This window comes from Thioclava sp. DLFJ4-1 (genome assembly GCF_002020145.1).
Lineage (GTDB): Bacteria > Pseudomonadota > Alphaproteobacteria > Rhodobacterales > Rhodobacteraceae > Thioclava > Thioclava sediminum.
This window is the reverse complement of sequence record NZ_MPZT01000002.1, coordinates 1-114,133: the sequence shown is the minus strand read 5'-3', so window position 1 is coordinate 114,133 and position 114,133 is coordinate 1. Positions and strand designations below refer to the sequence as shown.

Below are 114,133 nucleotides of genomic sequence, written 5' to 3'. Positions count from 1 at the left end.
AAATCTTCGACCGCGCCGATCCCGAAGCCGCAGATGCCGAGGTTTTCGCGCTGTTCGCGGGGCTTCTCGCCAAGTTGAACCTGTCCGCCACGATCGGTGATATGGGCCTGCTGCGCGCGGCCGTCGACGGGCTCGATACGCTGCCCGAGCGCAAAGCTGCGCTCGCCCGTCACATCTGGCGTCCCAAGCGCTTCCAGCATCTGCTTGCGCGCTATTCTGGGCAGGTCGAGGTGCCGAAAGCCCGCGCCGATCTGCTGACCGGTCAACGCTCCGGCGCGCCGTGGATCGGGCTGCGCTCACGCGAGGAGATGGAGGCGCGGATCGCCACGCTCGCCGCCGACGCTGCCGCTGCGCCGATCCCGACCGATGCGGTTGCCGCGATGGGCAAACTGGCTGAGCTGCGCTGTGCTGCAGATCAGGCGCCTGCCGCCCTGCGCGCGCTCGGCATTGAAGCCATCGAACCGGCCATTGCGCGGCTCGAAAAGCGTCTCGACGCGCTCGCCACGCGCGGCATCGACCTCGCCGCGATCACCTTCGACGCGAGCCACGGGCGCTCGACGATGGAATATTACGACGGCTTCGTCTTCACCTTCACCGCAGCCGATCCGGCACTACCGCCGGTCGCGAGCGGCGGGCGCTACGACGCGCTGACCCGGCAACTGGGGCAGGGGCGCGAAATCCCCGCCGTGGGCGGCGTGATCCGTGCAGGGTTGATGGCCGATCTGGAGGCGCAAGCATGAGCGAGGCCATGATCAAACTCGGTGTACCCTCCAAGGGGCGTCTGATGGAGAAGACCTTCGACTGGTTCGCGCAAGCAGGCATCACGCTCAAGCGCACCGGGTCGGAGCGCGAATATGCGGGCGCGGTCGAAGGGGCCGAGGGCGTGCAACTGGTGCTGCTGTCGGCCGGAGAAATCCCGCGCGAACTGGCGGCGGGCCGCATCCATCTGGGCGTCACCGGGTCGGATCTCGTGCGCGAGAAGCTCGCCGACTGGGAAAGCCAGGTCGCCGATCTCGCGCCGATGGGCTTCGGCCATGCCGATCTGATCATCGCGGTGCCGGCCTGCTGGTCGGATGTGGACAGCCTCGAAGACCTCGACGCCGCAGCCCACCGCTTCCGCGCCACCCACGGCTTCCGCTTGCGGATCGCCACGAAATACCATCGGCTGGTGCGCGAATTTCTGACCCGCGAAGGCGTGGCCGATTGGCAGCTCGTCGACAGTCAAGGCGCGACCGAGGGCACCATCGCGAACCTCACCGCCGAGGCCGTGGCCGATATCACCTCGAGCGGCGAGACGCTGCGCGCGAACCATCTGAAGATCCTCTCGGACGGGCTGATCCACCAGTCTCAGGCGACGCTGTTTGCGTCGCGCGCTGCCGATTGGTCGGGGCAGGAAAGCCGCCTTGCGGGTCTCGCGCAGCAGCTCGGACTGCCCGCGCCAACGCTCTGATCTTCCTCTTGGTCGAAATATCCCACGGGGGTCCGGGGGTGTGAAACCCCCGGCCTGCGCCGCTCAATAGCCCCGCGACCGGTCCACGAGATAAAGGAACGGCTCGCCTGCCTCGCCCCGCCGGATATTTTCCGCGATGACTTCGGAGGCGGTCTCTGCCCGGCTCTCGGCGGCGATATGGGGCGTCACCGTCACGTGGGGATGCGCCCAATAGGGGTGCTCGGGGGGCAGGGGCTCCACGCGGAACACGTCGAGCGTCGCGTGGCCGATCTGGCCGCGATCCAGCGCAGCCAAGAGAGCGTCATCGTCGATCAGCGTGCCGCGACCCGGATTGATGATCCGCGCGCCTTTCGGCATCTGCGCCAGCGTGTCCGTGTTCAGAAGCTCGGTGGTCTCGGGCGTGTCGGGCAGGATCGAGACGAGAATCTCCGCCTTCGACAGCGCCTCCGCCAGACCGTCATCGCCGCTCAGGCAGGTGATCCCGGGGATGTCTTTCGGCGACCGGCTCCAGCCGGTGACTTTGAAGCCCAGACCCGCGAGCGCCTCGGCACAGGCTTTGCCCAAAGCGCCCAAGCCCAGCATCACCACCGAGCGGTCCCGCGCCAGCGGCGGCACGCCCCCGTCATGGCGCCAGACGCCATCCTGCTGGGCCAGCGTCGCGTCGATCCCGAGGTGATAGCGCAGCACGTGGCCGGTCACATAGTCGACCATGCCGCGCTCCAGTCCCGCATCCACCATCCGGCACAGCGGCTGGGTGAGGGTCTGGTTGCCCACCACGCGCTCGACCCCGGCCCAGAGGTTCAGCACGGCCTTCGCGCAGGTGAGGGCGGTGAAATCCTGCACCGGGCCCTGCGGCGAATAGACGACATAGTCGATCTGCGCGGGGTCGATCTCGTCCGGCTGGACGATCTGCGCCTCGACGCCGGTGGCTGCGATGGCCTCTGTCAGCGGGCGTTCGTAACGAGCCCAGTTCTCGGGCTTGTCGGCGAAAAGGACGCGGATCATCTTTGCCTCGGTCTATGGACATGGGCGCTTTGCACCAGCCCGAAGGCCGCGAGCAGGATCATCATGGCGGTGCCCCCGTAACTCACCAGTGGCAAGGGGACGCCCACGACAGGCATCAGCCCCATCACCATCGCCATGTTGATCGCGAAGAAGAAGAAGAACGTCCCGGCGACCCCGAAACTGAGCAGCGAGGCGAAGCGGTCCTTCGTTGCCATCGCGGTATAAAGCGCAAAGCCGATGATGCCGGTGTAAAGCATCAGGAGGGAGAAGGCGCCGACGAAGCCGAACTCCTCGGCGAGCGTGGTGAAGATGAAGTCCGTGTGCTTCTCGGGCAGGAAGTTCAGGCGACTTTGCGTGCCCTGCATGAAGCCGCGCCCCGACCAGCCGCCCGAGCCGAGCGCGATCTGCGCCTGCATGATGTTGTAGCCCGCACCAAGCGGGTCCGAGCCCGGATCGAGGAACGTGTCGATCCGCTTGTACTGGTAGTCGTGCAGCAGCTGGTACTCCGTACCGCGGCTTTCCATCACGCCGAAGACCAACCCGACGACCAGCGCGATCACGGTGCCGAAATACCAAAACGACACCCCGGCTGCGAACATCACGAAGGCCCCGCCAAGCACCAGCATCACCGCGGTGCCGAGGTCGGGCTGGGCCAGCACGAGGAAGGTCGGCGCGAGGATGATCACCGCAGGGATGAACACCCAGAGCGGGCGCGAGACCTTCTCGACAGGCAGCCAGTCGTAATAGGCAGCCAGCAGCATCACGAGGGTGATCTTCATCAGCTCGGAGGGCTGGATGCGCAGCGGGCCGATCTCCAGCCAGCGCTGTGCGCCCATGCCGATCGCGCCGAAGAACTCCACCGCCACCAGCAGCAAAAGCGCCACGAAATAGGCCAGCGCCGAGACGTTGCGCCAGAACCAGACCGGGATGAAAGCCACAGTGAACATCGCGATCATACCGAGCGCGAAACGCTTCATCTGCGGCTCGGCCCAGGTGTGGATATTGCCGCCCGCGACCGAGTAGAGCATCAGGAAGCCGGCGCAGGCCACCGCCGTCAGCAGGATCACCAGAGGCCAGTTCAGATAGAAGATCTTGCGCCATCCCGTCGGGACGGTCTTGAGATTGCTCTCGAGATAGCTCATGCGCGCGACCTCGATTGCGGCTTCTGCACGGTGTCGGGGTCGACCAGATCGAGCGTTTCGTTCAGCTCCTTGGCCTTCGCGCGGGCGAAGGACGGGTAGGCATCGTCCGGGGGCAGGCCGCCCGCCAGCGCGAACAGCAACACGTCGCGCGCGATCGGGGCGGCGGCCGTCGAGCCGCCCGAGCCGTGTTCGACCACGACCGAGACCGCGTAGCGCGGATTGTCGATGGGGGCGAAGGCCACGAAGAGCGCGTGGTCGCGCCGGTTCCAGGGAAGCTGCTCGTTGCGGATCACGCCGCGGGCACGTTCGGCCTTGGTGATGTTGCGGACCTGGGAGGTGCCGGTCTTGCCCGCCATCTTCCATTCCTTCATCGCGATGCGCGAGCCGCGCGCGGTGCCGCGCGAGGAGTTCACCACCGCGGTCATCCCCTTGCGCACGCTATCGAGATAGACCTTCTCGACGCCCAGATCATCGGTGACGCGGATCGGTTGCTCGACCCCGTCACGGGCGCGGATCAGACGCGGCTCGACCTTCTTCCCGCTGGCGATGCGCGCCGCCATGATCGCGAGATGCATCGGCGAGGCCAGCACATAGCCCTGACCGATGGCCGCGTTCGCGGTGTCGCCGATCAGCCAGTCCTTGCCGTAGCGCTCCCGCTTCCACTCCTTGGTGGGGGCCACGCCCTCCTTCACCGCCGACATCGGCAGGTCGGGCCGGACGCCCACGCCCAGACGCTTGGCCATGTCGCTCATCTTGTCGATGCCAACGCGCTGCGACAGCTCGTAGTAATAGACGTCGCAGGACTGCTCCATGCTCTTGGTCATGTTCACATGGCCGTGGCCCGCGCCCTTCCAGCAGTGGAAGCGGCGGCCCGCGATCTCGACATAGCCGGGGCACCAGATGGTTTCCTCCGGCGTCACCAGCCCCGCCTCCAGCGCGGCGAGCGCGGTGACCATCTTGTAGGTCGAGCCCGGCGGGTAGAGACCCTGCACGGTCTTGTCGGCGAGAGGGCGGTGATCGTCCTGCGTGAGGCGCTGATAATCGGCGACCGAAATCCCGCGCACGAAAAGGTTGGGGTCGAAGCTCGGCGCGGAGGCGCAGGCGAGCACGTCGCCATTGGTCACATCCATCACCACGGTCGCTGCGGATTCCTCCTCCAGCCGCTGCAGCGCATAGTTCTGCAGACGATAATCGAGCGTGAGCTGAAGGTTCTCGCCGGGCTGGCCGGGTTCGCGCGACAGCTCTCGCATCTCGCGCCCGGCGGAGTTCACCTCGACACGCCGCTGACCGGCCGCGCCGCGCAGCACGCTTTCCTCTTTGGCCTCGATCCCGGTTTTGCCCAGCTGGAATTTCGGGATCAGCAGCAGCGGATCGGGGTCTTCCATCTTGCTCAGATCGTAATCCGAGACCGGGCCGACATAGCCGATCACATGGCCGAAATCCTCGCGGCGCGGATAGAGACGCGACAGGCCGACATCGGGGCTGACACCGGGCAGCGAGGGGCCGTTCACCGCGACGCGCGAGAACTCGTCCCATGTCAGGCGGTCGGCCACCGTGACCGGCGTCGTCGGCGGGCGGCGGCGGATATCGTGCAGGATGTCTTTCGTATCGCCATCGGTAATCGGGATCAGACGGCGCAAAGCGGCCAGCGTCGCATCGACGTCGTCGGTATCCTCGCGGGTGATCGTGACACGGTAATTCTGCTCGTTGCCCGCAAGCATGACCCCGTTGCGATCGAAGATCAGACCGCGCGCCGGCGGGATCAGCCGGATTTTCACCGAGTTGCCCTCGGCCAGCAGCCGGTATTGCTTGGCGTCTTCGAGCTGCATCTTGCGCATCCGCGCTGCCAGCACGGCCACGACCGCCGCCTGCGCGCCACCCAAGAGCAAGCCGCGTCGCGTTATGCGGCGGGTGCTGACTTCGGTCTCTTTCGGGGATCGTCTCATTCTGGGCCCCCTCACATTCGATGTCCGTAGGCGTCGACCTCGCCCGGTGCCGCGCGGCGCAGGCCGAAGGCCACCCGCGACACAAGCACAACCACCGGATAGGCGGCCAGCGTCACCAGCATCTGGAACAGCTCCAGACCGAGGCTCGGCTGATCGACCATCGTGACCAGCAGGACGATGCGCTTCACCGCCACCATAGCGATCAGCAGCCCCGCGACCAATGCCCATTCCAGCGCGAAGGGCAGATCGCGCAGGCTTTGCTCGCGGCGGCGCAGGAATTCGGTTGCGCCGAGGACGATCAGCGCCCAAAGCCCGATGGGCCGCCAGAACATGATGTCTTCAAGCAGGAAGACCAGAACGATCAGCAGGGCCGGGGCGTATTCGGGACGCCGCAGTACCCAGGCGAGCGTCAGGGCCAAGGTCAGGTCGGGGCCGGGCAGGCCGCCCGGCGAATGGTCGACAGGCATCAGGCGCACGAAGATCAGCACGAGGCCGATCACCACGAAGAGCGTTCGGTAGCTGAGACGGCGGCGGGTGATGGGGTCGATCATTGGCTGCCCCCGTTGCCGTCCTCCGACCCGTCATCGGGTTCGAGCGCGCCCTCGGCGGCCTCCGAGCGCGCCTTCTCGGCGGCTTCCTGTTCGATGACCTTCGGGTCGGGCGCGATCAGCCCGCCTGCATTCTCGATCCGCTCGGCCGGGTGCGAGCGCAGCACGCGCAGAAAATCGAGCCGCTCGTAATCGGCCGCGAGGCGCACGCGCAGTCGCTTGTCGCGGCCCTGGAAGACCTGACCGACCAGCAGCCCCGCCGGGAAGACCCCACCATCGCCCGAGGAGATCACGCGGTCGCCCGGGCGCACGCGGTCGGGATGTTCGAGGAAATCCACGAACGGGTAGGGGGAGTTGTCGCCCGCGAGGATCGCGTTCTGCCCCGAGGCCGGGATCGAGACCGGGATGCGGCTCGAGGCGTCGGTCAGCAGCAGCACCCGCGAAGTCGAGGAGCCCACGCCCGAGATCCGGCCCACAAGGCCCAGCCCATCCATCGTGGCCCAGCCATCGACGATGCCGTCGCGCTTGCCGACATTCAGCAGCACCGATTTGCGGAAGGGCGAGCCGCTATCGGCGAGCACACGCCCCGACACGGAGGTCAGCTTCGGATCGAGCCGCACCTTGTTCTGCGCCAGAAGCTTCGCGTTTTGCTGCTCCAGCTGAACGGCGGCTTCCTTCCACGCCTTCATCTGCTGCAGCTCGCGGCGCAATTCCTGGTTCTGCTCGTAGATGCGCGAATAGGATTGGAAGCCCTCGACCATGTCGGTCAGTTTCGTGACCGGGGCCATCGCCCAATCGAAGCTGGGCACGAAGCGATCCACGAGGGCAGAGCGGAACCGCTCCATCCGCGGGCTGTCGATGCGCCAGACGAGGAAGAGGGCGAGCAATATGACGACTAGAACCGCAACGCCCAGTCGGCGCAGCGGTCCGATATAGTCTTGGTCGTCGCGATTTCTGGCCAATTCCGTCTCCGGTCAGATCACTGGCCGGGCGTGGTGCAATCCCGGTCCCGGCTCAGCTGTCGTAATCAATGACGTGGCGAAGCTGTTTCTCATATTCAAGCGCCTTGCCGGTGCCGAGCGCAACACAGTTGAGCGACTGATCGGCGATCGAGATCGAGAGGCCCGTCTGCTCGCGCAGGGCCAGATCCAGCTCGCCCAGCAGCGCACCGCCACCGGTCAGCATCACGCCACGGTCGACGATGTCGGCGGCGAGGTCGGGCGGGGTGGTCTCCAGCGCCTGCATCACCGCGTCACAGATCGACTGGACGGGCTCGGACAGCGCCTCGGCGACCTGCGCCTGCGTGATTTCGGTTTCTTTCGGCACGCCGTTCAGCAGGTCGCGACCGCGCACGTGGAGCGACATGCCGCGCCCGTCATCGGGCATCCGCGCGGTGCCAATCGTGGTCTTGATCCGCTCTGCAGTGGATTCGCCCACGAGAAGGTTCTGGTTGCGGCGCAGGTAGGAGATGATCGCCTCGTCCATGCGGTCGCCGCCCACGCGCACCGAGCGCGCATAGACGATGTCGCCCAGCGAGAGGACGGCCACCTCGGTCGTGCCGCCGCCGATATCGACCACCATCGAGCCCGTGGGGTCGGTGATCGGCATGCCGGCGCCGATGGCCGCTGCGATCGGTTCTGCGATCAGGCCGGCGCGGCGCGCACCTGCCGAGAGAACCGACTGACGGATCGCGCGCTTCTCCACCGGGGTCGCGCCATGCGGGACGCAGACGATGATCTTCGGCTTCGAGAAGGTCGAGCGCTTGTGCACCTTGCGGATGAAATGCTTGATCATTTCCTCGGCGCTGTCGAAATCCGCGATGACGCCGTCGCGCATCGGGCGGATCGCTTCGATCGAGCCGGGGGTCCGGCCGAGCATCAGCTTGGCGTCTTCACCGACTGCCAGCACCTGCTTTTTGCCGTCCTTGACGTGATAGGCGACCACAGAGGGTTCGTTCAGCACGATACCCTTGCCTTTGACATAGACCAGCGTGTTCGCCGTCCCGAGGTCGATCGCCATGTCCGAGGAGAAGATCCCACCAACCATATTACGCCTGTCCCATCCCAAATTTCTTAGAAACACCGCGACTCGCGCCAAGCCACGGCCCGCGCCTCGTATAGTCAAAGCGGCCCTTACGGGGAAGCGGATTTGCGCTGTCGGCAAGGCACCCCTGCGGTTATCCGCTGAGGCTGGCCCAAGGGATTGACCTTTTTCAACATTTTGGACGGATTTTGCCCGGAAAAAGTGCTTGAAATTACAGATATGCGATACGTCACGAAATCGTGCTGAAATCGGGGAATTCGCGGGGGCTGGATTGAAAATGGGCAGCCCTTCGCGGGCTGCCCGAAACCTGTGCAATTTGTGGTCGGCTCAGAGCTTGTAGCTCACCGTTTTCACATCCGCGTCGGGCGCGGTTTTCTGGCTGCGGAAGCGCAGGCGGTTGAGCGCGCCGACATAGGCCTTCACCGAAGCGAGGATCGTGTCGGTATCCGACGCGGCCCCCGTGCCGATCCGCCCGTCTTCTTCGAGGCGGACCGAAACGGTCGCCTGCGCGTCGGTGCCTTCGGTCACGGCATGCACCTGATAGAGCTTCAGCTTCGCTTGCGTCGGGTAGATTTCCTTGACGCAGTTGAAGACCGCATCGACCGGGCCGTCGCCTTGGCACTTGCTGGATTTCTCCTCGCCGTCGACGAGCATCTTCAGCTCGGCTTCCTGACCGTCCGAACCGCAGACCACGCGCAGCCATTTCACCTGCAGGTAGTCATCGGCGGTGTTCGCGGCGCTGTCGGTCATCAGCGCGATCAGGTCCTCGTCGTAGATTTCCTTCTTGCGGTCGGCCAGCGCCTTGAAGCGGACGAAGACGTCCTTGAGCTGGTTGTCGCCCAGCTCGTAGCCCAGATCCTTGAGCTTCGCACGCAGAGCGGCGCGGCCCGAGTGTTTGCCCATCGCGATATTCGCCTCGTTGAGGCCGATATCGGCGGGCTTCATGATCTCGAAGGTCTCGACGTTCTTCAGCACGCCATCCTGGTGGATGCCGCTTTCGTGCAGGAAGGCGTTCTTGCCGACGATCGCCTTGTTGAACTGCACCGGGAAACCCGAAACCTGCGCCACGCGGCGCGAGATGTTCATGATCTTCGTCGTGTCTATATGGGTCTGGTAGGGCATGATGTCCTGACGGACCTTCATCGCCATCACGACCTCTTCGAGCGCGGTGTTGCCCGCGCGCTCGCCCAGACCGTTTATCGTGCATTCGATCTGGCGCGCACCGGCATCGACCGCGGCCAGCGCGTTCGCCGTCGCCATGCCCAGATCGTTGTGGCAGTGGGTCGCGAAGATGATTTCGTCGGCGCCCGGCACCCGCTCGAGCAGCATCCGGATCAGATCGGCGGATTCGGTCGGCGCGGTGTAACCCACCGTGTCGGGGATATTGATCGTGGTGGCACCCGCCTTGATCGCGATCTCGACGACGCGGCAGAGATAGTCATGCTCGGTCCGGGTCGCGTCCATCGGCGACCATTGCACGTTGTCGCACAGGTTGCGCGCGTGGCTGACGGTCTCGTGGATGACGTCGGCCATTTCGTCCATCGTCAGGTTCGGGATCGCGCGGTGCAGCGGCGAGGTGCCGATGAAGGTGTGGATGCGCGGCGATTTCGCGTGCTGCACGGCCTCCCAGCAGCGGTCGATATCGGGCAGCTTCGCGCGGGCCAGCCCGCAAATGGTCGAGAACTTGGCGCGTTTCGCTATATCGCTGACGGCTTCGAAATCGCCTTCCGAGGCGATGGGGAAGCCGGCCTCGATGATGTCTACGCCCATTTCGTCGAGCAGATCGGCGATCTCGAGCTTCTCGTCATGGGTCATCGTCGCGCCCGGCGATTGCTCGCCATCACGCAGGGTCGTGTCGAAAATCAGAACGCGGTTTTTGTCGATCATGGTCTGGGCCATCTGCTAGTCTCTTTCGTCTTGGCTCTTAGCGTTACTTGGTCCCGAAGGCCAGCATTGCGCGGTGGCTTTCGGAAGTTGTCCGGGCGCTGGTTACCCCTGAGCGTTCGCGCCCGAAGGCACGCTCAGAGGCTGCTAAGAAGAAGGAGACCACGGGGCATCGCGCCTTGGGCGAGAGCCCCGGCTGCGGTGAGTTGAATATGCTTATCCCGTGTCATGAGGGGCACTATAGGCGCCAAGTGATAAATGAAAAGCAAAAAAGGAACCGCTCGCGGCGGGGGCGCGTAGCCTTTGGGCGCATATGACGGAGGGAACGTTGGCAGGTCAGGCAATCGTGATCGGAGATACGGGCGGGATCGGTTCGGCGATCCGGGCCGAGCTGGAGGCGCGCGGCTTCGCGGTGACGGGGTTGTCGCGGTCGCGCGATGGGTTCGATGTGACCGATGAGGGTTCGGTCGAGGCGGGGCTGCGCGGGATCGAGGGGCCGGTCGATCTGATCTTCGTGGCATCGGGCGCGCTTGGCACGCCGGAAAAGGCGCTGTCGCAGCTGACGCCCGCGGAATTGCAGACCCAGTTCGCCGTGAATGCGATGGGGCCGGCGCTGGTGCTGAAACATGCCGCCCGCCTGTTGCCCCGCGACGGGCACGCGCGGTTTGCGGCGCTCTCGGCGCGGGTCGGCTCGATCGGGGATAACGGCTTGGGCGGCTGGTATAGCTATCGGACCTCGAAAGCGGCACTGAACCAGCTGCTGCACGGCGCGGCGATCGAACTGGGGCGCTCTCACAAGCAGCTGGTGATCGCGGCGCTGCATCCCGGCACGGTCGACACCCCCTTTACCGCCGATTACCCGCGCGACAAGCTCGCCCCGGAAGACGCCGCGCGCCGGTTGCTGGATGTGCTGGACGGGCTGACCCCCGCGCAATCGGGCGGTTTCTACGATTACGCAGGCAAGGAGATCCCATGGTAACCCGAAACGCCATCGTCACCGGCGCCGCACGCGGGATCGGTCGTGCGATCACCGAGGCGCTGCTGGATCGCGGCTGGCAGGTCGCGGCGCTCGATCTGGATATCGACCCGCTGGAGGCGCGCGAAGGGTTGCAGGCGATCCGTTGCGATCTGGGGAGCGAAGACGATATTTGTGCGGCCGTCCCGCAGGCTGGGTTCGAGACGCTCGATCTCTTGGTGAACAATGGCGGTCCGGCCAATCCCGAATGCGGACCGCTGGAGGATCTGACGCTGGAGGCGTGGCACAGGTGGATCGATCCGCATCTGACGGGCACGTTCCTGATGACGCGTGAGGCTCTGCCCGCCTTGCGCAAGGGGCAGGGGGCGGTGGTCAATATGGCCTCGACCCGCGCGCTGCAATCCGAGCCTGACACCTTCGCCTATGCGGCGGCGAAGGGCGGCGTCACGTCGCTGACCCACGCAATGGCGGTTAGCCTTGGGCCGGAAGTTCGGGTCAACGCCATCGCGCCCGGCTGGATCAATTCGAGCGGCGAGGCCTTGAGCAAAGAGGATCACGCGCAGCATCCGGTGGGCCGGGTGGGCGCGCCTTCCGACATCGCCGACGCGGTGTTGTACCTCGCTGACGCGGGCTTCGTGACGGGGCAGGTGCTGGTCGTCGACGGCGGCATGACCCGAAAGATGATCTATGACTAAGCTGATCGCGGTGCTGGGCGACCAGCTGAGCCATGACGGCGCGGCTTTGCGCTGCGGCGACAAGGGCACGGATGTGGTGGTCATGGCCGAGGTGCGCGAGGAAGCGACCTATACCGGCCATCACAAGCAGAAGCTGGCCCTGACCTTCGCCGCCATGCGTCGCTTCGCCGACGAGTTGGAGCGCGACGGCTGGCAGGTTCGCTATACGAAGCTGACCGACGACGACAACGCGGGCTCGCTGGTGGGCGAATTCGCGCGCCGCGCCGAGGAGGAGGGGGCCGAGGAGGTCGTGACGCTCGCCCCCGGCGAATGGCGGCTGCGGCAAGCCTTCGAGAGCGCGCCGTTGAAAATCCGGCAACTGCCCGACGACCGCTTCATCTGCTCCGAAAAACGCTTCGCCGACTGGGCCGAGGGGCGCAAGGAATTGCGCATGGAATGGTTCTACCGCGAGATGCGCCGCGAGACGGGGCTATTGATGGAGGGCGACGATCCGGCGGGTGGTGAGTGGAATTTCGACAAGGAGAACCGCAAGCCCGCCCAGCCTGACCTGTTCCGCGAGCCCGCGCCGACCTTCCGCAAGGATGCGCTGGTGCAGGAGGTGCTCGATATGGTCGAGGCGGAGTTTCCCGATAATTTCGGGTCGCTCGACGAATTCAACTGGCCGGTCAGCCGCGCGCAGGCCGAACGCGCGCTGGAGCATTTCATCGCTCACAATCTGCGCGACTTCGGAACCTATCAGGACGCGATGCTGGCCGAGGACCGGCTGCTGCATCACTCGATCTTGTCATCGTGCATCAATCTCGGGCTGCTCTCGCCGCTGGAGGTCTGCAAGGCTGCCGAGGAGGCCTACAAGGCAGGCAATGCGCCGATCAATTCGGTGGAAGGCTTCATCCGGCAAATCCTCGGCTGGCGCGAATATATGCGCGGGATCTACTTCCGCGAAGGGCCGGATTACACGTCGCGCAATGCGCTCAACCACAAGCGCGACCTGCCGTGGTTCTACTGGTCGGGCGAGACCGACATGGCCTGCATGAAAGCCGCGATCGGGCAGACCCGCGATCTGGCCTATGCCCATCATATCCAGCGTCTGATGGTGACTGGCAATTTCGCGCTGTTGGCCGGGATCGACCCGCGCCAAGTGCAGGACTGGTATCTCGCGGTCTATATCGACGCCTATGAGTGGGTGGAGGCGCCGAACACGGCGGGGATGAGCCAGTTCGCGGATGGCGGGGTGGTGGCCTCGAAGCCCTACATTTCCTCGGGCGCCTATATCGACAAGATGTCGGATTATTGCGGCGGTTGCGCCTATGACGTGAAGGCGAAGGACGGCGAGAAGGCTTGCCCGTTCAACAGCCTCTACTGGCATTTCCTCGACCGGCATCGCGACCGCTTCGAGGGCAATCCGCGCATGGGGCTCGTCTATCGTAACTGGGACAAGCAGAAGAAAGAGACGCGCGACGCCAAGCTGAAGACCGCGGAGGCGCTGCTCGCGAAGCTCGACAAGGGCGAGGCGCTGTAGGCCTGTTAGAAGAGCGGATCAGTTCGCTGAAGGCTCCGCCGTGGCCGGTTCGTTCGCCGGGGCCGGCGGGGTCTCGGTACTGGCATCGGGCGTGGGCTGCGTCGCAGGCGCGCTGGTATCCTGCAGCTTGTCGTTCGACCATTCGCCGCTCGCCACCGTGCCGGAGGCATAGGTCATCGTGCCTTGCCCCTCGCGTTTGCCATTCGAGAAGCTGCCCACATAGGTGTCGCCATTGGCATAGGTCGCGCGGCCTTGGCCGTCGATCGCGCCGTTGCGCCACTCGCCCTCATAGGTGAAACCATCGGGCATGGTCAGCTTGCCGGTCCCGTCGCGCTGACCATTCTTGAAGGCGCCCTCATAGGTCGTGCCATCGGCATAGCGCGCGGTGCCTTGGCCCTCGCGTTGCCCGTTCACCCAGTCGCCTTCGTAGCTGTAGCCGTCCGGGTAGGTCATCTTGCCCTTCCCGTCATTGCGCGCGTTCTTGAACTCGCCCTCATAGACGAGCCCGTTCGCGTAGCGTGCGGTGCCGGTGCCCTGGATGACGCCATGCGCCCAGCCGCCCTCGTAGCTGGAGCCGTCGGGATAGGTGATTTTGCCCTGACCGTCGGGCAGGTCGTTCTTGAAGCTGCCCTCATAGACCGAGCCGTCGGGATATTGCACCTTGCCCTGACCCTCGATGCGGCCCTCTTTCCATTGGCCGGTATAGACGTAGCCGTCCTTGCCGCGGAACGTGCCGGTGCCGTGGCGCTTGTCGAGCAGGAAGTCCCCCTCGTAGGTGTCGCCATTGGCATAGGTGACCTTGCCCGAGCCGTGGCGCTTGCCGTTGACCATCTGACCTTCGTAGACATCGCCATTGGGTTGGCTCAGTTTGCCGCGACCGTTCATCTGGCCGGCTTTCCAGTCGCCGACATAGGTCAGCCCGTCCGCCATGGTGAGCGTTCCGGTGCCGTCGCGCTGGCCATGCGCCATCTGGCCCTCATAGGTGGAGCCGTCGGGATAGGTGATCTTGCCGTTGCCCTGTTTGACGCCGCCCAGCCAGTCGCCCTCGTAGCGATAGCCGTTCGCGCTCTCCAGCGTGCCCTTGCCGTCATGCATCGCGTTGCGGAACTGGCCCTGATAGACTGAGCCGTTGGCGTAATGCGCGGTGCCGGTGCCGGTGATCTGACCGTTGAGCCAGTCGCCCTCATAGGTGCCGCCATCGGCGAAGGTGATCTTGCCCTTTCCGTTGGGCTTGCCGTGATCGAACTCGCCTTCGTAGATCGAGCCGTTGGGGAAGCGCGCGCGGCCCTTGCCCTTGATCTCGCCCATCACCCATTGGCCTTCGTATTCGTAGCCCGAGGGCAGCTTGTAGCTGCCATAGCCGTCCTGCTTGCCATCGGTGAAGGTGCCCTCATAGAGGCCGCCGTCATCGTATTGCTTGGTGATGACCTCTTGCGCCGGCGCGATCTGCGCGGTCCAGCCGATCAGAACTGCCAATGTCGCGATGCGAAGCTGCGCGCCTGCCATGCGTGCCCCCTGATGGTGCTGCCTGTGCTCCGGTCTCGCGAGCGCGTGGATTCGCGCTCTGCCGTGCTTGGGGAAAGGTTAATTGCGCGGGGGTAGCCTGACAAGCGGGCAGGGCGGTCCGTGTCGGGGGCGCGGAAGGGAAGGGGCGGCAAATGCAGGGCAGCCATCCCCTTTTCACCCCAGCGTTTTCTGCTAAATGAGAGGGCGATAACAGCCCCGAGGACGCTTATGGCCGATCGTTTCCGCCTCACCATGGCCCAGCTCAACCCCACCGTGGGCGCGCTGGAGGCCAATGCCGAGAAGGCCTTCGCCGCTTGGGAAGAGGGCAAGCGCGCGGGCGCCGACATGGTCGTGCTGCCCGAGATGTTCCTGACCGGCTACCAGACGCAGGACCTGATCGCGAAGCCCGCTTTCGTGCGCGACGCGGTCGCCGCGATGGAGGCGCTGGGTGCGCGCATCACCGATGGTCCGGCGCTGGGCATCGGCGGGCCCTACTGGACCGAGCAGGGGCAGTATAACGCCTATTGGGTCTGGAAAGACGGCGTGCTGGTCGCGCGGATGTTGAAACACGATCTGCCGCATCACGGGATTTTCGACGAGTATCGCATCTACGATACCGGTCAGATCTCGGGGCCCTATGCGGTCAACGGCGTGCGGGTCGGTACCCCGATCTGCGAGGATGCGTGGCACCCGGATGTGGCCGAGACGCTGGCCGAGACCGGGGCCGAGATCCTGATCGTGCCGAACGGTTCGCCCTATCACCGGGGCAAGCTCGACGTGCGGATGACCCATATGGTCGCGCGCGTGGTCGAGACTGGGCTGCCGCTGGCTTATCTCAACTCTGTCGGTGGGCAGGACGATCAGGTCTTCGACGGGGCGAGCTTCGTGCTGAACCGGCATGGCCAGCTGGCCGCGCAATTCGCACCTTTCGACGAGATCATCGATCATGTCGATTTCGAGCGTGACGGCGAAGGCTGGGCCTGCGTTGCGGGCCGTGACGATCCGCAGCCTTCGGAATGGGAGCAGGATTACCGCGCGATGGTCGAAAGCCTTGGCGATTACCTGCGCAAGTCGGGCTTCTCCAAGGTCGTGCTCGGCCTGTCGGGTGGGATCGACTCCGCGCTGGTCGCGACGATTGCGGCGGATGCGCTGGGGCCGGAGGCCGTGCATTGCGTGATGCTGCCCTCGGAATACACCTCGCAGGGCTCGCTTGATCACGCCGCCGATCTGGCAAAGCGGCAGGGGATGCGTCTCGATACGGTGCGGATCGACGGGGCGCGCGATGCCGTCTCGGAGGCGCTTGCCCATCTGATGGAAGGCACCGAGCCCGACGTGACCGAGGAAAACATCCAATCGCGTCTGCGCGGTGTGATGCTGATGGCGCTGTCGAACAAGTTCGGCGAGATGCTTCTGACCACGGGGAACAAGTCCGAGATGGCCGTGGGCTATGCGACGATCTATGGCGACATGGCGGGCGGCTACAATCCGATCAAGGATCTCTACAAGACCCGCGTTTTCGAGACCTGCCGCTGGCGCAATACGAACTACCGCGACTGGATGAAGGGCCCGGAAGGCGAGGTGATCCCGCGCGAGATCATCGAGAAGCCGCCCTCGGCGGAGCTACGGCCCGACCAGAAGGACGAGGACAGCCTGCCGCCCTATCCGGTGCTAGACGGTATTCTCGAAGGTCTGGTGGAGCGCGACGCTTCGGTCGCCGATCTCGTGGCCGAGGGCTACGAGCGCGAGACGATCAAAAAGGTCGAGCATCTGCTCTATATCTCGGAATGGAAGCGCCACCAATCCGCGCCGGGCACGCGCCTGTCGAGCAAGGCGTTCTGGCTGGATCGCCGTTATCCGATCGTCAATCGCTGGCGCGATCACGGCTGAGCGCGGCGTTCGCGCTGCCGTTCAGTCTGCGTCGCTCCACGTCAGGCGGGCGACGCGCGGCCGGGTGACGATGAAATTGTCGAACGAAATCGCATCGCGGAAGCCGACGAAATGCTTGGTCGGATCTTTCCCGATTGACGTCAGATAGGCTTTATATGCTTCCGACAGCTTGAAGGGGAGGTCATAGGCGTAGGACGTCTCCACGATCAGCGCCTGGTCGCCCGCCGCGAGGACCGGAATGCGGTCCGCCTCGAGATCGAGCGCCTCCTGCGTGTAGCTTTGCGCCAGACCGGTCGCAAAGGAATCGTCCAGCTTCACCTTTTTTGCGTCGCTGCCTTCGGTGGGATCGTTGCAGGCGTGGTTCAAATCCTGCGGATCGTCCCAGCAACTCACCAAGGTCACACGCATCCAGCTGCGCGACGGGTCGCTATTGCCGGTCGCAAAATCGTAGACCTGTTTGATGCCTGCGACGAATTTCGGGCCGATTGGATCCCGTTCGCGCGAGATCAGGTCCGAGACCGTTACATTGGCCCGTGTCGCGGCGCCGCGAATTTTGAACACGTCATACATTTCGATCGACAGGATCAGCCAGCCCGACAGCATGATGAAGGCCATCAGCCCTTCGATCGGGATGGATCCGGTCTCGTCGTCGCGGAAGCGGCGGAACACATTGCGCATCTTTGCCATGACCATCGCTCAGGTCCCTCCTGCAGCAGAGGCGACTGCCGGTTCGATCACGATCGCGGTCGTTGTCACCAAGGCGTAATCGCCATCCGCGCCGACCGGCGATGCTTCGAGGAAAGCTTGCGCAATGAAATCTTCCAGCAGCATCGGCTTTTCGCGCAGGCAGACCCGCACGAGGATCAGTTGATCCGGGGCGGCGGATTCCAGCGTGCCGGAGGGCGGTGGCTTGGTTACGTCCGAGAAATCCTCGCAGCGCACCGGGTGATTGGCGATTGAGGAGGTCCAGTTCGTCTTGTCGACCTGAAACATCTCGACCGAAACCCGGTTCATGCAGGTGTTCCCGAAGAAGCCCGCCTGTTTGCAGATTTCGTGGCGCAGCGTTTTCTCGTCGATGCTTGAGTAGTTCCCGATGCGGATGATCCGGCTCGTGGCTTCGGTCGCGCGGGTCAGCAGGGTCTGCTTGATGAAGATCACGCCCAGCTCGATGCCGGCGAACATGAAGAAGATCAGGAACACGATCCAGAGCAGGGCGGGGATCGTCACCGCCCCGTCCTCCGCCCTCAGGAAGGCTCGTTTATGCGTCAGCCTCAATGCCATGCTCTGCGCTCTCCGGTCAGTTCGTCAGGCGCAGGGTAGAGATCTGCGTCGCGATCGAGGAAAACGCATCCGCGAGATTGGCGGAGTCGACGTCATACTGGTAGCTCGGACCCGAACTGCAATCGGCGAGCGCCGTCTTGCCACTCTGGGGCGCATCCACGGCCACAGTGAAGACGATGATATCCTTGCTTTTCCCGGCCTGGCACACGTCGTGCAGGTTTTTGTCCTTCTCCGAGAACATCGAGGAGATCGCCATCTCGTCGTAGATCGAAGCCACGGATTCTTGCGGGTCTAGGCGCTGGCGCGGCGGCAGAAGGAAGGTCTGGATCACATATTGCAGCGTCCATCCTTTGCTCCAGACGGTGCGCCAGTCGATCGCATGCAGATCACGCGGCTCGAATTGATACTCGTAATGCGAATCCTGGTAGCAACGCTCGCGGCCCCGCCAATCCGTATAGCACTTCGTCTCGTAAACTTTCGTCGCGATGGTCTCGCCGATTTCCTCGGGCGCATACCAGTTGCGATCGGCGAATGAGTAATAGGGCTTCTCTCCCTGATCTGCGCGCTCCTGCGAGAACCAGTACATGTGCGACATGGTCGAGCTGTCGTCATTAAACGCCGTCGAACTGTCGATCGAGAATAGGCCGGAATCGCCCGTCCTGTACTTCATATAGGTCGAGAAGGTGCGTGTGTTCTGACCGTCGGTCATCAGGATCATCACCTTCATCGAGCGTTCATCGATGCTCTGACCGGTCGCCGGATAGGGCAGGGGGCGGTCGTCCACATCAGCAGAAATCGTCCCGTTTTGGACCAGAGCAGCTGAGACCGGTTTGGCCGAAGGGTCGAGCAGCGCGAAGCCCCAGCGAGCGCCGATGTCGATCGCGGTATCGCCACCTGCACGCAGCGACGCGATCTTGTTCACGACGTCGTTCTGATTGTCTTCGAAGGCCATCACGTCAGAATAGCTGTGCTCGTAGCAGTTCTCGGAGGTTTCCGAGAGTGTTTTGTACACGCCGTAGCCTTGGCCAACGAGATCATAGCTCCAGCCATACATGGTGCGCTGCAGGCCGGTGGTCGGCAGGCTCACGCTGTTGAACCCCTGAAGCTGCACGTCGGCGCAGGTGTTGTAGCTGTGATCGTTCGACAGGTTGTACGCCGCCGCCAGATCGGGGCCGAGCGAGACCTGCTGGTTGTAGGGCACGATCGAGATCGAAAGGCGACCGGCCGGCGCGCCGGGAGGCTGAACGTTGTCGAACATCTTGTTGGTGAAATTCGTCGCGGCATCGCGCAGCGAGGCGATCTTCGTCTCGCCATAGTAGGAGCCGGAATCCGTCTGGCCCATGGAGCCGGAGACGTCGAGCACCATCGAGATTTCGACATTGCCGATGGATTCCTCGGCTTTGGCTGCGGTGTTGGAGCGGAAGGAATCGACGCCGAAGCCGATCAGGTCACCGAAGATCGTGGGCATGTCATCCTGCGCGGTCATCGATACGCGGCGGTATTCCTTCTGCGCGCCCTCTTCGACCACGGGCTCGATATTGAGATAGTCGAGGCCGCTGGTGGAGAGGTAGTCTTTCGCCACGGTCGCGGGATCGAGCGTCTGATCCAGATTGGCGGCGGCGAGCGCGGCTCGGTCGAGCGAACTTTGGATAAGCGTACGGCGTTCGTCTTGGCGGACGAAATCAATCGCAATGCCGCCAATGACCATCAGCACGATCAAAACCTGCAGGCTGAAGATGAAAACCGCTCCATCCTCATCCTGCGCGAACCGCCCCATTCGGGCGCGCGCGGCTTCGATACGGCGTGCCAAGCCGTTTTGTTCGGTTATGTCCCTCATCCCCGACCTCCTTCTCCTTGTCCCATGGCCTCGCCGCCAGCGGAGAAAACTCGTAAAAAATCACCGGATGAAACTGCATAATTCCTGAGGCGAAATTAAGGCAAAACCTTGTCTAACTTCATGGAATTGTTGTGCTTTAAATGTGGAATGCCGCAGTGTGTGTGAGATAGTTTCCCAATCGGCCACCAATCTGAGGGGCTTCTGACGCTGGGTGCCGTCTTGGAGACTGAGTCGTTTAAACTAGGTTAACTCGCCTCAAGGGGCGGATTTCTCACCTTCGGCTGACGCGAAGTTCTCGCCGCCCGAGGGGCCGAAAGCTGTGGGTAGCTCCGCGGGTCCTCTCGACTCTGCCGCACATGGAGACAATATAGAGAGCATGAGCCTGCCGCCCGGATTTCTCGACGAATTGCGCAGCCGTTCCTCGATCGCTCAGGTCGTGGGGCGCAAGGTCATTTGGGACATGCGCAAGTCGAACCAGGCCAAGGGCGACATGTGGGCGCCGTGCCCCTTCCATCAGGAAAAATCGGCCTCGTTCCATGTCGATGACCGCAAGGGCTATTACTATTGCTTCGGCTGTCACGCGAAGGGCGACGCGCTGAGCTTCGTGCGCGAGACCGAGAATGTCAGCTTCATGGAGGCGGTGGAAATCCTCGCCCGTGAGGCCGGAATGCAGATGCCCGCGCGCGATCCGATGGCGCAGGAGAAAGCTGATCTGCGCACCGAGCTGGCCAATGTGATGGAAGAGGCGGTGAAGTATTTCCGCCTTCATCTGAACACGCAGGCCGGGAGCGCCGCGCGCGACTATCTGGCCGGGCGCAGCCTGAACAAACCCGCGGTGGATCGCTTCGAGATCGGCTTCGCCCCGCCCGGCTGGCAGGGGCTGCGCGATGCGCTCAAGGCCAAGGGGATTTCCGACGAGCTGATCAAAGGCGCGGGGCTTGCGAAGGACAGCCAGAAGGGGCGCGAACCCTTCGACGTCTTCCGCAACCGTATCATCTTCCCGATCCGCGATCCGCGCGGGCGCTGCATCGCCTTCGGCGGGCGGGCGATGGATCCGAACGATCCGGCGAAATACCTGAACTCGCCCGAGACCGCGCTCTTCGACAAGGGGCGCTCGCTCTATAACCACGGTCCCGCGCGCGAAGCCTGCGGCAAGGGCGCGCCGCTCGTGGTCTGCGAAGGCTATATGGATGTGATCGCCATGGTAGAGGGCGGCTTCGGCGGGGCGGTTGCGCCGCTCGGGACCGCGATCACCGAAGATCAGCTACGCCTGATGTGGCGCATCCATGACGAGCCGATCATCGCGCTCGATGGCGATACGGCGGGTCTGCGCGCGGCGCTGCGGGTGATCGATCTCGCGCTGCCGCTGCTGGAGGCGGGGAAGGGCGTGCGTTTCGCGATCATGCCGCCGGGGCTCGACCCGGATGACGTGATCCGCAAGCAGGGCCGCGAGGCGATGGAGACGATCCTCGCCGAGGCGAAGCCGATGGTCTCGCTGCTGTGGCAACGTGAGACTGAGGGGAAAGTCTTCGACAGTCCCGAGCGCCGGGCGGCCCTGGACAAGAGCCTGCGCGCCGCGATTGCGCGCATTCAGGATCCCTCGATTCGCGGCCATTACGGAGACGAGATCAAACGCCTGCGCTGGGAGCTGTTCGGCACCGGCCCGCAGGCTGGCCCACAGGGCGGTGCGCAAGGATCCCGCGGGGGCTTCACGCCGGGCGGTTTCGGCCCCGGCGGCAAGCGCGGCAAGGGCCGCTTCGGTGCGCCGCCGCCGGCCTTGCCCGAGACGCGCTCCTCGCTTCTGGCGACCGCGCCGAGCGACGTGGCCGAGCATCTGCGCGAGGCGATGATCCTCGGCATCTGCGTCACCCACCCGGCGCTGATCGCGGAATTCGAGGCGGAACTGGAAGCCGTGCCGCTGCGCGACGCGACGCATGATCAGCTGCGCCACCGGATGCTCGCCCATGTCGCCGCGCCCGCCCCGGAAATCGCGAAAAACCTTTACGCGGAAATGGCGGCCGACCTTGAAAAACTGTTGAACCTGCCCCACTTGCGCTCTGCCCCTCCGGTTCGCAACGCTGAGAACCTCGATTTGGCGCGGATGTGCCTGACCGAGGAACTGGCCAAGCTGGACGCCGCTCGCGCCGTGCGCGAAGAGGTCGCCGATGCGATGGAGGATCTGGCGGGGCTTGCCGACGAAGGCGTGACATGGCGTCTGGCGCAAGCAGCATCGCTTCGCCATCGTGCAGAGAGATCGAAACTGGAGGACTCCTCCGATATGGGCGAAGACCAAGCGGCGCTGTCCGCGACGCTTCAGGCCATGATCGACGGGGAAATCTGGCGTAAGAAACATTGAGCCGGATGGCTGCGGGCCAACGGATTACGGAAAAGCGAATTGTTGCGGACACATTCAGAATCAACTTTCTGTCCACAGCCCTCGCGCCCCTGTGATTCGCCGCCGCGATTCGATACACAGACGAGATATGATTCGCTTTCGTCATAGCTTGAGCCCAACCAAGCCCTGACCGAGGAGCCCACATGGCCGCCAAAGACATCGACGACAATAAATCCGACACCCCGAGCGACGACGCGACGTCCTTCGACATGAGTCAGGCCGCCGTGAAGCGGATGATCGCCGAGGCGAAGGAACGCGGGTTCATTACCTATGACCAGCTCAACAAGGTGATGCCGCAAGATCAGGTCTCGGGGGACCAGATCGAAGATGTCATGTCGATGCTCTCCGAAATGGGCATCAACGTCATCGAAGCCGAAGAGGCCGATGAGGAAGAAAGCAGCAGCCAGGGCGGCGAAGTCGCGACGACGGCTTCGGGGTCGCGCGAAGTCGCGGTCTCGACCACCAGCTCGGAAACGCTCGATCGTACCGATGACCCGGTGCGGATGTATCTGCGCGAGATGGGTTCGGTCGAGCTGCTGTCGCGCGAGGGCGAAATCGCCATCGCCAAGCGCATCGAGGCTGGCCGCAACACGATGATCGCGGGGCTCTGCGAGAGCCCGCTGACCTTCCAGGCCATCACGATCTGGCGCGACGAACTTCTCAACGAAGAAATTCTTCTGCGCGACGTGATCGACCTCGAGACCACCTTCGGCAACTCGCTCGAAGGGGTCGAAGGCGAAGAAGAAGAAATCGCACCGCCCACCGTCGGAGCCGAGGCGACGACAGAGGGTAGCAAGAAATCCGAAGATAGCGGCAATTCGGAGCCTGAGCTCGACGCGGACGGCAACCCGATCCAATCCGACGATGACGACGAGGACGAAGGCGCGAATCTTTCGCTCGCCGCGATGGAAGCCGCGCTGAAGCCGCGTGTTCTCGAGACGCTCGAACTGATCGCGCGCGACTATGCTCAGCTTGCCGAGATGCAGGACCTGCGGATGTCGGCGACGCTGAACGAGGATGGCTCCTTCTCTGTCACCGAGGAAGCCGCCTATCAGAAGCTGCGCTCCGAGATCGTCGAGCTGGTGAACTCGCTTCACCTGCACAACAACCGGATCGAAGCGCTGATCGACCAGCTCTACGGCATCAACCGCAAGATCATGTCGATCGACAGCGGCATGGTGAAGCTCGCCGATCAGGCGCGCATCAACCGTCGTGAGTTCATCGAAGAGTATCGCGGCTACGAACTGGACCCCAGCTGGTCCGAGCGGATGCAGGCAAAGTCGGGCCGCGCTTGGCAGTCCCTGTTCGAGCGTTCCGCCGACAAGGTCGAAGAGCTGCGCGGGGAGATGGCTCAGGTCGGACAGTATGTCGGTGTCGACATTTCCGAATTCCGCCGCATCGTCCAGCAGGTCCAGAAGGGCGAAAAAGAAGCCCGTCAGGCCAAGAAAGAGATGGTCGAGGCGAACCTGCGTCTCGTGATCTCGATCGCGAAGAAATACACCAACCGCGGCCTGCAATTCCTCGATCTCATTCAGGAAGGCAATATAGGCCTCATGAAGGCCGTGGATAAGTTCGAGTATCGCCGCGGCTACAAGTTCTCGACCTATGCGACGTGGTGGATCCGTCAGGCGATCACCCGCTCGATCGCGGATCAGGCGCGCACCATCCGTATCCCGGTCCACATGATCGAGACGATCAACAAGCTGGTCCGCACCGGTCGCCAGATGCTCCACGAGATCGGCCGCGAGCCGACGCCGGAAGAACTGGCCGACAAGCTGCAGATGCCGCTCGAGAAGGTCCGCAAGGTGATGAAGATCGCCAAGGAGCCGATCTCGCTCGAGACGCCGATCGGCGACGAGGAAGACAGCCAGCTTGGCGATTTCATCGAGGACAAGAACGCCGTTCTGCCGCTCGACTCCGCCATTCAGGAGAACCTGAAGGAGACGACGACGCGGGTTCTGGCCTCGCTCACCCCGCGCGAGGAGCGGGTTCTGCGGATGCGCTTCGGCATCGGCATGAACACCGACCACACGCTCGAAGAGGTGGGGCAGCAGTTCTCGGTCACCCGCGAGCGTATCCGTCAGATCGAGGCGAAGGCGCTGCGCAAGCTCAAGCACCCGAGCCGGTCGCGCAAGATGCGTTCGTTCCTCGACCAGTAATAGCATTCGATCAGGACGCCCCCGGTTTCGGGGGCGTTTTCATGTCATCCGGGGGAGGGGAGCATGAAAGTCTTCACTACGTTTGTGGCTGTAGCCCTTCTGGTCGCTGGGTCCGCCAGCGCCGCAGAGCGCGCACAATTCTACATTCCCGACAAGCCCGCCAAGCTGGTCTATCTCTTCACCTGCGAAGGGGAGAGCCAGGACGAGATCGCCGAGAATTGGGAGAAGGCCAAGGCCGTCTTCGCCAGCGATCATCAAGAAGAGGCTGCGCGTCTGGAGGCGAAAACCACGGCGCAGCGCGAGTCCGGCCATGCCCCGAGCCAAGAGGCGATCGACGCCCATAACGTCGAATTCAACGCACATAAAGCCGCGGTCGAAGCCGATCTTGCTCCGCTGGGCTGCAAGATGAACGGTCTCGTTCACGTGCCGTGACGGAGGGCGGTCCGCTTGCATTGCTGCGTCGAGGCGGCGGCCCCTAAACCGCATATTTCGCACATTTCTTGAGCATTTCGGGGGGTGGAACGGCTTTTTCGTCCCTCAAGTTGCTGGAAAGTTTGAAATTCCCCTGATCGTGTTATCGTCACCTTACGGACAATTGGGGTGTTCGTTGGGGGGAGTTAAATGCGGCTGCGCAATTACGCGCCAGCCCTGCTGAAACCGTTCAATGACGAGTTAACGCGAAAGTTTCTGTTCGCTTTGCTTTTCGTGGATGCAGTGCTGCTGGCTATTTTCATCACTTACAACGTTTTGGGGCTCAATCAGGGCGACGAGCTGATCGCCCGGCAGTTCTGGCGGTTCGATATCGGCCTCGATATCAGCTTTTCCGAGAGTTTCGGGTTCTTCAAATGGACGTCGATCATGGTGTTCATGATCGCGTCGTTTCTGAAGAAGCCCAATGCGGTCAGCGTAGTCATATTCGCTGTCTTCGCCATTCTGCTTGCCGATGACAGCAAGCAGTTGCACGAACACGCAGGCCGGTTTCTGCGGGAAGGGGTGTTCGAACAAGTCATCGCCGATCCGCATGCCGCGCAGACGATCGGAGAGCTTGTGTATTTCGCGGGACAGGGCGTCGTTGTTGTCGCGCTTCTGTGGCTCGCTTATCGCTTCGGGTCGCCGGAGCAGCGCCTCTATGTGCTTCGCTTTTCCGCTTCGATCTTCGGCCTCATCATCTGTGGAGTGGGGTTCGACGCAATCCATAGCGTGTTCGAGGGCGCTCCGCTCTCATGGCTTCTCGGCTTGATCGAAGATGGCGGTGAGATCATCTTCGCCTCCATCGCCTGCGGCTACGGTTTCAGTTACCTGCTCGCGCAGTTCCGTAGTGCCGAGGTTTCCTACGCGTAGTGCTAGCCCAATTCGCGTGGCGCGCGTGGGCGAAAGGCATTGCCTGTCGCATTGCGGCGGTCCAAATTGAGGCGACCCAATGACCGGAGATACCATGTCTAAGTTTGCCCCTGCTTTGCTCGCCCCTCTCGTTCTCGCTGCCTGTCAGGTCGGCACGATGCAATCGGGCACGCCGCGCATGGATCAGGCAGGCACCTGTTTCCTTTATGTGCAGGAAGAGGCCGGGGGCACCTATTCGGTGATCTCAGGGGTGGGCGACGGCACGCCGCAACCCAAGGCCATCGTCAAGCGCGGGCTAAGCGGCGCGCAGGCCGATGCGGTGTGGGCGAAAGAGCGCAAGATCATGGACATCAATCCCGAATGCCTCGCGATCGTCGCGACGGATCGCTCCGAGGCGCGTCCCGCGCCGAAAAGCTGATGCATCGCCGGTTCGAGATCGCAACATCGGGCCCGGGTCTATACGAGTTCACGCGTGACGTGGCGGCTTGGGTCGCGGGCGCTGATGCGGAGGAGGCGTTGCTCACGCTTTTCATCCGCCACACCTCGGCAAGCCTCGCGATCCAGGAAAATGCCGACCCGGAAGTGCGCAGCGATCTGAAGGAATTCTTCCATCGTCTGGTGCCGCCCTCGACAGATCCCAGCATGTCCTACCTGACCCATACCTATGAGGGGCCGGACGACATGCCGGCCCATATCAAATCGGCGCTTTTGCCGGTCAGCTTGCAGATTCCTGTCATTTCGGGGCGTATGGCGCTCGGAACGTGGCAGGGAATTTACCTTTTCGAACATCGCGGCCGCGCGCATCGCCGCGAGGTCATGGCGCTCCTGCGCTGAGTCTCATTCGCCACAGGCAACCGCCACATCTGGGGTCGAAAGATTTTTCCTACCCAAACCATCGACGCTAGGCTAAGGTCTTGTGGATAAGAGGGGCATGCAGACCCTATCGTGAGGCGGGACAACGAACGGGGGAAAGCGAATGCGCTGCCCATTTTGCGGAAATGTCGATACTCAGGTGAAAGATAGCCGTCCGGCGGAAGATCACGTCGCGATCCGGCGACGTCGGTTCTGCCCGGCCTGCGGCGGTCGTTTCACCACTTACGAACGCGTCCAGCTGCGCGACCTCGTCGTGATCAAGACCTCCGGCAAGCGTGAGGATTTCGATCGCGACAAGCTCGAACGCTCGATCCGGATCGCGATGCAGAAACGCCCGGTCGAACCCGAGCGGATCGACCAGATGATCTCCGGCATCGTGCGGCGTCTGGAAAGCATGGGCGAGACCGACATCTCCTCGAAGGTGATCGGGGAGATCGTGATGGAGACGCTCGCGCGGATCGACACGGTCGGCTACGTCCGGTTCGCCAGCGTTTACAAGAACTTCCAGGAAGCGGACGACTTCGACAAGTTCGTCTCCGAATTGCGTCCGCCGGGGGCGGGCGACCCCGAGTGACCGAAGAAGACCGGCGGTTCATGTCGATGGCCCTGACGCTTGCGCGCCGGGGCCTTGGCAATGTCTGGCCGAACCCGGCCGTCGGCTGCGTGATCGTGAAAGATGGTCGCGTCGTCGGGCGCGGCTGGACCCAGCCGGGCGGGCGACCCCATGCCGAGGTGCGCGCGCTCGCGCAGGCGGGGGAGGCGGCGCGTGGCGCCACGGCCTATGTCACGCTCGAACCCTGCGCCCATTACGGCAAGACGCCGCCCTGCGCGATGGCGCTGCGCGAGGCCGGGGTGGCGCGGGTTGTCTCGGCGATGGAAGACCCCGATCCGCGAGTCTCAGGCGGCGGTCATGCGATGCTGCGCGAGGCCGGGATCGAGGTGGAGACCGGGCTTATGGAGACGGAGGCGCGCGATCTGCAGGCTGGGTTCCTGAGCCGCGTGACCCGCGCGCGGCCGTGGCTCGCGCTGAAGCTTGCGAGCAGTTTCGACGGGCGCATCGCGACCTCGACGGGTGAAAGCCAATGGATCACCGGGCCGCAGTCGCGCGCGCTGGTCCATGCGATGCGCGCCGAGTTCGACGCGGTGATGGTGGGCGGCGGGACCGCACGGGCCGACGATCCGCTGCTGACCGTGCGCAGCTTCACGCCGCTGCGCCAACCTCTGCGGATCGTGGCCTCGGCGGGGCTCGATCTCCCGCGCAAGCGGCTTGCCGGGTCACTGGATATCGCGCAGCTCTGGCTGATCCACGGGGCTGCCGCGCCCGAGGAAGCGAAAGATTACTGGCGCGAAGCGGGGGCGGAACTGATCGAGGTGGCCGAGACAGTTGGCGGCGGTCTCGATCCGCTGGCGCTGATGGAGGCTCTGGCCGGGTTCGGCCTGACCCGCGTGTTCTGCGAAGGGGGCGGGAAATTCGCGGCCTCTCTGATCAATGCGGGGCTGGTGGACGAGCTGATCGGCTTCACGGCGGGCATGGTGCTGGGCGCGGATGGTCGCGCCGGGGTCGGCGATGTGGGGCTGAGTGCGCTGGCCTCTGCGCCGCGCTACACGCTGGTCGAAAGCCGCCCCATCGGCGACGACCTGCTTCACCGCTGGCGGCGCCAGAGCCACGCGTAGGACGCGAACACGCCTTGCAGCTTCGCGCCGATCCGGTTGAGCGGGCCCCGGGGTAGGGTGCGGCCCTCGCTCAGGCGATCCAGCGCGACCTCGACCGGGCAGGGCAACCCGCTGACCGGGTCGAGATAGCGCGGATAGGCGATCAGCGCGGCATGGGTGAGCTGCAGCAGATCGGGGCGCGCCGCTCTGCGCGCCGGAACAGGCCCGAGATCGCGTGTGAGCCCCCAGCCGGCATAGAAGGGCGCCCCGAGGGTGGTGACAGCCTTGCCGCGCAAGAGAGCCTCGAAGCCGAGGCCGGAAGTCATCGTCCAGACCTCGTCCACCGCGTCGATCAGCGCAGCGGTGTTGGTCTCGGGCAGGATCAGATCGGCATATGTCTTCGCCACTTCATCGGGTACGACGCCGGGACGCAGACCAGCGACGACATCGGGGTGAGGTTTGAAAAGGATAACTGAATCGGGGTTCTCGGCCCGGGTTCTCTCCAGAAGCATCGCATTTGTGCAAGTCTCCCCCGCGCCGAGGCGGATTGAGGCATCGTCTTCGACCTGGCCGGGCACGAGGATCTTATGGCCTTGGGGCAGGTCGGGAAGCGCGCCGCCGAGATTGTATTTCGTCAGGCCCTCAGTCGTGATCCGTTGGATGAGCTTGCGCACCCGCACCTCGCCGCCCGGCGGCAGAGGCCGCGCGATCAACGCCTCCAGATCACTGGGATGGGTCGGGTCGTAGAAGATGCCAGTGCGATCCGCGATCAACGAGAGCGGCGGGACGAGTTCGGCGCCGAGGCCGCGTGAGCGCAGAAACCCGTCTTCGACGCGGATAGGGTCGCGGTCGTCGTCTGGGGCCGCGCGCGTGGCCCAGTAGAGAAAGGGCCGAGCAGGGTCGGGTGTCTCGCTGAACCGCAGCGACCCGTGATGTCCGAAGAACTTGCGCAGATGCGGGCGTTTCCACAGCGACATGCCGCCCGCGACGTAGCCCTGCCGATCCTCGCGATAGGCGCGGGTTTCGGCCTCGAGCTGATCCACCGCCTCCTCGAAGCTGCACAGGCGCTTGCGGCAAGGATCGTACCAGATCGGCGCGAGGATATGCGATACTGCGAAAATCTGCGCGCGCGTCAGGCTGCGCGCTCGGCGGGGAGCGGGGTTTTCGTCCTGCGTGAGCCCCCAGCCCCCATAGAACGGCTGGCCGAAGACACGCGGCTTGTGGCCTGCGAGGATCGCCTCGTAGCCCATGAGCGACGACACGGTATAAACCGCGATCGCGCCTTCGAGCAGTTTCCACGGCGAGACCGGCGCGTCGTAAATCTCGGAATTCTCATCGCAGTCTTCCGGCCCATAATGGCCGCCCCGCAACCCCGCACGGGTTTCCGGATGGGTCTTGATCAGGATGCGCGCGCCGGGGTTCTCGATCCGCGCATAGGCCAGCATTTCGCGGAACGTGGCGGCGCTCGCCCCGCCGTGGGTGATCGAGGCATCGTCCCGTGTCTGGTCGATCACCAGAACATAGCCCGGATCGGGGACGGGCAGGTCCGGGTCGAAATCGTTATACTTCGAAAGCTCCGAGGCTTTCAGCCGAGCGATCCCGTCGCGGGCCCGCTGCAATACGGCGCTATCGTCGAGCGGCTCGGTCGCAAGGAGATGTTCGATCCGCGAGGGCTGGGCGCTGTCGAAATGGACGCCCATCGGGTCGAGGATCAGGCCCAAGGGCGGTGCGCCGGTCCGGCCCGGATGGATCGAGCGCAGAAACGCGTCCTCCACCCGGATCAGCGGCACGCCGCGCTTGGCGGCCACCGCCTCACCGCGCGCCGCATAGGGCGAGCGGCCCCAGACCATCACGCCATCGTCGGGGCCGGGTAGGCCGAGGCGCGATGCATGGTCTGCTGCGCGCAAAATCTCGCGCAGGCGCGTCTGGCGCAGCACCCCGCCATTGTAGAAAAAAAGCCGCCGGGGGATCGCCCCGGCGGCCTTGTGGTCGCTGTCGCGGGGCATCAGTTCCCGGCGAGCGTATTGAGCGTGTTGACCGTGCCCAGCGGCTGGGTCAGCGCCGAGAGCGTCTTCTGCCACTGCACGAAGGGCGCCTCGGTGACATAGACCGTGTCGCCGTCGCGGATCGCGAAATCGCGCGCCATGAACATGCCGTTGGGCTGGGTCAGGTCGAGCACGTAGATCATGCGCTGATCGCCGACCAGATCGGTGCGGCCAAGCACCTTCATCGCGATATCGGCCGGCTCGTTGCGCAGCACGAAGACGCCGGTCGGATCGGCGAGGTTCGACTGCAAGCCGCCCACCGTTGCGATGGCCTCCAGCGCCGAAAGCGTCTGGGTCTCGAAGGGCACGCGGGCCTGCTTACCGGTCGCGCCGAGCGAGGTGAAGGCGCGCTGGTCCTTCTCGACGAGGATCACGTCGCCATTGCGCAGCGCGATGTCCATCTTGGGGTTCTCGTAGAGATCCTTGAGCCAGATCGAGCCCGACATGCCGCCGCGCGTCACGGTGATCTTGGCGACCTCGGGGGGGATCGCCACGCCGCCCGCCTTGGCGATCATCGCCGAAAGCGTCCGGGTCGGCCGCTCGATCGGGTAGACGCCCTGACCGTTGATCGCACCCATGACCGAAACCGTCGCGCCATCGCCTGCCACGCGGGTCACGAGAACCTGCGGGTCCGGCGTTTGCGCGTCGAGCTTGGTGGTGATGATGCGGCGCAGCCCGTCGGGCGTGTTGCCCGCGGCTTTGATGCGGCCCGCATAGGGAACGAAGATAAAGCCCGCGCCATCGACCTGCACCTCTTGCAGCTGGGTCGCGTTGGCGCCTTTGCTGGCGAGCAGCCCGTCATCGACGTTCTCCCAGATCGTCAGCGAAAGCGTGTCGCCCGGGCGGATCGTGTCGGAGCCGATCTGGCCGGCATTGATGAAACTGGAGGTAAAGCCGAGCGCGGGTTGCACGGCGGTTGCGCGGGTGACGAAGTCGTTCACCTTGACGACGAAGGCATCGCCCTGGCGCATTACGGAGCCTGCAAAGAGTTCGCGCTTGTTGGGGCCAGAGCGCGGAAGACCACAAGATGCGGTCAAAAGCGTGGCGGAAAGGCCCGTCAAAACGGCCCTGCGGGAAGGGGTCATGGTCACTGCTCGAGCTCCTCGTTCGGGATGCTGCTTATCGTTTTGCGACCAAGCTACCGAAGCCTCGGGAAAAAAACGAGAAAAATTATCGTACCACCTGCAACTGTTGCCGTGGGGCCGCGTTGCCTGCGACCAGTGCATCATAGGGGTCTTCGGCGGCCAGCATCATGTCGACCACCTGACGCAGCAGGGCGCGGCGTCCGCGCGCGGAGTAGAAGCCGCCCGGAACCTGGCTCGTTTCCAGCAGGTAGTGACGGTAGTCGCGATAGGCGCGGCTGTCGGGCCGGGCCGGGCTTGCGAAGAAGGCCTCGAGCGGTTGCGCGGAGGTGAATTCCGGCTTGTCGAAGATCGCACGACCCAGCGATTTCAGCGGCAGCCCGCGCCACAGCGCCTGCTGCGCGGCGGTCGAATTGACCGTGACGGCGGAGCGCGCCTGCGCCAGAAGCCCGGCCAGCTTGCCGCCGCGCACGAAATGCACGCGTGACGCCAGGCCATGTGCGCGGGCTGCCTTGCGGATTGTCTCGCGGATCGGGGCGCGCCCGTCTTCGAGCGGATGGGCCTTGAAGACGAGGTGATGATGGGGCGGCGCGCCTTTCGCGAAATTCTCCATCACCAGATCGATGAACTCGGTCTGGCTGGTGAAAGGTGAATGCATCCGGAAGCTGGAATCGTGTTCGAGCTGCAGCAGCACGAGATGATAGGGGAAGCCGCCATGCCGGATGCGCCGCGTCGCGCGTTTACGCTCCAGCATATGCAGCGGCATCAGCAGCAGGCGGCGCAGCCAGAGGCGGAATTCCTGAAACACCGTGATGTCGCGATGCGGCCGGAAGCGGCGATAGGGGCCGGGGCGGAGCATCACGAAAAAATGGTAGAGCGCGCCGTAGAAAACGTGGTGGCGCATATCGCCCCAGCGGGGCGGGGCGTCGGGAAACTCGATCTCGGACTGGGCAAGTGCCGTGCGCATCTGCGCCACCGACATCTCCATCAGCCGGGAGTGCCCATTCGAGCCGCCGCGCTCGTAGGTCACCCAATAGGGGCGGACGTACCCCTCTTCGAAGACATGCACGCACAGGCCCATCGCTTTCGCGATCTCGACAGCCTGCGCATGGATTGGGCGGGTGTCGCCATAGAGCACGAGATCGGTGATGCCTTTCTCCGCGATCAGGGCGCGCAGGTGATCGGCCCAATCCTCCGGCGGGGCGTCGAAACGCAGGTAGGAGGCGCGGTCGAACCAGAAGACCTCATCCCCGCGATTGAACCCCACGCGCCACACCGTCGCGCCTGCCTGCCGGAGCATCGCGCCAAGCTGATGAAAGAAGGGGCCGTGGGGCCCCTGCAGCATCAGGAAGTGGCGATTTTCGAAACGGTTCATCCGGTCGTGGGTCCTTGGCCTGCCTCCGTGATTGCGCAGGATGCGCGCGAAGTCACGGAGTTTGTGGGGTAATCCCTTAAATATTGGACAATTTTAGGGCAGGCGCTGTGCGGGGCTGCGCAGAGTGTGACGGGACGGCGAGGCGCTCATCTCTTGCGAAGGCGCGCCCTGCGGGCTAGCTAAGGTCCGAAATCTGAGGGGATATGCCATGTTCACCGGGATCGTGACCGATATCGGAGAAATTCTGGAGCTGGAGCAGCGCGGCGATCTGCGCGCGCGGATCGGCACAAGCTATGACGTGGGCAGCATCGAGCTGGGCGCGTCTATCGCTTGCGACGGCTGCTGCCTGACCGTGATCGCCACGGGCTCTGAGCCGAAAAACTGGTTCGACGTGGAAATCTCCGCCGAGAGCCAAGCCAAGACGAATATCGGCGGCCGCGGCAACGATGCCAGCGGCGGTTGGCAAGTCGGGCAGAAGATCAATCTCGAACGCGCGCTGAAAGTGGGCGACGAGCTGGGCGGTCACATCGTGTCGGGCCATGTCGATGGCGTGGCCGAGATCGTGGCGATGGTGGATGAGGGCGACAGCACACGCTTCACCTTCCGCGCACCCGAAGCGCTGGCGAAATACATCGCGCCGAAAGGCTCGGTCGCGCTGAACGGCACCTCGCTGACCGTGAACGAGGTCGATGGCGCGACGTTCGGCGTCAACATCATCCCGCATACCAAGCAGGTCACCAACTGGGGCCTTGCCAAGGCGGGCGACCGGATCAATCTCGAGATCGACACGCTCGCGCGCTATGTCGCGCGGCTGCAGGAGTGGAACGCATGACCACCGACGGCAAACCCCTGACCCCGGTCGACAAATCCGGCACCCATGACGTGCCCGGCGAGGTCGAGGAAAGCCTGCGCCACGTGATCGCGCCCGCCGAGGACATTATCGCCGAGGCGAAGGCCGGGCGCATGGTGATCCTCATCGATCACGAGGATCGCGAGAACGAGGGCGATCTCTATATTCCCGCCGAGAAATGCACCCCCGAGGCGGTGAACTTCATGGCGACCTACGGGCGCGGGCTGATCTGCCTGCCGCTCACCTCGGATCGCGTCGATCAGCTGGGCCTCGCACCGATGGTGCGCGCCAATTCGATGCGCCACGAGACGGCCTTCACCGTCTCGATCGAGGCGCGCGAGAATATCACCACCGGGATTTCCGCCCATGACCGGGCGCAGACGATCAAGGTGGCAATCGACCCGAGCAAAGGCCCGCAAGATATCGCTTCGCCCGGCCACATCTTCCCGCTGCGGGCGCGCGACGGCGGGGTGCTGGTGCGCGCGGGCCATACCGAAGCCGCCGTGGACGTGGCGCGTCTGGCCGGGCTCAAGCCCGCTGGCGTGATTTGTGAGATCATGGGCGATGACGGTCACATGCTGCGCCTGCCGGGGCTGATCGAGTTCGGCAAGAAACACGGGCTGAAGATAGGCACGATCTCGGACCTGATCGCCTATCGCCGCCGTCACGACAATCTCGTGCGCGAGGGCCTGCGCCAGATGGTCACGTCGAGCCATGGCGGCGAGTGGGAGATGCGTGTCTTCACCGATATGGCCGAGGGCGTCGATCACATCGTTCTTGTGAAGGGCGACATCTCAACGCCCGAGCCGGTTCTGGTGCGCACCCACTCGCTCAACATTCTCGACGACGTGCTGGGGATCGGCCCCGGTCCCGCGGACGAGGTGCGTCGCGCGATGGAGATCGTGGCAGAGGAAGGCCGCGGGCTCGTCTGCCTGTTCCGCGACCCGTCGAACCGTCTTCTGCGCGAAGAGGATCAGGGCCCGCGCACGATCAAGCAGATCGGTCTGGGCTCGCAGATCCTGTCCTCGATGGGGCTGCATGACATGATCCTTCTCACCGACAATCCGCAGACGAAATATGTGGGCCTCGACGCTTATGGCCTGCGCATCGTCGGCACACGCCCCATCACGGAGTAAGACATGGCCGGAATCTCGCATTACACGCTCGACCTGCCGAAATTCGACAGCGCACCGCGGCTGCTGATCGTGGTCGCGCCGTATTACAAGGATATCGCGGACAACCTGATTGCGGGCGCGAAAGCCACGGCCGAAGAGGCGGGGGCCCATGTCGATGTGATCGAGGTGCCCGGCGCTTTGGAAATCCCGACCGCGATCGCGATGGCGGCGCGCATGGCCGATTACGACGGGTTCGTGGCGCTTGGCTGCGTGATCCGTGGCGAGACCACCCATTACGACACCGTCTGCAACGACAGCTCGCGCGGGCTGACGCTGATGGGGCTCGAAGGGATTTGCATCGGCAACGGCATCCTGACGGTCGAAAATTACGAGCAGGCGGCCGTGCGCGCGGACCCTGCCGATCAAAACAAAGGTGGCGGTGCGGCGGCTGCGGCCTTGCATCTCATCTCATTGTCGCGCAAATGGGCGCGCCGGACGAAGGGTATCGGGTTCAAACCCGCCGAATCCTTCCGTATCGCCGGCGACACTGACGGATCGAACAACGCATGACCGACGACGCCTCCTCCGACGCGCCCCAAGACGCACCGAAACCGCGCAAGCTCACCCAAGAGGAGAAGCGCCAGATGAAATCCGCCTCGCGTCTTTACGCGGTTCAGGCGCTGTTTCAGATGGAAGCGGCCGGGCAGGGCGCCGACAAGGTGCGCCGCGAGTTCGAGGATTTCCGCTTTGGCGCCGTGGATGAAGACGGCACCGAAATGGCCGAGGGCAATCTCGACCTGTTCCGCCGTCTGATCGACGATGCGGTGACCTGGCAGGCGAAGATCGACCAGGCGACCGACCGCGCGCTGGTCGCGAAATGGCCGATCGACCGGATCGACCCGGTGCTGCGCGCGCTGTTCCGCGCGGCCGGGGCCGAGCTGATCACCCCCGCGACGCCGCCGCGCGTCGTCATCACCGAGTTCGTCGATGTGGCCCGGGCCTTCTTCCCCGAAGGCAAGGAGCCGAAATTCGTCAACGCGGTGCTCGATCACATGGCGCGCGCGCTGCAGCCCGACGCGTTCTGAGCGCGCTCACTCGCGACACCATGCCACGGGCAAACCCCCGCTTATCTCGCATTCGCCGCCCGTTTCCCTGTTTGAAACTTGGGAATATGCACTAGATTGTGAGATAAGCAGGAGGATTTTTCATGCCCGAACTGGTCCGGCTCTACATCAAGAACGTCGTCATCGGCTTCTTCATCGCGCTTGCCTTCGTTGGCCTTCTTCTCGGCTTCAATGTCGGCAATCTTCGCCATCTGATCTTCACGTCCGATATCGGCTATATCGCGATGGCGCTGCTGATCGTATTCAACACGATCGTCTTCTCCGGCGTCCAATTCGCGATTGCGGTGATGCGCATGGCCGAGGATGACGACAGCTCCGGCGGCGGCAAACGCGACGGCATCCCCACCGATATGGCGGCCGAGCATCTGGCGATCCCGGTTCCGGTCGATACGCCCAAGTCGCGCCAGCAGATGCAGCTTCGCCGCTGAACGCATCCACGTCCCGAGACGACAAAAGCCCCGACCGATCCGGCGGGGCTTTTTGCTGTCTTGCGATGGATGGAGTGACGGAAACCGCAGCAGACGTGTAGACGAGAGTTCCCGGAGACCTGAAAAGTCAGGTGGGCGCCAGATACCGAGGCCAGGACCCCGGCAGAGCCAGCTCCCTCAGGAATGGTATAGGCCACTGGAAAAGGGTCTTTCACAGAAAGAGCAGTAACCGTCAGACCCCCAGATAGGGGTGAAATCGGGTTCCGACAAGGGGGGAGAATGAACAGCGCGTCTCGCGCGCCCCAGGTGCGGCGGAGAAGGGCGCGCATGCAGGGCGACTGGACTTTTGTTCACACTTCGTTCATGTTTGTCCGCATGACGCAGATTCCGCTTTCCGAACTTCAGCCGGGCCAGGTGCTCGCGCGTGGCACGGCCCGCGCGCTGTCCGAGCTGGGGCTCGACAGTTTGCCGGAAATGGTGCTGCGCCCAAGGCTGCGCGCCGATCTGATGGCGATCGACCGGAAGGGCGAAATCTGGATCGTGGAGTGCAAGTCGAGCCGTGCCGATTTCACCTCGGATCGGAAATGGGACGGCTATCTGGAGTGGTGCGACCGCTATTTCTGGGCGGTGGATCAGGATTTCCCCACGGATCTTCTGCCCGAGGGGACGGGGTTGTTCATCGCGGATGGCTACGGGGCCGAGATGATCCGCGAGGCGCCGCTGTCCAAGCTTGCGCCGGCGCGGCGCAAGGCGCTGACGCTCGATTTCGCGCGCGCGTCGGCACGGCGGTTGCAGCGGCTGTGCGATCCGGGCGCGATTCCGCCCGGATTTTGAGGCTCAGCGCTTCTTGCCCTTGCCGCCCTTGCTCATTTCGCGTGCGGCTTCCGCGGCGGCCTGCAGTTCTTCGGCGATTTCCATCGCCTCGTCGGGATCGAAATCGAGCGGTAGCTCGACGCCTTCGCCCTCGACATAGATCCGCACCATTCCGAGCGAGGTCGGGCCGATTTGCAGATTCGCGGAGATGTCGCTTTCCTTGTCGATGCTCATCGAAAACTCCTGAGAGGTTGGATGGAAAATGCACCTAACCCCCGCGACGTGCGCAGGCAAGACTTGGTGCGAATTTCTCGTCATCGGACACTTGCATTCCGCGCGCGAGGGGGCTAAATCCCGCGCCAGTGCCGCCTTAGCTCAGTTGGTTAGAGCGCTGGATTGTGGATCCAGAGGTCCCCCGTTCAAGCCGGGGAGGCGGTACCATCCCCCCCTTCAAATCGGTTAACGGTGGTATTTCGCCTCGCGCGCTGGACTTTTCCGCGCAATGATCAATCTTGTTTTCTCAAACGCAGCGGAGGCTTCATGCCCGTTTACACAGATTACGAACTGCCAGATGCGCTGGTCAGCTATTGCGACAAGTCGAATGTCGCGCTGACCATTGCCGCGGCCGATCGTGAGGATGTGCCGCTTGTCTACGTGAATCAGGCGTTTCTCAATCTGACCGGGTATTCCGCTGAAGAGGTGCTGGGGCAGAACTGCCGCTTCCTGCAGGCTGGGGCCGCAACCGAGGAAGAACGCTCTGCTATGCGGGAATTCATCGACGACGAGGACATTTCCGCGGGCCGTTTCCGCGTCACCAACAGCCGCGCGAATGGCGAGACATTCCAGAATTTCGTGTTCATGACGCGTCTGCGCGAGGCCAATGGCGATACGCGCTTGTTCCTCGGGTCGCAGTTCGACCTGACCTCCGCGGCAGAACGTCAGAACGTGAAGGTCGACATCGCTGCGCATGACGAGAGCCTGCTGCGCAATGCCGACGATCTCGCCGCGATGTCGCGCGGATTCGGCCTTGCGATGATCGGCTCTGCCAAGGTTCTGTCGGAGAGTCTCTCCACAATGGCCACGATTATCTACCGCGAGGGCTAAGAATGGCTGCGGCCACGGTTATGTGTTCAGTACTATGTCAAATGTTATTGCAGGGCTCTGAGGCTAGTGACACCGATCTCCGGATGAACTGCAAAGAGAACTATAGAGAAGGGCGCGCAGGCCGCGCCCTTTTGGACGCGCGCTGCGCGGATCGGCGGGCCGTGCAGTGACGGACGCCCCCGAGGATCTATACGTTGTCGGCATCGGCGCCTCCGCTGGTGGGCTTGAAGCGCTTCGCGATCTGCTGGAGCCTGCGCGGGTGGATGACCCCAGCGCCTATGTCGTGGTTCAGCATCTCGATCCGAACCACGAGTCGCTTCTGGCGGAATTGCTCGGCCGGTCGACCTCGCTTGAAGTGTTGCAGGCCGAAGATGGCGCGAAGCTGGAGGCCGGGCATGTCTACACGATCCCGCCGGGCTACGGGCTGGAGGTCGAAAACGGGCGTCTGAAGCTTTCGGAATTCGCCCAGCCCCGTGGTCTGCGCCGTCCGATCGACGATTTCTTCGTGTCGCTGGGGCAGGACCTCGGGCGCCGCGCGGTCTGCGTGATCCTCTCGGGCACCGGCACGGATGGCTCCGTCGGGCTGCGCGCGGTGAAGGAGCATGGCGGATTCTGCATCGCGCAGGATGCAACGGCGCGTTACGATTCCATGCCGAATTCGGCGGTCGCGACCGGGATGGTCGATGTGGTCAGCGCGCCCTCCGACGTGATCGCGCGGATCACCGAATTCCGCAATGTCGATCCGGATCAGGTCAACACGGCGCCGCCGGTTTCCGGAACGCTCGATGAGATCTGTGCTGCGCTGAACCGTCTGACCGGACATGACTTCGCGCAATACAAGCGCTCGACCCTCGAGCGTCGGATTCAGCGCCGGATGCAGGTGGTGGGCATTCTGCACCCGCGCGAATATCTCGAACGGCTCGAGCGCGAAGAGGACGAGCCTCTGGCGCTGCTGGGTGACCTGCTGATCAACGTCACCCGCTTCTTCCGGGACAGTGCGCATTTCGAAGCGCTCAACGAGACGGCGATCAAGCCGATGGTCGAGAAGGCCGATGATGGCGGCGCGCTGCGCATCTGGGTGCCGGGTTGTTCGAGCGGCGAGGAAGCCTACACGCTGGCGATGCTCATCGACCGGGCGATCCATGCGAGCGACAAGGAAATCGATTTTCAGATCTTCGCCACCGATATCGACGAACGGATGCTCGCGATCGCGCGTGAGGGGCGGTACCCGGTCTCGGTCCTGCTCGACTTGCCCGAAAGATACCGCGATCTCTACACAATCGGGCGCGAGGGCAATTTCCAGATCACCGCCGCGCTGCGTGACCGGGTGCGCTTCTCGCCGCACTCGCTGATCAAGGACCCGCCGTTCTCGCGGCTCGACCTGGTGTCGTGCCGCAATCTGCTGATCTATTTCGGAGAGAAGTTGCAGGCGCGGGCCCTGCCTATCTTCCATTACGCGCTCAATCCAGGGGGCGTTCTCTTCCTCGGCCCCTCCGAGACGATCGGGCGGCATGAGGAACTTTTCGATCCCATAGATGGCGCGATGCGCATCTTCCGCAGCATAGGGCCCCGGTCTCCTTATCCGACCGAACTGCCGATGCGCTCCGACCCTCATGCGCGACTTGCGCCACTCCGACCGAAGACGACTGACAGAAGAACCAAAGACTGGAACACGACCTTGGCCAGTAATCGTATCCTCGATCTTTATGCGCCCGCGACGCTGAATGTCGATCGCGACGGGGCGATCCTCGCCGCCACGGGGCGCTTGGGCAAGTATCTTGAGATCGACCCGTCCGAGACCGGGCAGGGCTATGCACAATCGCTCGCGCGGGCGGGCCTGCGCGAGGCGCTCTCCGCCGTGATCCGCGAGTCGGCGGAGCTTGGCACGCGCAAGATCGTGCGCGACGTCGAGGTGATCTCGGAAACCGGGCGGCAGCGCGTCGATGTGCTGGCCGATCCGCTTTCCGACGATACGCTGCTGATCGTCTTCCGCGACCGTGGCCCGTTCGAAGCGCTGGACGAATATGATTTCGACGAGATTGCGCCGTCAGAAAGCCATGTGCAGGTGCTCGAGGCCGAGTTGCGCGCGACCCGCAACCGCCTGCGCACGACGGTCGAAGAGCTGGAGACCGCCAACGAAGAGCTGAAATCCTCGAACGAGGAAATGATGTCGATGAACGAGGAGTTGCAATCGACAAACGAAGAGCTCGCGACGGTCAATGACGAACTCAAGACCAAGGTCGAGGAGCTTTCGACCGCGAATGCCGATCTGCGCAACATCTTCGATTCCAAGCTGCATGCGCTGGTGACGGTCGATCGCAAGCAGCGCCTGCGCAACTTCACCGATGGCGCGAGCGAGATGATCCGCCTGCGCGGCAGTGACCGTGGACGTCCGCTCGACGACATCCAGAACCTGCTCGACACGCCCGAGGTGATGATCGAACTGATCAATACGATCCTTGAGGGCGAATTGCCGCGGCCGCGCCGGGTCAAGTCCACCGAACTGGGCAAGGTCTGGTCGCTCTCCGCGACGCCGTATCTGAATTCGCGCGGCGATGTGGAAGGTGCGACGCTCGTCTTCACCGACATCACCGAGGCACTGCGCCTCGAGACCGAGCTGACGCAGAAGGGCGAGCGGCTGCAACTCGCGCTGGAAATCGCGCAGATCGGGGTCTGGTCGATTATCGAGCCGAGCGGAGACGTTGAAATCGACGAATCCGTCGCCGCCTTCTTCGAACTCGAAGCGGCCGGAACCTATCCGATCGAGCGGTTCTTCGAACGCATCGCAGAGCATGACCGTGCGCGTGTCGAACAGGCGGTGCGCGAGGCCCGCGAGACTGGTTCCGAACTGGAAGTCGATTACGAGCTCGACCTCCCCTCCGGCACGAAGCGCCATCTGCGCGCAACGGGTCGCACGATGGGCGAGGGGAATGAAAACCGCCTGCTGGGGCTCAGCGTCGATATCACCGCCGATGAAGAGGCGGCGCAGATGCGCGAGCTGATGCTGCGCGAGATGAACCACCGGGTGAAGAACCTGTTCTCCATCGTCTCGGGCATGCTGCGCATCGCGGGGCGTTCGGCGGCCAGCCCGCGCGAGTTGGTCGAAGATGTCGGCCAGCGGATCAACGCGCTGGCGCGCTCGCATGATCTGGCCCGCACTCGCACCTCTGGTGCGGCGATCCCACTGCGCGAGGTGATCGAGACGACTCTGGCCCCCTATGACGACCCGTCGAAATTTCTGATCGATGGGCCGGAGGTTGATGTGCCGACGCATCACCTGACGGCTCTTGCGCTGATTTTCCACGAATGGAGCACTAATGCCGCAAAATATGGGGTATTGGGGCCGCGAGAGGGTGATCTCGAGATCACATGGTCGATGGAAAACGACGATACCGTGATACTTTCGTGGAACGAGCGGTACCGTGAAGCGTTGCAACTCGACACCAACAAACAGGGCTTCGGCTCGACGTTGGTCGATATTTCCGCGAGCCAGATATCGGCGCGGGTCGACACGCGTCAGACACCGGAAAGCCGTTGCAACAGGATTATCTTCGCGCATGAAATCGATGGCGACGCTGACTGAGAAAGCACCGAGCGAGGTGCTCCTTGTCGAAGATGAAGCCGTCGTCGCGCTTGATCTTCAGTTCATGCTCGAGGATCTCGGGATGGAGGTCTGGGGGCCGTGCGCCACCGTGCGCGCGGGGCTGGACCTGGTCCGCGAGCGTCTTCCGGGCGCTGCGATCCTCGACGTGATGCTGGCCGATGGCGAAGTCTACGAACTGGCCGATCATCTTCACAAGGCGGGCGTACCGCTCCTGTTCCATTCCGGCCATGCCGAGGCCAATCAGCTGCGCGAGCGGTATCCCGGCGCGGCTGTCTGCCCGAAGCCTGCGCTTCCCTCGGAGATCGAGGCGAAGCTCGCGAATTGGTTCATTCCGTCCGAGTGAGATCGTCGAGCTGGGACTGATCGATCCGTGCCAGCAGGTCGCGCGTGGCGTGGCTGACATGGTGGTCGCGGTGACGCAGCGCATAGAAGGGCCGCGGCGCGAGGTGCAGCTCCCAGTCCTGCACCGTTCCAAGGCTCAGCGACCGCGCGACGACATGGGCCGAGAGAATGGTGATCCCGGCCCCAGCCTCGACCGCGCTCAGCACCGCCTCGTTCGAGGGCAGGACCAGCGCCGCTGAGAGCGCGTGCGGCGCGACACCCAGATCGGCGAGGGCCGCTTCCGCGGTAGAGCGCGTGCCAGAGCCCGGCTCGCGCAGCACCCAACTCGCCGCGCTCAGCGCGCGCGCATCCAGCTTGCCGGGGGGCGGCGCGGCGCTGACCAGCATCAGCCGATCCGCCCCGATCTGAACCCGCTCCAGCTTCGCATCCTCGACATCGCCCTCGACCAGCGCGAGATCGTGCAGGCCCGCGCGCAGGCGTTCCGCTGCCTCCTGCGTGTTGCCGATTTCCAGCGTGACCTCGATCCCCGGGCGGGCTTGCCGGAAAGCGGCAAGGTAGGGCGGCAGCCAGTAGCCCGCGATGGTCTGGCTGGCGATCAGGCGGATATGTCCGCGTTCGAGGCCGCGGGTCTCGGCCAGCATCGCCTCCGCCTCGGCAAACCGCGCCAGCACCGCGCGCGCCTCGGGTAGAAAGGCGCGGCCCTCCTCGGTCAGTGAAATTCCCCGTCCGATCCGGTCGAACAGCTTGATCTCATGACGCGCCTCAAGCGCCGCAATGGCGGCTGAGGCCGTCGATTGCGTCATGTTCAGCCGGGCGGCGGCGCGGGTCATGTGCTGCTCTTCCGCGACCGCGACGAAAACGCGGAGTTGTTCGGGGGTCATGCGTGTCTCAGGCTCAAATGATCGATAAAACCGATCATATCGACAAAAACATTTCGTTTGAAGAATGAATTGGCGCGGGCAAATACAGGGCAAGACCTGACGATAGGAGGCCACCGTGCCGCACCATTCGACCCTTGCCTGCAGCCTTTCCCGCCCGCGGCTTGCGCTTCGCGCCTTCGCGCCGGGGCTTGCGCTAAGCGCCGCTGTCGCCGCGCTCGCGGCCTTGGGCGGTTTGGCTGAGCACGCGCTGTTCGGCGCGGCATGGCTGGAACCGCTGGTGTTGGCGATCCTCATCGGTGCGGTGGTGCGCTCCCTCTGGACGCCGCCTGCGCGTTTCGATGCCGGCATCCGTTTCGCGGCCAAGACGGTGCTGGAGATCGCGATCGTGTTGCTTGGCGCTTCGGTGAGTGCGCAGACGCTTCTATCGGTCGGGCCGGGCCTACTGGGGGGCATCGTCGCGGTGGTCGCGCTGATGGTGCCCGCCGCCTACTTGCTGGGGCGGGCCCTGCGCCTACCGGCCCGCATGGCGCTTCTGATCGCCTGCGGCAACGGTATCTGCGGCAATTCCGCCATCGCCGCCGTCGCCCCGGTGATCGACGCCGACAGCGACGATGTCAGTGCCGCAATCGCGTTCACCGCCGTGCTAGGCGTCGCGGTGGTTCTGCTGCTGCCGGTCGTCGGCCATGTCGCGGGGATGAGCGTGCATGGCTATGGCATCCTGTCGGGGATCACCGTCTACGCGGTGCCGCAGGTTCTGGCTGCCGCAGCGCCGATGGGGGCCGCAGCGATTCAGCTCGGCACGCTGGTGAAGCTGGTGCGCGTCCTGATGCTGGGGCCAATCACGGTGGTTCTGTCGCTTCTCGCGCCGCATCTGCCGGTGGACGGGCGCTCTGTCACGCCGGAGGGACGTGTGCGGCGCGGGCTGATGCCGCCGCTCTTTATCCTCGGGTTTCTCGGGATGATCGTGCTGCGCTCTGCCGGGGCGCTGCCGGAGGTGGCTCTCGCGCCGATGGGGCAGGGGGCGTCCATCCTGACGGTGATCGCGATGGCGGCACTGGGGCTTGGCGTCGATGCGCGGGCGGTGGCAGCCGCCGGGCCGCGTGTGATCGCGACGGTGACGCTGTCGCTCGTCATGCTGGTCGGCGCAGGTCTCGGGCTTGTGACCTTGCTTTCCGCCTGAGCGCTCGCGCTGAATGCACGGCGCGATCCGGGGGCTTTCGCAATTTCGCACGGCCCCCTGTGCGGGCTGCCTGTGTTGATCCTCGCGACCCAGAGGATATGTGGGATGGGACGAAAACGTTAGCAGGCTAACTTTATTCCCGAGGCCCCCATGTCCGACCGCGCCGCCATTACATCCGCACCCACCGAAGCCGCCCGCCGCGACCGTGCCGAGTTGACGCGCACGATGATGCTGCTGGCGCGGTCGGTGCGCGCGATGTTCGACGCGCAGGCGCGGGACATGGGGCTGACCTTCGCGCGGGCGCAGGCGATCCTTGCGATCTCCCGCGACGAGGGGCTGAACCAAACGCAGCTGGCCGAGACGCTGGCGATTGAGACGCCGACGCTGAACCGGACGCTCGACGGGCTGGAAAAGCTCGATTTCGTGGAGCGCCGCGCCGATCCCGACGACAAACGCGTCCGCCAGATTTTCCTCACCGAACATGCCCGCGCAAATGCCTCCGAGATCGAGACCTTCGTCGAGGCGCTTCGCGCGAAGCTCTACGACGGCATCGACGCCGACGAGGTCGCCCGCGCCCGCAAGACGATGGAGCGGATGCAGGCCAATCTCGAAAGGATGCGCGGCCAATGAATTCCCAGATTCGCGACATCAACGGCCCGGATGCGCGTCCGACGGCCGCCGAACCGGTATCGCCGCGCGACCCGGCGCTGCGCGAGCTTGCGCGCCCCGAGGTGACAGAGCCGCGGCCCGAGGCGGCCCCGGCCAAAGAGGCTGAGGTCACGCAAAACGAGTCCGCAGAGGCAGAGACCGCCGAGCCGGAGGCCGCGCCCCAGCCCGCCGCGCCTGCGGAGCCCGACCATTCCGCAGGCAAGCGGATCGTCTATGCCAGCGCCGCCGTCTTCGTGGCCCTGTCGCAGTCGCTTGCGACCGGCTTCGTCTCGGCCAATCTGCCGCAGCTGGCGGGCGATCTGCACGCAACCACGAACCACACTTATTGGGTGATGGCCGCCTTCATGGCGCCGCGCGCCTCGATGCCGCTGATGCTGATCCGCATCCGTGACCAGTTCGGCCTGCGCCGCTTCGCCGAGGTCGGGATCGTCTGCTTCGTGCTGGCGATGGTGCTCAATCTCTGGGTGGACGATCTGCATTCCGCGGTCATCGTGGCCTTCCTGAGCGGCTGTGCCGCAGCCCCGTTGTCGAGCCTCGGCTTTCTTTACATGCTGGAGGCCATACCCGCCGCTCAGCGCCTCAAGGTCGCGATCCCCGCCGTGCTGACGATGATCATGGTGGGCAGGCCCTTGGCGCGGGTGCTGTTGCCCGAACTCACCGCGAATGCCAGTTGGCACGCGGTGAGCCTGTTCCAGATGGGCATGGCGCTGGTGGCGCTGGCACTGATCTTCGCGCTGCCACTGACGCCGCGCCCGCTGCAAAAGGTTCTCAAGCCGCTCGATTTCGTTTCTTTCAGTCTGCTCGCGGTTGGCTTCGGTGCATTCACCAGCGTCTTCATGTTCGGTGCGCTCGACTACTGGACGCAGACCGAATGGCTGGGCGTGGCGCTCGTCGCTGCGATCGTGATGGTCGCGGGCGCGGTGCTGATCGAAATGCAGCGGGCCAATCCGCTGATCGATTTCCATTGGCTGCTAAGTCCGCCGATCCTGCATCTGGCGGGGACCCTGCTGGTGTTCCGCATCGCGCTGGCCGAGCAGAACGCGGGCGCAGTCGGTTTCCTACGCACGATGGGGCTGCAGCCCGGGCAGGAGCAACTGCTGTTCGGGATCATCGCGCTGTCGATGCTGGCCGCGACCGGTGTCCTGATGCTGACCAATAGCGGAGCGCGCGCGCCGCTGTTCCACGGGATTGCGCTGGTGCTGATCGCGGCAGGGGCGTGGCTCGACTCGCAATCGACCGCGCTCACCGGGCCCGAGCAGATGTATCTCAGCCAAGCGATGATCGGCTTTGCCGGTATCCTGTTTCTACCGCCTGCGATGGCGAAAGGGCTGGGAGCTGCGTTCGCGAAGGGGCCGCATTACCTGCTGAGCTTCGTCGTGCTGTTTCTGGCCACGCAATCCATCGGCGGGGTCATCGGCTCCGGTCTGTTCCGGAGCTTGGTGATCGACCGCACCGCCTATCACATGGCGCAGCTTTCGCCGCAGATCTCGGCCGACAACCCGATGTTGAGCCAGACCCTCGCGCAGAGTGCCGCATCGCTGGGCAGCCAGACTGCGGATGCCGGTGCGCGGGCAGGGGCCGCGCTGTCTTCCGTCGCCTCTACGGTGCAGCAGCAGGCCACAATTCTCGCCTATGACGATGCGTTCCGCGCCGTGTTCTGGTTCGCGCTGGCGGCCTTGGCCGGGCTGATCGCCCATGTCGCCCTGCACCGAAGCTGGCCCCTCCCGCGCCTGCGCCTCACGCCCTCCACCCCTGTTTCTACGAGTTGATCCGATGTCACAGACCCGCCGCTATCTCGCTTCCGCCCTGATCCTTCTCATTGCGCTCGCCGGTGTCGCGACCGTGCTCTATGCATGGCGCCTGCCGCCGTTCCGCTCTGACGTTGCCTGGACCGACAATGCCTATCTGCAAGGCAAGGTCACCCCGATCTCTGCGCAGGTCGCGGCCGAGGTCACGGCGGTGCCGGTCAGTGATTTCGAAGAGGTCAAGAAAGGCGACGTGCTGGTGCGGCTGGATGATCGTGCGCTGAAAGCGGCGGTGGAGCAGGCGCAGGCTGCGCTCGAGACGGCGAAGGCCGCGCAGTCGAACGGGGCGCAGGCGGTGAATTCGGCGAAAGCTACGCTCGAGGCTAAGCAGGCTTCGCTCGCCTCGGCGAAAGCAGCTCAAGCCACGGCGCAGACCGCGCGGGACCGGGCGTCAAAACTGACGAAGAAAAGTTATGTCTCGCAATCGGATGCCGATCAGGCGCAGCTTACGCTCGATCAGGCGAAGGCGGGCGTACAGGAGGCGCAAAGCGCCATCGACGTGGCCGAGCAGGCGGTGCAGACGGCACAGTTGAACAAACGCTCGCTCGCCGCGAAAACCGATGCAGCTCAGGCCGCACTCGATGCGGCGCAGGTGGCGCTCGATCACGCGGTGATCCGTGCGCCCGAGGATGGGCGACTGGGCCAGGTCTCGGCGCGAGTCGGCAAATTCGTCAGCGCCGGATCGACGCTGGTGTCGCTCGTGCCCTCCGATCTCTGGCTGATCGCGAATTACAAGGAGACCCAGCTTGCGGGGCTGCAGATGGGCGAGCCGGTGACTTTCACCGTCGACGCGCTGGGCAAGACGCAATTCAAAGGCCATATCGAGCGGTTCTCGCCCGCGACGGCAGGGCAGTTCAGCCTGCTGTCGGGCTCCAATGCGACGGGCAATTTCACCAAGATCGCGCAGCGCGTGCCGGTACGGATCGCGATCGACCCCGATCAGCCGCAGGCCAAGCGACTGGCTCCGGGTCTGTCGGCCGAGGTCAGTGCCCCGCAGCACGGATCGTGATCCGCCGTCAGCTATGCGGAAGGCGCAGCGCGGCTATGTCGAATAAGCTGTTTCTGCGGCGCAGCATTTGTGCGAAAAAGATTTCAACGCAGCGAGCAAATCGTTGCAACAGTTCCTGAGGCTCTCTCCTCCTCCCTGAGCCTCGGAAATTGGCGGTGGCCTCTCTCCTCCTCCCTGAGGTCACCGCCTCCTCCTCCCCTTAGATGACCGACATGCGCCACCAAACGGTGCCGTTTTCAATTGTGAAAACGCGTTCGAGCTGTTGTTCGGCGCGACCACATGAAGGTCCGGTTGGAATAGTTGGTCAGCGTGATTCCGGCGGCGAAGTGAAGCCGTCCGTCCTCGAGCGAAGGGGGCTGCGATTTGTGGCCGTCGTTTGGGTCGAGAGAGCGCAGCTCTGGAGACGTCGCGTCGCCGCCGCCTGTTACCAAGCCAAGCAGACGACGATCTCACGGCCTGAGCGGCCAGAGAAACCTAAAACAATTCAGTTCTACTGAGAAAAGTGGCTGGGGCGGTAGGATTCGAACCTACGGTGCGCGGTACCAAAAACCGGTGCCTTACCACTTGGCTACGCCCCAACGTGGGGGGGTATGTAGCCAAGTGGGCGCGGGGCTTCAAGAGGAAAATCCGACAAATTTCGATTGCGCGTCACGCGCCGCTACGGCAAGCGAGGTGGCATGGAAAATTGCGATGTTTTAGTGCTGGGCGCAGGGGCTGCCGGGCTGATGGCCGGGATCGAGGCGGCGCGGCGCGGGCGCTCGGTGCGGGTGCTCGACCATGCGCGGCGCCCAGGCGAGAAGATTCGAATCTCTGGCGGCGGGCGGTGCAACTTCACCAACCGTCTGCTGACCCGGCAAAACGCGACCGAACGATTCCTGTCGCGCAATCCCCGCTTCGCGCTCTCGGCGCTGTCGCGCTACACGCCCGCGGATTTCATCGCGCGGCTCGATGCGGCGGGGATCGCCTGGCACGAGAAGCATCTGGGGCAGCTCTTCTGCGACGGGAAGGCGACGCAGATCATCGACCTGCTGCTGCGCGATCTGCGCGCGGCAGGGGGCGTGCTCTCGCTCGAGACGGAGATCGAGCGGGTGGAGCGCGCGGGCGACGGCTTCCTCGTCACAACCTCGCAAGGCCCGATCCGCGCGGCTTCGGTGATCGTGGCGACGGGCGGCAAGTCGATCCCGAAGATGGGCGCGTCCAGCCTCGGCTACGAAATCGCGCAGACATTCGGCCTCGATATCGTGGAAACGCGACCCGCTCTGGTGCCGCTGACCTTCGCCGAGCAGGATCTGGCGCGCACCGCGACGCTGTCGGGTCTCGCGCGGCCCGTCGATCTGCGCCTCGGCAAGACGCATTTCGCCGAGGATCTGCTGTTCACCCATCGCGGGCTGTCAGGGCCCGCCATCCTGCAAATCTCCAGCTATTGGCGCGAGGGCGACACGCTCAAGATCGATCTGGCGCCGGGCAATGACATCGCGGCGGCCCTGTCGGAGCAGCGCGACGCGGCGGGCCGGCAGGCGCTGCACAATGCGCTCGCGCGGCATCTGCCGGAGAAGCTCGCGCATTTCGTGGTGGCGGAGGCGAAGCTATCGGGGCGGCTGGCCGAGCAATCGAACAAGGACCTCGCCAAGCTCGACGATCAGATCCATCGCTGGCAGGTGCGGCCGGTCAGCTCGGAAGGGTATCGCACGGCGGAGGTCACGCTGGGCGGCGTGTCGACCGATGCGCTCGATGCAAAGACGATGCAGGCGAAGCAGGTGCCGGGGCTCTATTTCATCGGTGAAGTGGTGGACGTCACCGGCTGGCTCGGCGGCTACAACTTCCAGTGGGCCTGGGCGTCCGGCTGGGCCGCAGGGCAGGTGGCCTGAGCGGCTGACCCTTCCTCTTGGGAAAAATATCCCGGGGGGCCCGAAGGGCGGGGGCAGAGCCCCCTCCCTCTTAAGTTATGTCGCCCTCCGGCGACGGAGGCAGAGCCCCCTCCCTCTTAAGTTTTGTCGCCCTCCGGTGACGGGGGCAGAGCCCCCTCCCGGATCGATTTCTATGCCGTCAGGGCTTACCGCCCGACCGCCACGTAATCCTCGAAGCCCGCCTTCCTGACGTCCTTCTCGGCGTAGATGTTGCGCAGGTCGGCCATGCGCGCGGTCTCCATCGTCGCGGCCAGCTTGTTCAGGTCGAGCGCGCGGAACTCGTTCCACTCGGTCAGGATCACCACGCAATCGGCCTTCTCGGCTGCCGCATAGGCATCGTCCATCCAGGACACGCCCGGCAGCAGCGCTTCGCCCTCGCGCTTGCCCTGCGGATCGACCACGCGCACCTTCGCGCCGCCGCCCACGAGCGCGGGCACGATGGTCAGGGCAGGGGCCTCGCGCATGTCGTCGGTGTTCGGCTTGAAGGTCACGCCATAGACCGCGATCGTCTTGCCGTTGACCGAGCCGCCGCAGAGATCGACGACCTTCTCGATCATCCGACGCTTGATGTCGTCATTCACCTTGATGACGGTTTCGACGATCTCCATCGGACAGGAATAGTCCTGACCGATCCGCGCCAGCGCCGCCGTATCCTTCGGGAAGCACGAACCGCCATAGCCCGGGCCCGCATGGAGGAACTTGTTGCCGATCCGACCGTCGAGCCCCATGCCGCGCGAGACCTGCTTGATATCCGCGCCGGTCTTCTCGCAGAGCCGTGCGATCTCGTTGATGAAGGTGATCTTCGTCGCGAGGAACGCGTTGGCCGCGTATTTGATCATCTCGGCGGTTTCCAGATCGGTATAGAGGATCGGGAATTCGCGCAGGAAGAGCGGGCGGTAGATCTCGCCCATCACGGCTTCGGCCTTCTCCGAGGTGGTGCCGACGACGACCCGGTCGGGCCGCATGAAATCGTCGATCGCCGCGCCTTCGCGCAGGAATTCGGGGTTCGAGGCCACGTCGAACTCGATATCGGGGCGGGTCTTGCGCACGACTTCAGCGACCTGACGGTTGGTGCCCACCGGCACGGTCGATTTCGTCACGATCACCGCATAGCCGGTCATCGCGTTGGCGATCTCCTCGGCGGCGGCCATCACATAGGTCAGATCCGCATGGCCGTCGCCGCGCCGCGTCGGCGTGCCGACCGCGATGAAGACCGCATCGGCGCCGGCGACCGCAGCCTTGAGATCGGTGGTGAAGGAAAGACGTCCGCCTTCGACGTTCTTCACCATCAATTCGTCGAGCCCCGGCTCGTAGATCGGCACGCGGCCGCCCTCGAGCATTTCGATCTTCGCGGGGTTCTTGTCGACGCAAACGACTTCATGGCCGAAATCGGAGAAACACACCCCCGAAACAAGGCCAACATAGCCCGTGCCGATCATCGCGATTTTCATATTCTCGTCCTTGCCTGTGCTGTGTCGGTGCCTTGATTCCCGGGCGGCGAAATTGCAAGCCGGTTCCGGACAAGTTCTCGTAATTCTTCTCAGAATCCGCGTCGCTCCAGAAGCGCGGAATGGTAGCCTGTGCCGCGTTAGACACGAATTCTGGGCATTTCATGCAAGAAAAGTGCCAAAGTGCAACAGTCTTCGCCTCTGCGTGAATGGGCCGTGTATTTCACTCTTTGCAATCCTGGGAAGCTGTGTAAGTCTCGCCGGGAAGCTGCCAGAAAAGTCCGGCGGCTCCCTACGGTAATGACGGAGATTACTATGAAAAAGATCGCTACCATCGCCCTGGCCCTCGGCCTCACCGGTTCGACCGCTTTTGCTGGCGGCTACACCGCTCCGGTCGTCGAGCCCGAGCCCGTTGTGGTTGAGCAGTCGTCGTCCTCGAACGCCGGCATCATCATCCCGGTTCTGCTGCTGCTCGGCGTTGCTGTCGCAGCCTCGAACAACTAATTTCGGGTAACATCGAATTGGAAGGGGCCGGACGTACGCGTTCCGGCCTTTTTCATTTCCGGAGATACGGGGTAGGGCCTGACGCTCCGGGGACAGGAAAAACCCGCGCTTGGCGCGGGTTTTTCTTTTGCGGGAAGGAGCGGTTTTGCCATGCGTCGAGTGCCGCTGCTGTCGTCGCACGACAGGTCCGTCATCTCGCGAAAAGCAAAACTGGACGTTGGGGGCATCCGCCGGGTAAATCCGCTTTGGACCGCGTGAGAGGGAGACCCGCATGAGCCAGAGATTTACCCGCCGTGAGAGTTTCGCCCTTGCCGCCGGTGCCGCCGCCTTGGCCGCGCCGCCTGTGCTGGCCGCAGAGCCCGAGGTCACGCTGCGCCTGCATCAATTCCTGCCGCTGACCAGCTTCGTGCCCGCCCATATCCTCACCCCTTGGATCAAGGCGGTCGAAGAGGCGTCGCAGGGCCGGGTGCGCATCCAGCATTACCCGTCGATGCAGCTGGGCGGGAAGCCGACCGATCTCGTCGATCAGGTCACTGACGGGGTTGTCGACATCGTCTGGACGCTGCCGGGCTACACGCCGGGGCGGTTTCCGCGCACCGAGGTGATGGAGCTTCCCTTCCTGGTCGCCGAGGCCGAGGCCGCGTCTGCCGCGCTGTGGGAGCTGGCGCAGGCGGAGATGGTCGATACGGATTTCCGCGACATTCACCTGCTGGGCACCTGGGTGCACGGGCCGGGCGTGATCCATGCGAACAAGTCCGTTCGCGCGATTTCCGATTTCGAAGGGCTGAAACTGCGTGGCCCGTCGCGGGTGACGACGAAGCTGCTTGAACATTTCGGCGCGACGGCTGTCGAGATGCCGGTCCCGGCTGTGCCCGAGGCGCTCTCGCACGGGACGATCGACGGGGCGCTTCTGCCTTGGGAGGTCTCGGCCTCGCTGCGGATCGGCGAGCTGGTCCATCACCACACGCAATTCGCTGGCCCCTCGATCTACACGGCGAGCTTCATTCTCGCGATGAACAAGGACCGCTACGCCGCGCTCGACCCCGATCTGCAGGCCGCGATCGACAGCGTCTCGGGCGTTGAGTTTTCGGCGCAGGCGGGACACCTGCAGCAGGCCGAGGATATCCCTTCGCGTCAGGCCGCGATGGATCTGGGCAACGAGATCATCACGATCCCGGCCGAGGATACGTCGATCTGGAAAGACGCCTCGCAGCCGGTGATCGACGCATGGGTTGCCGAGATGGAAGAAAACGGTGTGCCGGGTGAAGAGTTGCTGACCTCTGCCCGCGCCCTGATCGAGAAACATTCGTTCTGAGGATGAGGCGCAGTGAGCTGGTTCGTGGGCGCCGATCTGATCCGCATCGCGCTTATCGTGGCGGTCCCGGCGCTGGCGCTTCTGCCACTCTGACGCAGGTCCGCAAAAGAGCGGTGATTTCTGCGCTCTTCTGTGCGAGCATGATGCCGAGGAGGACCGCCCATGACCGAGATTACCAGCGATTTCAAAGGGCAGACCGTGATCTGCACCTTCGAGATGACGCCCGCCACAGCCGACGAGTTGATGGAGAAGCTGCAAGCCGCCTATTCCGAGGTGATCTCGAAAGCGCCCGGTTTCATCGGCGCGGGCCTGCATATGAACGACGCGCGCACGCGGATCGCGACCTATTCGAAATGGAACGAGCGGGGCGACTATCAAGCGATGCTGCGCAGTCCCGAGATGATCTCGCGCAACCGCGTGATCTACACGCTGTGCCGCAATTTCGAGCCGGTGATGTACGAGGTCTCGGCCGATTTCTGACGGGCGGGCGTGCGGATTGCTGCGCTGCCGAAATAGGCGCGTGAGGAGGGAACTTCAGGGCGCGCCTCGCGTTGATGTGAAAAGACATATCGGAGTGACATCATGGAAAGCGTTCTGCAAGCTATCGGCACGGTCGGCCTGATCCTTCTCGTGCTCGCAGGTCTTCTGGCGGGCTGGATCGCGAGCGTCGTCTCGGGTGGGCGTCACAAGGCCGCCTATCTGGCGATCGGTGTGGTCGGCGCCCTCATCACCCCCTTCATCGTCGCCCTTCTGGGCGGGGCGGTGCTTGCGGCGGGCGGTCTGCTTGCGATCATCGCTATCGCGCTTGTCGGTGCGGTTATTGTGCTGGTCATCGGCAAGATGATCCTCGACTGACGCAAGGCACGCGCCTCAGGGCAAAGGCCCGCCGCGCGCCAGCCACCATCCCAGCTTCAGGTAGGCGAACCCTTCACGGGCGCGGGCCTTCGCGCTCGCCCGATGCGGCGGGCAGTCCGCGCGCGCCCGTAGCCCCATCTGCCGCGCGATCATCACCGCGCGCGGCGCGTGATAGGGGTCAGTGACGATGATCACCTCGTCGCTCTCCAGATGCGCCCGGGCGAAGCCGATATTCTCGTAAGTAGTGGTCGAGCGGTCCTCGAGCGTGATCGCCCCGTCGTCGACGCCTTCCGCGCGCAGGATCCGGGCCATCACTTCGGCCTCGCTCGGCGGATGCCGCCCGACACCTCCGCAACAGATCACCCGCTCCGCCGCGCCGGAATGCCAGAGCGATGCCGCGTGACGGGTGCGCCGCAGCAATGTGGGCGAGGGGGCTTCTTGCGCCCAAACCGCTGCACCAAGGATCAAAATCGCTCTCATTTCGTTGAGCTAAAGGTCCACACTGCCGGCGACAAGGCTGGCAGTCGTGTTATGATCACGAAAAAGGGAGGTTAACATGCGTTTCATTTTTCTTGCCGCGCTTCTGGCTGCCGCGCCTGTTATTGTCGAGCCCGCTTTCGCCGAGCCGGTCAATATTCGCCCTGACGTCATGTCCGTCACGGTCGACACTGCCAACGGACCGGTCGAGATCAAGCGGATTCAGGATAACGAGAACAAGCTGGAAGGCGATTGGGCCAAGACCTCGCGCCCCTGTCCGAGCTTCTGCATCCAGCCGATGATCCCGGCCCCCGGCGTGACCCCGGTTGGGGAGCTGGAAATGATGGAATTTCTCAAGGATCCCAACGTGGTTGTCATCGACGGGCGGGTGACCCGCGACTTCGAGGGCGGCGCGATCCCCGGTGCGATCAATATTCCCTATATGGAAGCCCCCGACCGTCTGGGCGAGCTTGGCTGTCAGCCTGATTTCGAGGGCTTCATCTGCGATGGCGAGGACGTGAAATCGGTCGCGCTTTACTGCAACGGCCCGTGGTGCGGCCAGTCGCCCACCGCCGCCCGCCGCATGATCGAAGCCGGTTTTCCGGCGGAAAAGATCTATTACTACCGCGGCGGGATGCAGCAGTGGCGGCTGCTGGGGCTGACGGTCAGCGGGGGCTGAACCTCAGTCTCCGGGCTCTGTGCAAGGGTAGGCTTCGCCATCGGGTAGCCGGCAAAGCGCGTCGAAGAAGCTGCTGGAAAGCCGATCATAGCTGAGCATTCTGTGTTCCCGGTCGCGGGACTCGAGATAATCGCTGCACGACGCGAGGTAGTATAGCTCGCGTCGTGCATCTTTCGCGTACCACTGGGTGAAAGCGGCGCTGGCCGCGCTGATGAGATCGTCCGAGCGGCCCATTTCTGTCTCGAAGGCTGCGGCGATATCGTCCTGCATCGGCCATCCTGCAAGCGCGTCCCAGGCGTCGGGCATCCCGGCTTCGCGCAGATCCCAAGCCACAGCGAGGCTGAAGGTCGTCGCGTCCGCCTCCATCGCGAAGATCGCGCGGGCATTTTCCTTCATCGACAGGTTCGGATCGGGACAGGAACCGTGGAATTTCTGCTCCAGATGGCGCAATTCGTGAATCAGAACTGCCTTTTGCAGGGCGGGTGCCATGTCGGTGGCGATCACGAGCCGGGAGGAGCGCGGCTCGAAATATCCCCGCGCATCGTGCAGCGTGTCGGCGAGACACAGCTCGCCAGCGTCTTGAAAGAGCGCGACATGCAGGCTCGGCCAGCGGTCGAGGGCGGGACGCAGCTGTGTGACGAGCGCAGCGATTTCGGGTGGCTTATCGAAGGGTGGGGCGGCACAAGTGAGGATCTGGGCGTGCGCCGGTCCGGTCATCACACCGAGCCAGGCGCTCAGGGCAATGTGCCGGGCGAGCCTCACCGCCCCTTCTTCCGCTTAACACCCCCGCGCTGACCCGGCCGTCCGGCAGTCGACCGGCCCTGCGCCTTGACCGCGGCCTCGCTGGCCGCCTCTACCGCCGATTGCCGCGCGAGCGGGTCGTCGTGGACGGCGAGGTCCACCGCCTCCAGACGTTTCACCTCGTCGCGCAGGCGGGCGGCTTCCTCGAATTCCAGATCCTCGGCCGCCTTGCGCATCTTCGCGCGCATGTCGTCGAGATGCGCCTGCAGGTTCGCACCGGGCTTGACCGCATCGACCTTGGCGGTGACGCGCGACATGTCGGTGTCGCCCTGATAGAGACCGGCCAGAACGTCATCGACATTCTTCTTGATCGTCTCGGGCGTGATACCGTGTTCCTCATTATAGGCGATCTGCTTGGCGCGGCGGCGATCGGTTTCGTCCATCGCGCGCTGCATCGAGCCGGTGATCCTGTCTGCATACATGATGACGCGGCCTTCGGAGTTCCGCGCGGCGCGACCGATGGTCTGGATCAGCGAGGTTTCCGAACGCAGGAAGCCCTCCTTGTCGGCATCGAGGATCGCGACGAGCCCACATTCGGGAATGTCCAAACCCTCGCGCAGAAGGTTGATCCCGATCAGCACGTCGAAAGCCCCGAGCCGCAGGTCGCGCAGGATCTCGATCCGCTCGATCGTGTCGATGTCGGAGTGCATGTAGCGCACGCGAACGCCCTGTTCGTGAAGGTATTCGGTCAGATCCTCGGCCATGCGTTTTGTGAGCGTGGTGACGAGTGTGCGATAGCCGCGCGCGGCGACGGTGCGGATCTCATCGAGCACATCGTCCACCTGCGTCTCGACCGGGCGGATCTCCACGACCGGGTCCAAGAGGCCCGTGGGGCGAATGACCTGTTCGGTGAAGACGCCGCCGGTCTGTTCCAGCTCCCACGCGGCGGGTGTGGCCGAGACGAAGACCGATTGCGGGCGCATCGCGTCCCATTCCTCGAATTTGAGCGGGCGGTTATCCATGCAGGACGGCAGGCGGAAGCCGTGTTCGGCCAGGGTAAACTTGCGCCGATAGTCCCCGCGATACATGCCGCCGATCTGCGGCACGGTGACGTGGCTCTCATCGGCGAAGACGATCGCGTTGTCGGGGATGAACTCGAAGAGGGTGGGCGGCGGCTCGCCGGGTGCACGACCCGTGAGATAGCGCGAGTAGTTCTCGATCCCGTTGCAGACGCCGGTCGCTTCCAGCATCTCCAGATCGAAATTCGTGCGCTGTTCGAGGCGCTGCGCCTCCAGCAGCTTGCCTTCCTCTTCCATCTGCTTCAGCCGGAGCGCCAGCTCCTTGCGGATGCCCTTCGCGGCTTGCTGCAGGGTCGGGCGCGGCGTGACGTAGTGGCTGTTCGCATAGATGCGGATTTGGTCGAAACTGTCGGTCTTCGCCCCGGTCAGCGGGTCGAATTCGGTGATTGCCTCCAGCTCTTCACCGAAGAAGGAGAACCGCCAGGCGCGGTCCTCCAAGTGGGCGGGCCACAGATCGACCGTGTCGCCCTTCACGCGGAACGCGCCGCGCTGGAAGGCCGCATCGAGTCGCTTGTATTGCTGCGCCACCAGTTCGTTGATGAATTTGCGTTGCTCGATCAGATCGCCGGTCTTGAGGTCCTGCGTCATCGCCGAATAGGTCTCGACCGAGCCGATACCATAGATGCACGAGACCGAGGCCACGATGATCACGTCGTCACGCTCCAGAAGCGCCCGGGTGGCCGAGTGGCGCATCCGGTCGATCTGCTCGTTGATCTGCGATTCCTTCTCGATATAGGTGTCCGAGCGCGGCACGTAGGCTTCGGGCTGGTAGTAGTCGTAGTAGGAGACGAAATATTCCACCGAGTTGTCGGGGAAGAAGCTCTTGAACTCACCGTAGAGCTGCGCGGCCAGCGTCTTGTTCGGCGCGAGGATGATCGCGGGGCGTTGGGTTTCCTCGATCACCTTGGCCATGGTGAAGGTCTTGCCCGTGCCGGTCGCGCCCAGCAGCACCTGATCGCGTTCTTGCCCCTCGACGCCGGAGGACAGTTCCGCAATCGCGGTCGGCTGGTCGCCGGCCGGGTTGAACTGAGTCTGCATCACGAACCGCTTGCCGCCTTCCAGCTTGGGGCGGGTGAGCACGTCGGGGCGTTCGGAGGGCAGATTGGTATTGTTGTGAGGCATCGCGCAGACCTTTTGCTTGCCCCCCAAAGTTGTCCTCTTTTCGTTCGCATTCAAGGGTTTGCGAAAGGCGTTACAGAAGGCTTAACGCAGAGTTTCGAATTGTCTATATTTAACAGTGGCTTGCGTCTCCGTTTGGCTTGAATTCATGGCGGGGCGCGCGCATCTTGCCTTTTGCAAGCAGCATCAGACTGCCGGCCGGCGCACCACCCCCACCTCTTGCTCCCCAGCCGGTCGGCAGTTCCTCAACTTACGGGTGCTCCCGGTATCCTCCCGGCACGGCGGGCGGCGGCGTCATCGAAGGGTCCGGCATGTCATGCACGATCGCCGCGCATCTTTCGGCTTTGCGCTCCGGGGCTTGCGATTTGGCTCAGATGCACTAAGAAAAGTCAGAGGTATCGCAGAGGAGTTTGCCCATGCGCGCGCGCATCTACCAACCCGCCCGCAACGCCATGCAATCGGGCACCGCGAAGACGCGGTTCTGGTATCTCGACTATGTCGCCTCCGACGCGCGTGAGATCGACCCGCTGATGGGCTGGACCAGCTCCAACGACACGCAGGCCCAAGTGCGGCTGCGCTTTGAGACCCGCGAGGCCGCCGAAGCCTATGCCAAGGAAAAGGGCATAGATTACGTCGTGACGGAGCCGCATAAGCGCGCCCCGAATGTCCGTGCCCGCGGCTATGGCGAGAACTTCGCGACCGACCGCCGCGCGAACTGGACGCACTGAATACCTGCGCCAGCGGCGAAAGCTGTCCCGGCTAAGGGGGAGCTTTTCCGCACCGCGACCCCGCGCATTCCACGTGAATGAAGCTGGCGCGTCAGGCTGCGTTTCGGTTTCCTCCAGCTTTCCAACCTGTGCCACCGACGGTCTCGCGCAGGTTCGAACGTGGTTCGAATCTCTGACATAACTCCGTGTTCCGGCCCAAGAGCCCGTCGCTTTGTTCCTTGGCATTATCGCGCTCACGATTTTCGACGTTTGAGCAGAGTTTTTCCGAGCCTGCTCGCGCTCAGGAACGGTGATCTTTCTGCAGTGTTCTCTGTCTGCCGGCTGACGGTCGGCGCATGAAATGCAAGGAGAACACTATGACCTACACCATCAAGTCGATCGCTCTCGCAGGTATTCTGGCCACTGCCGCGCCCGTTGCGGCCCTGGCTCAGGCTGACGTCTCCACCGGAACGGACGCTGGCGCATCGGTCTCGGCGCAGGCTGCAGGCGCTGATGTCGGCGCAAGCGCGGATATGGGCGCATCGACGGACGCCGCAACGACTGCGGGCTCGAATGGTGGAATGGGCCAAGATGGGTCGGTGAAGACCTATGGTCAGCTCGTCGCGGACCTTCAGGCCAATGGCGCTGCGTCCACCGACCAGTTCGCCGATTATGAAGTGGGAACCGATGGCGAAGCCAAGATCGTCGCTCTGTCCGATCTGAAGGGTAAAGGCGCCGAGAATGGCTCCGCGGCTCTCGAGAACGCAATGGGCGCTGACGTGGATGCCGATTACAGCCAGCTTCCGTCCAGCGTCTTCGACGGCACCGACTACACGCCCGAGGATGTCGCTGCCGCGTATATCAACGCCGAAGGCAATCTGATCGTCGTGGTCGACAACAACGCCTGATCACCTTCGACGATACATGATCCCGAAGCCCCCTGTCCTCCGCGGCAGGGGGCTTTTTTGTGCCTGACATCTACTGATAATGCAGCGCATCGATCGGATCGAGCCGGGCCGCCCGCCGCGCAGGAAAGTAGCCGAAGACCATACCCACCACGGCGGAGAAGCCGAAGGCGAGGGCGATGACGTTCAGGCTGGGCGAGAAGGGGATCGCCATGATCTGCGCCGCGACATAGGCGAGGCCGAGGCCGAAGAGAATCCCGATGATCCCGCCCAGAACCGACAGCACCACCGCCTCGACCAGAAACTGCATCAAAACCTGATGCGCCTGCGCGCCGACCGAGAGGCGGATGCCGATCTCGCGGGTGCGCTCGGTCACCGAGACGAGCATGATGTTCATGATGCCGATCCCGCCCACGAGCAGGCTGACCGCCGCGACGGAGGAGAGCAGGCCGGTAAGAACCGAATTGACCGAATTCAGCATCGAACTCAGCTCGGCCATGTCGAAGACCGAGAAGTCGTCGTCTTCGCCGATGGCGATGCGGCGGCGCTCGCGCATCAGGGCCTCGATATCGGAGGTGGCCCGCTCGACAGAGGCCGTTCGGGCCACCTGAAGCGAAATCGAAGAGACGTCCTGACTGCCCATCAGCCGCCTTTGCACCGTTCGGACCGGCATCAGCACGAGGTCGTCCTGATCCTGCCCGAAGGACCCGGCGCCCTTGGATTTCAGCACGCCGATCACCTCGCAGGAGATCGACTTGATGCGGATCTTCTCGCCGGTCGGATCGGTCGCGCCGAACAGGGTTGTCCGCACGGTTTCGCCAATGATGCAAAGATTGGCGCCGCTGCGGTCCTCGGCCGGGGTGAAGCTGCGCCCGAGCGCGATCGTCCAGCCTCCGATCTCGAGATAGGGCGACGTCGTGCCGGTGATCGATGTCGTGCGATTGTTGTTGCCGAAGACCGCCGTGGCTGCGGTCGAGACGACAGGCGCGACGGCCGAGAGGCTGCTCAGGTCCTCCAGCGCTTCTGCATCCGAAAGCTTGAAGGGCGGGGCGGTATCGCGCGATCCGGGCCCCATCATCCGCGCCCCCGAGCGCAGGACCAGCACATTCGTGCCGAGCGATTCCACATTGGCCGAGACCTGCTCGGAGGAGCCTTGCCCGACGGTCACCATCGCGATGACGGCGGCGACCCCGATCACCACGCCCAGCACGGTGAGAAAGGACCGAAGCGCGTTGCGGATGATCGCGGTCAGCGCGAGGCGGATGGTTTCCCAAAGCATCACAGCGCTCCTTCGTGCATCTTCTCGTCGCGCACGACGCGACCGTCGGTGAAGACGACGAGGCGGGAGGCATAGGCGGCCATGTCCTCCTCATGCGTGACCATCACGATGGTCAGCCCGGACTCGCGGTTGAGATCCTGCATCAGGTTCATGATCTCGACGCTGCGTTTGGTGTCGAGATTGCCCGTGGGCTCGTCGGCGAGCATCACCATCGGCTCTCCCGCCAGCGCCCGCGCGATGGCGACGCGTTGCTGCTGACCGCCCGAGAGCTGCGACGGCGTGTGATCCTCGCGCCCCTCGAGCCCGACCCGCGCCAGAGCCTGACGGGCCCGCGCCACACGTTCGGCCTTGCGCATCCCCTTGTAGATCAGGGGAAGTTCGACATTTTCCAGCGCGGTGGTGCGTGGCAGCAGGTTGTAGCCCTGAAAGACGAAGCCGAGGTAATGCCGGCGCAGAAGCGCGCGTTGATCGCGGTTCAGGGTCGCGACCTCGACACCGTTGAACAGGTAGTTCCCCGCGGTCGGTCGGTCGAGACAGCCGATGATGTTCATCGCGGTCGATTTTCCCGACCCCGAGGGCCCCATGATCGCAAGGAATTCCCCCGGTTCGACGCGAAGGTCGACGCCATCGAGGGCGCGCACGAGGGTTTCGTCGTGGCCATAGTGGCGCTCGATCCCGCGCAGCTCGAGAAGCGGCTCACTCATCGCGATGCATCCCGCTGATCGGTGATGACCTGATCGCCGACAGCCAGATCGCCCGCGGTGACGATCGTGAACTTGCCGTTCGTCGCGCCCGGCGTGACCGCCACTTCGACGGGGGTGCCGTCGCGAAGAACCCAGACGGATTTCCCGCTCGCGGTGCCGCTCTCCGAACTCGGTCGGCTCGGCATCACGAGGCCGACGAGCCCGCTCGCGCCATTGCCCGCATCTTCGACCTCTTGCGGGGGCGCGTAGCGCAGCGCCGCATTCGGGATCAGCAGCGCGTCCTTGGCCTCGTCCACGGTGATCGTCGCCGTCGCGGTCATGCCGGGGCGCAGGAGAAGATCGGCATTGTCGACCGCCAGCACGCCCTTGTAGGTCACGACATCGTCTGTGGTCTCGGGGGCATAGCGCACCTGGGTGATCGTCGCCGGGAAGGAGCGACCGGAATAGGCGTCGACGGTGAATGTCGCGTCATTGCCGACCGCGACCTGACCGATATCCGCCTCGTCGATATCGACCAGCAACTGCATCCGGCGCAGGTCCTCGGCCAGCGTGAACAGGGTGGGCGCGGACAGCGAGGCGGCCACGATTTGACCGGCCGAGACATTGCGGTCCAGAACGACGCCATTGATCGGGGAGCGGATGACCGATTTCTCCAGATCGTCCTTCTCCAAGGCAAGGTTCGCCTCGGCCAACGTCAGCGACGCTTTCGCGGCCTGAACGGCCGCCACGGCGCGATCGCGCTGCGCGATATAGGTAACGAAGGTGCTATGGGTCGAAACCCCGCGCCGGTCCAGTTCGGCTTGTGTCTCATAAAGCGCCGTCGCTTCCTTCTGGGTGGCTTCGGCCTGTGCGAGCTGCGCCTTGGCGGCGGCAAGCGCGGCTTCGGCATTGGCGACCTGCGCCTTGAATTTCGTGTCGTCGAGCCGCGCGAGGACCTGACCCACTTTGACCTCGTCGTTATAGTCGACATCGATGCTATCGAGCGTGCCCGACAGCTCCGAGGAGACTTCGACTTCCGTCGTGGGCTGCACCGTGCCGGTCGCGGTGACCGTGACGGTCAGATCCCCGCGCGTGACCTCTTGCGTCACATAGCTCGTGCCCGTGGTGTCGCCGGTAGGGGCGAGCCAGAGCCACGCGCCTATCGCGATCACGACAGCACCCGCGCCGAAAGCCCAGAGCCGCCAAGGGCGTCCACTCTTCGCAGTGGACAGCATTTTTTCGATTTCGTCGCGGCTCTGGCTTGGCATCGTTCATCCGTTCCGGTGTCTCTTCCCGCAGGGCAGGGCAGGTATACTACGCGCCGGAGCATGAACCCCGTCGCCCGCTATGGCTTTGCTCTAGAACAAGAAAGGAAAAAGAAACGCGCTTGTGATCGTCGGAATGATGAATTTGTGACCTGTCTTCGCCCTCTGCGCGGAAAGCCTGCGCAGGAGAGTGTCAAAGGACGGTGCGCGTGAGGGACTGGATCACCGTCTGAGAATAGCCGTCAGCTTCCACGGTGCTCAGCTCCATCTCGAAGCGGCTGCGGCTCCCGTCGGGGGCGAGGACCGTGAGATCGTCGATATCCGAGGCGCGCTCCATCTGGTGGCGCGCATATTTCGTGCCGCGCAGGTTCGGCGGCAGCTTCGCGTTGATGAGCCCCGCGATCTCGTCCGCGCCGGTCAGCACGCCGAAAGGAGAGGCGGTCGACCAGACCCCATCGGCATGAAACAGTTTAGCGGCCGCCGCACCGTCGCGCCGGTCCACGCAATCCAGAAAGCGCATCAGCAGCGAGCGCGCGGAATGTCTGGCGGCGTAATGGGTGTGGAGCAGGCGATGAGCGGTCGGGGAGTTCGGCGCGCCCAGTTCCGAGGCATAAAGCGCCTGCACATCCGCATTCTCATAGGAGCGGCGGCGCGGCGCCTTCGCATCCACGCTGTAGATCGCCTTGGCGCGTTTTTGCAAAATATGCGGGTCCATGGATTTCGGCTCGCCGCCGCCGCCGAGGCAGCCGCCGACGCAGGCCATGACTTCGACCGCGACATAGTCGTCGCGCCAGGTCTCGTCTTCCAGCATGCGCTGGGCCGACGCGATCCCGTTGCACACGGCCACGGTGCCGACGCCGGGAATGGTTGCGGTTTTCACGCCCTCACGGACGCCGCGCAGCGCCTCCCATTCCAGCGGCAGATCGTGCTCGACCCCTTTGAAATGTGCAGCCGTGCGGACCATCGCCTCCATGACCCCGCCGGAGGCGCCGAATATCTGGGCGGCCCCGGTGCTCTCGCCCAGCGGGCTGTCAAATTGCCCGTCCTCGGAGAGCGCCCCGAACGGGATGCCCCGCGACCGGATCATCCGCGCCAGTTCTCGGGTAGTGAGCACATGATCCACGTCGCCGGAGACGCCGGGGCGCTGGGCCTCGTCCTTCTTGGCGGTGCAGGGCATCACGCTCACGACATAGGGCTCGGCTTTGCCGTCCGCGAAATCGGGCCCGAGCGCGCGCGCAAAGCGGCCCCGTTTCGCAATCGCGCCATGCATCTGCTGGGGAGATTTGGTCGTGCTCAGATGCGGCAGAAGATCGGGGCGGTTCAACTCGACCCAATTCACCCAACCCGGACAGCAGGAGGTGAACAGCGGCAGCTCCGTCCCGGCCTCGAGCCGCGACAGCAGTTCGGTGCCTTCCTCCATGATCGTCAGATCGGCGGCGAAATTGGTGTCGAACACGTAGTCGAACCCCAGAAGCCGCAGCGCGTTGATCAAGCGCCCCGTGCTGACGGTGCCCGGCTCCAGCCCGAATTCCTCACTGATGGCGATGCGGGTCGCCGGGGCCACCTGAACCACGGAGACGCGCCGATGGGCGTCGAGCGTGCGCAGCACCGCGTGCCAATGCGGCGCCTCGATCAGCGCGCCGACAGGGCAGACAAGCGTGCACTGGCCGCAGGAGATGCAATTGGTCTGCGACAGCGGCACGTCAAAGACCGTGACAGGGCGGCGGTCAAATCCGCGATTGGCGAACCCGATGACATTCTGGTTCTGCACGCTGTCGCCGCAGACCTCCGCACACAACCCGCATTCGATGCATTTCGACAGATCGCGCCAGATGCTGGGGGAGGTGTGATCGGTCGCGAGCTCTTCCGAGGCGGCAGGCGCCCCGGCGGGCATCTTCGGCCAACGCTCCTCCCACTGGTTCTCATGGACGAGACGCTGGAGCTGGCACGCCCCGTTCACCTCGCAGCGCATGCAGTCATTGGGGTGGCGCGCGAGCAGCCATTGGGCATCGGCTTTCCGAAAGGCCGCCAGCGCCTCGGTGTCCGTCGCCACGACATCGCCCTCCTTCGCCAGAGTGCGGCAGGCCGGTTGCGGATTGTGGGTGCCCTCGATCTCCACGAGGCACATGCGGCACACGGCATGGGCGGGCAGGCCGGGGTAATAGCAGAGCGTCGGGATATGGATGCCAGCCAGCTTCGCCGCTTCCAGCAAGCTGGTGCCCTCGTCGACTTCGACCTGCCGTCCGTTGATCGTAAGCGTGATCATGCGAAGGGACCTCCCATCGTCGCAGTATAGCAGAGGCATGGCTCGCGGCAGAAGTCCCGCCTTCGGCCCGCCCGTAGTCGCGTCCTTTCCAGCAGTTTCCCAATTTTCGGGCCAGCTGTGCTACACTGAAAGCCGATGGTGCTCGAAAGGACGACGTAAATGGCCCGAGCCACCCGGATATTTCAGCCCGCCTCACACTGGGGTCTCGGCAGCTACTGGCAGGGCGACTGCCCGCCTTGGATCGCGCTCGTCGTAGTGCTGATCGGTGGGCGGTTGGCTGTCGCCGAGCTGTGGCAAGCCATGTCGTCGCCGCTCTCGATGCCGCTTTTCGCGTTGCTGTTCCTCGCGGATATGACATTGGCGCTGTGGCAGCTGGTGGGCGCGTGGCGCAGCCTGTCGCACTGGATCGACGCGCAGGCGCGGGGCCATGTGCTGATCGCTGGACGCGTGGCGGTGGTGGCGGTCACAGTGGTGACGGTGGCCCATGCGCTCGATCAGGCCGCGCGGCAGACCACTGCCCTGGCGCCGATCGCCTATGCCGGGCCGCAGCCGCTGGAGGTGCGCAACGGCGTCGCTTATCTGACCGGCGATGTCGGCTACGATCTTCTGGCGCGGTTCGAGGCAACCCCGGCGACGGGCGTCTCGGCGGTCGATCTCGACAGTGCCGGCGGGCAGGTCTTCGCCGCGCGGGCGCTGGCGCAACGCGTGCTAGCGCGGGGGCTGAGCACGCAGGTGACGAAACGCTGCTATTCCGCCTGCACGCTGATCTTCATGGCGGGTGCGCATCGCGATCTCGGCCCTGAGGGCACGCTGGGCTTTCACGGCTATAGCCTGGAAGCCTATCCGCTGCCGATAGACGTCGCGAAAGAGGAGGCGATCGACCGGGCCTTCCTGCGCGATCGGGGCGTGAGTGCCAGCTTCTCCACGCGTGCCTTCGCGACACCGCATCGCGATATCTGGCGCCCGGACCGTGAAGTGCTGGCCGCCGCAGGTGTGCTGCGCGACTAAGGCTCGGCCTCGACGTCGCTCTGGCGCCATGCCGGAATTCCCGCTAATTTTCAGTGATGAAAACCCTTCTTTCAGCCCTGTTTTTCTGTGTCCTCGCGGGGGCGCTGAACGCGCAGCCTGCGCGGGCGATGATCGGGCCTCCGGCGCCCGATCTGCGCTGCACCGAGGACGGGCGCCGCTGCATCGGGCTGAAAAACTATTTCGCCGATACCTGCGGGCTTATCGAAAACGCGGCGCAGGAGGCAGGGATCGATCCGGGCTATTTCGCACGGCTTCTCTGGCGCGAAAGCCGGTTTGATCCGGCCGCGATCAGCCCGGCGGGTGCGCAGGGGATCGCGCAGTTCATGCCCGGCACGGCGCGGCTGCGCGCGCTTGCCGACCCGTTCAACCCGGCCGAAGCGATCGAAGCCTCGGCGCGCTATCTGGCCGAGATGGCGACGCGCTTCGGCAATCCCGGCCTCGCGGCGATCGGCTATAACGGCGGCGAGGACCGTGCGGCGGGGTTCATCGCGAAGAGCGGCGGGCTTGCGGGCGAGACCCGCGCCTATGTGCGCGCAATCACTGGCCATTCCGCGGAGGATTGGCGCGACGCCCCGCCCGAGGCGGTGGATTTCCGGCTCGATGGGAAGACGCCTTTCCTTGCGGCCTGCACCAAATTGGCGAAGGGCAGGGCGATCCGGGAGTTCCGCGATCCGGTCCCGCCCTGGGGCGTGATCGTGGCCGCCGGGCGCACCCAGAGATCGGCTGAGGTGTTCGGCAAACGGGCCGCCGCGCGTCATTCCGGCGCGATTGGTGACGCCAGGCTGCGTTTCGTGCGCGCGGTGATGCCGGGCTTCGGGCGGCGCGCGCAATACACGGCGCAAGTCCCGGCAGGTTCGCGCAAGGAGGCGCTGGCGACCTGCGAGAAAATCCGCGGACAGGGCGGCTTCTGCAAAGTCATTCGCAACTAAGGCGTTTTCGCGCTGGAGGCTCGCGCGCGCCGCGCCTAATCTGCCGCCGACACGGATGAGGACGCCCCATGGAAGACACGATCGAAATCGCGCGCGAGACCCCGCTGGGCGCGGATCTTGCAGAGCTTCACGCCCGCCACACGGCGGCGATGCACGAAGATACGCCGCCCGAGTCGATCCATATGCTGCCGCCAGATGCGCTGGCTGCGCCCGGCATTTCCTTCTTCGTGATGCGGCAGGCGGGGCGCCCGGTGGGCATGGGCGCGCTGAAGCGCATCGCGCCCGATGAGGGCGAGATCAAATCGATGCATATCCTCTCCGAGATGCGCGGGCAGGGGCTCGCGCGGCGGATGCTTGAGCAGCTGATCGCGGCGGCGCGCGACGAAGGGATGGCGCGGCTCTATCTCGAGACCGGATCGCAGGACTCCTTCGCACCCGCGCGCCAGCTTTACCTGCGCGCGGGCTTTGCGGAATGCGGGCCCTATGTCGGCTATCAGCCCGATCCGAATTCCGTCTTCCTGATGCGCGCGATCTGAACTTGCACCACGCGCCCCGATCGCGCATTTAGGGGCCAAGCGGTCCCTTAGCTCAACTGGATAGAGCAGCTGACTTCTAATCAGCAGGTTCGGGGTTCGAGTCCTCGAGGGATCGCCAAAATCCTCGCTGCCAATGAGGCATAAGCTTGCGAAAAATCGGCGTTTCTTGCGCATCCCCTGTCAAGAGGTGTTTCGCGTTGCGCGGCAAAATTAGGTTAACGCCTTGATTTGGAAAGCGAGATTCTTTGGGGGCTAAGGGGGCGTCGATCGCTCATTTGCGCCTTCTAGCGCACTAGCGCCTCGGATGGGTCGCAGCCCAATCGGGCAGGACCGCGACCATCTCTTTGCGAAGGTAGATGCGCCCAAATTCATGGCCGTCTGCGCTGAAGGGCGTGATGTCATGGTCTTTTAAAAGCGCCCGAATGGTATTCCTATGCAAGCCGATTTCTGCGGCGATCGTGTTTGGTGTGACGAATCTCTCATGAAACGCCGCAATTTCGGCTTCGGTCATCCGCAATTGGTTTTGCCTGGTGCTTGGGTTGCGCACCAGATGTGCAGGGCAGTGCCCGGCCTCAGCGAAACGCGTGAAGGTGCCGTGATCCCGAATGCCAATTGATCGGCCGAAGGCTGCGATCGAGATCGAGCCGTCCCGCCACTTTTTAGTAGCTCGCGGGACGTGATTTTTCATTGCCTTTATTTCGTTCCGCGAGACGCAGATGCCATGATAGCCAGGTTCTCCATCGCGAAGTCCGACACTAAGCGCCCCGCTCCGAATGCCCGAAAGAATCTGGCTCACCGGAATACCGGTGTATGTGCTGGCTAACTGGATGGTGCTCCAGCCTCGCACTCCGTCAGGGATTGAGCCGCCCTTCCGGCGGAGATTCTCTACAAAACGTATACCCTCGGATGCGAGCCAAGGCGTCTTGAAACCGGCGATCCGCGTAACAGGTGACAGCTCCCCGAGCTCCACCAAAGCCCGGAACTCCGAGCGGGTCGCACCCATCGCATTCTGCATCTCCATCGGGCCCGCCAGTTGAGGGATCATGGCGATGAGCCCAGCATATTCTTTTGCATCGAAAGTCTTGCGCACCCGGGGCCTGGGATCATCGGACCTGACCGCTCCGGCCTCAATCAACAGCGCTTCGATGACAGCGGGACCGACACCGGTCTGCACCGATGCGCTCGTCACCGAATGGAGGCGTCGTTCCGCGAGAGCTTCTCCCAATACTATCTCACCGCTCCCCGCAGCCCAGTTTTCAAGAATGCAGGCACGGAGAATCTCGCGGAACTCGGCAAACTGGGGATCTTTCGCGTAGTCACGGCTAAGCTTCTCGTGAAGAGAACCAAAGGTTTTGCTTGGACCAAATTGGGTGCTGTCGCAGTGATCGGCGAGTTGATTGAGAGCATCCCGAAAGCTTCTCTCGCCATTTCGTAGTGCGTCGAAACCAAGTTGGTGCGGATCTTGTTCCGCTTGTCCAGGAAGCCGTTGCAAACAGGCCCCGAGAAGGCGGCACATGGTGGTCGCTGCATAGAGTGAATGTCTGGCCAGCCAAGTAGCGTCGGTTCCGTTCTCAAAACGTGCATCGAGCCATTGATCATATTCCGTTACCTCGCGCCTCGGCTGAGAGAAATCTCCTGCGAGGAGCGCTGGTAAGATTTCTTGGAGCCTTGAGCCGATGTCGTATCGGGCTGACGGCGAATTGGCCCGCCACAGTGGCACCAGATCGGCTCCGTGCCGAACGCAGCGGACGGTTTCCTTTAACTGCCAATCGCCACGCATGACCATTGCCTCGAAAGGTGATCCGTCACCGGCTGCCGCATCCTCCGCGAGACACAACGGACACCCCCGGACCGCCGGATTGCGTAGAGAGCGTGATCCGACAAGCTCGCCGCGGAACTCTTGTTGAATGTCTCCTGCGCCTACGCCTGTCCAGGAGAGGAGATCGGCAAATTCCGTGTCCGTGAGCCTGCTCCATATGCGCAACTGTTCCAAGGCTTCTGGATCTTGCGTCACCACGCGTTTCAACGAAACGCCCATGTCCAAGGCGAGGTTTTTGGCACTAACCCCTTTCGATGCAGCAAGTCGTGAGACAAACGACGGCAGTGTTTCCCGATGAGCCGGGCGGAGACGTTCAGGAAGCCAGTGGGGCATTGCTTTCCTTGAGCATTTGGTCGTTGAAACTCTATTGGGCTTTAAGGGCGGTGAGTGCCGATTTGTTCGCTGGTCGCGTCGGTCCATGCAGACAGTGGAAGAGCATTCAGCTCGTTGCGGATATTTCTCCAGCGCGGCAGCGCATTATCAAGAACCGCACGGAATTTCTCGTCGTGTCTTGGCGAGATAAGGTGCGCCAGCTCATGCACGATGACATAGTCGATCATCCTCATCGGCTTCTTGGCGAGATCGGAGTTCAGCCAAATAATTCCTTTGTGCGGGTTGCAGCTGCCCCATTTGGTTCGCATCGGTCGAATGCCCCATTTCGAGGTGCGCACACCGAGACGCGTCTCCCAGGTTTCAAGACGAGGAGTCGCCTGTTTTCTCAGCTCTGATTTTTGCCAGGCCTCCATCCAACGACGCATTTGTCCCAAGGTGCTTTCAACAGGCACGCGGAATAGCAGACGATCGTTTCCCAATCTGGAAATCCGATGGACTTTCTTATCCCATCGTTCGACTTCCAATCTGAGTGGCCTGCCAAACAAGAAATGCGTCTCGCCAGAGACGAAGCGGCGTTCGGTCTGACGTTCCTGCTTGAGAAAGGCGGCCTGTTTGCGCTTGATCCAAGACATACGTGTCAGGACCGCAAGTCGGATCGCATCAGGGCTCAAGTTTTCCGGGGCTGCAACCCTTACGCGCCCGTCGGGGGGGTAGCAGCCAATATGCAGGTTCTTGATCTTCTTGCGCACGATCTCGACGCGAACGCCGCCGATCTGCGAGCACTCAATATTCACTTTGGTTTTTCAGGATCTCCAAGATCCTCTCCACTGTCTCTGGGTCGTCCAGAACCTGTTCAAGGCAGCGTCGGACCTTCCGTTCCTTCATGGCGTTGCCCCGCCAGCCGAAGGGCGCCGTTTCACGAACGGCCTTATCGACTTCGAGGGTCATCGTTTCGTCGCCTTCCAGGTTATCGTAAAGAGCCTTTCGGCCAGCGCTGTCGATTGTGCTGGGATACTCGTTGCCATGGCCAGCTTTCGCATCGCGAACCAGGGCCGCGATCCGCTCGAGGTATTCAGCGTATGCGATGGCTTCGTCGCGCCGCTGCCGTATCAGATCGGTTAGAAGCTCGGACATCTTTTCATAGAACCGCGGATTGACCGGGGTCTCTTCGATGATCAGCTTGCGCACGTTGTTCTCGATCGCTTCGGCCACGTTGTCGCGCTTTCGCTTAGACATGGCGGGCAAGTCGTTTACGGCATCGGCGCCTTTGCTTTCGACAAGGTCGATCAGGCTGATGTCATCGAGATGCGAAATAACCTCGGAGTCGTCAGCCCGAATGTAGTTGTCGATCAGATGGCGCATTGCAGGTTCGAAGAGCTTCATGTCCACCGCATCGCCGCTGTGAAGACGCACGGCATCCCTGATCCCAATAGCCTGCTCTACCTCGCGGCGGATTTCATCGAGTTCCAGATCGTTGAACGCAGATCCTTCGGGCTCGGCTGCAATATTGGCATAGGCTCGCGCGAAGCGACCGGAGATCTTGTATAGGGCTTGGCGTCGACGTGCCTTCTCCTCGGAATCCGGATCCTGGTCGATGCCCTGCGGGCTCGAGAAATAGGCGTAGATCTCGTCGTCGGACTTCGGCTGCTCGACGCCATCCATCAGACTCAGCCACGCATCGCGAGCGGTCCGCAAATCCTGGTCCGCCTGTTCGGCGCGGTCGGTGATCAGCCCCTCCACATCCTCCTTGTCGAAGGCGTCGAAAGCCTCTGAGGTATAGTCATCCACCGCACTCTCGATGTTTCGGAACAGGTCCTTGTAATCAACGATATAGCCGAAGTCCTTGTCGTCCCCGTCGAGGCGGTTCACGCGGCAGATGGCCTGGAATAGACCATGATCCCGCATTTGCTTGTCGATGTAGATGTAGGTGGCCGTCGGGGCATCGAAGCCGGTCAGAAGGCGGCTGACGACGATCAGCAATTTCATTCGCCCCGGTTCTTTCTTGAAGAGCCGCAGCGCCTCTTCCTCGTAATCCTCTTCCGACGTGTCACCAAGGAGGTCGGTATAAACCCGGTGAACATACTGCTTTTCGGTTTCGCCCATCCCGGTCTCTTCACCGGTAATCTCGGGCGCCGCGCGCTTGTAGGAGGTCACGATGGCGCACTTGTCGGCCAGCACAGACCCGGATTTGGAAAATATCTCGAAGAATTTGCAGGCTTCGGGGATCGAGCCGGCAACCAGCATGGCGTTGCCCATACCAGCCTTGAGGCGCGGCTTCATCTCCATGTCGAGGATGATGTCGTTGGCGATCTGATCCAGCCGCGACCGGCTCGATAGCACCCGTTGCAGCGTTCCCCAACGTTGCTTCAGCGTCGCCTTGGCGACGGGCGTCAGCCCTTTCGTCTTCGCTTCGAACCAAGCGTCGATCTTGCCGGGAGCAGTGATCCGCTGATCAATGTCACGCGCCTCGTAACGCAGGTCCAGCACCACGCCATCTTCGACAGCCTCGTCGAAGCGATAGGGTTTGCCGATATAGGGACCGAAGGTCTCGAGCGAGGTTTCCTTGTCGGAACGCAGCAGCGGCGTGCCGGTGAAGCCGATGAACATGGCAGAGGGCAGGACCTGACGCATGGCGCGGGCCAGCTTGCCTGATTGCGTGCGATGCGCCTCGTCGATGAAAACGTAGAAGTCGCCCACTGGCGCCCCAATCTGCGATGCCTGAATTTCCGAGATCATCTCGGCCAGTTCGCTCTCTTCGCGCTTGCCAAACTTATGGACCAGCGAGCAGACGACGCGGTCTGTCGGATCGGCCAGTGCCGCCATCAGATCATTGCCGGATCGTGCGCATCGCACCTTGTCGCCGGTGTCGCCGAACACGTCCTGGATCTGACCGTCCAGTTCCTTCCGGTCGGTGACGATCAGGATGCGAGCGTCCGGCAGGGCCTCCCTGATCCAGCGCGCCAGCATCACCATGATCAGGCTCTTGCCTGACCCTTGGGTCTGCCAGATGATACCGCCCTGATGGGCGCCAACGCGGTCCTGCGCGGCCTTCACCGCGAGATACTGATTGGGGCGAGCGATCTTCTTGAAGCCAGCGTCGAACAAGGTGAAGTCGTGGATCAGCTCCAGGAACCGCGCGGGCGCCATCATTTGCGTCACGTCACGGTCGAGCGGCGCGGTGATGCTGCTCTCTTCCTTCCAGGCCAGCCAATAGGGTTGCGGCGTCTGGATCGCGGCATAGCGCAGCCCCTCGCTGTCATTCCCGGCAAATGTGATCTGCACCGTGGTGAAGAAGTGCCGGATGAATTCGGGCCGCTGGTTGTCTAGGGTCTGGCGGATGCCTTCCCCCACACCCACGGTGGATTTCTTCAGCTCCACCACGCCAAGTGCGATGCCGTTGACATAGAGCACCAGATCGGGCCGTTTGTTCCAAGCCTTGGCGTCGCGGCCCTTGATCGAGACCTCTTCGGCCACGCCCATGTCATTGGCGCCCACATCGCCCCAGTCGACGAAGCGCACGGTGACGGGGGCCTCGCCCGGGCCGGGGGCGATGGCCACGCCATAGCGGAGCATGTCGTAGAAGCTCTGGTTGGCCTCGTAGAGCTTGGTGCCCTCCATCCGCGCCTCGCGTTCGAGGCGTGTGATGGACTGGGTGATGACCTCGGGCGCATAGCCGCGCGCTTCCAGCCAGGGCCGCAGAAGCGAGGGCTCGATATTGGCGTTGCCGTCGCGCTTTTGCCAGTCGCCGAGATAGCGCCAGCCGAGGCCGCCGCGCTTGCCGGATTTGTCCCCACACAGCAGGTCGATGACCCGGTTCTGGGCCTTGCGTTCCGCCTCGCCGATCTTGCTCATTGGGCACTCCGTTCTGGAAAAATCACTTTTGGTGAAATGTCGTCAGACCAGCCTGATCCGTCCGGTCAAAAGGTTTTGCATCATGCCCTCCTTCACCTGCCGCGCCTTTTCGAGGCGGGTATCGAGGGCTCGGATTTCGGCGTCCATGTCGGTCAGGACCGAGGCGATTGCGGTTTGCTCGCTCAAGTCTCTGGGCGTCATGACTTGGTATTTGCGCAACTGGCCCATTCCGATTTCGAGGAAGGTGCTACCCGAACAGAGTTCGATGAACCCCGCCTTCTGAAAGCTCAACAAGTAGAACAGGAAATCCTGATCAGTTTCCGGTCGCGCTATGAAGTTCTTAAACCCTTGATTGGTTGAAATCGGCAGTGTTGCAATAGCGCATTCGCCGATGGTTGCGCGGCTGGTCATCACTATGGTGCCTTCTGGCAAGAGCTCTGCGGCCGATTTTCGAAGACCCAAGTCGGTTATGCAACGCGAAGTATGGGAAAGAAATCGCGAACCCTTTAGGGCGGTGATATCCGTAGGCGTGCACCATGCAATGTCTCCGTCCCACATCTCTGGAGCGGATGTGCTTGGAGTTCCTCCGGAGCGGATTTCGGCGAGTTCCGGCAACGTCCGGGCAACCCATTCCCCCGAGAATCCCGGAAGGCGGCGCTTGGCGGTCAGGAGGTCCTGCATCGCGCCCTGCTTGATGAGCCGCTTCTTGGCGATCAGCCGCTCCAGCCCCTCGATTAGCGCATCCGCATCCGAAAGCGCCTCGGCGATGGCTTCCTGTTCCGCCATGGACGGCTTTGGCAGCGGTAGCACTTCGAACTTGTCTTTTGGGAGATGCGCGATGCTCGTTCGGGTTGCAAAATTCAAGAGGAACCCCGTCTTGGAATAGTATTCGAGCAAGTATCGGAGCAGCACAGGGGAATAACCGCCGCGTGGACGCACGCGATGCAGCGCCTTCTGAAAGTAGCACTCCTCCATCTGACCGCACCAAATGGCAGACCGTCCTATATCCCCACCTTCACAAACCAGCAGGTCCCCGTCTTCGAGCCGGTATCGACGCAGGTCTCCCTGCGTAAGCTTAATCATGGGCAAGTCTTCGGTATCAATTCGGCCCCACTGAACAGACTTGTTGCCAAGATAAGGTTTTGGCGTGCCGACATTTTTTTCTGCGTCGAGCATCTTGCCCAAGATAACGAAAAACTCATCGCCGACGTAAGAGGTCTTCCAGTCTGCTGGTGCAGGGAAAGGCAGAGCCGTTTCTTCGACCTCCGTCATGCTGCGAACCCCATGGCACGCAAGTGGTCGGCTACCTTGCTTTCGAGGTCTTCAAAATTCCCAGCCATCTCAGGCAGCGTATGCCCATACCGCTCCGTCAGCACCCGAACCCGGGCGGTCATCTGCTCGGTCCGGGCCTCGATCTCGGCCTCGATCAATTCGGCTATGTCGGTCAGCCATTTGTCATCCACAACCAGCGCGCGGATATCTTCCTCGGTCAGTTCGGGGTATTTCTTCAGCGTGGCCTCTGTCAGCGCCTCCTCGGCCTCTTTAGCCGCCTTCTTCGCCGCCGTCTCGGCCGTCATCAGCTTGGCCACCTGCTTCAGCAGCTTTGCCTCCTCCGGCTCGGCCTCACCGGATTTTTGGCGTGCCTTGACCGAAGCGGCGGTCAGCTTGCCCGCCTCGGTCAGCGCAGCGGCCAGAAGGCCGCCCTCAACCCCGTGTTCCTCAACCAGTTCCTCGATCTCGCGTCCCAGCTCCTCGGCCTTGGTCTGCGCATCGTCGACGGCCTGCTGCAACTCCGGGAAGAAGCGCGCGACGATCAGCCGGGGCGGGATGACATCGGCCACAAGGCGCACTGTATTCACGGTCAGGTCGGCCTCTTCCAGCCAATTGATCTTATCTTTCTTGCCGTCTTTTGACTTTACGACCTCATGCCGTGCGGTGCGAAGTTCCTTTGCGGCCTCCCAGCCGTCATGGGCGATGATGAAGACATCGTCCTGCATGGTTTCGGCCCAGTAGGACATGAGCCGCTGATAGGCCTCGTAGCGGTCGATCAGGGGCGCATCGGCGAAGCGGGTCAGCATATCCTCGGCGATGGTGCGGATCAGGTCCTTGGGCTTGTCACCCATCTGGATACCATCCATCAGGGGCGCGTTCTGCCCAGCCCAGCCGTCAAGGATCGCATGGACGCGATCCCGGAAGGCGCCGAATTCAGGGTGATTGCGGATCGTGCTGCGCACCTCCTCCGGCTCGACCAGCGGATCAGAATAGCCCGGGCGCGGGTTCGGCGCAAAGAGCGTGGCGCGGATGCCGGGCATGACGTCCCAGAACTCGGCCAACCCGTCGATGTCACGGTTCGGCACGCCTCCCTTGAGGTGCGCCTCGATGTCCTGCAGGTCCTCGGGGTCGGAACCGTCGATATAGCGCGGGATGTTGAGGTTGAAGTCGTTGCGCGTGATCTCGGCATAGGGGACGAGGCGGGAATAGCCTGCGATCTCGGCTTGGCGCGTGTAGGCATCGGTGATCTTGTGGATGTCACGCTCGCGCAGGCGGTTCTTGTTGCCGTCCTTGATGAAGCCGCGCGAGGCGTCGATCATGAAGACGGGGCGCTCGGCTTGCGCCTGGAATTTGTCGAGCACGATGATCGAGGCGGGGATGCCGGTGCCGTAGAAGAGGTTAGCGGGCAGGCCGATGATCGCCTTGACGTAGCCGCGCTTGAGGATCTTCTCGCGCAGCTCGGCTTCCTTGTTGCCGCGGAAGAGCACGCCGTGGGGCAGGATGACCGCGCCGGAGCCGGTGGCCTTCATCGAGCCGAGGATGTGGAGGAGGAAGGCGAAGTCGCCGTTCTTCTCGGGCGGCATTCCGAGGTCAAAGCGGCCGAACTTGGTAGCGTTGGTCAGGCCCGAGCCCCATGCCTTGGCCGAGAAGGGCGGGTTGGCGACGACGAAGTCGAACGTCTGTAGCTCGGTTTCAGAGGCCTTGAACTGCGGTTCGCCGATGACATCGCCCTGGGCAATCTCAGCGTCCTCACGCCCGTGCATGATCATGTTCATCTTGGCGAGGCCGCGGGTGCTGATGTCGGATTCCTGGCCGTAGATCGTCAGGGCGACATCAGCTGCGTCCGCAGCTTTCAGCAGCAACGAGCCTGAGCCACAGGTGGGGTCATAGACTGTCTGTTTCGGACTGGTCGCGCGATTGATGCCAGCGACGGCGGCCACAACCCGAGACACTTCGGCCGGGGTATAGAACTGGCCTTTGCTTTTGCCGGATTCGGTTGCGAAGTTCCGCATCAGGTATTCATAAGCGTCGCCCAGAATGTCATCACCATCCGCCCGGTTGTGGCTGAAATTCAGTTCCTCGCGGCTGAAGATGTTGATGAGTGCGGTCAGCGTGTTTCGCTTTTTGGTGCCGCTTCCAAGTTTCTCGCTATCGTTGAAGTAAGCCTTGTCGATAACAGTCTGAAGATCATTCGCCTTCGCGATCCCGGCGATAGCCGTATCAATGCCTTCGCCGATATTATCGGTGCCGCGAAGCTTTCGAATGTCCTCGAAGGAGCAGCCCTCCGGCACTTCGATCAGCGCGTCTGGTTGCCCGGCACGATCAGAGACGTATTTCAGGAAGAGCAGGGTAAGGATGTAATCCTTGTAGAGCGATGCATCCATGCCGCCGCGCAGCTGATCACAGCTGTCCCAGAGAGACCGGTAGATATCGCTTTTCTTGATCGCCATGGCTCGCCTCAATGCGTGAGATCGGTGGTCCGAACTTCGGTTTCTGTCCAAAACCATGCACTCGCAGAGGAGGCAGCTGCAAGCAATCGGATTTCATTTGTATGCCTCCCTTAACCTGCTCCGTCGGGCGCTCGTTCGTTCGGCGGACCCCACTTCTATGGTGGCAGGTTCCGTAGGGGCACATTGTCGCTATTTAGCAGTCAACCGTATGATCACGGATTTATTCGGAACCCTCCTTGGCAATACCAGTCTGATTGGGAAAGAGCCTGATAGAGAGCCGAGCGCCAAGAGTTTCTCCCGACGGCAAAACGTGATCGGTGCTGTCGAGCAAGATGTGAGCGCACTGCGCATTCGCCACCGTCTATGAACATTTCTTCAAGCAGTGCTGCAATGTCGACGATTTCATCCGCGGCAGCGTCACTGTATAGTCCTGCAAGTTCCAGGCCTTCGAACTGGTTGTTTAGGCGCGAGAGCTGATTGGCGGTTAGTTCGTCTGTTGCCGCGACATAGAACTCTGCGACGGCGGGGGTTGTCTGGATAAGCTCGACTTTCAGCCAATTTGTATGGTCGATATTGTCAAAATATGGGTGAAGGTAGAGATCTCCCGGACCCGTGGGCACAATCTCAGACTTCTTTCTGTTGCACCGGTCGCAACAACCGACAAGGTTCGTCGGTTTCACGGCAAACGCCGGATACTGCGTTTTGGGTAGCAAGTGGTCCAAAGTTTCGACGGGGCCAAAATTGCAATATGGGCATCGATTGTGCGCAGGGAGGATTTTTAGAGCATCGTAGATCGAACGCGCCGGAACGCCTTTTCGTGCCATTCGTATTGTGTAGTTATTCTTGAGGTCGAGCCCGGCAACATTGCCGATGCCGCCTTCGTGGGCGCCAATGAGATGAAGCTCTTCGGCTTTCGCGCGCGTGTCGTAATCAGCAGACCGGTTCAATATCTTCTGCCTAATGCCCTTCATACGGGCTCGCAGAGCAGGACTCTTGATGATCTCAATGCATTGATCAAAAGTCGTTCCCGCATCGAATATGGGCCGCTTGACAGGCCGCATCAGTCATCATCCTCAGAGGCGCGTCGGTGCAGCATAGAGCGAATGAGCGCTTGTCCTTGAGCGCCTATCGCACCTTCGAACCTGTTCATCACAGCCTCGAAGGTGTCCTCTTCCTTAACAATATCGCGGATCATTCTGTGGAACCCTGAGCGATCTACCTCGAGTCCAAATATCTCACGCGTCAGAACGCTTACTGTCTCAGCAAACGTTTCGATCTCTGGGCGCTCCGCATTCGACGAGACGCCGTGTCTTGAGATCTTCCATACACACGTTGATGGAACTTCTTGGACCACAACCGGGGAATGGGTTGCAATAATCGCTACGCCATTTCGATTTGTTAGTAGGTCGGAAAGTGCGCGGACGAAGGCTGCTAGAAGGGGCGGGTGAAGATGAGCTTCGGGTTCGTCCATGAGAACCAGCGTGCGTTCTTCAACCAGCTCAACAAGTCTGGTCATGGTCAGTAGCACAATTTTGTGCCCCGAACTTAGCTTCTTATAAAGGTCGCGTGCCTCTCCCCGGAAATCGTCCTCGTCTGTGATGTCTGCTAAGTTGGCGACTTCAATTTCGCTAAAAAGGCTGTCGGTTTCTAGTGTCTCGAGAGCGCGTTTCCAACGAGATCGCCGCATTCCTCGCGCACAAATAAGAGCGCTATCGGCAAAGTCGCTGCTTAGTCGGGAGATATCCTGCGTTATTACCTTTCTTTCGGATTTGCGACCAACCATCTTTCTCAATCCGACGTTAGTGTATTGAATGGTCGCGCTTTTACTATCAGGTGCGTCACCTATGGTAAGAAAATCGTCGAAGGCGCTGAAGGTAACACTAACCAAGTTGGCGAAGGTCTCGCTGCAATCGCCTAGAATGTCGAACTCTGACTCTTCGAAAGAAAATTTGCCGTCGCGCCGCCTTTTAGATGTAGGGTCTACGAGGGCGCGGGTCATTCCATTGAGAATTCGTGTTTTTCCTACGCCGTTGCGCCCGACCAATACGTGGATATTGGTTGGCGGCGAAGACTGGGGCTTCACTTCGAAACGTAGCGTAAAAGGGCCCGTCAATGATTTCCGTGTCTCGGCGGCGCTGTAGAAGAATTTGAAAGGTGTAAGTTCTACGCCCTCCTTGATAACCGCGCGGTATTGAATTTCCGTTTTGCGCGCGCCGGACGATCGCATCAGCGACTCCGTCATTACGTCTTCTTTGATTGCCCGGGCATAAAGCTCTTCATCGTATGCCGTATCTCGAAGCGCACGAAATATTTCAAACCTCTCGTCTTCTGGCAGCTGCATCAAAGCCTTATAGTAATCTACATCTTGTCCGAGCGAGAAAAATTCATCAGATAATGTGAAAAATTTTTCAGGTATTTTTGGTCGTCGCTGCTTTTTTTTCCACTCAAATTGGCCGATCTTGACTGCCCCAATTTCGTGCTTCTGCCCGCCGCGATCGAAATAGGTGAAATAATACATCGTGCTGTAGGTAAACCAGTCGTCCCACTGGTCCGTCCACAGATAGCCGATCTCTTTGCCCTCTTCGGGTGCAAGATCCTCCTTGGTCGGAACTACGATGAACTCCATTGCGAACGATTATCCTGTAGAAGTGCAAGGGGTTGCAGATGTTTACGCGTAATGCGACGAATTTTTCGTTTTCACTGAAGCAATACTTTTCCTCCAAACTGCGAAAGGTCGTGAGTAACAAGACGCTAGGAACGATCGACTGAGGGCTTAAGTGAGTCAATAGCAAGTGTAGTTCGTGGGGGGGGGCAATGCGACGGCTTGCGCACGCGGTTGCAAATGGGGCCTCTTCGCCGCGTCCGGTCGTGCTCGAACAAAGTAGAGTGCCCAGCTTTCCGTTCGCTCTGTTCCTTGGCAACCGATGACAGCGGATCTTTAAGTAAATTTTTGCCCTGCTCAAAGTTGACCCTTCAATAGGTTACGCTTACGGTAGTTTTGCGCTTATAGCTTAAGGTAAAGCCCCCGCCTTTATGTAGCGTTAGCTTACTCAGAGCGGGTGATGCATGTGCAAGCCGTGCTAAGCGCACCACTTGGGGCTTGGAATGTATCTAAATAAGAGCAATGGACGTAAGCGCTTCAAAGAGAGTCTTGGACAGGCCAATCACCTAATAATTACTGCGCTTGTCGGTCTGGATGCGATTGAGCGTGGGGAGGTGACAGTTGTGCCTCCTGAGATGAGAATGGCCTGGTCGCCGAAGTCACCGGAGATCTCAGCGCGAAGGGCCCGTCGGCTAGTTCTTGATATGGCGCTAATTAGAGCGGTCGATGGCGTTGACGTCTATTTGCGCTGCGCGATGCGAAAACCAACTTTAATCCAAGATCAGGCTCTCCGTAGCGAAATTGATCGGGCAAATAGAAGTGTTTTCAAGAAAATTGTTGCAGTGGAGAATGCTATCCCCGATCTAGATCCACTGCTTATTGCTATGGTGGCTGCGCTGGTAAGCTGGCGCAACGAGAGCGCTCATGTGGAAGCTGACGATGGCTTGTCTGAGAGACACCGCGCTATTCTCGAGGAAGGCAATGCAGATATCGCATCGAAATTCAGGGGGCTAGATTCCAACGTTATGTTGCGCAGCTACGATGCAGAAAGCCCGCCAACATTCAAGGAAGTCGCTTCATTCATCAATGCATCACACCATTTTATTCAGGATTTGGAAGACCAACTCTTTGCGAGGATTGATCCTGAAATCTTTCTAAAGCAGCTCGTCGGGGTGGCGCTTCAGAGGAGGGCAGATGGCCCCTCTGAAGGGAATGGCAGGAGCAGCAAGGCAGCGGAGATTTGGGGGAGGGCCGAGGACGACCGCCCACGTTATGTTCGGTCGTTCCTCCAGCATAATGGTCTTACTTTGGAAAGGGCTAAGTCCGGTCCTTCTTTGAAATTTAAAGAAGAAACCATCAAAAGGCTCTTAAGCTTTAATCCAAAGGAGCTTGGCATTTGGTTGCAGGAATGAAGGGCATGAAGAGTCTGCACGCCACTCGTCGAAATGCCCCCTTTGTGGACAGAGCCACCGGCAATATGGCCCGTGGCGGCTCAGCATAGCAAAAAAGAGACGACCAAGCTCCGGTCGCGGCTGGATGAAAGCTCAGTGGAAGGACACTCTTTAGCTAATCCTTCTTCCCAGCCCATTCTGGCCGCTCGAAGTGTGCCGTGGCGGCGGCTCCGTTAAGTTGTTATCCTAACTGATGCAACCCTTCCCTCCTCGTGAAACCAGATTTCCCCGATTTTCGCGTCGTCACTCTTTGGCAGCGGTTTTGCGTCCCGGACCCTGAAGGTTGTCGGGAGGTTTACCGACGTTCCAAAGACAAGCGCATGCTGCTTTGGCAACGACGGCAGACGCTTTAGGACCGCTTCGGAAATGAATGGTGTCATTTGCCGGATCTGTGAGAGGTCATCCGGGTTCTGGATGCGATGGATAACAAAGTTTGAGCATTGCGAGAGCACGGTTTTCGAGAGTTCGCTTGGCCGTTGCGATGCTGCTAGAAGGAAAAGCCCATATTTTCGTCCCTCTTTGGCGATGCGCTCGTAGATTTTGCTGGCATCGATGGCATATTTTGAGGGGATTGCTGAAATGTAGCGATGTGCCTCCTCAAGCAAAAGATGAACCGGAAAGCGGTTCCTCTGATCAGATTGCCTGAGTAAGCGGAATATCATCCGCGCAAGCACTGATGAGACAAGCTCAACCACTTCATCTTCGACAGAGTTCATATCTACAATGATGATCTGATGGATCTTCTGCCAATGATTTGTTTTTCTTGAAAGACCAAGGAGTTGTTCTAAGAAATCCCCCATCGTCGGGTCCGGGTCTTTCGGATTGCTATTATGGCGCAAGAATGCATACTCGGGTCGATCTCGGAGTGATTTGAACCGAGTGACCATCTGTGAGCAATAATCGCGAATTTGCCGGTTGCCGTGCGCCTCCTCATATAGGATTGCGAAATCCAAGCATTCTTCAAGGTCATCAAATGCGAAGGGTGTTCGGTTGTAGGATGGGAGCTTCACGTCCTCGCGAAGCTTCTGTCGAACCTCATCCAAAAAAGGAACGATATTTCCATTAGGAAAGTTTCCGTATTGGTAGTTTGCTCCATATTTTTGAAGCAATTCCTCGTTTAAATCGTGCGTCGGATACTTCTGAAATAACGATACTACACGCTGAAACTTCGCGACTGGCGAGTCGCCATCCGCCCCGCGGAAACATTCAATGACGCAGGTGGCGATGAAGTGCTCTTTGATCTCCAAAGCTTGCGGCGTATTCGCCCTGAACAAGCCAGTAAGGCCCAACGCCGTTCGAAGAACCGGAATCTGCGTCCGCTCACTTGCCTGAAGCAACAATTCCCACTCGGATTGCTCCAAGAACCAATGGGGGAGGCGAAACCTCCCATCATTTGCGGTTCCGTCCAAAACGACGTGGTCGACACCAATTCCATTCGCTTTGGCAAGCGGCATTAACGCATTTGCGTATTCGCCATTCACGTCGAACACCACGAACGTTGCCCCTCTGGCGTGGAACTCCTCCGCCTTGTCGAACAATGACTGGAGGACCGATGCTACGGTGCAGGACTTGCCGCTCCCGGTATTCCCAAGCACAGCGGTATGGCCGCCAAAAAAGTCGTCTATCCGGACTTTAACGTCGTAGCCATCGAATACGACCGATCGACCTATGGTCAGGGCGCGAAAGCGCGTTGCACTTTCGGGAACTGGCAAGGAGCCATCGATGCGAAGAGCGGGTTCGCTCGGCTTCTCAGTTTCAAAAACCCGATCAAGCTCCGCATCAAGAGCGTAGAGAGCATCCGCGTATAGCGAAGGAAAGATCGAGACGCCGAAGCGGAACTTCGCATCACGGTCTTGCGGAAGCATTCCGACTGGCACCACGTCGAGATATTTCGCGGACGCCGCCCTGTCTAAATGCACCTCGCCCTGGCTTGAGCTGGCGCTGTCCCGTTCGCGCAAGCCTACAACCTCGACGACAACATATTCTGTTTGTGCTGGGATCATCAGGAACGAGCCTAGACGGGCGACATAATGAACGTCGTCGAAGCCCACGACAGTGAAATTGTCTGTGCCGGCATGCATCTCGACAACGAGGCGGTCGGCTGCGACAGAGACCACCTTTCCGATGGCGCGTTTCCTATCGTCCCGGCTCATGAGTTCTCTCCATCGCTGGAATGAGGCCTTGGCGCTTTGGTGGATATTGCCTCTAACACTTTTCGAATTGCGTCATCAATGCGCTCGCTCGGCCGTTGGGGCATAAACTCTTCGATGATGGTGTCGAAGTAATGCGCCTTTCTGTCAGCGTCCGGGCCGCTGCCACCGATGATCCAGATGCGCGGATCGTTCAGAGCGCGAAGCTTGGCGATTTCACCCTCAAGCGCCGGATCTGCGAAGATAATCAGGCGGAATGTCGGTATCGTGAGCGCTTGGTAGATGATATTGTTGATATGTTCGTCGCCGAAGGCATATCCCATAGTAAATAGGACACTTTGCTCTCTCACTATCCGTGTTTGGAACTCGCGAAACAGGTCCGCATAGGGCGACCCGAGGCTGGAGTTTTGTTTTGCGGGGGTGGGATAGATCATCACCTTCCCCGGGTCTTGCTCTCTGGATGCGACCGTTTCGCGGATCGGTAAGAGGCCGTGATCGTCTTCGGTCCAGCTGATTGACCCATGGATCTTGCAGAGATAGACGAAGCCATCCACTGCCGACCATTTCCTATTTGTCAAATCGAGCTGCTCGGCAAGCGCGTAACGGAAGGTCGCGGGATTGAAACGGCGCTCCACCACGCCCGAGAAGCCATTGGCGTAAGGCAGACCTAGCCGGTCCATCGCGGTTTCGTTAAAAAGGTCGTAGTTAGTCGTGAAGACCCAGGGACGCGGCAGCGAACGGTCGCGAAGGACCAGCTTTCGGTAGAAAGTCTCATAGAGCGCCCCAACAGAGCTGTCCCCATTCGCAAAGGCGCCGTTCGTGCATTTCTCCCAAAGAAAAGCCTGCACCTTCTGGATGATCGCGTTAACGACATTTAGGTTTTCGTCCGCCCGCGGAAGCGTGCTTCGAGATAGCGAGAAGCGGAGGCTGAACAGAAGCTCCATCAATCGTTCAAGGTTCCGAGAATATTCATTGTCGCCAATATCGACACCGAATTCGCCGGCAAGAACTTTTCTCTCAGCAATAGTCGGGAACCCCGCCTCGTCGTCAGGCCGCTTCTTCGTGAACTCGGCGGCGAGCGGCGCCATGGTAGGGATTCCAACCTCTTTCCATTCCTCGGTGTCCAGCAACCCAACTTCCTTGACGTAGTGCGATGAGCACCCGGCCCCGAGCAGGAATGCAACGTTTTTCGCATTGAGCGACTCCGAAAGCGCTTTCCTAACGACATCGGCCCCGGCAGGCCATTCAAGCTCATCGTTATTAGTTCCGTCGCCACGCAAAAATTTGAATGTCAGTTTCTGCGATGCTTCGTCGTCACCATCCACCACATTACCTCCCCCCCAAAAAAAATCTTTGAATGGCCTGCATGGCTCGAGTTTCTCGGCCGCGAGGCGTAGTTCACTATCGTCATTCGCTTAGTGGGGCGCAAGGTCGGTGCGCGAAGCTATGTCCCAACCTCCGTAAGTAGTCTTACGGCTAACGTGCCCGGTTCGGTCTCGAACAAGCTGCGTAAACGCTGCGCCGTCGCCAGTTCGCTTCCCGCGCTTTCGATGGTAAGGGCGGAAACGAGATTACGCTACTTCGATCTAGGCGAAGAAAGCCTCCAGAGGAAACTCAGATTGAGCATTTGCGTCGCACAAATGCTCGTCGGTGGCGTGCCATACTACTCCAGCAGCTACACGACGGATTATGCATTGAGATCAAGTAAAACTGAGCTCTTAGGAATGGTCCTTCACCGCGGCGAACTGACTATAAAACTTCAGGCCAGCGTTTTGTCACCCCGCGCGACGTGAGCGTAGCCAATCGTTGTCGGTGGGACGGAAGTGAAGCTGATCGTCCCCCAGCCAGCATTTTGGTGTCGTTCGATATTTGGCACTGAAGGGTGCTGGTAGCAATTGCCCGCCCCCATTGAAACAACCGCTAGCGGGGACGGGCCGATATGCGGCACGGGAATTTTCCCCAAAACCTCCGCCCCGTGATGAGGAACGACAAGTAAGTTCACGCGCCTCAAAACTGATGGCTGTATCGCGACATAGTCGGCGTCCCCTGTCATCAGCGCCGTTTTCCCATTTGCTAGACGAACACTTATCACCAATCCTGAGTTGTTCCTCCTTTTTGACTTCCCTGAGACTGCCATTGGGTTCGCCTGCCCGAGCGTCAAGGGGCCGAAAGAATACTCCTTGCTTGGGATGGGGGGGATGCGGATCAATCTATGTGCGGCTTTGAGCTCTTCAACGACGAATTCTGCGTTTGGTCCAAGCGGCTGGTCGGGGACAATCCAAAAAGATTTCTGCAGTAGTTTCCAGCGGTGATATCCGTGAAGGTGGTCCCAATCCCAATGAGACAAAAACACCATTTCAGCGAATTTCGGAGCGGGGTCGGTGGGAGGGCAGGTCTTAGCGTTAAAAGGAATGGGCCATCCGGCATCAAAATGCATGATCGCTTTGCCGGATGAGCCAATTAGGGTCGTAAAACTGGCGTGGCCAACGTCATGGATAATGACTTTTTCGAAGTCGGATTTGCATATTGAGCGCGCCAACCTCAACAGGGCATGGTTCGATGCAGTTGTTTCGATCTTCGTTCCTGGCAATCCTCTGCGTTTGGCTAACTTGCTGGCGAGAACCGCCCCTGACCCTGCGGCAGCACTGAGGCTTCGAGGTTCTTCCGGCTCGCTCCCAAACTGAGTTATGGTCGCGACTGTGAAGTTCTCCAACTCTTCAAACCCGTTTTCACCGAGGCGGCAAACTTGAGCGCGAGGGCCGCTTATTTTTCCGGCCGGGACGAGTTGAATGTCAACCCAGCGACCAGCTAAATCTTCTTCTCCTTCAGCGTCGTCAGGGCTTTCAAGGCTTGCCATCTTCGAAAACCGCTTTGCTGTGGTCATGATCCTTAGCAAAGCAAGGTTTTGACGGTCCCAGGTGCGCACGGGCTCATTTACCAAAGCCGGGTCAAAATTTGCTTGGACCGCGTCGATAATTATAGTGGCTCGACTGAGAGGGCTTTCGTTGTGCTGCTCAATGCTTAAGATTAAACCCACATATCCTCTTGGTTCTTTAGGAAACTTCTTTAGAGGTGGTCGCTTGTCGGGGTTGCGCATTAGAATGCCTTTTATAATTGCTGAAAGTTACCAAAAACTTCGATGGGGCCTCCATGGTCGCGAAGGGGCCCGGCTAATATATTTTAGTCGCGGAATTTTATCTATCGCACAGCGCGCGGAGATATGTTGCGCTGTAGAGAAAATATTCACGCGCATCCATCTTGCGTGTTGGGCCGACACGTGTGCCATCTGAAGCGAAAGTGTGAAGGCTGTTGTAGCTTGCAGTATCAAGGCAAGGGACTAGGAAGTCCATGCCGAGAGAATTTTTCGAGTAGAAGCCGGCGACCTGCGGCGGGTCTTTCAGCTAAGCATGCTCTGCCCCCAGAGCTCTACCGACCTTAGGCAGAGTTTCCCGGCTTTGTGCACTGCTCCCTAAGGTTTTTCGACCGCCGGACTTCGGAGTTTCCGGTCTTTGTCACGATAACGGGGTAGGTATGAAATATATTTCAGGAACTAGGATTTATTGACAGGTTGGCAGGTGGGAGGCAGGCTTATCCCACCAAGAGCTCGGAACAGCGGTGATCTGGAGGAGGTTGCCTGTTCTCGGCCAGGGAGGAAAATCTATGAAGAAGTTTCTTATTGCGGCGGCAGCCGCCTGTCTTTGCACGTCTTCTGCAATGGCGCAGGACGCGGACGAACCTTGGAAGGAATCCCCCTTTCACTGCAAACCGGGCGAAACCTATGTCATGAATGTCATGGTTTCAGGGGTCGAATACTGGTATCCCGTCTACGAGATGTTCAAGCAGGCCGCGCATCAGTTCGGCTGCGAGACCAAATATACCGGCACCCCGGATTATGACGTTAACAAGCAGATCGCGAGCTTCCAGCAGGTGCTTGCGCAGAAGCCTGCCGGGATCCTGCTACACCCGATGAACCCGGACCCGTTTATCGAGCCGATCAACGAAGCGATCAAACAAGGCACGGCTGTCGTGACCTTTGCCGCCGACAGTCCGAATTCGAACCGCACCTCCTACATCACTTCCGACAACCTGCGCGAAGGCAGCGTTGCCGCAGACGAGATCGCCAAGGCGACGGGCGGAAAGGGAGAATATGCTGTTCTTGAAAATCCCGGCCAAGACAATCACGACCGGCGCGTTTCGTCCTTTATCGCGCGAATGAAAGAGAAATATCCCGACATGAAGCTGGTCGGCCGCGCGGCGACAAATCAAGATCCGAGTAAGGCCTATCAGGCGGTGTTGTCTTTGGCGCAGGCCCATCCTGATCTGAGTGCAGTCTTTATGCCTGAAGCCTCGTCAGCGATCGGCGCGGCACAGGCTGCGCAGGAACTGGGCGGTAAGATCAAGATCGTCAATGTGGATGTGAACGCCAAGGTTCTCGATATGATCAAGGCGGGCCAGATCACGGCCGCCATCGACCCGAACCAGGGCGCGCAGGGATATTATGGCTTTATCCTGCTTTGGCTGGCTGCCCATCCTCAGCTCATTGATCCGATGAACGACTACAAGAGCGCCGGCTTCAACCCCATGGGCATCCCGTTGCTTGATAACGGATATGCGGTCGTGACCAAGGACAATGCCGACGATTTCTACTGGGACAAGTATCTCAAGCGTCGCGGCACCAAGGGGATCGACGGCTGATCCGATCCTGTGTGCAGGCGGCGGTGTCCGACAGATGGGACGCCGCCGCCCATATCGCTTGTCTTTTCAATCCTGTTGCGGAGCGAGTCATGACTTCTTTGCTCGAGCTTGACGGTATCGCCAAGCGTTTCGGCCCCGTCCGTGCGCTGGAAAACGTCGCTTTCAATCTGCGGGCGGGTGAAATCCACGCGCTTGCCGGAGAGAACGGCGCTGGGAAATCGACGACAATGAAGATCGTCGATGGAATCTTGCAGCCCGACGCCGGCGAGATCCGGATCGACGGGGAGCCGCGCAGGATCCGATCACCGCTGGAGGCCCAAGCGCTCGGCATCGGGTTTGTCCATCAGGAAATCGCTCTCTGCCCGGATGTGAGCGTGGCCGAAAATATCTTCATGGCCGCGACGGCGGCTAGCCGGTCGCCACTTATGAATTATGCTGCACTCGAGCGCAAAGCACAGGTGGTGCTGGCGCAACTGGGCAATATTGATCCGCGGGCAAAAGTAGGATCGCTGTCAATCTCGACACAGCAGCTTGTAGAGATCGCCAAGGCGCTGACGCTTGATGCACGTATCCTGATCCTTGACGAACCGACTTCGGCTCTCACTGAAGCCGAAACCGAGAAGCTTTTCTCCATCGTGCACCGGCTCAAGGCGCGCGGGCTCGGGATCATCCATATCTCGCACCGGATGGCAGAGATATTCGATCACTGCGATCGCGTAACGGTATTCCGGGACGGAAATTTTGTCGATTGCCTTGAGGTGGCGAAAACCTCCCCTCAAGAGGTCGTCAACCGTATGGTCGGACGCGATATCGCCCAGCTTTATCCACCCAAATTGGACAGTGCGCCTGGACGACCGTTGTTGCAGGTCGAAGGGCTGAGCGATGAGCCCCTGTTGCGCGACATCAGTTTCGAGCTGCGCGCTGGAGAGATCCTTGGCATCGGAGGATTGATCGGTGCCGGGCGGTCCGAATTGTCGCGCGCCGTTTGTGGTCTGAGACCGCGGAAGTCCGGGCGTATTGTGCTCGACGGCGCGCCGGTATCGATCCGCAATTTCCGCGAGGCGCTTGATGCTGGCCTTGTCTATGTTTCGGAGGATCGCAAAAGTGAGGGGTTATTCCTCGACCTGCCGATCAGCGCCAATATTTCAGCTCTGCGCCCGGCGCAGGTGACCAATCGGCTGGGCTTGATCGACAGCGCCGCCGAGATGGCGCAGGCCCAAGAATACACCAGTCGTCTCCGTCTCAGAGCTGGCTCGCTAAGTGACCCACCCTCGACGCTCTCGGGTGGCAATCAGCAAAAGATCGCGCTGGCTCGAATGTTGTCGGTCGCACCGCGAGTGGTCTTTCTTGATGAGCCGACGCGCGGTGTCGATGTCGGCGCTAAGGTCGAGATCCATGCAATTCTGCGCGAACTGGCGAGCACTGGCATCGGCGTGGTCGTGATTTCTTCCGAACTCCCCGAACTGATCGGCCTCTCGGACCGGGTCATCGTGCTGCACGAAGGCCGACTAACCGGTGAACTCTCTGCCGCAGAACTAAGCGAAGAAGCAATCATTGCGCTGGCATCTGGCCTTGAGGCTCAGAGCACCCGTGCGACGCAGACCGAAGGAGCTTTGTGATGACAGAAACGAGCCTTGAACGCCCCGCGCGACGCGCGAAAAACGCGGGCACAAACCTGCACAACTTGGTGCGGATGCGTGAATTCGGCCTGCTCTGCATCATCCTTGCATTGTGCGTCGTGATGAGCTTTGCCTCACCCTATTTCCTGACTTGGAGCAACTTTCGCACCATCTTCCTGAGCTTCTCGATTGAGGGCATCGTAGTAATCGGGATGACGGTTCTGCTCATTGTCGGCGGGCTTGACCTGTCGGTGGGCTCGGTCGTGTGTTTCGCGATGGTGGTTGCGGGCAAGTTGTTCCTTATGGGGATCGATCCTTGGCTTGCCTCGCTGGGAGGTATCTCGGCCGCTGCCGGCGTCGGCGTGGTGATGGGTTTTTTCGTGGTGCGGGTCGGCCTGAGCCATTTCATCGCGTCGCTTGCAGCGATGGTGATTGTGCGCGGTGCCTGTCTGATGGTCACGAAGGGGACGCCGCTGTCGCTGTTCTCGCTGCCGCCAGAATTCAAGTTTGTGGGGCAGGGATCGCTGGGCGGTATTCCGGTCGTTGTAGTGATTTTCATCGTTCTAGCGATCGTCTTTGATTTCCTGCTACGCCGCGCGACGCGATTCCGGGCGGTGTTCTACACCGGATCGAATGAGCGCGCGGCAGAATATTCGGGCATCCGGACCAAGCGCGTGATCTTTTGGGTGACGGTGCTGTGTTCGACCCTGACGGGGCTGGCCGGTGTGATTTTCATGGCGCGGTTCGGCTCGGCGACTCCCCAATTCGGTGTCGGGCTGGAGTTGAATGTGATCGCTGCTGCGGTGATTGGCGGCGCGTCATTGAAGGGCGGTCAGGGGTCGATCTTTGGTGCGGTTCTCGGGGTCGGGCTGCTGTCGCTGGTGACCAGCTCGCTCATTCTACTCGATGTGTCTGTCTACATGCAGGACATGATTAAAGGCCTCATTCTGCTGGCGGCCGTCTCGTTCGATCATCTGATGAGCCAGCGCGGAAAGAAGGGCTGAGGAAATGGATATGAAGCAGGATATCGCCCAAGTGCGGCGCATCCATACCGCGCTGAGCTTGCACTACCTCGACGGATTGACGCAGGCGCAGATCGCCGAACGCACCGGCATGAGCCATTCGACTGTGAACCGGCTCATCAAGCTGGGCCATGAAATGGGAATGGTCGAAATCGCGATCCGCTCTCCATTCCAGGACCACCTTGCTCTGGAGCGCGAACTGGCTGAGATTTCGGGCCTGCGTGAGGTTGTTATCGAGGCGACCGCATCGGATAATTCCGAGGCTATCCTTGCGCGGGTTGGAGCTGCCGCGGCCGATCTCCTGATCTCCAAACTGCGTCCGGGACAGTCGATCTGCATCAGTGGCGGTCGTGGAGTGAGCGCCTGTGTCGCCGGACTACGTAACACTCCGAGTGTCAGAGGTATCACCGTGGTGCCCGCAACAGGCTTGGTTCAGGGTAAGCACTACACCGATGTGAACCACGCCGCGGCTACGATGGCCGATGCCTTTGGTGGCGAAGCGGTTCAGATGTTGTCGCCGATGTTTGCCGAGACGGACGAACAGCACCAGATCATTACTCAAATGCGCACAGTTTCACGCGTGCTTGATCAGGCGCGGGCGGCCGATATTGCCGTGGTTGGGATCGGTGGGCTCCGCGAACGTTCCACCAGCTATTTCGATTTGCATCGGGATGTGTCCGCAGAAGAGGAAGAGCTTTTCGCGTCAGGGGCAGTGGCCGAGTTGTTGGCGCAAGTTCTTGATAGCGAAGGCACTCCAACCAGCTACCGGCGCAACCGGATGGTTATAGCGATTTCTCCCGAGGATCTGCGGCGCGTTCCCGTGACGATCGCCGTCGCCGCGGGTGTCGAAAAGACTGAGGCGATCTGCGCCGTCGTGAGGGGCGGGTATATCGACACGCTGGTGACCGATGAACGCACCGCGCGTGAAGTGCTCAGGCAGCTTCGTCTTCGAAGGGAGATCACGGAATGAAAGCAGAACCCGAAATAGCGGCAGTTCGCTCCCGTGCGGCTTCGCTGTCGCACCTCCAAGATGCCCGACCGCAGGTTTTAGTGATTGGTGGTGGGATCAATGGAGCTTCAGTCTATCGAGAACTCGCGTTGAATGGCGTCAATGTGATGCTGGTCGAGCGGTCCGATTTCTGCGCGGGCGCCTCCTCGGCTCTGTCGCGGATGGTTCACGGCGGATTGCGCTATCTTGAGAATGGCGAATTCGATCTCGTGCGCGAGGCTCTGGATGAACGCAACCGACTTTTGCGCAACGCGCCGCATCTGGTGACGCCCTTACGGACGCTGGTGCCGCTCGACAGCTGGATTTCGGGAACGCTCAACGCGCCTCTAAAATTTCTTGGCTTACGCGATGCCCCCTCGCGGCGCGGGGCTATTCCGGTCAAGCTGGGCCTTAGTTTTTATGACATCTACACGCGCGGCAGGGGCGGATTACCCAAACATCGGATCTTATCGCGTCGTGCTGTGCGAAAGCGGCTTGCGGGCCTAGCGGACCGGGTGCGTTGTGCCGCGACATATTACGACGCGCAGGTCGTTCATCCTGAACGCATCGTGACAGAGATACTTGAGGATGTGGCGCGCAGCGGTGCGTCGGCGACGGCACTAAATTATCTTGAAGTTGTCGAGATTGACGCCGCAGGCGTGCGGATGCGCGACCGTCTTGACGGAGGTGAATTTCGTATCGTCCCGCAGCTTGTGATCAATGCCACCGGGGCGTGGATTGATCGCACCAATGCGCGTCGAGAGCCGCCCGCCGCCGAGCCGATGGTGCAGGGCACCAAAGGATCGCATTTGATTCTGGACCATCCTGAGCTCCGCCAGCGCCTTGGCTCAGACATGGTGTATTACGAGAATTCGGACGGACGAATCTGCATTATGTTCGTCTTGCATGACAAGGTGCTTATCGGATCAACGGATTTGAAAGTTCCTGATCCTGATGCCGCCCGGTGCGAGCAAGACGAGAGCAGCTATATTCTTGATGGGCTGAGCTACGTTTTCCCAGATATTGAAGTTGCGTCGGAACAGGTGATCTACCGTTTTGCGGGTGTGCGTCCGCTTCCTGTCAGCGGTGCAGGAACTACGGGACAGATCCCCCGCGGACATTTCATCCGTTGGTTTGGTGAGAAGGATGTTGGGCGCGCGCCTCCTATGCTGTGCATGATTGGGGGGAAGTGGACAACATTCCGGGCGTTCGGAGAGCTTGCCGCAGATGAGGTTTTCAAATTCCTCGGGCAGGCGCGACATCGGAGCACCACAGAATTGCCTATCGGGGGTGGGGCTGGGTGGCCCAGCGATGTTCCCGCTTGGATTGCCTGCGTCGCCGAGGAGAGCAGTTTGTCCACCACACGTGTCGGGCAACTCCTGAGCCGCTACGGGACCTTGGCGCGCGCGCTCGCTTCGGCCTTTCGCAATGAAATCCCCTTGCCTGGAGTGCCGGGCTATAGCGAGCAGGAAATTGACTACCTGATCACCCATGAACAGGTCGAGAGCATTGAAGACCTGGTGTTGAGGCGCATGACGATCGCGCTATCGGGGGCGCTCACACGGGCGGCGTTGCGCGCGCTGGCGACCCGGCTGGCGCGGCACAAGAGGTGGAGCGATGAAGAGTGCGACAGCCATCTTGCTGAGACCGAGCGGCGTCTAAGCGAGCTACATGGCGTGCAACTCGAACGGTGCAACACCACAGGCGCAGTCAGGGAGGTAGCGGCACAATGACTGATTATCTGCTGGGAGTGGACGCGGGCAATACGATGGTCAAGGCGGCGATTTTCGATGCGGAAGGCCGCACGATCGCTTCGGCTGCACGCAATTCCGACAGTCAGCAACCCGCCCCGCATTTCGTGGAACGCAGCCCACAGGACCTATGGACGGCGGCTGAGCGAGCGATCGCGGATTGCATCGCGATGTCGGGTGTCGATCCGAGCGCGATCCGGGCGATCGGCGCGGCGGGCCATGGCAACGGTCTGTATCTGCTTGACCGGAATGGAAAAGGGCTTTGCGGCATTCAATCGATGGACAGCCGCGCAGCCCCACTTGCGGCACAGTTGGATGACACGGTCGGCGCGCGGATCCTGCAAATCGCCCACAGTCGTCCTTGGCCAGCGATGACACCAGTTCTGCTGGCGTGGATGCAGGCGCATCGGCCTGAAAGTTTAGCCGACGCTGGGCATGCCCTACTGTGCAAGGATGTCATCGTGCACGGGTTGACGGGCCGGGTGGGCTCAGATGTTTCCGATCTGGCGGGTTGCGGATTGCTGGCGCTGCCCGCGTTGCGCTACGAAACAGAATTGCTTGATCTTTATGGGATTTCCGGGCTGAGCCGCCTGCTGCCCAAGCCAGCGCACAGCCATGACATCGTCGGCTCGGTCACTCCGCAAGCGGCGGCGGCGACCGGGTTGCGCGTGGGAACTCCTGTGGTGGCGGGGCTGTTCGATGTTCTAGCTTCCGCGTTGGGAGCGGGCACCGCGCGTCCTGGCGAAGCTTCTATTGTCGCAGGAAGTTGGTCGATCAATCAGGTGTTCGCGACCGAGCTACCGCGCTACCCGCGGGCGTTGCTCGCGTCGGTTCTGGGTGCCGATATTTGGGTAAGTTGCGAGGCATCCCCGACCTCGGCGGCTAACCTGGAATGGTTCGTGCAGCAAATCCTAGTGCCTGAGGCGGCTGCCCTCGGGCGTGATCCGTTCGAAATGTGCAACGAACTTGCAGCGAAGGCTGCTCAAACCCCAGATGCACCTGTATTCCATCCCTTCCTCTACGCCGGCCCGGTCGCCGGAGCACGTGGTGGCTTCAACGGGCTAGGGAGTTGGCATAGCAGGGCTGACCTGGTGCGCGCGGTGTTCGAGGGGATCGCCTTCAATCATCTCGCGCATTTCGAGAAACTGGACGTGGCGCAAGGGTATGATGCGATCACTCTCTCGGGCGGCGCGGCAAAGTCGCGGCTCTGGTCGCAGATCTTTGCGGACACGTTCCAGAAACCCGTTGCTATCTCAGATTGCGAAGAGACCGGCGCGCGCGGTGCCGCGATGGCAGCAGCGGTGGGAGCCGCGCTGTTTCCCGACTACGCCGAGGCGGCGACCCGAATGGCTGCCCACCAGACTTTGCTTCAACCCGATCCCGCTGCGGCAACCAGGTTGCAACGCCGTTACCGCCGCTGGTGTGGCTATCGCGACGCGCTCGTTGAGGCTTGGCGTGCCCCTCCTGATCTGCAGGCGGCGCCCGAGCAAGACCTGCAAACCAACACTCAAGCTGAAAGGATTCACCATGGCTGATCTCGATGATATTCACGACGGCAAGGATTTTGCTCTCGATACGCCGGCACGCAACGAGGCGTTTTTCCTCAAAGGAGCTGGAGCTTATGATTGGGGGATGCAGAACCGTTTGGCGCGGATCTTCCGGCCCGAAACCGGACGCACTGTTATGCTTGCGTTCGATCATGGCTACTTTCAGGGGCCGACAACAGGGTTGGAACGAGTGGATGTGAATATTGCACCGCTCTTCGATCATGCCGACGTCCTCATGTGCACTAGGGGCATGTTGCGAACTTCGGTGCCAGCGGCGACTCAAAAACCGATCGTTATGCGCGCGTCTGGCGGAAACTCGATCATGTCGGAACTTTCCAACGAGACCGTCGCGGTCGACATGGAAGACGCGCTGCGGATGAATGTCTGCGCAATGGCGGCGCAGGTCTATATTGGATCGGAATTCGAACATAAATCGATCAGCAATGTTATTCGTCTGATTGATGCTGGCAATCGGGTGGGAATGCCGACTTTGGCGGTTACGGGCGTGGGCAAGGATATGGCGCGCGACGCCCGGTATTTCGGCCTCGCGACCCGCATTGCCGCGGAATTGGGTTCTCAATACGTAAAGAGTTACTTCGTTGAAGAAGGGTTTGAGCGGGTCTGCGCAGGCTGCCCGGTGCCGATCGTCATCGCGGGCGGCAAAAAAATCCCTGAGCGTGAAGCTCTCGAGGTGGCCTATCGCGCAGTCGATCAAGGCGCTGCTGGTGTTGATATGGGTCGCAACATTTTCCGCGCGACTGACCCCGTTGCGATGATCCAGGCGGTGTCCTCCGTCGTTCATGAACTGACCCCACCTGCGCAAGCCTTTGAGATGTATCAGGATCTCAGCCGCCCGAAGGCCGCGTAATGGATAGTCGATGGATCGAAGAGGAGGCCGCGGCATTGACGTCGCGGCTTTCCAATCAAAGCGATGCTGATGCGCTATTGGCGCTGCGGGTCTACACATCCCGCCTGATTGGGCAAGATCCCGAACTCGCTATGCACGGCGGTGGAAATACCTCGGTCAAAGTGATGCGTGATTTGGGCAATGGGCCTGAAGCTGTGCTGCATGTTAAGGGCAGCGGTTGGGATCTGGCTACGATCGAGCCAGCTGGCTTACCAGGTTTGCGTCTTGCCCCACTTTATCCACTGCTCGATGGCACGAGACCGAGTGACACCGAAATGGTGCGTATTCTACGTGGCTATTTGCTGAATGCAGCTGCTCCAAACCCATCGGTCGAGACGTTGTTGCATGCGTTTCTACCAGCACGGTTTGTCGAACACGGTCATGCATCGGCAGTGTTGGCGATCGCAAATCAGCCGGAGGAAGAGCAGCGCCGCATCGTCCGGGAATTATTCGGATCGAGCATTGTCTTCCTGTCCTATGTCTTTCCTGGCTTCGATTTGTCGGTTGCAGGTGCGCGTGCGCAAGCCGACCATCCCGCGGCGACGGCAATGTGGCTGGCTAACCACGGGCTATTCACTTGGGGCGATAGCGCGCGCGACAGTTACCAGAGGTTCATCGAAATCGTTTCGAAATGCGAGGAATATCTGGCGCAGGCTGGGGCTACTTTGCCGATCAACTCGACGACTGAAGAGGCTGGTGGCTGTGCCTCGCTTTGCGAAAAGTTGACGGAGCTACTTTCCGAGCTGCCGACCTTCTCCGACGGTGTTTTTCTTGATCCGCGACCTTTGCCGGTCCTCGCGAATTCCACCACCCTTGACGCGGCGCAGCGCGGCACAGTAACGCCAGATCATGTCATTCGGATCAAGCCGTTCGCGCTCAGGCTCCATGTAACATCGCAGGAGAGGACCATCACTGAGGCGCTGGAGCAATTCACGGAAGCCTACCGGGCCTATTTCGAGGCCCACAGAGACCTACTGCCAGTGACGCCGATCATGTTGGATACCGCTCCGCGGGTGGTTCACGTAGCAGATTTTGGTGTAATCGGAATTGGTCGCAGCGCGGCTGAGGCCTCGATCAATGCCGATTTAGCGGTTCAGAACTTGCGGGTGGTCCACTCCGCTGAGAGCTTAGGTCGTTACACGCCGCTGTCGCGCGACGAACAGTTCCGAATTGAATATTGGGAATTGGAGCAGGCCAAACTGCGGTAGAAGTCAGAAGATGGGGACGGCCAATGAAACCCCACCCAGCCGCGTCCGAAGCTCAGTTAGTTTTGCTGTAGAGCTCTCAACACTGACGCGGCTCAGATCGGCTTCGTCTGGGATGACCTGTGGGCTCCCACTCAACCAAGCGAGACAGTCCTAGCGATTTAGAGCCTGATCGTTCTCGCGAGATGCCGTGAGTGGAATCGATATGGGAACCTGCTTCTCGCAGTGGCCGTCGCCCGTTGCGTTCTCGAATTCATTTTTGACAAGCCGTAGGCCTTTTCTCGCTGCCCCGCTGACTGTTCCGTTCGACACGCAGCAAACGCCGCTTGGCAAACAAAATGGATGAAGTCGCGGGGCGATGGCGTCTGACGGGGGGAGAAGTGCATCTCCGAGATGGTCGGCGAATAGTTCAAGGGCCCGTGAGACATCCAGCTCCGAAACTATGGCACTCGCTAGCGTGCGCTTCGCCCGAGGGGGCAGAGGCGTTATCCAATTATCTTAGATGAGGTTTCCATAAACCGAAGCCCGAAGTGCTCAGGACGGCTTCGGTTTGCAGGATTGAGCGTTATGCCGAGGTTGCCGCAACGCCCTGAACGAGAACCGGCTCAAAATAGGTCTTCGAGCGCCCGCCGATCGTGATCGGGTCGATCATCGAGACGCATTTCTGGTAATGGGCGGTCTTGCGGTGATCCTCGAGCGCGTCATCGCTTTGAAAGATTTCGTAGACGAAGAAATTGTTCTCGTCCTCGGGGTCGTGCAACAGGTCGAAGCGCAGGTTTCCCGGTTCTTCGCGCGTGCCGTCGCAGTTGATCTTGAAGGCTTCGAGGAAAGTCTCGCGCGTGCCCGGCTGCACCTTGATATTCACCAGTTGGATCAGCATTCAGAAGTCCTTTCTTGCAGGTCTCACGTGCCCGGGGCACGCCACATGGATTGGGTCACACCCTCGGCCACCAGCGCGCGCTGCGCGGCATAGGCGCGCTGCCAGCGGTCGCTCGCCTCGTCGTAGAGGTCGCGCAGGGCGCTGTTCGGTTGATATTCATCCTCGATGCAGGACCATGCCGCACCTGCGTCCTTGAGCGAGCCGAACTGGCCCGCCCCGGTCGCCGCGGCAGCCGCACAGCCAAGCGCGGTGGCCTCCTTCACCTTGGAGGTCGCGACCGGCAGGCCGGTAACATCCGCAAGGATCTGCGCCCAATGCGGGGATTTTGACGCGCCTCCGGCAAAGACGATGCGGGCCGGGCGCTCGCCGGTCAGGGCGAAGACCGCCTCGAGATTGCGATGCGCGACGATGGCGGCATTTTCCTGCAAGGCACGGAAGATCGCGGCGGGCCCGGATTTCTCGGGGTCGAGCGAGAGGTTGAGCAGCGACGGCGCGGCGTGGATCCATTCGTTGTAGCGCATCACGTCGGACAGGATCGGGATGATCCCATGCGCGCCGGGCGGCACTTCCTTCGAGGCGGCTTCCAGCTCGGAATACCCCTTGCCTTGCCCGAAAGCGTCGCGGAACCAGCGCATCGCGGCCCCGGTGAAGAAGCTGATCGCTTCGGCCTGATTGAGATGCGAGACCACATGCGGATTGATCCGGAGTTTCATGCTCGGATCGGTCAGGGTCAGCGGCACATTGACCACCTGCTGCCAGAACGTGCCGCCGAGCACTGCGCAATCGCCGTTCTCGACGATCCCGAGCCCCAGCCCGCCGGTTTGGCAATCGCCACCACCCGCCACGACCAGCGTGCCTGCGGCGAGACCGGTCTGCGCGGCGGCGGCGCCCGTCACCGTGCCCACGCATTCGCCGGTCACGACGCTGCGCGGGAAGATGTCACTGCGCAGTCCCAGTTTCTCCATCGCGTCGCCCAGCACCTTGCGATCGGCAAGGCCGATCAACCCGGTCGTCCCGGCATTTGACGGCTCGGAAGTCAGCTCATCCGAAAGCCGGTAGAGCACCCAGTCCGACAGCATCGTCAGCGCCCGTGCCCGTTCGAGCACCTCGGGCATGTGCCGGCGCAGCCAGATCAGCCGGGGCAGGGCGCCAAGCGCGTAGGTCTGGCCCGAGCGCGCATAGATGTCTTCCTCCAGCCCCGGATAGTCCCGCTTGAGTTCGCGGACCTCGGCATCGGCGCGCGCATCGACATTCGCGCAGGCCCAGATTTCCGCGCCGCTCTCGTCATGCAGAACGAAAGCCTCGCGCATCGCCGTGGCGCTGACCGAGACGATATCCTTCGGATCGACACCGGAATTCGCGATCACTTCGCGGCAGCAGCGGGCCAGCGCCGCCCAGTTGCCCTCCGTGTCGAAATCCATCGAGCCGGGATAGCGCGGGTCGCTGGCGTGCCACCATTCCTGCCCGGCGGTCGCGATCTCGGCGCCGGTCTCGTCGAACAGGACGGCCCGACCGCTGCCGGTGCCAGCGTCGAAGGCGAGAAAATAGCGCATGTCAGTCCTCCGCGGCGTCGAGGAGCGACAGCGCGGTCGACTCATCGGTCACCAGAATGTCGAGAATTTGGCCGCGTAGCGCGGCGAGGATCGGAGTGACCTTGTTCGGTCCGCCGGCGGCGCCGATCACCTGCTCGCAGTCGCGAAGCTGGACCAGATCGACGCCGATCACGCGCTCATGCAGCGGCAGTTCCATGTCCTGCCCGGTCCGGTCGTAGAACCGGCACAGCACATCGCCACGCGCACCACTGCGGCGCAGCGGCTCGATTTCGCCAGCGGTGATGTAGCCTTGCGCAACCACGGTCGCCTGTTCCGAGATGCCGCCTATCCCGACCAGCTTGTAATCGGCTGCGATCGCCTGATTGAGCAGCGACGAAATCGCAGGCTCGCGCAGCAGGGCCGCGGCCAGTTCCGGCGTCGAGACGACGAGCGGCGCTGGGATGATGTTCGGCGTGCGGTCCCAATGCGCCTCGCGCATCCCCTGCACATAGGTCTGCACGCCACCCGTCAGCGAAAACAGCTCGATCCGGCGCTCCTGCACGACATGGCCGAGCACCCGGATCGCGTTCGAAACGGTGGCGCCCCAGCCGACAGCGAGGCTGTCGCCGGGCGCGAGCTTCTGCATGAGGTAATTCGCCGCCGCCTGTCCGATCCGCGCGTCGACATCCGAACCGGCGCTGTCGGGGATCACCCGGCAATCCTTGAGGCGGAATCGCTCCTGCAGGCGGGTCTCGATCTCGAGGCAGCCCTGCTGGCGCGAATTGATCCGCACCTCGATCAGCCCGGAGGCGCGCCCCGCATCGAGAAGTCGCGATACCTTGATGCGCGAGAGGTTGAGCTGATGCCCCACTTCGCTCTGCGTGAGCCCGTCATTGTAATAGAGCCAGGCGACCCGCGCGAGCAGGGCTTCGTCCGTTTCGTTCGGCGCGAGCTCTTCCATGACGATCGGTTCTCCGGAGTAATGGGGCAATGTTCAAATAACTCGTTACAAAAACATATGAACAAGTCAATAACTCAAAAACGCCGCAGTGCAGCGTAAAAAATAAGCGAAAAATTGTTGACAGCGTGGATAACGAGTGAACAGATGTTTAGCAGACAAACAGATGAACATTCGAGAAACTGGGATGTTGATCGAGGGAGGCGCTATGACATCTGTGCTCGCCGAGCTTGGCCGGGTTTCTAAAAGCTACGGCGGCGTGCCCGTGCTCAAGGGCGTGGATTTCGCGGTGCGTGCCGGGGAGATCCATGCGCTTCTGGGCGGCAATGGTGCGGGTAAGTCCACCTTGATGAAAATCCTCGCGGGTCTGGTCGCGCCGACGGCGGGTCGGGTCTCCATCGGTGGAGAGCCGCTGCATCCTGCGACGCCAGCACAGGCGCAGGCAATGGGGCTGTATCTGGTGCCGCAAGAGGCGCATATCTTTCCCAATCAAAGCGTTCTGGAGAATATCTGCATTGGCCTGCCGCGCCGGGCGGAGGCCTATCGGGCCCGCATTGGCGAGCTGATCGCGGACCTTGGCGTCGCGCTGTCTCCCGATGCCAAGGCCGCGACCCTCGAGATCGCAGACCGACAGATCGTGGAAATCCTGCGCGGCCTCGTGCGCGACGCGAAGGTGCTGATCCTTGACGAGCCGACATCGGCGCTTACCCCGCATGAGGTGGACACGCTGTTCGACCGAATGCGGGCGCTGCGCGCGACGGGTCACGGGCTCGTCTTCATTTCGCATAAGCTCCACGAGTTGCGCGCCGTCAGCGACCGGATCACGGTTCTGCGCGACGGCTATGTCGTGCACAGCGCGACGATGGCCGAAAGTAACGATGCGGAGATTCTCGCCGCAATGAGCCCCGGTGTCGCGGCCCTGCGCGACCGCCGCGCCGACAGGGCCCGCGCCGAACGCAAGACGCTCGAAGTCGCGGGGCTGCGGGGCGAGGGCTTCGTCGATATCTCGTTCGATGTGCATCACGGAGAGGTTCTCGGTCTGACCGGGGTCGTCGGGGCGGGGCGCACCGAACTGGCGGAAACCCTCGTCGGGCTGCGACCGCGTGCTGGTGGTAAAGTCGCACTCGAGGGCAGCGCTTTCGTCGCCCGGACACCGCGCGACGCGGTGCGTGAGAATGTCGTGCTGCTGTCCGAAGATCGGCAGCAATACGGGCTCTTTCTCGATGCGCCACTTTACTGGAATACCTCGTCGCTCGTGCATTATCTGCTGCCCTTCCTGCTGCGGCCCGGCACAGAGCGCGCGCGTTTCGAAGGCTATAGCAAGACGCTTGGGATCAAATGCGAGACGGCGGAACAGCCGGTGCGCAGCCTTTCAGGTGGAAACCAGCAAAAGGTCCTGCTGTCGAAATGCCTCGCTGCCAAGCCGCGGGTCCTGATCCTCGACGAACCGACGCGCGGCGTCGATGTGGGCGCGCGCAACGATATTTACGAACTGATCGAACAGCTGGCCGACGCAGGCACGGCGGTGTTGCTGATCTCGTCCGATTTCGACGAGGTCGTGCGCCTGTCGGACCGGATCGCGGTGATGGCGGGCGGGCATCTCGCCGGCGAGCTTCCGGGCGGAAGCAGCACCGACGAGATCGCCGAACTGGCCTTCGAATCCAAGGAGGCCGCCCATGCTTGAACGGATCGCCCGCGAACGTGTCGCGACCCTGTTCCTCGTCACGCTGATCGTGCTGTTGCTTGTCGGTGCGGCGGCGCCCGGGTTCCTCTCGGCGCGCACCGCTTCGATCATCTGGTCGAACGGATTGGTGCTGATGCTCGTGGCGCTGGGGATTTTCCCGGTGATCCTGACGCGCAATATCGACGTCTCGGGCGGCTCGGTGCTGGGGCTTGCAGCGGTGACGCTCGGGTTGACGGTGAACGCCGGGGCGTCGCTTCCACTGGCAATCGCGGCGGCGCTTGGCGCGGGCGTGGCGGCGGGCGCGCTCAATGGTGGGCTCGTGGCACTGCTTGGCGTGCCCTCCATCGTGGCCACGCTTGGCACGCTTGGCCTGTTTCGCGGCGTGATGCTGATCGCCACCGGCGGCGAGTGGATCGAGGAGCTGCCGCAAGGGGTCAAGGACCTCTCCGGCAAGGGCTGGCTCGGGCTCTCGGCGGTGGGGATCGTGGCGATCGCGCTGATCGTCGCGGTCTGGCTGATGCTGCGCACCCGGCGCGGACGCTGGATCTTCGCGGTGGGAGACAACCGCGAGGCGGCGCGCCATCTGGGCCTGCCGGTGCGACGGATCGAGTTTCTCGCCTTTGTCTGGGCGGGAGCGATGTATGCGATCGCGGGTATCGCCTTTGCAGCGCAGATCGGCTTCGTGCCCAATCAGGCAGGCTCGGGGATGGAACTGCGCGCGATCGCGGCGCTCGTTCTGGGAGGGATCAGCCTGCTCGGCGGCGTCGGATCGGTGGCGGGCGTTGTGATCGGCGTGATCTTCTTCACCTCGATCGACACCGCGCTCGTCTTCCTCAAGATCCCGGCCTACTGGAACGACCTCATCGGCGGCGCGATGCTGCTCGCCGTGCTGCTGATCGACGGTCGACTGCGGATCGCGCTCGAAGCGCGCGACCGCGCGGCGCGTTACCGCCGCGGCGAAACGCCCCCACCCAAAACCCGTGATCTGGAGGAAGCGGCATGAAGCGTCTCGTGATGCGCTGGGAAGTCCTGTTGCTCGGGCTTCTGGTCCTTGAGCTCGTGGTGTTCGGGGCCATCAACCCGCGCTTCCTCAAGCTGAGTTCGCTGCTCTACGGCACCTCCGATTTCGTCCATGTCGGGATCGTCGCGGTGCCGCTGACGCTGGTGATCATCGCGGGCGGGATCGACGTGAGCTTCGCTTCCACCGTCGGGCTCTGTGCGATCACTTTCGGGATTGCCAATTTCTTCGGGATGCCGCTTCCGGTTTCGCTCGCGGTGGGCTTCGCGACGGGTGCGCTCGCGGGGCTGCTGAACGCGACGATCATCCGTCTCACGCGGCTGCAACCGCTCGTGGTGACGCTTGGGGCGCTCTACATGTTCTCGGGCGCGGCCACGGTGCTCTCCGGCGTCGTCGGCGCGAACGGCTATGACGGGATCGGCGGCTTCCCGGCAGCCTTCACCGGACTTGGCTATCAGATGATCCTCGGCCTGCCGATGCCGCTTTTCGTGTTCCTCGCCTTCTCGCTCGTGATGCTGGTTCTGCTGCATGTCACGCGCTTCGGGCGTCTGGTGTTCCAGATCGGCCAGAACGAATCCGCCGCGCGCCACGCTGGCATGCCCGTCGCTCGGGTTCAGCTACTGACCTATGTCATTACCGGGCTTGCCGCCGCGCTCGCGGGGCTGCTGCTGTCGGCCTATTTCGGCTCGGCGCGGGTTGATCTGGGCAAGGCGACGCTACTGCCCGCGATCACCGCCGCCGTTCTCGGAGGCGCCTCGATTTATGGCGGTCAGGGCTCGGTGATAGGCACCATCATCGCCACTTTCATCATCGGCTATCTGCAGCAAGGCCTGCAGATGAGCGGTGTTCCCAGTCAGGTTTCCAGCGCGTTGTCCGGAGCGCTGCTGGTTGTCGTCGTCGCAATGCGCCACGGGGCGTCCTTGCTGCGCGAGTTCATTCCGGTGCGGCCGCGTCCGTCAGAATGACGCGTCCAGAGAGTTCAGAGGAGGAGAACTGAAATGCGTAAAACGACCAAATGGGTGATGGGCACCCTTGCGGCAGGGATGCTGATGGCCAATTCGGCCGCGGCCGAGGATATCGCCTTCATTCCGAAGCTTGTCGGGGTGGGCTACTTCACGTCGGGCGGTAAGGGCGCCGTCGACATGGGCAAGAAGCTTGGCGACAACGTCACTTATGACGGGCCGACCGAACCCAGCGTCTCGGGGCAGGTTCAGTTCGTGAACAACTTCGTCAATCAGGGCTACAAGGCGGTAATCCTCGCCTCGGTCTCGCCCGATGGTCTATGCCCGGCGCTCAAGCAGGCGATGGCGCGCGACGTGCTGGTGATGACCTGGGACTCGGATGTGAACCCGGATTGCCGCTCCTACTACATCAACCAGGGCACGCCTGAGCAACTGGGCGGTATGCTGGTGGACATGGCCTCCGATGGGCTGAACGGTAAGGACAAGGCCAAGGTCGCCTTCTTCTATTCCTCGCCGACCGTGACCGACCAGAACGCTTGGGTCGCGGCCGCGAAAGAAAAGATCGCGAAGGAGCATCCCGGCTGGGAAATCGTGACCACGCAATACGGCTATAACGACGCGCAGAAATCGCTGCAGACCGCGGAGGGTATCCTGAGCGCATATCCCGATCTCGACGCCATCATCGCGCCCGATGCCAATGCGCTTCCCGCTGCAGCCCAAGCTGCCGAAAATCTCGACAAGGCAGGTAAGGTGACGATCGTGGGCTTCTCGACGCCCAACGTGATGCGCCCCTATGTGAAGCGCGGGACAGTTGCACGCTTCGGTCTGTGGGACGTGACCCAGCAAGGCGCGATCTCGGTGGCGGTCGCCGATCACGTGCTCAAGAATGGCCCGCTGCAGGTCGGTGACACGATGGATGTGCCCGGCATCGGCGAAGTGAAGGTCTCGCCCAACTCGGTGCAGGGCTACGATTATGAAGCCAAGGATAACGGCATCGTCCTGCTGCCCGAGCGAACGGTGTTCACCAAGGACAACATCGACAACTTCGATTTCTGATCCCTCGTGATCTCACATGGCGAGGGCGCGGTGACGCGCCCTCGCAAACACGTTGAAATAGGAGCCTCCCATGCAATCGCGCTGGAACGACGACGACGCCCAATCATTCGCCGAGGCCGCCGAAGCGGCAGGTCAACCTGCCGCGCTGGGGCTGCGCGTCTACAGTTCGCGTCTGATCGGACAGAACCCTGAACTGGTGCTGCATGGCGGTGGCAATACATCGGTGAAGATTCCCGATGCGCCGGGCGGAGCGATAATTCATGTGAAAGGATCGGGGTGGGACCTCGGCGATATTGAAGCGCCCGGCCTGCCGGCGATGCGACTGGAGCCTCTGCTGGAGACGCGATCCATCCCGCATATGTCGGACGAGGAGATGGTGGCGTTCCTGCGCAGCCAACTGCTCGACCCGACTGCGCCGAACCCCTCTGTGGAGGCGCTGCTGCACGCCTATATGCCGCAGGCATTCGTCGATCATTGCCACGCAACGGCGATCCTCGCGCTGGCCGATCAGGAAAGAATGGAGACGGTGGTGCGGGATCTCTATGACGGCCGGGTCGGCTTCGTGCCCTACGTCATGCCCGGTTACGCGCTGAGCCATGCGTGCAAGGACGCGCTTGCTCGCGATCCGCAGGTGGAAGGCCTCTGGCTTGAGAAGCACGGGCTGTTCACTTTCGCCGAGACCGCGCGCGAGAGCTATGAGCTGACGATCGAATTCGTGAACACCGCCGAAGCGTATCTCGCGTCGAAGGGGGTTACTGTGGAGGGGCCGCAGTCCAATGACGCGCTGATCCCCGATGATCTGGCCTCCGCTCTGACCAGGGCCCTCGCCGCGCAGGGGGCGCTTGGCGCCGAGCCCGTGGTGGATTTCCGCTCGACACCCGCGATCCGGCGTTATCTGGGGCACGATGATCTCAAGGAACTGGCAATGCGCGGCACTGCCACCCCGGACCACGTGATCCGGATCAAACCCTTCCCGCTGATCGTCGAGGCCGGGGACGATGTCGCCGTGATCGAGCGCAAGCTCGCGGACTATGCCCATAGCTATCAGGCCTATTTCGAACGCAACGCGCCCCATGCTTCTGAGCCGAAGACCATGCTTGATCCTGCGCCGCGCGCGGTGCTTGTGCCAGGGGCGGGGCTTTTTGCTGTCGGTGCGAACGAGAAAGCGGCGCGCATCGCCGGCGACTTGCTGGAGCAAACGGCGCGGATCGTGAACGCTGCGGAAGAGTTCGGGCGCTTTGCTCCGATTTCCGAGCGCGAGCTATTCGACATGGAATATTGGTCGCTCGAACAGGCGAAGCTGAAGAAGTGAGGGGAAGCGTGAGCGCTTCAACGAAGGGCATTATTGGACAGTGTGGCAAGCGTCGGTTGAGCGCTGGCAATGGACTTCCTTGCAGCTAGCGACCTGTGTTGAGCATCGTTGATGCAGCGAACGTCTGCTCTCCGCCCTTTTGGTCCAGCTGTGGCAATCGGCCCTAGCTGATCTGCGCTCCTGACGCGCGGGATAAAAGAACTCGACCCCAGAGTTGTCTTTCGCATCGAGGCGCAGCATCCGGCCTCATGGACGCGCGAAGAGCGGAAACTGAGGACGCTCCACATATACCTCAGCGCGCCTGCTGAATAGTCTCGATTCCTCTCGATCAGATCGTGGCGACAGGAGTGACCGGTGAGCCGATGGCCCCCGGAAGGTAGAGCGGCGGGGCAGTCAGGAAGACCGCATTCCGTCCAGTTGCCTCGAGCGCCTGCGCCAGGTCGCGGAAATACCACAACTCCGCCAGCGGCATCCCCAATTTGAACAGGCAATGGTGATGCAGCGGCAGCCGGAGGCAACAGGCAGTGGGGTCGGTATGCGGGTTCTCCACCGCGTAGTTGTCAGCGGCAATCGCCGAGATTCCGCTGGCGCCCAGCCAGTCCTTGAGCGCCTGATCGGTGCCGTCGAGCACCGCGCCTGTCGCGTCGAGCCCCTCGGGGTCGGGCGCGTCTTGCATGTCGCGCAGGGCCTCCGCATAGCCGGTGCGCAGCATCAGGATGTCCCCACGGCGCAGTTCGACGTTTTGGGCTGCAATCACCTCCTGCAGCTTGTCGAGACCGACGAGGGTGCCTGCCATCCCGAAATGACGCACGAAATCGACGAGCACGCCGCGCCCCTGCACGGGCGTCTTGGCCATCTCGCAGACCGACAGGCGGCGCGCATAGGAGCCGTGATCCCCCGGGCCATCCGCGCCCAGCACATCCTCGTCCGCGCGGTGACCGTTGTAATAAACCCGCTCCGCCACGCCGTCGCCATCCGCGTCGAACAGCGCGCCGACATGGGCCAGCGAATCCCATTGCGTGGAATATTGGGTCGACAGTAACACCTGATCGTCGCTGAGCACGTCGCGCAGGCTCGGGTCGATGTTGGCCAAGGCGTAGTTGATATAGGGCGTGTCCTCGAGGAAGGTCGGCTGCAGCACCGGCGGCTTGCGTCGCGGATTGAGCTTCAGTTTGCCCGGCAGGTCGAGCGGCAGTGATAGGCAGAAGGCGCGGCCCTCGCGGATCTCCTGCGCGGCAGCCTGCCGTTCGGGCGCGCCGATCAGGTTGAGCGTGCCCAGCTGATCGTCGGCGCCGAAATCGCCCCAGTTCGAGCCTTCCGGTCGGTTTACCCATTCAGGCATTTCACTCCTCCTCCATATCGATCCGTCGTGCCAGCGCGATGATCTCGGGCAGCAGCGCTTGCATGCGCTTCGCTTTGCGCTCCTGTCGCTCGTCCCACGTGTAAAAGCCTTTTCCACTCTTCCGGCCAAGCTCTCCTGCTGCAAGTTTGTCGTCGAGCAGTTTCGGCGGCGTCTGGTCCGCCGCGAGATCGGGGTAGAGATAGGATGCGATCGCGTGATGGGTATCGATCCCGTTGAGATCGCGCTGCATGAGCGGTCCGCTCAGCGCCAGCCTTACGCCGAGCGCGTAGCGGGTGATCGTGTCGAGCCCTTCGGCGTCGATGACCCCGGCTTCGATCAGGTGGAAACATTCCCGCGCCATCGCGTGTTGCAAGCGGTTCGCGACGAAGCCCGGAAGGTCGGCACCGAGCCGCGCGACTTTCTTGCCCGACCCCTCCAGAAGCGCCTGCCAGCGATCGAGCGTCTCATGCGAGGTCTGCGGGGCAGGGACCAGCTCCACTGCGGGCACAATGTCCGCCGGGTTGAAGAAATGCGCAATCGCGAAGCGTTCGGGATGAGAGAGGTCACGGGCGAGATCGGCCGCGCGCAGGCCCGACGTGTTCGAGGCGATCGCGGTCTCGGGTCCGAAATGCCGGGACAATTCGCCCAGCACGGCGCGCTTGAGATCCAGTCGTTCGGGCACGGCCTCGATCACGAAGCCGCAGCTCTGCCAGTCCGGTCCCAAGGCATCCACGGAAGGGCTCGAGACGAAGCCGGGCGTGTCGCCGATTGCCTTGGTTGCGGCGGCGCGCGCGGTGTCGGCCGGGTCAATCAGCGCGACCGGATGTCCGGGGCTCAGGAAATGACGGGCCAGCGCAGCCCCCATGATTCCCGCGCCGATCACGATGACCTTCTCCATTTCGCACCTCGTCGTGAATTATATATTGACGTTATAAGTAAATGCTGATGATTTGCAAATCATATCAGAAGGCGGGCGGAGGGGCCCGCTAAGGGAGACGTATATGAACTCGATAGCCAATTTCTTTACGCGGATCGTGAACCGCTACATGCCCGACCCGCTGGTCGTGGCAATCATCCTCACGGCGCTGACGGTGATTTTCGCGATGATTTCGCAGGGCACTGGCTTCTTGGAAGCCTCGCAATACTGGGGCGACGGCTTCTGGAATCTGCTGTCCTTCACGATGCAGATGACGATCATCTTGCTGGCAGGCTACATCCTCGCGCGCACGCCGCTGGTGGACAAGCTGATGAACAAGGTGGTGGGCGGCATTCACTCGCCGCGCGCCGCGATCATCGTGGCCACGCTGTGCGGCGGTGTCGGCAGCTGGTTGAACTGGGGCTTCGGCCTCGTGCTGGGCACGCTGATCGCGCAAAAGCTCGGCCGTCAGGTGAAGGGGCTGCACTATCCGCTGGTGATCGCGGCCGCCTATTCGGGCTTCGCTGTCTACGGGGTCGGCCTTTCGGGTTCGGTGCCACTGCTGATCAACACGCCCGGCCATTTCATGGAGGACGTGATCGGTCTGGTGCCGCTCGGTGAGACGATTTTCTCGCCCTACCTGATCATCATGAACCTGATCCTGCTGGTGACGCTGCCGCTGTTCAACGCGATGCTGCATCCCAAGCGCCCCGAGGAGGTGGTCGAGGCGCCGGCGGAGCCCGAAGCGCCGAGCGCGAAGCTCGAAACCTCGGAACCCACCGTCGCGGACCGGCTCAACAATTCGCGCATCCTCGGCGTGGGCATGGGCCTCTTCGGGCTGCTCTACGTGGCGATGTATCTGGTCAATGGCGGCAGCGTGACGCTGAACTTCGTGAACTCGCTGTTCTTGTTCCTCGGCATCACTCTTTTCGTCACGCCGAACCGCTTCCTTGCGGCGCTGCAGGACGGCATCAAAGTCGTGAGCGGCATCATCATCCAGTATCCGTTCTATGCCGGTATCCTCGCGATCCTCTCGGGGTCGGGGCTAATCGTGACGCTGGCCAACTGGTTTGTATCGATCTCGAGCGCGGGCACCCTGCCGATCTCGTCCTTCCTGTCGGCGGCGCTGATCAACCTCTTCGTGCCGTCGGGCGGGGGCCAGTGGGTCATTCAGGGTCCGGTCATGATGGAAGCCGCGCGTCAGCTCGGCGCTTCGGTGCCTGCGACCGCGCTTGCGGTGCAGATCGGGGACCAGTGGACCAACATGGTGCAACCCTTCTGGCTGCTGCCGGCGATGGCGATCTCGGGCCTCAAGCTGAAGGATCTGATGGGCTATATGGTGGTGATCACCTTCTATCTCGGGATCGTCTTCCTCGCGACTGTGACGATCTGGGGCATGGTGGGCGCCTGATGCCCTGGATGGTCGAAACCTATGACAAGCCCGACCATGGCGCGCTTCGCTTGCGCCTGCGGGCCGAACATCTCGACTACCTCGAGGCCAACAGCAAGACGCTGTTGGCCTGCGGGGCCAAGATCGGAGACGACGGGGAGGGCGCGAGCGGCGGCCTCTACCTGCTCGATCTCGAAAGCCGCGCCGAGGCACAGGCCTTCATCGAGGCCGATCCCTTCTTCAAGGGCGAGCTCTTCGAGCGCGTTTTCATCACGCGCTGGCGCAAGGCCTATCTCGACGGCCGCAATACACTCAACGAGGACTGAATGCTTTATCACGTGAAGATGACGGTGACCCTGCCCACCGATATGGACCCGCAGGAAGCAACCGAGATCAAGGCGCGGGAAAAGGCCTATTCGCAGGATCTTCAGGAGCAGGGCATATGGCGCCATATCTGGCGCATCGCTGGGCTTTACGAGAACGTCTCGATCTTCGATTGCCGCGATCATGCGCATCTGCATGAGGTGCTGATGGGGCTCCCGCTCTATCCGTGGATGGAGATGGAGATCATGCCGCTTTGCCGCCACCCGTCTTCGGTGCGCGGAGACGATACATGAGCGGATATGACCGGCGCGCGGCGTTGATCACGGGCGGGGCGGGCGGCATCGGCCGCGCGATCACCGCCCGGCTGAAGGCCGACGGCTTTCGCACGATCGTGTTGGATCAGGCGCCTGCCGATCCGACGGTCGCGGACCGCAGCCACGAAGTGGATCTGACGGATGCCGCGGAGACGTCCGCGATCTGCTCGACCCTCGCGCGGGAGGAGGAAATCAGCTGCCTCGTGAATAATGTGGGCATCGTTATGCCCGCACCGCTCGAAGAGGTCGGGCTCGACGATTTCGACCGGATGATGCACCTCAACCTGCGACCGTCGCTGATCTGCGCGCAAACGCTGCTTCCGGGCATGAAGGCGCTTGGTGGCGGACGGATCGTTATGAACACGAGCCGTGTGACGAAGGGCAAAGAGCTCCGCACGCTTTACTCCGCGACCAAGGGCGCGGCACAGGCGATGGCCCGGACTTGGGCGCTCGAGCTGGGTCAGCACGGCATCACGGTGAACTGCGTGGCTCCAGGCCCGATCGGCACCGAGGCGTTCTGGCGCAACAACCCGCCCGAGGCTCCGGCCACGAAGGAAATCATCGAGAATGTCCCGGTGCGCCGCGTCGGCACGGGCGAGGATGTCGCCAATGCCGTGTCGTTCTTCGCGGCACCCGAAGCGGGCTTCGTTACCGGGCAGACGCTGTTCGTATGCGGGGGCGTGACGGTGGGCTGAGCCGCACCCCGCCTCGAATTGAAACGGGCCGCTCCGATGGGGCGGCCCGTTTCGTTTGGATCAGTTGGTAACGTGCGAGCTCAGCAGTTCGACGAAGCGTTTGGGCTGCTCGACGCAAGGCAGGTGACCCGCAGCGTCGATCTCGACAAAGCGCGAATTCGGGATTTTCTCGGCAGTCGCGCGCACCAGATCCGGCGGCGTCGAGGCGTCCTGCGCCCCCGCGATCACCAGCGTGGGCTGGGTGATCCGGGCAAGATCGGCAGTGTAATCCGCGTCGCGGATTGCGGCGCAAACCTGCGCGTAACCCTCGTCGGGCGTGCGCTCGAGCATCGCACGCCACATCGCGAAATCTTCGGTCGTCTCGTAGCCCGGCGCGAACCAGCGAGCGAGGATCGCGTCCGAGATCGAGGCGACGCCGTTCGCGCGCACGGCGTCGATCCGCGGGTTCCATATGTCCGGCGTGCCGATCTTGGCGGCGGTGTCGGCGAGCACGAGCTTGCGCATCGCTTGCGGGTGGCGCAGCGCGAGGCGCTGCATGATCAGGCCGCCCACCGACAGCCCGATGCCAATGAAGTCGGTGATGCCGTAGTGGTCGAGAAGCGTCGCGACATCGCTGGCCATCGTCTCGATGTCGAGCGTATCAGCCGCGATGCTGAGGCCGTGGCCGCGCTTGTCTTGCCGCAGGAGGCCCCATTCGGTCGGCAACAGCTGCACGACCCGGTCCCAGACCCGCAGATCGGTGCCGAGCGAGTTGGCGAATACCAGCGTGGGCGCGCCCGGTGCGGGAGGGCGATATCCATGGTAGATGCCCCGGATCGCGGTAAAAGTCTCAAGCGTCATGATAGGTCCTCGAAGTTCAGATCATCCAGACAGGCCAGCAGCAGGTCGAGTGCGGGGTTCTCCCGCTCCGCCTGATGGACCAGCGAGATGTTTGCCGTGACCTCCTGATCGGCCAGTGGCCGGTAGGTCACGTCGGGAATGTGCACGTTGCGGATCGCCTGCGGCACGATGGCCACGCCCAGCCGGGCAGCCACGAGACTTGCGATGGAGGCGAATTGCGGCGAGCGCTGCACGATGTTGGGGCTGATGCCGGCTTTGGCGCAGGCGCGATACATAGCCGCCGAAAAGCCGCTCGTCGGACGCAGATGCGTGGCGATGAACGCCTCATCACGCAGATCGCGCAGATCAACCGCGGTGTCGCTTGCGGCAAGCCTGTGATCGGTGGGCAGGGCGATCCAGAGCCTTTCGTGGCACAATGTCCGCGTCACGAGATTGTCGGGCATCTCGGGAAAGGGGAGGCGGATGATCCCGGCATCGAGATTGCCCGCCGAGACTTCGGGGATCTGCCGGTCGAGATCCATCAGCGTAAGTTGCAGCTGGGTCTCGGGCGCGTTGCTGCGAAAGCCGCGCACCAGCTTCGTCAGCACGCCATTATAGGCTGCGGCCCCGATATAGCCCAGCCGGAGCTCCCCGATCATCCCCTTGCCGACCCGCAGCGCCACATCCTGAGCGCGCTGCGCGTGGCGCACCACGGCGCGCGCTTCGGGCAGGAGCCGTTCACCTGCCGGCGCAAGCGACACCTTGCGGCGGTTGCGCTCGAACAGAAGCGTTCCGATCTGGTCTTCCATCTGTTTGAGCAATACGGTGAGTTGCGGTTGCGAAATCCCCATGCGCTCTGCTGCGCGCCCGAAATGCAGTTCATCGGCAAGGGCCACGAGCAGCTCGTAATGTCGCAGATTTAACATATATATAACTGGGCCTCTCTGATCCAAATTTATTATAAGTTGGCGTAGGCAGCAACGCTAGCGATATTTTCTGCAGCTGTGCTCGAGCCGCTTCGGTCGCGCGCGGTCGTTTTTGCGCCATGCCCACGCTCGCCGCCCGCGGCAGGCCTGATCGCAGCAAACTTCCGTTGTCCGCTCAGAGGCACCAGACCCGTAGCGCCAAGTCCAGAGCCGGCGATCGAAGCCGCTCGAATGTCGCCGCGCAGCTTCCCTGAACCGGACTTAGCCGCGGACGCCAGTTTTCGAGCTGTTGGAGGTCGGGAGAACGGACATAGTAGTCGTTCGTCTCTACATCGGTTCACTGCTCCATTCGATGGAGCGCCAGCCTACCCGGATCGACCGGGAAGCCCGTCGAGCCTATCGATCGAGGCCAGGTCGTCGTCCCAATTCGCGCGACTGGAGACGCAAATATGCGCGGTGGGTCGTATGTCGATCGGGCTATCGAGTGAGCCTGCTGGGACGACGAGGGGGCCATCATGCGCTTGAGAGAACGGCAGCGCCGACCCGCAGTCTGCACAGAAGCTCTTCACGTGCTGTGTCCCGGGAACGCGAAATACCCTGATTTTTTCCATCCCGGACAGCCAGGTGATTTCAGCCGTCGACGAAAACAGGTTCGCGGAATGAGCCGTGCCGCTATCTTTGCGGCAGCGTCCGCAATGGCACAGGAAGAAGCTCTCGAACTCTCCCGATATGCGAAACGTCACGGCTCCACACAGGCACTTTTCGTTCACCTCGTTATCCATTTGCAGTCCCCCTCGACATGCCCCAATCGGGCCGACTTCCGGCGGAAAGCCTCACAAGGAGCAACGCGAGCGTCAACATCGCACGCAATCCGAAACGCCGATGCCCGACATGTCGACGGTCAGTGAACTCGTTCAGCGTCTAACGGGATACCGCTGTGAAAGCGGATGTCTATTGCGAATTCACCCAACTCTTCAGGGTGATCGCGCCAGCTTTTTCGGCCCTGCCTTGGCTACAGCCTCAGATATCCTCGATCCACTTTCTTGGACCGGT

The 114,133-nt window shown here is 62.2% G+C and carries 98 protein-coding genes and 3 tRNA genes (1 of these 101 cut by a window edge); 58 read left to right on the top strand and 43 right to left on the bottom strand.

All coding sequences use genetic code 11. The features are described from left to right. Together BMI85_RS05600 and hisG are read left to right on the top strand one after the other, a co-directional pair. On the top strand, positions 1-740 hold the 3' portion of the coding sequence (locus tag BMI85_RS05600; RefSeq protein ID WP_078600057.1) for an ATP phosphoribosyltransferase regulatory subunit. It extends 331 nt beyond the left edge of the window; the window shows 740 of its 1,071 coding nt (coding positions 332-1,071); its start codon lies off the left edge, out of view; its stop codon occupies positions 738-740. Next, positions 737-1,450 carry an ATP phosphoribosyltransferase gene (gene hisG / locus BMI85_RS05595; RefSeq protein WP_244176591.1) on the top strand — a complete coding sequence of 238 codons (714 nt, stop codon included), beginning with the start codon at positions 737-739 and terminating at the stop codon, positions 1,448-1,450. Before BMI85_RS05600 ends, hisG begins: the two co-directional genes overlap by 4 nt. A gap of 63 nt (positions 1,451-1,513) precedes the next feature. Here the strand turns inward: hisG and BMI85_RS05590 are convergent, their stop codons facing one another. The 7 genes from BMI85_RS05590 to BMI85_RS05560 all read right to left on the bottom strand — a co-directional run bounded on the left by BMI85_RS05590 (position 1,514) and on the right by BMI85_RS05560 (position 10,021). After that, positions 1,514-2,455 (bottom strand): glyoxylate/hydroxypyruvate reductase A, encoded by a 942-nt coding sequence (locus tag BMI85_RS05590; protein WP_078600055.1) that lies wholly within the window; start codon positions 2,453-2,455, stop codon positions 1,514-1,516. Further along, on the bottom strand, positions 2,452-3,597 hold the full coding sequence (rodA, locus tag BMI85_RS05585; RefSeq protein ID WP_078520366.1) for a rod shape-determining protein RodA: 1,146 nt from the start codon (positions 3,595-3,597) through the stop codon (positions 2,452-2,454). Before rodA ends, BMI85_RS05590 begins: the two co-directional genes overlap by 4 nt. Then, on the bottom strand, positions 3,594-5,543 hold the full coding sequence (gene mrdA / locus BMI85_RS05580; RefSeq protein WP_078570036.1) for a penicillin-binding protein 2: 1,950 nt from the start codon (positions 5,541-5,543) through the stop codon (positions 3,594-3,596). The genes rodA and mrdA overlap by 4 nt, the downstream gene beginning before the upstream one ends. Positions 5,544-5,554: 11 nt before the next feature. Further along, complete coding sequence (locus BMI85_RS05575; RefSeq protein WP_078520364.1) at positions 5,555-6,094, bottom strand: rod shape-determining protein MreD; 540 nt, start codon at positions 6,092-6,094, stop codon at positions 5,555-5,557. Beyond that, complete coding sequence (gene mreC / locus BMI85_RS05570; protein ID WP_078520363.1) at positions 6,091-7,053, bottom strand: rod shape-determining protein MreC; 963 nt, start codon at positions 7,051-7,053, stop codon at positions 6,091-6,093. The genes BMI85_RS05575 and mreC overlap by 4 nt, the downstream gene beginning before the upstream one ends. 52 nt (positions 7,054-7,105) lie before the next feature. Further along, positions 7,106-8,137, bottom strand: coding sequence for a rod shape-determining protein (locus BMI85_RS05565; protein ID WP_038064670.1), 1,032 nt, complete (start codon positions 8,135-8,137; stop codon positions 7,106-7,108). Between the two features lie 324 nt (positions 8,138-8,461). Then, positions 8,462-10,021 (bottom strand): 2-isopropylmalate synthase, encoded by a 1,560-nt coding sequence (locus BMI85_RS05560; protein WP_078520589.1) that lies wholly within the window; start codon positions 10,019-10,021, stop codon positions 8,462-8,464. A gap of 325 nt (positions 10,022-10,346) precedes the next feature. On the opposite strand from BMI85_RS05560, the gene BMI85_RS05555 reads away from it, so the two are divergent. Genes BMI85_RS05555 through BMI85_RS05545 form a run of 3 tightly spaced genes read left to right on the top strand, consistent with a single transcriptional unit; the run spans position 10,347 to position 13,208 of the window. Continuing rightward, complete coding sequence (locus BMI85_RS05555) at positions 10,347-10,997, top strand: SDR family NAD(P)-dependent oxidoreductase (RefSeq protein ID WP_246832494.1); 651 nt, start codon at positions 10,347-10,349, stop codon at positions 10,995-10,997. Then, positions 10,991-11,689, top strand: coding sequence for an SDR family oxidoreductase (locus BMI85_RS05550; protein WP_078600051.1), 699 nt, complete (start codon positions 10,991-10,993; stop codon positions 11,687-11,689). The genes BMI85_RS05555 and BMI85_RS05550 overlap by 7 nt, the downstream gene beginning before the upstream one ends. Then, the gene (locus BMI85_RS05545; RefSeq protein WP_078600049.1) at positions 11,682-13,208 is read left to right on the top strand and encodes a cryptochrome/photolyase family protein; all 1,527 of its coding nucleotides are present in this window, start codon (positions 11,682-11,684) and stop codon (positions 13,206-13,208) included. The genes BMI85_RS05550 and BMI85_RS05545 overlap by 8 nt, the downstream gene beginning before the upstream one ends. A gap of 18 nt (positions 13,209-13,226) precedes the next feature. Here the strand turns inward: BMI85_RS05545 and BMI85_RS05540 are convergent, their stop codons facing one another. Beyond that, on the bottom strand, positions 13,227-14,714 hold the full coding sequence (locus BMI85_RS05540; RefSeq protein ID WP_078600047.1) for a 2-isopropylmalate synthase: 1,488 nt from the start codon (positions 14,712-14,714) through the stop codon (positions 13,227-13,229). Between the two features lie 228 nt (positions 14,715-14,942). On the opposite strand from BMI85_RS05540, the gene BMI85_RS05535 reads away from it, so the two are divergent. After that, entirely contained in the window at positions 14,943-16,601 is a 1,659-nt protein-coding gene (locus BMI85_RS05535; RefSeq protein WP_078600045.1) for an NAD+ synthase, read from the top strand. Positions 16,602-16,622: 21 nt separating this feature from the next. Here BMI85_RS05535 and BMI85_RS05530 read toward each other — a convergent pair whose 3' ends face one another. Genes BMI85_RS05530 through BMI85_RS05520 form a run of 3 tightly spaced genes read right to left on the bottom strand, consistent with a single transcriptional unit; the run spans position 16,623 to position 19,719 of the window. Further along, positions 16,623-17,294 carry a hypothetical protein gene (locus BMI85_RS05530; protein ID WP_078600043.1) on the bottom strand — a complete coding sequence of 224 codons (672 nt, stop codon included), beginning with the start codon at positions 17,292-17,294 and terminating at the stop codon, positions 16,623-16,625. A 3-nt stretch (positions 17,295-17,297) separates the two neighbouring features. Then, a complete protein-coding gene (locus BMI85_RS05525; RefSeq protein WP_143595003.1) occupies positions 17,298-17,882 on the bottom strand; it encodes a hypothetical protein in 585 nt (194 codons plus the stop codon). Positions 17,883-17,898: 16 nt separating this feature from the next. Continuing rightward, entirely contained in the window at positions 17,899-19,719 is a 1,821-nt protein-coding gene (locus BMI85_RS05520) for a TadE/TadG family type IV pilus assembly protein (protein WP_078600040.1), read from the bottom strand. Positions 19,720-20,095: 376 nt separating this feature from the next. On the opposite strand from BMI85_RS05520, the gene dnaG reads away from it, so the two are divergent. The 8 genes from dnaG to ribD all read left to right on the top strand — a co-directional run bounded on the left by dnaG (position 20,096) and on the right by ribD (position 28,161). Then, positions 20,096-22,075, top strand: coding sequence for a DNA primase (gene dnaG, locus BMI85_RS05515; protein ID WP_078548185.1), 1,980 nt, complete (start codon positions 20,096-20,098; stop codon positions 22,073-22,075). A gap of 182 nt (positions 22,076-22,257) precedes the next feature. Next, on the top strand, positions 22,258-24,273 hold the full coding sequence (rpoD, locus tag BMI85_RS05510) for an RNA polymerase sigma factor RpoD (protein ID WP_078548183.1): 2,016 nt from the start codon (positions 22,258-22,260) through the stop codon (positions 24,271-24,273). Between the two features lie 63 nt (positions 24,274-24,336). Then, positions 24,337-24,705: a hypothetical protein gene (locus BMI85_RS05505; protein WP_078541935.1), complete on the top strand. Its 369-nt coding sequence runs from the start codon at positions 24,337-24,339 to the stop codon at positions 24,703-24,705. Positions 24,706-24,894: 189 nt separating this feature from the next. After that, complete coding sequence (locus BMI85_RS05500; RefSeq protein WP_078548179.1) at positions 24,895-25,614, top strand: hypothetical protein; 720 nt, start codon at positions 24,895-24,897, stop codon at positions 25,612-25,614. Between the two features lie 94 nt (positions 25,615-25,708). Continuing rightward, positions 25,709-26,032, top strand: coding sequence for a hypothetical protein (locus tag BMI85_RS05495; RefSeq protein WP_143595002.1), 324 nt, complete (start codon positions 25,709-25,711; stop codon positions 26,030-26,032). Then, on the top strand, positions 26,032-26,448 hold the full coding sequence (locus tag BMI85_RS05490) for a secondary thiamine-phosphate synthase enzyme YjbQ (RefSeq protein WP_078600036.1): 417 nt from the start codon (positions 26,032-26,034) through the stop codon (positions 26,446-26,448). Before BMI85_RS05495 ends, BMI85_RS05490 begins: the two co-directional genes overlap by 1 nt. Positions 26,449-26,590: 142 nt before the next feature. Continuing rightward, positions 26,591-27,061, top strand: coding sequence for a transcriptional regulator NrdR (gene nrdR / locus BMI85_RS05485; RefSeq protein WP_075774214.1), 471 nt, complete (start codon positions 26,591-26,593; stop codon positions 27,059-27,061). Beyond that, positions 27,058-28,161, top strand: a complete 1,104-nt coding sequence (ribD, locus tag BMI85_RS05480; RefSeq protein ID WP_078600034.1) for a bifunctional diaminohydroxyphosphoribosylaminopyrimidine deaminase/5-amino-6-(5-phosphoribosylamino)uracil reductase RibD — start codon at positions 27,058-27,060, stop codon at positions 28,159-28,161. Before nrdR ends, ribD begins: the two co-directional genes overlap by 4 nt. Here ribD and BMI85_RS05475 read toward each other — a convergent pair. The 3 genes from BMI85_RS05475 to BMI85_RS05465 all read right to left on the bottom strand — a co-directional run bounded on the left by BMI85_RS05475 (position 28,131) and on the right by BMI85_RS05465 (position 32,642). Then, on the bottom strand, positions 28,131-30,146 hold the full coding sequence (locus tag BMI85_RS05475) for a capsular polysaccharide biosynthesis protein (RefSeq protein ID WP_078600032.1): 2,016 nt from the start codon (positions 30,144-30,146) through the stop codon (positions 28,131-28,133). The genes ribD and BMI85_RS05475 overlap by 31 nt on opposite strands. Further along, the gene (locus tag BMI85_RS05470) at positions 30,146-31,270 is read right to left on the bottom strand and encodes a polysaccharide biosynthesis/export family protein (RefSeq protein WP_078570050.1); all 1,125 of its coding nucleotides are present in this window, start codon (positions 31,268-31,270) and stop codon (positions 30,146-30,148) included. Before BMI85_RS05470 ends, BMI85_RS05475 begins: the two co-directional genes overlap by 1 nt. Before the next feature lie 85 nt (positions 31,271-31,355). Then, a complete protein-coding gene (locus BMI85_RS05465; protein ID WP_078600030.1) occupies positions 31,356-32,642 on the bottom strand; it encodes a capsular biosynthesis protein in 1,287 nt (428 codons plus the stop codon). A gap of 208 nt (positions 32,643-32,850) precedes the next feature. On the opposite strand from BMI85_RS05465, the gene BMI85_RS05460 reads away from it, so the two are divergent. From BMI85_RS05460 to BMI85_RS05435, 6 genes are all read left to right on the top strand, one after another. Continuing rightward, complete coding sequence (locus BMI85_RS05460) at positions 32,851-33,474, top strand: riboflavin synthase (RefSeq protein ID WP_078600029.1); 624 nt, start codon at positions 32,851-32,853, stop codon at positions 33,472-33,474. Then, positions 33,471-34,628: a 3,4-dihydroxy-2-butanone-4-phosphate synthase gene (gene ribB / locus BMI85_RS05455; protein WP_078600028.1), complete on the top strand. Its 1,158-nt coding sequence runs from the start codon at positions 33,471-33,473 to the stop codon at positions 34,626-34,628. Before BMI85_RS05460 ends, ribB begins: the two co-directional genes overlap by 4 nt. Before the next feature lie 3 nt (positions 34,629-34,631). Next, a complete protein-coding gene (locus tag BMI85_RS05450) occupies positions 34,632-35,177 on the top strand; it encodes a 6,7-dimethyl-8-ribityllumazine synthase (RefSeq protein WP_078600026.1) in 546 nt (181 codons plus the stop codon). Between the two features lie 74 nt (positions 35,178-35,251). After that, on the top strand, positions 35,252-35,692 hold the full coding sequence (gene nusB, locus BMI85_RS05445; protein ID WP_232621793.1) for a transcription antitermination factor NusB: 441 nt from the start codon (positions 35,252-35,254) through the stop codon (positions 35,690-35,692). Between the two features lie 122 nt (positions 35,693-35,814). Continuing rightward, positions 35,815-36,159, top strand: coding sequence for a hypothetical protein (locus BMI85_RS05440; protein ID WP_078520340.1), 345 nt, complete (start codon positions 35,815-35,817; stop codon positions 36,157-36,159). A 375-nt stretch (positions 36,160-36,534) separates the two neighbouring features. Beyond that, on the top strand, positions 36,535-36,993 hold the full coding sequence (locus BMI85_RS05435) for an MmcB family DNA repair protein (protein ID WP_078549754.1): 459 nt from the start codon (positions 36,535-36,537) through the stop codon (positions 36,991-36,993). 3 nt (positions 36,994-36,996) lie between these two features. On the opposite strand, the gene BMI85_RS05430 is transcribed toward BMI85_RS05435, so the two are convergent. Next, positions 36,997-37,206 (bottom strand): DUF6324 family protein, encoded by a 210-nt coding sequence (locus BMI85_RS05430; protein ID WP_078520339.1) that lies wholly within the window; start codon positions 37,204-37,206, stop codon positions 36,997-36,999. Positions 37,207-37,336: 130 nt separating this feature from the next. Here BMI85_RS05430 and BMI85_RS05425 point away from each other — a divergent pair. From BMI85_RS05425 to BMI85_RS05410, 4 genes are all read left to right on the top strand, one after another. Next, a tRNA-His gene (locus BMI85_RS05425) sits at positions 37,337-37,413 on the top strand. Positions 37,414-37,512: 99 nt separating this feature from the next. After that, complete coding sequence (locus tag BMI85_RS05420) at positions 37,513-38,076, top strand: PAS domain-containing protein (protein ID WP_078600024.1); 564 nt, start codon at positions 37,513-37,515, stop codon at positions 38,074-38,076. Positions 38,077-38,242: 166 nt separating this feature from the next. Then, positions 38,243-41,659, top strand: coding sequence for a CheR family methyltransferase (locus BMI85_RS05415; RefSeq protein ID WP_246832493.1), 3,417 nt, complete (start codon positions 38,243-38,245; stop codon positions 41,657-41,659). After that, entirely contained in the window at positions 41,634-42,023 is a 390-nt protein-coding gene (locus BMI85_RS05410; protein ID WP_208409738.1) for a response regulator, read from the top strand. The genes BMI85_RS05415 and BMI85_RS05410 overlap by 26 nt, the downstream gene beginning before the upstream one ends. On the opposite strand, the gene BMI85_RS05405 is transcribed toward BMI85_RS05410, so the two are convergent. Then, a complete protein-coding gene (locus BMI85_RS05405; RefSeq protein WP_078600018.1) occupies positions 42,007-42,903 on the bottom strand; it encodes a LysR substrate-binding domain-containing protein in 897 nt (298 codons plus the stop codon). The two genes, BMI85_RS05410 and BMI85_RS05405, sit on opposite strands and share 17 nt — an antisense overlap. A gap of 115 nt (positions 42,904-43,018) precedes the next feature. Here BMI85_RS05405 and BMI85_RS05400 point away from each other — a divergent pair, with 115 nt between their 5' ends. The 4 genes from BMI85_RS05400 to BMI85_RS05385 all read left to right on the top strand — a co-directional run bounded on the left by BMI85_RS05400 (position 43,019) and on the right by BMI85_RS05385 (position 47,566). Continuing rightward, on the top strand, positions 43,019-44,083 hold the full coding sequence (locus tag BMI85_RS05400; RefSeq protein ID WP_078600016.1) for a putative sulfate exporter family transporter: 1,065 nt from the start codon (positions 43,019-43,021) through the stop codon (positions 44,081-44,083). Positions 44,084-44,233: 150 nt separating this feature from the next. After that, on the top strand, positions 44,234-44,713 hold the full coding sequence (locus BMI85_RS05395) for a MarR family transcriptional regulator (protein WP_078600014.1): 480 nt from the start codon (positions 44,234-44,236) through the stop codon (positions 44,711-44,713). After that, entirely contained in the window at positions 44,710-46,521 is a 1,812-nt protein-coding gene (locus BMI85_RS05390; protein ID WP_078600012.1) for a hypothetical protein, read from the top strand. Before BMI85_RS05395 ends, BMI85_RS05390 begins: the two co-directional genes overlap by 4 nt. Before the next feature lie 4 nt (positions 46,522-46,525). Continuing rightward, positions 46,526-47,566, top strand: a complete 1,041-nt coding sequence (locus tag BMI85_RS05385; RefSeq protein WP_078600010.1) for an HlyD family secretion protein — start codon at positions 46,526-46,528, stop codon at positions 47,564-47,566. 503 nt (positions 47,567-48,069) lie between these two features. On the opposite strand, the gene BMI85_RS05380 is transcribed toward BMI85_RS05385, so the two are convergent. Beyond that, positions 48,070-48,144, bottom strand: a tRNA-Gln gene (locus tag BMI85_RS05380). 99 nt (positions 48,145-48,243) lie between these two features. On the opposite strand from BMI85_RS05380, the gene BMI85_RS05375 reads away from it, so the two are divergent. Further along, positions 48,244-49,434 carry an NAD(P)/FAD-dependent oxidoreductase gene (locus BMI85_RS05375; protein ID WP_078600008.1) on the top strand — a complete coding sequence of 397 codons (1,191 nt, stop codon included), beginning with the start codon at positions 48,244-48,246 and terminating at the stop codon, positions 49,432-49,434. 185 nt (positions 49,435-49,619) lie between these two features. Here the strand turns inward: BMI85_RS05375 and BMI85_RS05370 are convergent, their stop codons facing one another. Next, positions 49,620-50,924: a UDP-glucose/GDP-mannose dehydrogenase family protein gene (locus BMI85_RS05370; protein WP_078600006.1), complete on the bottom strand. Its 1,305-nt coding sequence runs from the start codon at positions 50,922-50,924 to the stop codon at positions 49,620-49,622. Positions 50,925-51,236: 312 nt separating this feature from the next. On the opposite strand from BMI85_RS05370, the gene BMI85_RS05365 reads away from it, so the two are divergent. The 4 genes from BMI85_RS05365 to BMI85_RS05350 all read left to right on the top strand — a co-directional run bounded on the left by BMI85_RS05365 (position 51,237) and on the right by BMI85_RS05350 (position 53,595). Continuing rightward, positions 51,237-51,425 carry a hypothetical protein gene (locus BMI85_RS05365; RefSeq protein WP_172976163.1) on the top strand — a complete coding sequence of 63 codons (189 nt, stop codon included), beginning with the start codon at positions 51,237-51,239 and terminating at the stop codon, positions 51,423-51,425. Between the two features lie 271 nt (positions 51,426-51,696). Further along, the gene (locus BMI85_RS05360) at positions 51,697-52,740 is read left to right on the top strand and encodes a TRAP transporter substrate-binding protein (protein ID WP_078600004.1); all 1,044 of its coding nucleotides are present in this window, start codon (positions 51,697-51,699) and stop codon (positions 52,738-52,740) included. A gap of 162 nt (positions 52,741-52,902) precedes the next feature. Further along, positions 52,903-53,220: an antibiotic biosynthesis monooxygenase gene (locus BMI85_RS05355; RefSeq protein WP_078520328.1), complete on the top strand. Its 318-nt coding sequence runs from the start codon at positions 52,903-52,905 to the stop codon at positions 53,218-53,220. 102 nt (positions 53,221-53,322) lie between these two features. Beyond that, on the top strand, positions 53,323-53,595 hold the full coding sequence (locus tag BMI85_RS05350) for a hypothetical protein (protein WP_078570063.1): 273 nt from the start codon (positions 53,323-53,325) through the stop codon (positions 53,593-53,595). Between the two features lie 15 nt (positions 53,596-53,610). Here BMI85_RS05350 and BMI85_RS05345 read toward each other — a convergent pair whose 3' ends face one another. Further along, on the bottom strand, positions 53,611-54,063 hold the full coding sequence (locus BMI85_RS05345) for a YdcF family protein (RefSeq protein WP_246831857.1): 453 nt from the start codon (positions 54,061-54,063) through the stop codon (positions 53,611-53,613). 88 nt (positions 54,064-54,151) lie between these two features. Between BMI85_RS05345 and BMI85_RS05340 the strand changes: the two genes are divergently transcribed. Next, positions 54,152-54,751 carry a rhodanese-like domain-containing protein gene (locus BMI85_RS05340; RefSeq protein ID WP_078600002.1) on the top strand — a complete coding sequence of 200 codons (600 nt, stop codon included), beginning with the start codon at positions 54,152-54,154 and terminating at the stop codon, positions 54,749-54,751. 3 nt (positions 54,752-54,754) lie between these two features. Here the strand turns inward: BMI85_RS05340 and BMI85_RS05335 are convergent, their stop codons facing one another. Both BMI85_RS05335 and uvrB read right to left on the bottom strand, forming a co-directional pair. Beyond that, positions 54,755-55,468, bottom strand: a complete 714-nt coding sequence (locus BMI85_RS05335) for a DUF6782 family putative metallopeptidase (RefSeq protein ID WP_143595001.1) — start codon at positions 55,466-55,468, stop codon at positions 54,755-54,757. 41 nt (positions 55,469-55,509) lie between these two features. Then, positions 55,510-57,693 carry an excinuclease ABC subunit UvrB gene (gene uvrB / locus BMI85_RS05330; protein WP_078601062.1) on the bottom strand — a complete coding sequence of 728 codons (2,184 nt, stop codon included), beginning with the start codon at positions 57,691-57,693 and terminating at the stop codon, positions 55,510-55,512. A 413-nt stretch (positions 57,694-58,106) separates the two neighbouring features. Between uvrB and BMI85_RS05325 the strand changes: the two genes are divergently transcribed. Next, positions 58,107-58,418, top strand: coding sequence for an ETC complex I subunit (locus BMI85_RS05325; RefSeq protein ID WP_078520323.1), 312 nt, complete (start codon positions 58,107-58,109; stop codon positions 58,416-58,418). Positions 58,419-58,774: 356 nt separating this feature from the next. Continuing rightward, the gene (locus BMI85_RS05320) at positions 58,775-59,305 is read left to right on the top strand and encodes a hypothetical protein (RefSeq protein ID WP_078570066.1); all 531 of its coding nucleotides are present in this window, start codon (positions 58,775-58,777) and stop codon (positions 59,303-59,305) included. Between the two features lie 70 nt (positions 59,306-59,375). Here BMI85_RS05320 and BMI85_RS05315 read toward each other — a convergent pair whose 3' ends face one another. The 4 genes from BMI85_RS05315 to BMI85_RS05300 all read right to left on the bottom strand — a co-directional run bounded on the left by BMI85_RS05315 (position 59,376) and on the right by BMI85_RS05300 (position 64,795). After that, entirely contained in the window at positions 59,376-60,581 is a 1,206-nt protein-coding gene (locus tag BMI85_RS05315) for an ABC transporter permease (protein ID WP_078520321.1), read from the bottom strand. Then, entirely contained in the window at positions 60,581-61,285 is a 705-nt protein-coding gene (locus tag BMI85_RS05310) for an ABC transporter ATP-binding protein (RefSeq protein WP_078541903.1), read from the bottom strand. The genes BMI85_RS05315 and BMI85_RS05310 overlap by 1 nt, the downstream gene beginning before the upstream one ends. Then, the gene (locus BMI85_RS05305; RefSeq protein ID WP_246832492.1) at positions 61,282-62,499 is read right to left on the bottom strand and encodes an efflux RND transporter periplasmic adaptor subunit; all 1,218 of its coding nucleotides are present in this window, start codon (positions 62,497-62,499) and stop codon (positions 61,282-61,284) included. Before BMI85_RS05305 ends, BMI85_RS05310 begins: the two co-directional genes overlap by 4 nt. 223 nt (positions 62,500-62,722) lie before the next feature. Further along, positions 62,723-64,795, bottom strand: a complete 2,073-nt coding sequence (locus BMI85_RS05300) for a [FeFe] hydrogenase, group A (RefSeq protein WP_078599996.1) — start codon at positions 64,793-64,795, stop codon at positions 62,723-62,725. Between the two features lie 159 nt (positions 64,796-64,954). Here BMI85_RS05300 and BMI85_RS05295 point away from each other — a divergent pair, with 159 nt between their 5' ends. The 4 genes from BMI85_RS05295 (at position 64,955) to BMI85_RS05280 (ending at position 67,407) form a co-directional block, all read left to right on the top strand. Continuing rightward, positions 64,955-65,803 carry a hypothetical protein gene (locus BMI85_RS05295; RefSeq protein WP_143595000.1) on the top strand — a complete coding sequence of 283 codons (849 nt, stop codon included), beginning with the start codon at positions 64,955-64,957 and terminating at the stop codon, positions 65,801-65,803. A 56-nt stretch (positions 65,804-65,859) separates the two neighbouring features. Next, on the top strand, positions 65,860-66,753 hold the full coding sequence (locus BMI85_RS05290; protein WP_078599992.1) for a transglycosylase SLT domain-containing protein: 894 nt from the start codon (positions 65,860-65,862) through the stop codon (positions 66,751-66,753). A 68-nt stretch (positions 66,754-66,821) separates the two neighbouring features. Further along, positions 66,822-67,289 carry a GNAT family N-acetyltransferase gene (locus tag BMI85_RS05285; protein ID WP_078599990.1) on the top strand — a complete coding sequence of 156 codons (468 nt, stop codon included), beginning with the start codon at positions 66,822-66,824 and terminating at the stop codon, positions 67,287-67,289. Positions 67,290-67,330: 41 nt separating this feature from the next. Beyond that, positions 67,331-67,407: transfer RNA gene (locus BMI85_RS05280), tRNA-Arg, on the top strand. A 174-nt stretch (positions 67,408-67,581) separates the two neighbouring features. On the opposite strand, the gene BMI85_RS05275 is transcribed toward BMI85_RS05280, so the two are convergent. From BMI85_RS05275 to BMI85_RS05245, 7 genes are all read right to left on the bottom strand, one after another. Beyond that, positions 67,582-69,441 carry a TniQ family protein gene (locus tag BMI85_RS05275; RefSeq protein WP_168174741.1) on the bottom strand — a complete coding sequence of 620 codons (1,860 nt, stop codon included), beginning with the start codon at positions 69,439-69,441 and terminating at the stop codon, positions 67,582-67,584. Positions 69,442-69,482: 41 nt separating this feature from the next. Beyond that, positions 69,483-70,235, bottom strand: coding sequence for a SprT family zinc-dependent metalloprotease (locus tag BMI85_RS05270; protein WP_078599986.1), 753 nt, complete (start codon positions 70,233-70,235; stop codon positions 69,483-69,485). Next, positions 70,225-73,293 carry a type I restriction endonuclease subunit R gene (locus tag BMI85_RS05265; protein ID WP_078599984.1) on the bottom strand — a complete coding sequence of 1,023 codons (3,069 nt, stop codon included), beginning with the start codon at positions 73,291-73,293 and terminating at the stop codon, positions 70,225-70,227. The genes BMI85_RS05270 and BMI85_RS05265 overlap by 11 nt, the downstream gene beginning before the upstream one ends. Positions 73,294-73,335: 42 nt before the next feature. Next, positions 73,336-74,565 carry a restriction endonuclease subunit S gene (locus BMI85_RS05260; protein WP_078599982.1) on the bottom strand — a complete coding sequence of 410 codons (1,230 nt, stop codon included), beginning with the start codon at positions 74,563-74,565 and terminating at the stop codon, positions 73,336-73,338. Further along, a complete protein-coding gene (locus BMI85_RS05255; RefSeq protein ID WP_078599980.1) occupies positions 74,562-77,015 on the bottom strand; it encodes a class I SAM-dependent DNA methyltransferase in 2,454 nt (817 codons plus the stop codon). Before BMI85_RS05255 ends, BMI85_RS05260 begins: the two co-directional genes overlap by 4 nt. Positions 77,016-77,227: 212 nt before the next feature. Continuing rightward, a complete protein-coding gene (locus tag BMI85_RS05250; RefSeq protein WP_078599978.1) occupies positions 77,228-78,076 on the bottom strand; it encodes an HNH endonuclease signature motif containing protein in 849 nt (282 codons plus the stop codon). After that, positions 78,076-79,641, bottom strand: coding sequence for an AAA family ATPase (locus tag BMI85_RS05245; protein WP_078599976.1), 1,566 nt, complete (start codon positions 79,639-79,641; stop codon positions 78,076-78,078). The genes BMI85_RS05250 and BMI85_RS05245 overlap by 1 nt, the downstream gene beginning before the upstream one ends. A 479-nt stretch (positions 79,642-80,120) precedes the next feature. On the opposite strand from BMI85_RS05245, the gene BMI85_RS05240 reads away from it, so the two are divergent. Then, positions 80,121-81,029 (top strand): hypothetical protein, encoded by a 909-nt coding sequence (locus BMI85_RS05240; RefSeq protein WP_143594999.1) that lies wholly within the window; start codon positions 80,121-80,123, stop codon positions 81,027-81,029. Between the two features lie 212 nt (positions 81,030-81,241). Here BMI85_RS05240 and BMI85_RS05235 read toward each other — a convergent pair whose 3' ends face one another. From BMI85_RS05235 to BMI85_RS21065, 3 genes are all read right to left on the bottom strand, one after another. Continuing rightward, positions 81,242-83,221, bottom strand: coding sequence for an ATP-binding protein (locus BMI85_RS05235; RefSeq protein ID WP_078599972.1), 1,980 nt, complete (start codon positions 83,219-83,221; stop codon positions 81,242-81,244). After that, positions 83,218-84,543 (bottom strand): SIR2 family protein, encoded by a 1,326-nt coding sequence (locus BMI85_RS05230; RefSeq protein WP_078599970.1) that lies wholly within the window; start codon positions 84,541-84,543, stop codon positions 83,218-83,220. Before BMI85_RS05230 ends, BMI85_RS05235 begins: the two co-directional genes overlap by 4 nt. 434 nt (positions 84,544-84,977) lie before the next feature. Then, the gene (locus tag BMI85_RS21065; RefSeq protein ID WP_143594998.1) at positions 84,978-86,315 is read right to left on the bottom strand and encodes a hypothetical protein; all 1,338 of its coding nucleotides are present in this window, start codon (positions 86,313-86,315) and stop codon (positions 84,978-84,980) included. A 563-nt stretch (positions 86,316-86,878) separates the two neighbouring features. On the opposite strand from BMI85_RS21065, the gene BMI85_RS05225 reads away from it, so the two are divergent. The 8 genes from BMI85_RS05225 (at position 86,879) to BMI85_RS05190 (ending at position 96,955) form a co-directional block, all read left to right on the top strand. Then, complete coding sequence (locus tag BMI85_RS05225) at positions 86,879-87,913, top strand: substrate-binding domain-containing protein (RefSeq protein ID WP_078599968.1); 1,035 nt, start codon at positions 86,879-86,881, stop codon at positions 87,911-87,913. An 89-nt stretch (positions 87,914-88,002) separates the two neighbouring features. Next, positions 88,003-89,532 (top strand): sugar ABC transporter ATP-binding protein, encoded by a 1,530-nt coding sequence (locus tag BMI85_RS05220; RefSeq protein WP_078599966.1) that lies wholly within the window; start codon positions 88,003-88,005, stop codon positions 89,530-89,532. Continuing rightward, positions 89,532-90,536, top strand: a complete 1,005-nt coding sequence (locus BMI85_RS05215; RefSeq protein ID WP_078599964.1) for an ABC transporter permease — start codon at positions 89,532-89,534, stop codon at positions 90,534-90,536. The genes BMI85_RS05220 and BMI85_RS05215 overlap by 1 nt, the downstream gene beginning before the upstream one ends. A gap of 10 nt (positions 90,537-90,546) precedes the next feature. Then, entirely contained in the window at positions 90,547-91,524 is a 978-nt protein-coding gene (locus tag BMI85_RS05210) for a sugar-binding transcriptional regulator (RefSeq protein ID WP_210402313.1), read from the top strand. Then, positions 91,521-93,275 carry a glycerol-3-phosphate dehydrogenase/oxidase gene (locus tag BMI85_RS05205; RefSeq protein ID WP_078599960.1) on the top strand — a complete coding sequence of 585 codons (1,755 nt, stop codon included), beginning with the start codon at positions 91,521-91,523 and terminating at the stop codon, positions 93,273-93,275. The genes BMI85_RS05210 and BMI85_RS05205 overlap by 4 nt, the downstream gene beginning before the upstream one ends. Then, positions 93,272-94,828, top strand: a complete 1,557-nt coding sequence (locus BMI85_RS05200; RefSeq protein WP_078599958.1) for an FGGY-family carbohydrate kinase — start codon at positions 93,272-93,274, stop codon at positions 94,826-94,828. The genes BMI85_RS05205 and BMI85_RS05200 overlap by 4 nt, the downstream gene beginning before the upstream one ends. Beyond that, positions 94,821-95,708, top strand: a complete 888-nt coding sequence (gene lsrF, locus BMI85_RS05195) for a 3-hydroxy-5-phosphonooxypentane-2,4-dione thiolase (protein ID WP_078599956.1) — start codon at positions 94,821-94,823, stop codon at positions 95,706-95,708. Before BMI85_RS05200 ends, lsrF begins: the two co-directional genes overlap by 8 nt. Continuing rightward, positions 95,708-96,955, top strand: a complete 1,248-nt coding sequence (locus BMI85_RS05190) for a class II aldolase/adducin family protein (RefSeq protein ID WP_078599954.1) — start codon at positions 95,708-95,710, stop codon at positions 96,953-96,955. The genes lsrF and BMI85_RS05190 overlap by 1 nt, the downstream gene beginning before the upstream one ends. A gap of 562 nt (positions 96,956-97,517) precedes the next feature. Here the strand turns inward: BMI85_RS05190 and BMI85_RS05185 are convergent. The 3 genes from BMI85_RS05185 to BMI85_RS05175 are packed head-to-tail and all read right to left on the bottom strand — an operon-like array spanning position 97,518 to position 100,325. Beyond that, the gene (locus tag BMI85_RS05185) at positions 97,518-97,832 is read right to left on the bottom strand and encodes an antibiotic biosynthesis monooxygenase (RefSeq protein WP_078599952.1); all 315 of its coding nucleotides are present in this window, start codon (positions 97,830-97,832) and stop codon (positions 97,518-97,520) included. Between the two features lie 23 nt (positions 97,833-97,855). Next, the gene (lsrK, locus tag BMI85_RS05180) at positions 97,856-99,385 is read right to left on the bottom strand and encodes an autoinducer-2 kinase (RefSeq protein WP_078599950.1); all 1,530 of its coding nucleotides are present in this window, start codon (positions 99,383-99,385) and stop codon (positions 97,856-97,858) included. Between the two features lies 1 nt (position 99,386). Further along, complete coding sequence (locus BMI85_RS05175) at positions 99,387-100,325, bottom strand: sugar-binding transcriptional regulator (protein WP_078599948.1); 939 nt, start codon at positions 100,323-100,325, stop codon at positions 99,387-99,389. Between the two features lie 205 nt (positions 100,326-100,530). Between BMI85_RS05175 and lsrA the strand changes: the two genes are divergently transcribed. The 5 genes from lsrA (at position 100,531) to BMI85_RS05150 (ending at position 106,354) form a co-directional block, all read left to right on the top strand. Then, positions 100,531-102,006 carry an autoinducer 2 ABC transporter ATP-binding protein LsrA gene (gene lsrA / locus BMI85_RS05170; RefSeq protein WP_078601060.1) on the top strand — a complete coding sequence of 492 codons (1,476 nt, stop codon included), beginning with the start codon at positions 100,531-100,533 and terminating at the stop codon, positions 102,004-102,006. After that, complete coding sequence (locus BMI85_RS05165) at positions 101,999-103,009, top strand: autoinducer 2 ABC transporter permease LsrC (RefSeq protein ID WP_078599946.1); 1,011 nt, start codon at positions 101,999-102,001, stop codon at positions 103,007-103,009. Before lsrA ends, BMI85_RS05165 begins: the two co-directional genes overlap by 8 nt. Then, on the top strand, positions 103,006-103,989 hold the full coding sequence (locus tag BMI85_RS05160; protein ID WP_075774278.1) for an autoinducer 2 import system permease LsrD: 984 nt from the start codon (positions 103,006-103,008) through the stop codon (positions 103,987-103,989). Before BMI85_RS05165 ends, BMI85_RS05160 begins: the two co-directional genes overlap by 4 nt. A 33-nt stretch (positions 103,990-104,022) precedes the next feature. After that, positions 104,023-105,042 (top strand): autoinducer 2 ABC transporter substrate-binding protein LsrB, encoded by a 1,020-nt coding sequence (lsrB, locus tag BMI85_RS05155; protein WP_078599944.1) that lies wholly within the window; start codon positions 104,023-104,025, stop codon positions 105,040-105,042. Between the two features lie 70 nt (positions 105,043-105,112). Then, a complete protein-coding gene (locus BMI85_RS05150; RefSeq protein ID WP_078599942.1) occupies positions 105,113-106,354 on the top strand; it encodes a class II aldolase/adducin family protein in 1,242 nt (413 codons plus the stop codon). Between the two features lie 328 nt (positions 106,355-106,682). On the opposite strand, the gene BMI85_RS05145 is transcribed toward BMI85_RS05150, so the two are convergent. Both BMI85_RS05145 and BMI85_RS05140 read right to left on the bottom strand, forming a co-directional pair. After that, positions 106,683-107,696, bottom strand: a complete 1,014-nt coding sequence (locus BMI85_RS05145) for a cyclase family protein (protein ID WP_078599940.1) — start codon at positions 107,694-107,696, stop codon at positions 106,683-106,685. A gap of 1 nt (position 107,697) precedes the next feature. After that, positions 107,698-108,594, bottom strand: coding sequence for an FAD-dependent oxidoreductase (locus tag BMI85_RS05140; RefSeq protein WP_078599938.1), 897 nt, complete (start codon positions 108,592-108,594; stop codon positions 107,698-107,700). Positions 108,595-108,697: 103 nt separating this feature from the next. On the opposite strand from BMI85_RS05140, the gene BMI85_RS05135 reads away from it, so the two are divergent. Genes BMI85_RS05135 through BMI85_RS05120 form a run of 4 tightly spaced genes read left to right on the top strand, consistent with a single transcriptional unit; the run spans position 108,698 to position 111,335 of the window. Next, on the top strand, positions 108,698-110,023 hold the full coding sequence (locus BMI85_RS05135) for a TIGR00366 family protein (RefSeq protein ID WP_078599936.1): 1,326 nt from the start codon (positions 108,698-108,700) through the stop codon (positions 110,021-110,023). After that, positions 110,023-110,328: a YciI family protein gene (locus BMI85_RS05130; protein ID WP_078599934.1), complete on the top strand. Its 306-nt coding sequence runs from the start codon at positions 110,023-110,025 to the stop codon at positions 110,326-110,328. Before BMI85_RS05135 ends, BMI85_RS05130 begins: the two co-directional genes overlap by 1 nt. Then, positions 110,329-110,619, top strand: coding sequence for a muconolactone Delta-isomerase (catC, locus tag BMI85_RS05125; RefSeq protein ID WP_078599932.1), 291 nt, complete (start codon positions 110,329-110,331; stop codon positions 110,617-110,619). Beyond that, positions 110,616-111,335: an SDR family oxidoreductase gene (locus BMI85_RS05120; RefSeq protein WP_078599930.1), complete on the top strand. Its 720-nt coding sequence runs from the start codon at positions 110,616-110,618 to the stop codon at positions 111,333-111,335. The genes catC and BMI85_RS05120 overlap by 4 nt, the downstream gene beginning before the upstream one ends. 60 nt (positions 111,336-111,395) lie before the next feature. On the opposite strand, the gene pcaD is transcribed toward BMI85_RS05120, so the two are convergent. The 3 genes from pcaD to BMI85_RS05105 all read right to left on the bottom strand — a co-directional run bounded on the left by pcaD (position 111,396) and on the right by BMI85_RS05105 (position 113,862). Next, on the bottom strand, positions 111,396-112,175 hold the full coding sequence (gene pcaD / locus BMI85_RS05115) for a 3-oxoadipate enol-lactonase (protein WP_078599928.1): 780 nt from the start codon (positions 112,173-112,175) through the stop codon (positions 111,396-111,398). Next, positions 112,172-113,080 (bottom strand): LysR family transcriptional regulator, encoded by a 909-nt coding sequence (locus tag BMI85_RS05110; protein WP_078599926.1) that lies wholly within the window; start codon positions 113,078-113,080, stop codon positions 112,172-112,174. The genes pcaD and BMI85_RS05110 overlap by 4 nt, the downstream gene beginning before the upstream one ends. Positions 113,081-113,445: 365 nt before the next feature. Further along, entirely contained in the window at positions 113,446-113,862 is a 417-nt protein-coding gene (locus BMI85_RS05105) for a GFA family protein (RefSeq protein ID WP_078599924.1), read from the bottom strand. Positions 113,863-114,133 lie beyond the last annotated feature (271 nt).

Excerpts from the sequence above, each read along its gene's own strand:
- hisG (WP_244176591.1), top strand. The coding sequence starts at position 737 with ATGAGCGAGGCCATGATCAAACTCGGTGTACCCTCCAAGGGGCGTCTG.
- BMI85_RS05590 (WP_078600055.1), bottom strand. The coding sequence starts at position 2,455 with ATGATCCGCGTCCTTTTCGCCGACAAGCCCGAGAACTGGGCTCGTTAC.
- rodA (WP_078520366.1), bottom strand. The coding sequence starts at position 3,597 with ATGAGCTATCTCGAGAGCAATCTCAAGACCGTCCCGACGGGATGGCGC.
- mrdA (WP_078570036.1), bottom strand. The coding sequence starts at position 5,543 with ATGAGACGATCCCCGAAAGAGACCGAAGTCAGCACCCGCCGCATAACG.
- BMI85_RS05575 (WP_078520364.1), bottom strand. The coding sequence starts at position 6,094 with ATGATCGACCCCATCACCCGCCGCCGTCTCAGCTACCGAACGCTCTTC.
- BMI85_RS05565 (WP_038064670.1), bottom strand. The coding sequence starts at position 8,137 with ATGGTTGGTGGGATCTTCTCCTCGGACATGGCGATCGACCTCGGGACG.
- BMI85_RS05560 (WP_078520589.1), bottom strand. The coding sequence starts at position 10,021 with ATGATCGACAAAAACCGCGTTCTGATTTTCGACACGACCCTGCGTGAT.
- BMI85_RS05550 (WP_078600051.1), top strand. The coding sequence starts at position 10,991 with ATGGTAACCCGAAACGCCATCGTCACCGGCGCCGCACGCGGGATCGGT.
- BMI85_RS05545 (WP_078600049.1), top strand. The coding sequence starts at position 11,682 with ATGACTAAGCTGATCGCGGTGCTGGGCGACCAGCTGAGCCATGACGGC.
- BMI85_RS05540 (WP_078600047.1), bottom strand. The coding sequence starts at position 14,714 with ATGGCAGGCGCGCAGCTTCGCATCGCGACATTGGCAGTTCTGATCGGC.
- BMI85_RS05535 (WP_078600045.1), top strand. The coding sequence starts at position 14,943 with ATGGCCGATCGTTTCCGCCTCACCATGGCCCAGCTCAACCCCACCGTG.
- BMI85_RS05530 (WP_078600043.1), bottom strand. The coding sequence starts at position 17,294 with ATGGTCATGGCAAAGATGCGCAATGTGTTCCGCCGCTTCCGCGACGAC.
- BMI85_RS05525 (WP_143595003.1), bottom strand. The coding sequence starts at position 17,882 with ATGGCATTGAGGCTGACGCATAAACGAGCCTTCCTGAGGGCGGAGGAC.
- BMI85_RS05520 (WP_078600040.1), bottom strand. The coding sequence starts at position 19,719 with ATGAGGGACATAACCGAACAAAACGGCTTGGCACGCCGTATCGAAGCC.
- dnaG (WP_078548185.1), top strand. The coding sequence starts at position 20,096 with ATGAGCCTGCCGCCCGGATTTCTCGACGAATTGCGCAGCCGTTCCTCG.
- rpoD (WP_078548183.1), top strand. The coding sequence starts at position 22,258 with ATGGCCGCCAAAGACATCGACGACAATAAATCCGACACCCCGAGCGAC.
- BMI85_RS05505 (WP_078541935.1), top strand. The coding sequence starts at position 24,337 with ATGAAAGTCTTCACTACGTTTGTGGCTGTAGCCCTTCTGGTCGCTGGG.
- BMI85_RS05500 (WP_078548179.1), top strand. The coding sequence starts at position 24,895 with ATGCGGCTGCGCAATTACGCGCCAGCCCTGCTGAAACCGTTCAATGAC.
- BMI85_RS05495 (WP_143595002.1), top strand. The coding sequence starts at position 25,709 with ATGTCTAAGTTTGCCCCTGCTTTGCTCGCCCCTCTCGTTCTCGCTGCC.
- BMI85_RS05490 (WP_078600036.1), top strand. The coding sequence starts at position 26,032 with ATGCATCGCCGGTTCGAGATCGCAACATCGGGCCCGGGTCTATACGAG.
- nrdR (WP_075774214.1), top strand. The coding sequence starts at position 26,591 with ATGCGCTGCCCATTTTGCGGAAATGTCGATACTCAGGTGAAAGATAGC.
- BMI85_RS05475 (WP_078600032.1), bottom strand. The coding sequence starts at position 30,146 with ATGCCCCGCGACAGCGACCACAAGGCCGCCGGGGCGATCCCCCGGCGG.
- BMI85_RS05470 (WP_078570050.1), bottom strand. The coding sequence starts at position 31,270 with ATGACCCCTTCCCGCAGGGCCGTTTTGACGGGCCTTTCCGCCACGCTT.
- BMI85_RS05465 (WP_078600030.1), bottom strand. The coding sequence starts at position 32,642 with ATGAACCGTTTCGAAAATCGCCACTTCCTGATGCTGCAGGGGCCCCAC.
- BMI85_RS05460 (WP_078600029.1), top strand. The coding sequence starts at position 32,851 with ATGTTCACCGGGATCGTGACCGATATCGGAGAAATTCTGGAGCTGGAG.
- ribB (WP_078600028.1), top strand. The coding sequence starts at position 33,471 with ATGACCACCGACGGCAAACCCCTGACCCCGGTCGACAAATCCGGCACC.
- BMI85_RS05450 (WP_078600026.1), top strand. The coding sequence starts at position 34,632 with ATGGCCGGAATCTCGCATTACACGCTCGACCTGCCGAAATTCGACAGC.
- nusB (WP_232621793.1), top strand. The coding sequence starts at position 35,252 with ATGAAATCCGCCTCGCGTCTTTACGCGGTTCAGGCGCTGTTTCAGATG.
- BMI85_RS05440 (WP_078520340.1), top strand. The coding sequence starts at position 35,815 with ATGCCCGAACTGGTCCGGCTCTACATCAAGAACGTCGTCATCGGCTTC.
- BMI85_RS05435 (WP_078549754.1), top strand. The coding sequence starts at position 36,535 with ATGACGCAGATTCCGCTTTCCGAACTTCAGCCGGGCCAGGTGCTCGCG.
- BMI85_RS05430 (WP_078520339.1), bottom strand. The coding sequence starts at position 37,206 with ATGAGCATCGACAAGGAAAGCGACATCTCCGCGAATCTGCAAATCGGC.
- BMI85_RS05420 (WP_078600024.1), top strand. The coding sequence starts at position 37,513 with ATGCCCGTTTACACAGATTACGAACTGCCAGATGCGCTGGTCAGCTAT.
- BMI85_RS05410 (WP_208409738.1), top strand. The coding sequence starts at position 41,634 with ATGAAATCGATGGCGACGCTGACTGAGAAAGCACCGAGCGAGGTGCTC.
- BMI85_RS05405 (WP_078600018.1), bottom strand. The coding sequence starts at position 42,903 with ATGACCCCCGAACAACTCCGCGTTTTCGTCGCGGTCGCGGAAGAGCAG.
- BMI85_RS05395 (WP_078600014.1), top strand. The coding sequence starts at position 44,234 with ATGTCCGACCGCGCCGCCATTACATCCGCACCCACCGAAGCCGCCCGC.
- BMI85_RS05390 (WP_078600012.1), top strand. The coding sequence starts at position 44,710 with ATGAATTCCCAGATTCGCGACATCAACGGCCCGGATGCGCGTCCGACG.
- BMI85_RS05385 (WP_078600010.1), top strand. The coding sequence starts at position 46,526 with ATGTCACAGACCCGCCGCTATCTCGCTTCCGCCCTGATCCTTCTCATT.
- BMI85_RS05375 (WP_078600008.1), top strand. The coding sequence starts at position 48,244 with ATGGAAAATTGCGATGTTTTAGTGCTGGGCGCAGGGGCTGCCGGGCTG.
- BMI85_RS05370 (WP_078600006.1), bottom strand. The coding sequence starts at position 50,924 with ATGAAAATCGCGATGATCGGCACGGGCTATGTTGGCCTTGTTTCGGGG.
- BMI85_RS05365 (WP_172976163.1), top strand. The coding sequence starts at position 51,237 with ATGAAAAAGATCGCTACCATCGCCCTGGCCCTCGGCCTCACCGGTTCG.
- BMI85_RS05360 (WP_078600004.1), top strand. The coding sequence starts at position 51,697 with ATGAGCCAGAGATTTACCCGCCGTGAGAGTTTCGCCCTTGCCGCCGGT.
- BMI85_RS05355 (WP_078520328.1), top strand. The coding sequence starts at position 52,903 with ATGACCGAGATTACCAGCGATTTCAAAGGGCAGACCGTGATCTGCACC.
- BMI85_RS05350 (WP_078570063.1), top strand. The coding sequence starts at position 53,323 with ATGGAAAGCGTTCTGCAAGCTATCGGCACGGTCGGCCTGATCCTTCTC.
- BMI85_RS05340 (WP_078600002.1), top strand. The coding sequence starts at position 54,152 with ATGCGTTTCATTTTTCTTGCCGCGCTTCTGGCTGCCGCGCCTGTTATT.
- BMI85_RS05335 (WP_143595001.1), bottom strand. The coding sequence starts at position 55,468 with ATGACCGGACCGGCGCACGCCCAGATCCTCACTTGTGCCGCCCCACCC.
- uvrB (WP_078601062.1), bottom strand. The coding sequence starts at position 57,693 with ATGCCTCACAACAATACCAATCTGCCCTCCGAACGCCCCGACGTGCTC.
- BMI85_RS05325 (WP_078520323.1), top strand. The coding sequence starts at position 58,107 with ATGCGCGCGCGCATCTACCAACCCGCCCGCAACGCCATGCAATCGGGC.
- BMI85_RS05320 (WP_078570066.1), top strand. The coding sequence starts at position 58,775 with ATGACCTACACCATCAAGTCGATCGCTCTCGCAGGTATTCTGGCCACT.
- BMI85_RS05315 (WP_078520321.1), bottom strand. The coding sequence starts at position 60,581 with ATGCTTTGGGAAACCATCCGCCTCGCGCTGACCGCGATCATCCGCAAC.
- BMI85_RS05310 (WP_078541903.1), bottom strand. The coding sequence starts at position 61,285 with ATGAGTGAGCCGCTTCTCGAGCTGCGCGGGATCGAGCGCCACTATGGC.
- BMI85_RS05305 (WP_246832492.1), bottom strand. The coding sequence starts at position 62,499 with ATGCTGTCCACTGCGAAGAGTGGACGCCCTTGGCGGCTCTGGGCTTTC.
- BMI85_RS05300 (WP_078599996.1), bottom strand. The coding sequence starts at position 64,795 with ATGATCACGCTTACGATCAACGGACGGCAGGTCGAAGTCGACGAGGGC.
- BMI85_RS05295 (WP_143595000.1), top strand. The coding sequence starts at position 64,955 with ATGGCCCGAGCCACCCGGATATTTCAGCCCGCCTCACACTGGGGTCTC.
- BMI85_RS05290 (WP_078599992.1), top strand. The coding sequence starts at position 65,860 with ATGAAAACCCTTCTTTCAGCCCTGTTTTTCTGTGTCCTCGCGGGGGCG.
- BMI85_RS05285 (WP_078599990.1), top strand. The coding sequence starts at position 66,822 with ATGGAAGACACGATCGAAATCGCGCGCGAGACCCCGCTGGGCGCGGAT.
- BMI85_RS05275 (WP_168174741.1), bottom strand. The coding sequence starts at position 69,441 with ATGCCCCACTGGCTTCCTGAACGTCTCCGCCCGGCTCATCGGGAAACA.
- BMI85_RS05265 (WP_078599984.1), bottom strand. The coding sequence starts at position 73,293 with ATGAGCAAGATCGGCGAGGCGGAACGCAAGGCCCAGAACCGGGTCATC.
- BMI85_RS05260 (WP_078599982.1), bottom strand. The coding sequence starts at position 74,565 with ATGACGGAGGTCGAAGAAACGGCTCTGCCTTTCCCTGCACCAGCAGAC.
- BMI85_RS05255 (WP_078599980.1), bottom strand. The coding sequence starts at position 77,015 with ATGGCGATCAAGAAAAGCGATATCTACCGGTCTCTCTGGGACAGCTGT.
- BMI85_RS05250 (WP_078599978.1), bottom strand. The coding sequence starts at position 78,076 with ATGCGGCCTGTCAAGCGGCCCATATTCGATGCGGGAACGACTTTTGAT.
- BMI85_RS05245 (WP_078599976.1), bottom strand. The coding sequence starts at position 79,641 with ATGGAGTTCATCGTAGTTCCGACCAAGGAGGATCTTGCACCCGAAGAG.
- BMI85_RS05240 (WP_143594999.1), top strand. The coding sequence starts at position 80,121 with ATGTATCTAAATAAGAGCAATGGACGTAAGCGCTTCAAAGAGAGTCTT.
- BMI85_RS05235 (WP_078599972.1), bottom strand. The coding sequence starts at position 83,221 with ATGAGCCGGGACGATAGGAAACGCGCCATCGGAAAGGTGGTCTCTGTC.
- BMI85_RS21065 (WP_143594998.1), bottom strand. The coding sequence starts at position 86,315 with ATGCGCAACCCCGACAAGCGACCACCTCTAAAGAAGTTTCCTAAAGAA.
- BMI85_RS05225 (WP_078599968.1), top strand. The coding sequence starts at position 86,879 with ATGAAGAAGTTTCTTATTGCGGCGGCAGCCGCCTGTCTTTGCACGTCT.
- BMI85_RS05220 (WP_078599966.1), top strand. The coding sequence starts at position 88,003 with ATGACTTCTTTGCTCGAGCTTGACGGTATCGCCAAGCGTTTCGGCCCC.
- BMI85_RS05215 (WP_078599964.1), top strand. The coding sequence starts at position 89,532 with ATGACAGAAACGAGCCTTGAACGCCCCGCGCGACGCGCGAAAAACGCG.
- BMI85_RS05210 (WP_210402313.1), top strand. The coding sequence starts at position 90,547 with ATGAAGCAGGATATCGCCCAAGTGCGGCGCATCCATACCGCGCTGAGC.
- BMI85_RS05205 (WP_078599960.1), top strand. The coding sequence starts at position 91,521 with ATGAAAGCAGAACCCGAAATAGCGGCAGTTCGCTCCCGTGCGGCTTCG.
- BMI85_RS05200 (WP_078599958.1), top strand. The coding sequence starts at position 93,272 with ATGACTGATTATCTGCTGGGAGTGGACGCGGGCAATACGATGGTCAAG.
- lsrF (WP_078599956.1), top strand. The coding sequence starts at position 94,821 with ATGGCTGATCTCGATGATATTCACGACGGCAAGGATTTTGCTCTCGAT.
- BMI85_RS05190 (WP_078599954.1), top strand. The coding sequence starts at position 95,708 with ATGGATAGTCGATGGATCGAAGAGGAGGCCGCGGCATTGACGTCGCGG.
- BMI85_RS05185 (WP_078599952.1), bottom strand. The coding sequence starts at position 97,832 with ATGCTGATCCAACTGGTGAATATCAAGGTGCAGCCGGGCACGCGCGAG.
- lsrK (WP_078599950.1), bottom strand. The coding sequence starts at position 99,385 with ATGCGCTATTTTCTCGCCTTCGACGCTGGCACCGGCAGCGGTCGGGCC.
- BMI85_RS05175 (WP_078599948.1), bottom strand. The coding sequence starts at position 100,325 with ATGGAAGAGCTCGCGCCGAACGAAACGGACGAAGCCCTGCTCGCGCGG.
- lsrA (WP_078601060.1), top strand. The coding sequence starts at position 100,531 with ATGACATCTGTGCTCGCCGAGCTTGGCCGGGTTTCTAAAAGCTACGGC.
- BMI85_RS05165 (WP_078599946.1), top strand. The coding sequence starts at position 101,999 with ATGCTTGAACGGATCGCCCGCGAACGTGTCGCGACCCTGTTCCTCGTC.
- BMI85_RS05160 (WP_075774278.1), top strand. The coding sequence starts at position 103,006 with ATGAAGCGTCTCGTGATGCGCTGGGAAGTCCTGTTGCTCGGGCTTCTG.
- lsrB (WP_078599944.1), top strand. The coding sequence starts at position 104,023 with ATGCGTAAAACGACCAAATGGGTGATGGGCACCCTTGCGGCAGGGATG.
- BMI85_RS05150 (WP_078599942.1), top strand. The coding sequence starts at position 105,113 with ATGCAATCGCGCTGGAACGACGACGACGCCCAATCATTCGCCGAGGCC.
- BMI85_RS05145 (WP_078599940.1), bottom strand. The coding sequence starts at position 107,696 with ATGCCTGAATGGGTAAACCGACCGGAAGGCTCGAACTGGGGCGATTTC.
- BMI85_RS05140 (WP_078599938.1), bottom strand. The coding sequence starts at position 108,594 with ATGGAGAAGGTCATCGTGATCGGCGCGGGAATCATGGGGGCTGCGCTG.
- BMI85_RS05135 (WP_078599936.1), top strand. The coding sequence starts at position 108,698 with ATGAACTCGATAGCCAATTTCTTTACGCGGATCGTGAACCGCTACATG.
- BMI85_RS05130 (WP_078599934.1), top strand. The coding sequence starts at position 110,023 with ATGCCCTGGATGGTCGAAACCTATGACAAGCCCGACCATGGCGCGCTT.
- catC (WP_078599932.1), top strand. The coding sequence starts at position 110,329 with ATGCTTTATCACGTGAAGATGACGGTGACCCTGCCCACCGATATGGAC.
- BMI85_RS05120 (WP_078599930.1), top strand. The coding sequence starts at position 110,616 with ATGAGCGGATATGACCGGCGCGCGGCGTTGATCACGGGCGGGGCGGGC.
- pcaD (WP_078599928.1), bottom strand. The coding sequence starts at position 112,175 with ATGACGCTTGAGACTTTTACCGCGATCCGGGGCATCTACCATGGATAT.
- BMI85_RS05110 (WP_078599926.1), bottom strand. The coding sequence starts at position 113,080 with ATGTTAAATCTGCGACATTACGAGCTGCTCGTGGCCCTTGCCGATGAA.
- BMI85_RS05105 (WP_078599924.1), bottom strand. The coding sequence starts at position 113,862 with ATGGATAACGAGGTGAACGAAAAGTGCCTGTGTGGAGCCGTGACGTTT.